The sequence below is a fragment of the Flavobacterium sasangense DSM 21067 genome, assembly GCF_000686885.1.
Lineage (GTDB): Bacteria > Bacteroidota > Bacteroidia > Flavobacteriales > Flavobacteriaceae > Flavobacterium > Flavobacterium sasangense.
Genome location: NZ_JMLU01000016.1, coordinates 1 through 82,384 on the forward strand (window position 1 = coordinate 1; position 82,384 = coordinate 82,384).

Annotated in this window: 71 protein-coding genes, 1 tRNA gene and 1 pseudogene; 48 read left to right on the plus strand and 25 right to left on the minus strand. The window is 32.0% G+C overall.

Annotation, left to right across the window (positions count from 1 at the left end):
• A pseudogene (locus BP92_RS16060) lies at window positions 1–175 on the minus strand (IS982 family transposase); the annotation flags it as partial.
• 45 nt (window positions 176–220) lie between these two features.
• Here BP92_RS16060 and BP92_RS0109260 point away from each other — a divergent pair.
• The 4 genes from BP92_RS0109260 to BP92_RS0109275 are packed head-to-tail and all read left to right on the plus strand — an operon-like array spanning window position 221 to window position 10,776.
• Entirely contained in the window at window positions 221–1,492 is a 1,272-nt protein-coding gene (locus BP92_RS0109260) for a hypothetical protein (protein WP_026725807.1), read from the plus strand.
• 10 nt (window positions 1,493–1,502) lie between these two features.
• Window positions 1,503–7,988, plus strand: a complete 6,486-nt coding sequence (locus BP92_RS0109265) for a hypothetical protein (RefSeq protein WP_026725808.1) — start codon at window positions 1,503–1,505, stop codon at window positions 7,986–7,988.
• Window positions 7,989–8,007: 19 nt separating this feature from the next.
• Window positions 8,008–8,931 (plus strand): hypothetical protein, encoded by a 924-nt coding sequence (locus tag BP92_RS0109270; RefSeq protein ID WP_026725809.1) that lies wholly within the window; start codon window positions 8,008–8,010, stop codon window positions 8,929–8,931.
• A 42-nt stretch (window positions 8,932–8,973) separates the two neighbouring features.
• Window positions 8,974–10,776: an ATP-dependent nuclease gene (locus BP92_RS0109275; RefSeq protein ID WP_026725810.1), complete on the plus strand. Its 1,803-nt coding sequence runs from the start codon at window positions 8,974–8,976 to the stop codon at window positions 10,774–10,776.
• A 91-nt stretch (window positions 10,777–10,867) separates the two neighbouring features.
• Here the strand turns inward: BP92_RS0109275 and BP92_RS0109280 are convergent, their stop codons facing one another.
• The 6 genes from BP92_RS0109280 to porX form a co-directional block, all read right to left on the minus strand.
• Complete coding sequence (locus BP92_RS0109280) at window positions 10,868–12,106, minus strand: site-specific integrase (protein ID WP_026725811.1); 1,239 nt, start codon at window positions 12,104–12,106, stop codon at window positions 10,868–10,870.
• Window positions 12,107–12,378: 272 nt separating this feature from the next.
• A tRNA-Val gene (locus tag BP92_RS0109285) sits at window positions 12,379–12,453 on the minus strand.
• 83 nt (window positions 12,454–12,536) lie between these two features.
• Window positions 12,537–12,923 (minus strand): DUF4258 domain-containing protein, encoded by a 387-nt coding sequence (locus tag BP92_RS0109290; protein WP_026725812.1) that lies wholly within the window; start codon window positions 12,921–12,923, stop codon window positions 12,537–12,539.
• Between the two features lie 59 nt (window positions 12,924–12,982).
• Complete coding sequence (locus BP92_RS0109295; RefSeq protein WP_026725813.1) at window positions 12,983–14,179, minus strand: alanine dehydrogenase; 1,197 nt, start codon at window positions 14,177–14,179, stop codon at window positions 12,983–12,985.
• Window positions 14,180–14,280: 101 nt separating this feature from the next.
• Window positions 14,281–14,694 (minus strand): tRNA (adenosine(37)-N6)-threonylcarbamoyltransferase complex ATPase subunit type 1 TsaE, encoded by a 414-nt coding sequence (gene tsaE, locus BP92_RS0109300; RefSeq protein ID WP_026725814.1) that lies wholly within the window; start codon window positions 14,692–14,694, stop codon window positions 14,281–14,283.
• Between the two features lie 48 nt (window positions 14,695–14,742).
• On the minus strand, window positions 14,743–16,296 hold the full coding sequence (gene porX, locus BP92_RS0109305; RefSeq protein WP_026725815.1) for a T9SS response regulator signal transducer PorX: 1,554 nt from the start codon (window positions 16,294–16,296) through the stop codon (window positions 14,743–14,745).
• Window positions 16,297–16,427: 131 nt separating this feature from the next.
• Here porX and BP92_RS0109310 point away from each other — a divergent pair, with 131 nt between their 5' ends.
• The 8 genes from BP92_RS0109310 to sucD all read left to right on the plus strand — a co-directional run bounded on the left by BP92_RS0109310 (window position 16,428) and on the right by sucD (window position 23,970).
• Window positions 16,428–17,663, plus strand: a complete 1,236-nt coding sequence (locus BP92_RS0109310) for an HD domain-containing protein (protein WP_026725816.1) — start codon at window positions 16,428–16,430, stop codon at window positions 17,661–17,663.
• A gap of 121 nt (window positions 17,664–17,784) precedes the next feature.
• Window positions 17,785–18,804, plus strand: coding sequence for a UDP-3-O-(3-hydroxymyristoyl)glucosamine N-acyltransferase (lpxD, locus tag BP92_RS0109315; protein WP_026725817.1), 1,020 nt, complete (start codon window positions 17,785–17,787; stop codon window positions 18,802–18,804).
• Between the two features lie 15 nt (window positions 18,805–18,819).
• Window positions 18,820–20,208 carry a bifunctional UDP-3-O-[3-hydroxymyristoyl] N-acetylglucosamine deacetylase/3-hydroxyacyl-ACP dehydratase gene (locus BP92_RS0109320; RefSeq protein WP_026725818.1) on the plus strand — a complete coding sequence of 463 codons (1,389 nt, stop codon included), beginning with the start codon at window positions 18,820–18,822 and terminating at the stop codon, window positions 20,206–20,208.
• A gap of 9 nt (window positions 20,209–20,217) precedes the next feature.
• Window positions 20,218–21,003, plus strand: a complete 786-nt coding sequence (lpxA, locus tag BP92_RS0109325; RefSeq protein WP_026725819.1) for an acyl-ACP--UDP-N-acetylglucosamine O-acyltransferase — start codon at window positions 20,218–20,220, stop codon at window positions 21,001–21,003.
• Between the two features lie 48 nt (window positions 21,004–21,051).
• Window positions 21,052–21,618 carry an elongation factor P gene (gene efp / locus BP92_RS0109330; protein WP_026725820.1) on the plus strand — a complete coding sequence of 189 codons (567 nt, stop codon included), beginning with the start codon at window positions 21,052–21,054 and terminating at the stop codon, window positions 21,616–21,618.
• A gap of 101 nt (window positions 21,619–21,719) precedes the next feature.
• On the plus strand, window positions 21,720–22,661 hold the full coding sequence (locus tag BP92_RS0109335; protein ID WP_026725821.1) for a UDP-3-O-(3-hydroxymyristoyl)glucosamine N-acyltransferase: 942 nt from the start codon (window positions 21,720–21,722) through the stop codon (window positions 22,659–22,661).
• Complete coding sequence (locus BP92_RS0109340; RefSeq protein WP_026725822.1) at window positions 22,651–23,013, plus strand: nuclear transport factor 2 family protein; 363 nt, start codon at window positions 22,651–22,653, stop codon at window positions 23,011–23,013. The genes BP92_RS0109335 and BP92_RS0109340 overlap by 11 nt, the downstream gene beginning before the upstream one ends.
• Before the next feature lie 84 nt (window positions 23,014–23,097).
• A complete protein-coding gene (sucD, locus tag BP92_RS0109345; RefSeq protein WP_026725823.1) occupies window positions 23,098–23,970 on the plus strand; it encodes a succinate--CoA ligase subunit alpha in 873 nt (290 codons plus the stop codon).
• Between the two features lie 62 nt (window positions 23,971–24,032).
• Here sucD and BP92_RS0109350 read toward each other — a convergent pair whose 3' ends face one another.
• Window positions 24,033–25,217: a cytochrome-c peroxidase gene (locus BP92_RS0109350; protein WP_026725824.1), complete on the minus strand. Its 1,185-nt coding sequence runs from the start codon at window positions 25,215–25,217 to the stop codon at window positions 24,033–24,035.
• A 137-nt stretch (window positions 25,218–25,354) separates the two neighbouring features.
• Here BP92_RS0109350 and fabG point away from each other — a divergent pair, with 137 nt between their 5' ends.
• From fabG to hisIE, 23 genes are all read left to right on the plus strand, one after another.
• Window positions 25,355–26,101: a 3-oxoacyl-[acyl-carrier-protein] reductase gene (gene fabG, locus BP92_RS0109355; RefSeq protein WP_026725825.1), complete on the plus strand. Its 747-nt coding sequence runs from the start codon at window positions 25,355–25,357 to the stop codon at window positions 26,099–26,101.
• A gap of 14 nt (window positions 26,102–26,115) precedes the next feature.
• Entirely contained in the window at window positions 26,116–28,143 is a 2,028-nt protein-coding gene (locus tag BP92_RS0109360) for a hypothetical protein (RefSeq protein ID WP_026725826.1), read from the plus strand.
• 85 nt (window positions 28,144–28,228) lie between these two features.
• Window positions 28,229–30,187, plus strand: coding sequence for an LTA synthase family protein (locus BP92_RS0109365; RefSeq protein ID WP_026725827.1), 1,959 nt, complete (start codon window positions 28,229–28,231; stop codon window positions 30,185–30,187).
• Window positions 30,188–30,309: 122 nt separating this feature from the next.
• Window positions 30,310–30,747, plus strand: coding sequence for a thioredoxin family protein (locus BP92_RS0109370; protein WP_026725828.1), 438 nt, complete (start codon window positions 30,310–30,312; stop codon window positions 30,745–30,747).
• Entirely contained in the window at window positions 30,744–31,727 is a 984-nt protein-coding gene (locus BP92_RS0109375) for an FAD:protein FMN transferase (RefSeq protein WP_026725829.1), read from the plus strand. The genes BP92_RS0109370 and BP92_RS0109375 overlap by 4 nt, the downstream gene beginning before the upstream one ends.
• Window positions 31,728–31,729: 2 nt before the next feature.
• A complete protein-coding gene (locus BP92_RS0109380; protein ID WP_026725830.1) occupies window positions 31,730–31,939 on the plus strand; it encodes a DUF4266 domain-containing protein in 210 nt (69 codons plus the stop codon).
• A 12-nt stretch (window positions 31,940–31,951) separates the two neighbouring features.
• Window positions 31,952–33,388, plus strand: a complete 1,437-nt coding sequence (locus BP92_RS0109385) for a DUF3570 domain-containing protein (RefSeq protein WP_026725831.1) — start codon at window positions 31,952–31,954, stop codon at window positions 33,386–33,388.
• Between the two features lie 11 nt (window positions 33,389–33,399).
• The gene (locus tag BP92_RS0109390; RefSeq protein ID WP_026725832.1) at window positions 33,400–34,065 is read left to right on the plus strand and encodes a response regulator transcription factor; all 666 of its coding nucleotides are present in this window, start codon (window positions 33,400–33,402) and stop codon (window positions 34,063–34,065) included.
• A gap of 1 nt (window position 34,066) precedes the next feature.
• A complete protein-coding gene (locus tag BP92_RS0109395) occupies window positions 34,067–34,951 on the plus strand; it encodes a cation diffusion facilitator family transporter (protein WP_026725833.1) in 885 nt (294 codons plus the stop codon).
• Between the two features lie 3 nt (window positions 34,952–34,954).
• Window positions 34,955–36,343 carry a sensor histidine kinase gene (locus BP92_RS0109400; RefSeq protein ID WP_026725834.1) on the plus strand — a complete coding sequence of 463 codons (1,389 nt, stop codon included), beginning with the start codon at window positions 34,955–34,957 and terminating at the stop codon, window positions 36,341–36,343.
• Between the two features lie 89 nt (window positions 36,344–36,432).
• On the plus strand, window positions 36,433–36,810 hold the full coding sequence (locus BP92_RS0109405) for a hypothetical protein (protein WP_026725835.1): 378 nt from the start codon (window positions 36,433–36,435) through the stop codon (window positions 36,808–36,810).
• A gap of 91 nt (window positions 36,811–36,901) precedes the next feature.
• Window positions 36,902–41,236 (plus strand): CusA/CzcA family heavy metal efflux RND transporter, encoded by a 4,335-nt coding sequence (locus BP92_RS0109410; protein ID WP_026725836.1) that lies wholly within the window; start codon window positions 36,902–36,904, stop codon window positions 41,234–41,236.
• A gap of 9 nt (window positions 41,237–41,245) precedes the next feature.
• Entirely contained in the window at window positions 41,246–42,358 is a 1,113-nt protein-coding gene (locus BP92_RS0109415) for an efflux RND transporter periplasmic adaptor subunit (protein WP_026725837.1), read from the plus strand.
• Window positions 42,359–42,371: 13 nt separating this feature from the next.
• Window positions 42,372–42,878 (plus strand): hypothetical protein, encoded by a 507-nt coding sequence (locus BP92_RS0109420; protein WP_026725838.1) that lies wholly within the window; start codon window positions 42,372–42,374, stop codon window positions 42,876–42,878.
• 19 nt (window positions 42,879–42,897) lie between these two features.
• Window positions 42,898–43,605, plus strand: a complete 708-nt coding sequence (locus BP92_RS0109425) for a VIT1/CCC1 transporter family protein (RefSeq protein ID WP_150111907.1) — start codon at window positions 42,898–42,900, stop codon at window positions 43,603–43,605.
• Window positions 43,606–43,866: 261 nt separating this feature from the next.
• Window positions 43,867–44,724: an ATP phosphoribosyltransferase gene (gene hisG / locus BP92_RS0109430; protein ID WP_026725840.1), complete on the plus strand. Its 858-nt coding sequence runs from the start codon at window positions 43,867–43,869 to the stop codon at window positions 44,722–44,724.
• A gap of 35 nt (window positions 44,725–44,759) precedes the next feature.
• The gene (gene hisD / locus BP92_RS0109435; protein ID WP_026725841.1) at window positions 44,760–46,034 is read left to right on the plus strand and encodes a histidinol dehydrogenase; all 1,275 of its coding nucleotides are present in this window, start codon (window positions 44,760–44,762) and stop codon (window positions 46,032–46,034) included.
• A 5-nt stretch (window positions 46,035–46,039) separates the two neighbouring features.
• The gene (gene hisC / locus BP92_RS16065) at window positions 46,040–47,101 is read left to right on the plus strand and encodes a histidinol-phosphate transaminase (protein WP_051604435.1); all 1,062 of its coding nucleotides are present in this window, start codon (window positions 46,040–46,042) and stop codon (window positions 47,099–47,101) included.
• Window positions 47,073–48,212, plus strand: coding sequence for a bifunctional histidinol-phosphatase/imidazoleglycerol-phosphate dehydratase HisB (hisB, locus tag BP92_RS0109445; protein WP_026725842.1), 1,140 nt, complete (start codon window positions 47,073–47,075; stop codon window positions 48,210–48,212). The genes hisC and hisB overlap by 29 nt, the downstream gene beginning before the upstream one ends.
• Window positions 48,213–48,290: 78 nt before the next feature.
• Window positions 48,291–48,872, plus strand: a complete 582-nt coding sequence (gene hisH, locus BP92_RS0109450) for an imidazole glycerol phosphate synthase subunit HisH (protein WP_026725843.1) — start codon at window positions 48,291–48,293, stop codon at window positions 48,870–48,872.
• Window positions 48,873–48,908: 36 nt separating this feature from the next.
• Window positions 48,909–49,652: a 1-(5-phosphoribosyl)-5-[(5-phosphoribosylamino)methylideneamino]imidazole-4-carboxamide isomerase gene (hisA, locus tag BP92_RS0109455; protein ID WP_026725844.1), complete on the plus strand. Its 744-nt coding sequence runs from the start codon at window positions 48,909–48,911 to the stop codon at window positions 49,650–49,652.
• A 54-nt stretch (window positions 49,653–49,706) separates the two neighbouring features.
• On the plus strand, window positions 49,707–50,462 hold the full coding sequence (gene hisF / locus BP92_RS0109460) for an imidazole glycerol phosphate synthase subunit HisF (RefSeq protein ID WP_026725845.1): 756 nt from the start codon (window positions 49,707–49,709) through the stop codon (window positions 50,460–50,462).
• A gap of 76 nt (window positions 50,463–50,538) precedes the next feature.
• A complete protein-coding gene (gene hisIE, locus BP92_RS0109465; protein WP_026725846.1) occupies window positions 50,539–51,138 on the plus strand; it encodes a bifunctional phosphoribosyl-AMP cyclohydrolase/phosphoribosyl-ATP diphosphatase HisIE in 600 nt (199 codons plus the stop codon).
• A 4-nt stretch (window positions 51,139–51,142) separates the two neighbouring features.
• On the opposite strand, the gene BP92_RS0109470 is transcribed toward hisIE, so the two are convergent.
• From BP92_RS0109470 to BP92_RS0109480, 3 genes are all read right to left on the minus strand, one after another.
• Entirely contained in the window at window positions 51,143–51,718 is a 576-nt protein-coding gene (locus tag BP92_RS0109470; RefSeq protein WP_026725847.1) for a hypothetical protein, read from the minus strand.
• A gap of 120 nt (window positions 51,719–51,838) precedes the next feature.
• Entirely contained in the window at window positions 51,839–53,335 is a 1,497-nt protein-coding gene (locus tag BP92_RS0109475; protein ID WP_026725848.1) for a hypothetical protein, read from the minus strand.
• 38 nt (window positions 53,336–53,373) lie between these two features.
• A complete protein-coding gene (locus BP92_RS0109480; protein WP_026725849.1) occupies window positions 53,374–54,111 on the minus strand; it encodes a hypothetical protein in 738 nt (245 codons plus the stop codon).
• Window positions 54,112–54,198: 87 nt separating this feature from the next.
• Here BP92_RS0109480 and BP92_RS0109485 point away from each other — a divergent pair, with 87 nt between their 5' ends.
• Both BP92_RS0109485 and BP92_RS0109490 read left to right on the plus strand, forming a co-directional pair.
• On the plus strand, window positions 54,199–54,588 hold the full coding sequence (locus BP92_RS0109485) for an acyl-CoA thioesterase (protein WP_026725850.1): 390 nt from the start codon (window positions 54,199–54,201) through the stop codon (window positions 54,586–54,588).
• 96 nt (window positions 54,589–54,684) lie between these two features.
• The gene (locus BP92_RS0109490) at window positions 54,685–55,350 is read left to right on the plus strand and encodes a DUF2461 domain-containing protein (RefSeq protein ID WP_026725851.1); all 666 of its coding nucleotides are present in this window, start codon (window positions 54,685–54,687) and stop codon (window positions 55,348–55,350) included.
• Here BP92_RS0109490 and BP92_RS0109495 read toward each other — a convergent pair.
• From BP92_RS0109495 to BP92_RS0109510, 4 genes are all read right to left on the minus strand, one after another.
• Window positions 55,347–55,733, minus strand: coding sequence for a hypothetical protein (locus tag BP92_RS0109495; RefSeq protein WP_026725852.1), 387 nt, complete (start codon window positions 55,731–55,733; stop codon window positions 55,347–55,349). The genes BP92_RS0109490 and BP92_RS0109495 overlap by 4 nt on opposite strands.
• A 99-nt stretch (window positions 55,734–55,832) precedes the next feature.
• The gene (locus BP92_RS0109500; protein ID WP_026725853.1) at window positions 55,833–57,080 is read right to left on the minus strand and encodes a mechanosensitive ion channel family protein; all 1,248 of its coding nucleotides are present in this window, start codon (window positions 57,078–57,080) and stop codon (window positions 55,833–55,835) included.
• Entirely contained in the window at window positions 57,080–57,358 is a 279-nt protein-coding gene (locus BP92_RS0109505; protein ID WP_026725854.1) for a DUF3817 domain-containing protein, read from the minus strand. Before BP92_RS0109505 ends, BP92_RS0109500 begins: the two co-directional genes overlap by 1 nt.
• Window positions 57,359–57,505: 147 nt before the next feature.
• Window positions 57,506–57,874, minus strand: coding sequence for a hypothetical protein (locus BP92_RS0109510; protein ID WP_026725855.1), 369 nt, complete (start codon window positions 57,872–57,874; stop codon window positions 57,506–57,508).
• Window positions 57,875–58,066: 192 nt separating this feature from the next.
• Here BP92_RS0109510 and BP92_RS0109515 point away from each other — a divergent pair, with 192 nt between their 5' ends.
• Together BP92_RS0109515 and BP92_RS0109520 are read left to right on the plus strand one after the other, a co-directional pair.
• Window positions 58,067–59,986: a DUF294 nucleotidyltransferase-like domain-containing protein gene (locus BP92_RS0109515; protein WP_026725856.1), complete on the plus strand. Its 1,920-nt coding sequence runs from the start codon at window positions 58,067–58,069 to the stop codon at window positions 59,984–59,986.
• 3 nt (window positions 59,987–59,989) lie between these two features.
• Window positions 59,990–60,598, plus strand: coding sequence for a 3'-5' exonuclease (locus tag BP92_RS0109520; protein ID WP_026725857.1), 609 nt, complete (start codon window positions 59,990–59,992; stop codon window positions 60,596–60,598).
• A gap of 49 nt (window positions 60,599–60,647) precedes the next feature.
• On the opposite strand, the gene acs is transcribed toward BP92_RS0109520, so the two are convergent.
• From acs to BP92_RS0109565, 9 genes are all read right to left on the minus strand, one after another.
• Window positions 60,648–62,555 carry an acetate--CoA ligase gene (acs, locus tag BP92_RS0109525; protein WP_026725858.1) on the minus strand — a complete coding sequence of 636 codons (1,908 nt, stop codon included), beginning with the start codon at window positions 62,553–62,555 and terminating at the stop codon, window positions 60,648–60,650.
• A gap of 226 nt (window positions 62,556–62,781) precedes the next feature.
• Window positions 62,782–64,677: an acetate--CoA ligase gene (locus BP92_RS0109530; RefSeq protein ID WP_026725859.1), complete on the minus strand. Its 1,896-nt coding sequence runs from the start codon at window positions 64,675–64,677 to the stop codon at window positions 62,782–62,784.
• A 257-nt stretch (window positions 64,678–64,934) separates the two neighbouring features.
• Window positions 64,935–65,297, minus strand: a complete 363-nt coding sequence (locus BP92_RS0109535) for a response regulator transcription factor (protein ID WP_026725860.1) — start codon at window positions 65,295–65,297, stop codon at window positions 64,935–64,937.
• A gap of 6 nt (window positions 65,298–65,303) precedes the next feature.
• Entirely contained in the window at window positions 65,304–67,997 is a 2,694-nt protein-coding gene (locus BP92_RS0109540; protein WP_026725861.1) for an ATP-binding protein, read from the minus strand.
• The gene (locus BP92_RS0109545; RefSeq protein ID WP_026725862.1) at window positions 67,990–68,184 is read right to left on the minus strand and encodes a hypothetical protein; all 195 of its coding nucleotides are present in this window, start codon (window positions 68,182–68,184) and stop codon (window positions 67,990–67,992) included. Before BP92_RS0109545 ends, BP92_RS0109540 begins: the two co-directional genes overlap by 8 nt.
• Before the next feature lie 75 nt (window positions 68,185–68,259).
• Window positions 68,260–68,475, minus strand: a complete 216-nt coding sequence (locus BP92_RS0109550; protein ID WP_026725863.1) for a DUF6814 family protein — start codon at window positions 68,473–68,475, stop codon at window positions 68,260–68,262.
• Window positions 68,476–68,487: 12 nt separating this feature from the next.
• Window positions 68,488–70,029 carry an MFS transporter gene (locus BP92_RS0109555; protein ID WP_026725864.1) on the minus strand — a complete coding sequence of 514 codons (1,542 nt, stop codon included), beginning with the start codon at window positions 70,027–70,029 and terminating at the stop codon, window positions 68,488–68,490.
• Between the two features lie 20 nt (window positions 70,030–70,049).
• Entirely contained in the window at window positions 70,050–71,426 is a 1,377-nt protein-coding gene (locus BP92_RS0109560) for a hypothetical protein (protein ID WP_026725865.1), read from the minus strand.
• Between the two features lie 98 nt (window positions 71,427–71,524).
• A complete protein-coding gene (locus BP92_RS0109565) occupies window positions 71,525–71,944 on the minus strand; it encodes an IS1/IS1595 family N-terminal zinc-binding domain-containing protein (protein ID WP_026725866.1) in 420 nt (139 codons plus the stop codon).
• Between the two features lie 232 nt (window positions 71,945–72,176).
• Here BP92_RS0109565 and BP92_RS0109570 point away from each other — a divergent pair, with 232 nt between their 5' ends.
• The 9 genes from BP92_RS0109570 (at window position 72,177) to BP92_RS0109610 (ending at window position 81,755) form a co-directional block, all read left to right on the plus strand.
• A complete protein-coding gene (locus BP92_RS0109570) occupies window positions 72,177–72,782 on the plus strand; it encodes a flavin reductase family protein (RefSeq protein WP_026725867.1) in 606 nt (201 codons plus the stop codon).
• Window positions 72,783–72,822: 40 nt separating this feature from the next.
• Complete coding sequence (locus tag BP92_RS0109575; RefSeq protein ID WP_026725868.1) at window positions 72,823–75,162, plus strand: oxidoreductase; 2,340 nt, start codon at window positions 72,823–72,825, stop codon at window positions 75,160–75,162.
• 27 nt (window positions 75,163–75,189) lie between these two features.
• Window positions 75,190–75,543, plus strand: a complete 354-nt coding sequence (locus BP92_RS0109580) for a four helix bundle protein (protein ID WP_026725869.1) — start codon at window positions 75,190–75,192, stop codon at window positions 75,541–75,543.
• Between the two features lie 17 nt (window positions 75,544–75,560).
• On the plus strand, window positions 75,561–77,141 hold the full coding sequence (locus BP92_RS0109585; protein WP_026725870.1) for an AMP-binding protein: 1,581 nt from the start codon (window positions 75,561–75,563) through the stop codon (window positions 77,139–77,141).
• Window positions 77,142–77,227: 86 nt separating this feature from the next.
• The gene (locus BP92_RS0109590) at window positions 77,228–77,647 is read left to right on the plus strand and encodes an acyl-CoA thioesterase (protein ID WP_026725871.1); all 420 of its coding nucleotides are present in this window, start codon (window positions 77,228–77,230) and stop codon (window positions 77,645–77,647) included.
• 77 nt (window positions 77,648–77,724) lie between these two features.
• Window positions 77,725–78,705 (plus strand): carbon-nitrogen hydrolase family protein, encoded by a 981-nt coding sequence (locus tag BP92_RS0109595; RefSeq protein ID WP_026725872.1) that lies wholly within the window; start codon window positions 77,725–77,727, stop codon window positions 78,703–78,705.
• A gap of 49 nt (window positions 78,706–78,754) precedes the next feature.
• Complete coding sequence (locus BP92_RS0109600) at window positions 78,755–79,867, plus strand: cupin domain-containing protein (protein WP_026725873.1); 1,113 nt, start codon at window positions 78,755–78,757, stop codon at window positions 79,865–79,867.
• A gap of 98 nt (window positions 79,868–79,965) precedes the next feature.
• Window positions 79,966–80,874, plus strand: a complete 909-nt coding sequence (locus BP92_RS0109605) for a fumarylacetoacetate hydrolase family protein (RefSeq protein ID WP_026725874.1) — start codon at window positions 79,966–79,968, stop codon at window positions 80,872–80,874.
• 134 nt (window positions 80,875–81,008) lie between these two features.
• Window positions 81,009–81,755, plus strand: a complete 747-nt coding sequence (locus BP92_RS0109610; protein ID WP_035693229.1) for a maleate cis-trans isomerase family protein — start codon at window positions 81,009–81,011, stop codon at window positions 81,753–81,755.
• Between the two features lie 152 nt (window positions 81,756–81,907).
• On the opposite strand, the gene BP92_RS17425 is transcribed toward BP92_RS0109610, so the two are convergent.
• A partial coding sequence (locus BP92_RS17425) for a collagen-like triple helix repeat-containing protein (RefSeq protein WP_026725876.1) occupies window positions 81,908–82,384 on the minus strand: 477 nt, incomplete at its 5' end.

Consider the following 82,384-nt stretch of genomic DNA (forward strand, 5'->3'; position numbering starts at 1 on the left):
TGAAAAGTGAATTTTCGCTGTCTATTGACATAAATTCTGCTGTCAAACTCAAGGCAACTACTTCTATGTCAGACATTTTTGGCTTTCTGCCAATTCCTGATTTAAAATCCAACTCAAAATTCAAAGAACTTATAACTTCTAATACTCTAAAATAATTTTTAACTATATTTGTCATAAATGTTGGTTGTTTTGCGACTTCAAGATACTGATTTTCAGTATCTTGACCAACATTTTTTCAATTTATTTTACTTCAAATAATTTCACCCAACGGGTTATTGATTATAATCGATCTTATCCAAATGCTGATGGTAATTTATTGAGTGCTAAACCTTTGTTTTATGATGACCAGGTGTCAATGATAAACGGAAAAATTGCTAGTACCACACAAATTCAGTTGTTCTTTAGTAAAGCGTATGCTACTCATTTTTTCCATAAATGGGAGCCTTATAAAAATGCACCTTCTAGCGATAATAGTTTAGCAGGAAGACTTAAAATTGTGATTAAAGATCCAGTAGAGGATATTACAATTGTTAATCCTCCATATCTCGATTATAATCCTAGTGATAATGAATATACGCACATTCCGCAGACTGAAGAAGTATGGAATCCTGAGGAAAATCCTCAAGTTCCATTTGCTATTGACCATTATTTTAACTTAATGGAAGCACCAAACTGTATGGGGGAAGTTATTATTACTAAACCAGCATCTGAATATGTTACTATATTTCCGAAGCATTTAAAACCAAATAAGCTGTACACAGCTATTGTAAATAATTTGTTTGATGTAAATCATAATGGTAATTTCGATACAGTAGCCGCTATTGATGAAACCCGAGAAGTTCACAAGTTTGTTTTTAAAACTTCACGTTACAAAGACTTTAAAGAGCAGGTTGAAAGTTATTTCTTAGAAAGAGAATTTGAAGGCAATTTGGTACAGAGAGATGCTATTTTCAATTTAGAAAAACCATTTACTCAAGCTGAAATTGATGCCAGTTATACTACTATTTGGAATTGGAATAATATAATAAATCAACAGGCTTTGACTGGATTTACACCAGAAATAATTGAAACTTTAACAAATGATTATCAACACCCATTTGATAGAGTATTTGAAGGTATTTTAGGTTTGAAACCTTTAAATGAGGCTGTTTCAACTGAGGTCAATGTTATAAAGGATACTAATACCGGTTCTATTATAGCTTTAATTGTGAGAAATCCTGAACCATTTAATAATCCTAAGTTTAGACAAGAAGTTATAAAAGATACTATTGAAGTAATGACAGAAGGAAATATTAATAGTTCTTATATGGTTCTATTTTCTAAAGATCACTCACAAGTTATTATTATGAATTCTGCAAAAAATATAATTGAAAACATTAGCCTGAAATTTAAATATAAGGTCTACAGAGATATTTTACCAGGTGATGATGTTGTGCTCAATTACCCAGTTATGACTGAAGTTATAATACCCGTTGATTTATTAAATAATTAATTAGAAAAGTATGTCATTTTTAAAAAAATATACAAAATCTGAAAACAACACCTATATTAATTCTAAAAAGATAGGTCAAGCAATTTATAGTATTGGATTCAATGATAACAAATGTGGAATCATTACTAAAACAGATATAGAAGGTGAAATAATCTGGGAGAAAAGGTACAGTAACATCAAAGGTTGTTTTCAGTTTATAAATATAATAGCTTGTTCAAATAGTGATTTTCTAGTTCTTGCAGTTGATAGCCTTTCGGCTAATTCCGCTTTGATTAGAATAAATAGCAACGGAGATTTTATTTGGGAAAAAAGATTTCAACAAGGAACTTTAAATGAGGATTGGTATCAAAACCAGAAGCTCATAAATGTTGGTAATGAGATCTATTTTTTAATGTTAAATACAATTCAGGATCAAACTGGGGTCAATGAAACGACAATTTATAAAATAGGTGCTACGGGATCAATTATTAGCCAAAAAAATATAAATTCTTCTGAAGGTGAATTTTATTTTGGAGAAATAACATCTTATGCAAATAAGTTGTCACTATATGGTGGTTTTAAATCTAATACTACACAACTTATAGATAAAGGAGTTTTATTGGAACTGGATTTTAATTTATCTCCATTAAATATATATGAGTCTGATATTATATTGAAGAATGTTAAGTTTATTAATCAAGAATATATTATTTCAGGTCTTTTAGAGAATCAATTTCCAGTTTTTATAAAACACTCTACTCTATATCCTAATAATAATTTATCAAAGGTAATATTATCAAGTCAAAATTCCCCTCAATTTAAATCAAACCGAAATTTTATTTATTTAGAAAGTTGTAGTAGAACCAAAAGTATTATAACTAAAATTGATAATAATTTAGATGTAATATGGACTAAAAGATTTGAATACCCTTTAACACAGCCAGCTTGGGGCATAATAAAACAGGTTACTAATGATGATACTCTGTTGTTAAATTTTGGAATGGATCAAAATGAGATTAATATAATGTGCATTGGAAAATTAGATCTTGATATTAATAGTTGTAAGACATTTGATGAAACACCATTAAGCATTGATCCAAAAGGATTTTTTATTAAAGATTCTAAAATTAATTATTCAATTATAAATAGTAATTATTCTTTAAGCACGAGTAATTTAAACGTAGAAAATCTTAATTCTGTGATTGAAGACATTTGTTCAAGCTTTGACCCACAGTGTATCAAAGACGAAAAAATATGTGCTGAATATAATAAATTACTTGAAGTTTTTACTAATTGTATTGAAGCAGTTAAAATTAAAAATCCTGATTTTGCCAAAAATTTAATTGTATTCAAAGAATGCTTTAAGAAATTTTCAGAGTTTTTTAATCAAATAAATATTAATTACCCCCATTTTAATCTAGTTAAAAATTTGCAATTTCAAATTAATGCAATTCATGATTTTATTGATTACAAAGACGGCAAAGAGATAGATAAATATTATTTAGAAGCATTAAGTGCTGTTGAGTTTATTTTAGAATATTTATCACAATTAGGTAACTGTAATTGTGAGAATGTTTTTGATTTATCAGATTATTCTTCTATTCAATCCGGGTATTTATATCTGCAATCTGCTGGTTCATTGGGAGATGATAGCACAAAAGGGATTCATTTGCGTTGGGCATTACGAGATGTATTATCTAACCATTTACCAAAAGCTAATTATGCTACTACAACGCATAATTTTAATAAAAGTGATGATTTTGTAAAAATTTATAGATCTAAATATGTTTCCTATCAAACTATTTTAGATTTCAACAATATTCCTTTACAAGTTAATGAAATTGGTAGTCAAAGAAATTGGATTTATGAGGTTAATGGAAAAATTTTCCATGTTCATTTTAAAGATATTAGTAAATATAATCTCGTTAGAGCAACTATTAATCCTGCTACAGAACCTTTAATTTTTGTTAAAAATTATGGTGATAGTATTATTGAAGTTGAAACTAAAACTGAAATAAGCTTTAAAATTTCTCCAAAATTTCAAATTTTAAATAGTACAAATTCTGTTAAAACAGAATTGCTTTCCGTGTCGGAGAATAAAATTACTTCTCCAAAATCAGCCTCATTAAGAAAAAAATATGCTGCTGATGAACTAAATGAAAAACCATTACTCTCGGAAAACATCAGAAGTATTCGATTTAGTAGTACTGGTTCACATATTGAGTTATTATCATTTGAATTCTATTCAGATATTATTATTAACACGAAAAAGCAAAATAAATGGAATTTTCTTGGGAAGTACGCTTTAACCAAAGAAACTAATGTAGCGTACCAACGATTAGAGCCTGAAGCAAATTGTCTGGTAAATTGGCTAAGATATAATGATCAGGCATATGTTAATGTTTCAAATTATCACACACGTTGGAATTCGAATAGTATTCCAGAACTTGAGCGAATTCATACTTCTGTTGAAAAGTATATTGAGTTGAGTGATGCATTTAATAATCCTACAGCTGTAGAAATATTCCCTTTTGAAAATTATGCAGATGTTGAGGCATGTAGTCAAACCTATCCTGATAGTGACGAACCTGAATATGATCCTTACATTCCAGAACAATCTACAGAAAATTCAGGAATTGAAATTCCTTTTCTTGAAGTTTTAAAGTTAGGCTCTTTGGATTACCATGTTGCAAGAATGTTAGGATTAGGCACATTAGATTTAAACCCATTGGTGTTTGATGGTGAATATGTTTATCTTTCTGAATATACTACTTTTGGTGATTTGAATGATGGTTTGGGAGCTAGACAAGTACAGCATTTGTATTGTTCTTTACCTACATCTTTGAATGATCAACGTTTACCTGTTCCAATTGATTTAAAAGAACCTATTCCAGGTATATTTTTTAATAATGGTTATGATGATTCTGAAGTGGAAGAAGGAGAAGAAGAATTTACGGATTCTGAATCAATTAATTTAGTCACACAAGATGGGTATTCTCCTGATGGAAAGACTAAATATTACTCTCTTTTCCCTGAATATGCTATTGATGAATTAGCTGATGCACCATTTTACTATATAAGTAATGAATTTGTAGCTTGTGAAACTACAGATCCTGTTTTTGCGGGATTACAGTATAGAAAAGCAGGAGAAATAAATTGGATCAAACCTGAACTATCTTATAATCCACAATATTTTAATATCGATACTAGTGGCATTGCTATAGAATTAACCAATGAAACAGTTGAGTTAGTAATACCTGAACAGGGCAAGCCTATATTTACTCATGCTGTAAGAGAAAGTGGTTTTTTAGATTATTCTTCTTATGGAATTAACTGGTTTAGTAGAGCTACACCAAGTAATCTTGTTCACACAGTAGAAACTATTATTTCTCCAAAAAATGAATTATTGCCACCAACAAATGTAACAGCAACCCTAATTCAAAAAGAGCTTCCGTTATTGTTAAGTACATCAGATGAGCAATTTTTATTCGGTGAAAATCCCAATCAGGATAAATCTTTAGTTCGTTTAACTTTTGAATACAATCATGCTCAGGAATTGATAGATTATCACCAGAAAATAAATGGAGAAACTATTCCTAATTATTATGAAACTGATAACGGTAAAGAATTATTTGCTGAAAAAATTCAAATTTTCTTTAGAAATCAAGTGCCTAATAGTGTTTCTGGTAAGGTAAGTTTTGTAGGGAGTAATAGTAATCCTTTGCTAATAGAAGTTGATACAGCACCATATCCAATATATAGTTCAGGTATTGATGATAGTATTATTCCTCAAACTGTACCACCTACATATAATGAAACTTTAATTCCTATTATACCTAATGGAACAGAAAGTAATTATATAGGTAGTGTAATGCTAGTTGATAATGTTGAATATGTTATTCATGAAGTAGATAATACAGAAACTTACCCAAAGTTTATAGTTTTTAAAGCTGATGCAAGTGGAGCAATTTTGAATTTAAGTACTGTATCAAATCCAGAAACTGAAATTTTAGTTCCTGAAGTTGGTAGCTTGTTTATGATTGTAGAAAATATGCAAAATCCTTCTATTTGGGGACAACCAAATAATACAGGGTTTAGTGTGAATATTGACCACACTTTAGTACATAGAGAAGATGAGCTTATAATTAAAAATATTGATTGTACTACTGAAACTCATGTACAAAAGTTTAGAGGAATTTATCAAAATGCAACAATAGAAAAAGTTTTAGAAAAAGTTGATGAAGACGGAGATGGTGAATATGATACTGACGCAAATGATGATTTTATACTCAAACATTTAGGGCTATATAAAATTACTTTTCCAGGATTTAAACTGCCGCAACATTCACAATATTATTTAGAAAGTAATCCGGGGACTAATTCAGTTGAGTGGTATAATGGGGTAGTTAGGTTACATACATTAAGTGATGTAAATGAGCCAAGAAAGGAATTTAAAGTAATTAGAACAGAAAATATTGGTTCAACAGCTAATGACTTAGTTCTTTATATTGAGGATTTAACTTTTCCAAGCGATTTAAGTGATTTAGATACATATAAATGGAAGTTAATGGATAATGAAGTTAATTCAATTAGCCAAATGACAAATTATTATCCTGGTTATAAAGTCTATTTGTATAAAGATGATAATTTAGGATTGAATGAAGACAATGTTTTACCTCAAGGAGATGATGAGGTACGTTATACTGTTTTTGGCTTAAGAAGTTGGGATTTTCCTAATGAGTTTCAGTATGATAATACAGATAATTTCTTTTCTAAAATGTCAGTTCCAGCATTGATGTTTGCTAATGCTGTAATGGAACCTATTCAACCGCAGAAGCCAACTGGGGGTATGTATGCTACACGTCCAGATTATTTCGGAAAATCATCTTATACTTTTAATACAAAATATGGGACACCAGAACAAATTCACAAGCCATATTCAGTTCAGTTTAATAGAGCTAGTGATATACAATTCTTATCAGCTATTTATAATAAAGATGTTTTAGGTTATGATGAAGAGACGGGGTTGCCCGTATTAAATACGGTTCAGAATGTAATGCAAAATATTTTTCTAAATGGAGAAGAAGATTTTTATGTTGATAGATGGAATGATTTATTGAGTTTTAATTACCCTTCAGGCAACTTTGCTACTTTTGAAGATAGAACATTACCATTACCTGATAATCCTGCTTTTATAGAAAGTATTAATGTTTTTATTGATGCACATAATTTGTATTACAATAATTTACCAACTCAGGTAGGACATATTTCTGTTCCTATTTTAAATCTTAATGAGACTGTTATCCCTGAAGTACTTTTACCTAATGGGGATGTTAGAAATACTGAACTGAAGATTAAAGATTTTTTAAAAGATGTATTATTAAATTGTTTTGTCCCATTAACTGAGATTCCTGTTTTATATAATTTTGTAAAACCAATTCCTTATAAACCAATTCCAAAGAAACAAGTTATTAGAGACCGTAACGGGAATTTGATAAAACCAACACTCGATCCTGAGTCAAATTTTGATATGGCACCTATGATGTGTCGTATTGATCCAGTAGGACAGCAATTTGAATCTCAATTTACAGATTATGGATTAGATGGCGCTTCTAATGCAAAATATTTTTATGCTGTAAGAGAAATTAATAATCAAATGAAGACCAGTGATTATAGTGAAATACTTGGACCAATTAGTTTGGTAAACACAGCACCACCTATTGCACCTGAGATTATTAAAGTAATTCCAGTTTTAGAAAACAGAATTTTAGGAATTACTCCATCGGTACAATTACAAATTAATGCTTATCCTAAAGCTCAAAATATAGCTAAAGTTTCAATTTATAGGGCAGATAATCCATCTGATGCTTTATCAATAAGAACGATGAAATTAGTAAGGGTTCTCGATTTAGAAGTTGAAAATTTATTAGATGAAAGTAAATGGATTTTTGAGGACGATTTTTCCGATTTGTCCGAAATACCATTTGGAGATCCTTTATTTTACAGGTTAACAGTTTCTAGAAGAATTCGTTATAATGATAAGGAATTAGTAAATGTAGTTGATTATGCGCCTTCAGAAGCTTCAAAATTGATTATTACTAATGTTGTTGAGAACTATAGCCCAATTTCTCCAGTTTTAGATTATTATTCAGAGCCTTTAAATTCTAATAATGAATTATCAACGATTGTACTTCATTGGGAAAAAACTTGTTATAAAGGTAAGTATCATTTATACAAAATGAATTCACAAGGTAATTGGGTAAAAATACATGAACTGCAAACAAATAATCAGAATAATTATTTACCATTGGCGCATACAAACTTACAGTCAGGTACTTTATCAATTATGAATGATGAAAATAATTCTATATACCATCATTTTAAAATAATTACTGAAAATACAGCTGGCATGATGAGTAATGAGGAGCGTATTTTAACAATACATAATGAAGTAAACTGGCAAGACATTGGAGGAATAGGAGAAATGATTGTAGGAGGAACATTTTATATAAGATAATCAACAAAAAAAATAAATTATGGCAACAAAAAATAGAGGAATATTAAAATCCTTTTTTGAAACTGGTAAAAGACCTATTCAAGAAGAGTTTGAAAATTTAATTGATAGTCAACTTAATATTGAAGAAGATAAAGCATCTGAAGCAGATGCTCAAAATGATCAGATTGATAATAAATACTTAACACCTAAAACGGTTAAGAAAAGTATTGAAACTTTTGCAACAGTAAAAAAAGTGAACAATATCACTCCAGATTCAAATGGAAATATTGTAGTTACTAATGTTAGTGGAACTGCTTCATCAATAACGGGTACCATATCTAAAAATCAGGTAACCGGATTAGAGAATGATTTAAACAATAAGCAAAATGTTTTAGTAAGCGGAACTAATGTTAAAACTATTAATGGACAATCTATTGTTGGCAGTGGTGATTTATCTGTTTCTGGACCAGTAAAATTGATTGGTGTATTATCTTCAAATTTTACTTTGTCTAATTCAAATACTTCACAAAATGCGTTTCCTCCTTCTAGTGACGCATATACTTTAACTGCAAATAAAACTTATTTTTTTAAAGGAAAGTTTTTAATAACAAATGGTTCAATTAGTCATACTACAGCTATGGGTTGGGTTGCAACTACTGGATTGAATATAACTTCGATGGAATACGTTGTTCAAATTTTTTCATCTGCATTAAATGGCATCTCTACGTCATCTTCTGTACAAGTTAGCGGTGTTGCAAATAAAGTTTTAAATGCAACTAGTAGTGCAGTAACAACCACAATTGAATTTGAAGGAGTATTGCGATGTACTACAGGTGGTGTTTTAACTCCTCAATTAGCATTTTCTGCAGCACCTGGAGGTACAAATCAAATGAAAGTGGGAAGTTTTATTGAGTTTACAGAGATAGGTTCTGATACTGTTCAAACGGTTGGAACTGTTAATTAAGTAATCCTAATTTTAGATATATTGTTACAACGTTAAAACAAAATGAAAATACACTCTTTAAAAATTTCTGGATATAAAAGATTAAAAGATGTAACTATTCAATTTGGTGATGCAACTTTTTTAATTGGTCAAAATAATTGTGGAAAAAGCTCAATAATTAAAGCAATTGAAATCTTATTATCTGCAAAAAAACAACTATCAACATCTGATTATTATTCTATATTAGATGAAGAGACAAGCGAAGTAAAAGTTGATACTACTACTATTATATTGGAAGCTGAATTTAGGAATCTACCAGAAGAAGCTAAAACATGGCGAGGTTTTAAAGGAAGAATTTTTACTTATGACGTGGAAGAAGATTCAGAGAATAGTGGATTATCAGTCACATATAGAAAGACCTATGAATTAGGCAAAGATGTTATAATTGAATTTAAATCTAAAGTTAGAACAGTAAAACCAGAGTTTATAAATTGTAAAAAACCTCAAGACTATGTTGATAGTGGATTACCATTAGAGGTCATTAGTGAGTATTTTGATGATTTAGAAACTAATGTAGGAAAATCAAAAGTAGCATTTGAAAAATTAGAATTGATTGATGAAATTTGGGATATTTCTGATGATGAAATTTGGTTTCAAAATCCTGGAGGAATTCCTGGTAATGTTTTAAAAATGTTACCAAGATTTTTATTAATTCCAGTTGATTTAGGGATTCATGAAATTCAAGGTTCAGGAAATGGAGTTTTAAGTTCTACTTTAGGTGAGTTATTTCAAACAGTCAGAGAAAATTCTGTAAATTTTAAAAACGCACAGGTTCATTTAGATAATTTAGCTAAAGAATTAGACCCGCAAGATGAAAATTCAGAATTTGGTAAAATGATGGAAGAATTAAATGGAGTTCTATCAACCGTTTTTCCAGATTCAAAACTACATGCATCTACAAGTTTAAGTGATCCATCAAATTTAAAACCTAGTTTTCTTGTTGAAATGTCAAGTAATATTAAAACTAGTGTTGAAAATCAAGGAACAGGAATGGTTAGAGCTACTGTATTTGGTATGCTTAGATATAGACAACAATGGCTGTCAAGAAAAGAAGACGAACATTCTCGTTCTTTAATAATATGCTTTGAAGAGCCAGAAACTTATTTACATCCAAGTGCAGCTAATCAAATGCGAGAGGCTATATATGAATTAAGTTCAAGTTCATCTCAAATTATTGCTTCCACACATTCACCTTATATAATTGATTTATCACGTAAACCTAAACAGGTATTGAATAGACTTTATAATTCGGGAAATCATGTAGAATGTAATACCTTCAGTGTAACAGATAAATTTAAAGATTTACAAGAAAATGATAAATCTTATGTTAAGATGATTTTGAAAATTGATAATTATGTATCTCGAATATTTTTCACAAAAAAAGTTGTTATTATTGAAGGAGATACAGAAGATATTTTAATTAAAGAATCAATAAAAAGGTTAGAAAAATCAAAATATTTTAAGATACTTTCTGATTTTGAAATTATTAAAGCGAGAGGTAAAGCTTCAATTATAAGTTTGGTTAAATATTTAACTTCAATGGGGATTGATCCTATTGTTGTTCATGATAGAGATTCTAATGAGCCAAATGCTGAAAAATATAATGAACCAATTGCAAATGCTCTAGGTAGTAATGGGAAAGTTGTTATGATGAATAATAATGTTGAAGATGAGTTAGGATATATTGCGACATATGAAAAACCATTTAAAGCTTATAAAAAGACCTTAGAGTGGGGTGAAAACTGGGAAGATTTACCCGAAAATTGGAGAAATAAATTGATTGAAATATTTGGAGATTATATTTAAAATTAAAGAGCTACTTTTTGTATCAATGTTTAATTTAAATGAATCATCTGATAAAAAAAGTAACTCTTTTTTAAAATTAGGTATAATTTCATTAAGAGACTTTATTTGATAATTTGTGTATTGAAAATTTCTCCTTTAAAACTTTCATATCATCACTTACCTTACTATCTAATACTTTAGCATAATGTTGGGTTGTGTGTAGGTTTTTATGACCAAGCATTTTGCTAACGGTTTCGATTGGAACACCATTAGTTAATGTTACAGAAGTGGCAAAAGTATGTCTGGCCATGTGAAAAGTTATTTCTTTCGGAATATCACATAAATCACCAATTTCTTTTAAATAAGCATTCATTTTTTGGTTTGTTAAGATTGGTAAAATAGTGTCTTCATTTAAACATTTTGGATGACTTTCGTATTTATTAATTATTTCTTGGGCAATAGGTAATACTGGTATTTTTGATTTTGTATCTGTTTTTTGACGGTTTTTGAAAATCCATTTTTCGCCATCAATGCCTATACCAATATGATCCTTTTTCAATCCTTTTACATCAATGTAGGCTAAACCAGTGTAGCATGAAAAAATGAAAATATCTCTAACTAGTTGTAGTCTTTCTGATGAAATTTTCTTGTTGTAGATTTTCAACAATTCCTCTTCAGTCAAAAAGTCTCTTTCAACTTCTTTCATTTTACCTTCATATCGAGTAGTAGGGTCTTTATCTAACCAATCATTATCCAGGCATATCTTAATGATTTTTCTAAAATTTCTAACATATTTGACAGATGTATTGTTGTTGCATTTTTTTACACTTCTTAAATAAAATTCAAACTCGGTTACAAAGGCATAGTCGATTTTATTGATGCTTATATCATTCATGTTATATTTCCAAATGATAAACTCCTGCAAGTGTTTTAATGAGATTTTAAATCGTTCTAAGGTGCCGTAAGCATAACCGTTTCCAATGAGGTCTTCAATTTTATCATTATGGCTCTGATAGATTGGAATGATCATTCGCTCACGTTCTTGTGCTCCGGTTAGCTTTGATTTAAAATTTTCAATTGTCAAATCTTCATTCTTGTGAAGCAATTCCATCTGAATATCAAAAACTTTAGATTTCATTAAATCAAGATAATTATTTATTGTTCTAGCTTCTTCTGAATTACCTTTCATTTTTGATTGTTCTGCGGACCATTTTGATTTATCAATGAATTTCTTGGTGCTGAATTCAAAACGTTCTCCGTTTACAGTTAGCCTGAAATAAATTGGCAATTGACCGTTTTTGTTAGCTTTTGAAGTTTTTGCATAAATATGCACAGTAATTTTTGCTTTCATGGTGGTGACCTTTTAATTAGTATTCAATTTAATTTTTAAACTTTTAGTAAACAAGATGTACACTTTTTGAACCAGTATTGAACTGGTTGTTAGTACGGTGTTTACAGTGCTTTAGAGAATTTAGCGAGACCCAAAATTGTAAAATTTTTTAGGGTCTCGATTTTGTCCCTTTAGCATTAAGATTGAATGAATATTTTGGTATATGTCCCAAAGCAAAAAGCCGATAAATCATAAGATTTATCGGCTTTTGAAACCATTTGTTTTTAAATGTGTGGGCGATGAGGGGTTCGAACCCCCGACCCCCTCGGTGTAAACGAGGTGCTCTGAACCAGCTGAGCTAATCGCCCCAATAAAGTGCTTTACTATTATCGTATTGCGAGTGCAAATATACAAGGAATATTTGTTTTTGCAAGTGTTTCGATAAAAAAAATTACTTTTTTTCTATCTTTTCTAATAAGACTTTGTTGGTATAATTGACCATTGTAATCGTAATCTCTTCATTTTTAGAAGTTCTACCTTCAATAACGTAAATTTTACCTTTTCTGTAAGCTTCATTACTTTTTGAAAAATCTACATCACCATAGCTTAAACTTTGACGGATATCTTCTAAAGTAACCCATTTTGCATCTAACGATTGTTTTGCTAAAGAATCAATTTCTAATGATTTGCTTCTTAAATCTTTTAAAACACGGCAATTAGGCAAGTAACAAAACTCAACTCCTTTGTCATCGGCTTTTGCTTTTAAAAACCACATAACAAAAACTCCTCCTAAAAATATGCCAAATAAATAGTATGCTAAACGAAATTGAAACTTCATAAATTATAATTTTGTGCAAATTTAGTCTAAATTACACACATAGTTGCTAGATTTTAACTTTAAAAAACAATCAAATTGATATCACGATATTCTAAATTAAACCAATCTGCAATCGCTTTATTGGTTAATAAGCCGTGATAGCTGTAAATTCCGTTTTTCAAACCTCTATTGCAGCGGATAGCACTTTCAATTCCGCCATCATCTGCAATGTGTAATAGGAAAGGAGAAATAATATTGCTAATTGACATAGATGCCGTTTTAGAATAACGTGAAGGAATGTTAGGAACACAATAATGAATTACACCATTTTTAATAAAGGTAGGTTTTTCATGCGTAGTTACCTCGGAAGTTTCAAAACAACCACCTGTATCGATACTTACATCCACAATAACTGCACCTTTTTTCATGTGTTCTACCATGGTTTCTGTTACCACAACTGGAGCTCTGTTTTTCCCTTTCATGGCGCCAATAGCAACATCACATCGTCTTAACGCTTTTAAAAGTGATTTTTCTTGAATGGTTGAAGTGAAAATTCTTTGATTTAAGGTATTTTGTAAACGTCGTAATTTTGTAATCGAATTATCGAAGACTTTTACATGAGCTCCCAATCCTAAAGCGGTTCTAGCAGCATATTCTCCAACAGTTCCAGCTCCAATGATGACAACTTTTGTTGGTGGAACTCCTGTAATGTTTCCAAAAAGTAAACCTTTTCCGATGTTCTCACCAATCATTAATTCGGAAGCAACTAAAATAGAAGCTGTTCCTGCAATTTCAGATAATGATTTTACTGCAGGATATGAACCATCTTCGTCTTTTATGAATTCAAATGCTAAAGCTGTTATTCTTTTGGCTGCTAAAGCTTCAAAATATTCTTTTTTCTGAGTTTTTAATTGAATCGCTGAAATCACAATGGTTTGTGGATTCATCATTTCAATTTCAGTAAGAGTAGGTGGCTCTACTTTCAAAATCATTGGACAACCCAATACTTTTTTGGTGTCTTGTGTGATTTCGGCACCAGCATCGCTGTATTCTTTGTCGGTATAACTTGAAGTTTCTCCAGCTCCTGATTCTAACATTACGCGATGTCCGTGCGAAACTAATGAAGAAACCGCATCAGGCGTTAAGCAAATTCTTCTTTCTTGATAGGATGTTTCTTTTGGAATTCCTATGAATAATTCGCTTTTATGACGCGCTACTTCAAGTTTTTCTTCTTGTGGAAGCAATTGCGAAGCTGAAAAAGGAGTGTATATCGACATTACTTTTGATTTTGAGGTTCTAAATTAGGAATTATTTTAGACTTGGGAAATAGATTCACAAAAAAAGAGAATAGAAGTTGATTTTCTATTCTCTTTCGTATTTAATTTTTGAGCGTTAGTTCACGTTTACCATTTGGTAAAATTTTTATCGAAATACTCGCATGGTCAATCGGGATTAAGTTTGGCGTTTTTTCTGGCCATTCGATAAAGCACCAATTATCAGAATAGAAATATTCGTCTAATCCCATATCATAACCTTCTTCTTCCGAATTTAAACGATATAAATCAAAGTGATACACCGTTTCGCCTTCAAAAGTTCTGTATTCGTTTACTAAAGAAAATGTTGGGCTGCTTGAATTATCTTTTACGCCCAACTCTTTGACCAATTCTTTAATCAAAGTCGTTTTTCCAGCGCCCATTTGCGCATGAAACGTGATGATTTTCTTTAACGAAGGTGTAGCAAGAATCTGTTTTGCAATGGCATTTATTTCTTCTAAACTGTAAATTACGGTCATACTAAATTTTGCTTTTACTGAACACTTTTGACTGAATACTGAACACTTTTACCTCGGCTCTAAAACTAAGAATGGAATTACCATTTCTTCTAACGAAATTCCTCCGTGTTGATAGGTGTTTCGGTAATAACTCACATAATGATTGTAGTTATTTACGTAAGCCAAAAATAAATCGTTTTTCGCAAAAATAAAAGAGCTACTCATGTTTAGTGCTGGTAATCCAATTTTCTTTGGATCTTTCACCGCATAAACGTCTTTGTCTTCATAAGTTAAACTTCTTCCTGTTTTATAGCGAAGATTTAAACTCGTGTTTTTATCACCAATAACTTTCGACGGATTTTTACAATTGATAGTTCCGTGGTCGGTAGTTATAATCAATTTAAAACCAAGTTGTTGTGCTTGTTGAATCATGTCCAAAAGCGGAGAATTCTTGAACCAACTTGCCGTTAAAGAACGATACGCTTTATCGTTTGAAGCTAATTCTTTCACTACATCCATTTCGGTTTTAGCGTGCGATAACATATCTACGAAATTATAAACTATCGTAGTTAAATCGTTATTTTTTAGTGATTTGAAGTTGTCAGCTAATTTTTTTCCCGAAGAAAAATTCGTAATCTTATAATATTCTTGTTTGATGTTTAATCCTAAACGTTTTAATTGTTCCGTTAAAAATTCACCTTCAAATAGATTTTTTCCACCTTCATCAGGATCGTTTTTCCAATATTGTGGAAATTTCTTTTCCATGTCCAAAGGCGTTAATCCAGAAAATATCGCATTACGAGCATATTGTGTTGCCGTTGGTAGAATAGAGAAGTAGCTCACTTCTTTTTCTAATTTGTAGTGATTGTTTACTACACTTTCAAACGCTTTCCATTGGTCGTAACGTAAGTTATCAATAACAACGAATAAAATGGGTTTGTCTTTTTTACGGATTTCAGGTGCTACTAATTCACCAAAAATTTCATGAGAAAGTATTGGTTTATCTGCTTTTGGTTGGAACCAATCTTCGTAGTTACGTTCGATGAATTTTCCAAATTGCACATTCGCTTCTATTTTTTGACTTTCTAAGATTTCTACCATGCTTTGGTCTTCTATGTTTTCTAACTCAAGTTCCCAAAACAACAGTTTTTTGTACAATTCGACCCAGTCTTCATAGGTACGAACCATTGCCATATCCATCGCAATTTTTCGGAATTCTTTCTGATAATCTAAAGTTGTTTTTTCAGAAATCAATCGCGAATGGTCTAAATTCTTCTTTAAACTCAATAAAATCTGATTTGGATTAACCGGTTTTATCAAATAATCGGCAATTTTAGAACCGATGGCTTCTTCCATAATGTATTCTTCCTCACTTTTGGTAATCATAATCACCGGAACCGAAGATTTCTTTTCTTTTAATTCAGATAAAGTTTCTAAACCGCTTAAACCTGGCATATTTTCATCTAAAAAAACAATATCGAAATTATTTTCTTCGAACAAATCGATAGCGTCTTGTCCGTTATTGCAAGTGGTTACATGATAGTTTTTCTTTTCTAAAAACAAGATATGGGGTTTTAATAAATCAATTTCATCATCTACCCAAAGTATTTTTATCTGACTCATATTTCTTAATTTGTGTGCAAGTTACTACTTATTAAACGAGGTTTGTATTAAATATTGTATAAAATTTTCAACACTTTTTAACGATTTCATTTTGTGAAAAACGCTACATTTGTTATTAAAATTATCAAATTGTGAGCCAAACCAACAAACTCAAAATATTTAACGATCCTATTTATGGTTTTATTACCATTCCTAATTCTTTAATTTACGATTTAATTCAGCATCCTTACTTTCAGCGTTTACGAAGAATTTCCCAAATGGGAATGTCGTATTTGGTCTATCCAGGAGCGCATCATACACGTTTTCATCATGCTTTAGGTTGTATGCACATCATGCAAAAAGCGGTTCAAACCTTGCAATTTAAAGGAGTTTCTATTTCGGAAGAAGAAGAAAATGCGCTATATATTGCGATTTTGTTGCACGATATTGGTCACGGTCCCTACAGTCACGCTATGGAACACAGTATAGTAGAAGAAGTGCATCATGAAGAATTATCGTTGTTGTTCATGGAGCAACTGAATAAAGAATTTGATGGAAAATTAGCTCTTGCGATTCAAGTTTTTAAAGGCGAATATCATAGAAAATTTATGTTGCAATTGATTTCAAGTCAGTTGGATATGGACCGAATGGATTATCTAAAACGCGATAGTTTTTATAGCGGTGTAGCAGAAGGAAACATCAACAGTGAACGTTTAATCCAAATGATGAATGTGCAAGATGATTATTTGGTTATCGAAGAAAAAGGAATTTACTCAGTAGAAAAGTTTTTGGTTGCTCGAAGATTGATGTATTGGCAAGCGTATTTGCACAAAACCAGTGTTGTTGCCGAATTAATCTTGACCAAAATTCTAAAGCGTGCTAAAGAATTGACTCAAAAAGGAATTCTTTTACCTTGTAGCGAACCATTACAATTCTTTTTGCAAAACAAAATTTCTTTGTCCGATTTTGATAAAAGTGTTTTAGATAAGTTTTCTTATTTGGATGATTATGATGTTTTAGGTGCGATAAAAGCTTGGCAATTTCATGATGATTTTGTCTTACAATCGCTATGTAGAATGATACTAAATCGTGATTTACTAAAGATTCAAATGAGTGACGATAAACCAAACAAAGAGAATTTATTAGCTATAAAAAATAAATACATTTCTATTGCTAAAATTTCGGATAAAGAAGCGGATTATTTTGTCTTCAAAGGTAAGTTGAAAAATCAGGCGTATAGCAAATCAAGTGAACCTATTCGCATCTTAAAAAAGGATAAAACTATTGAAGATGTTGTAGAAGCTTCAGATCAATTGCACTTAAAAGCTTTGTCAAAACCAGTAACAAAATACTTCATTTGTTTTCCAAAAGTGGTATTAGAATCTTAACTTTTTAATTTAATTTTATATTTTTGCCAAGTTGAAGTGGAATCAATACTTGGTATTGAATGAAAATGCGTATTTTTATATCCCCAAAATCTATCTAATTAGATAGTAATAAAATTTTTAAATGAAGTTTACAGCAGCGCAAATAGCAGGCATTTTAGAAGGTGAAGTAGTGGGTAATCCAGAGGCTGAAGTTTTTAAATTGTCTAAAATAGAGGAAGGAACCGAAGGCTCATTGACGTTTTTGGCGAATCCTAAATACACCAATTATATTTATTCTACTCAAGCAACTGTTACGATTGTTAACAACACTTTTGAGCCAGAACAAGAAATAAAAACGACTTTAATTAAAGTTGACGATGCTTATAAATCATTTTCAAAGTTGTTAGAATATTACAATCAAGTCAAATTGATGAAATCAGGAATTGAGCAACCATCAGTTATTTCTGATGGTGTAACTTATGGTTCTGATTTGTATTTAGGAAGTTTTTGTTACGTTGGAAAAAATGTAACTATTGGTAAAAATGTAAAAATTTATCCGAATAGTTTTATAGGTGATAACGTAACCATTGGTGATGATTGTGTTTTCTTTGCTGGTGTTCGAATTTATTCGGAAACGGTTATTGGAAATCGTTGCACGATTCACTCAGGAACAATCATTGGTTCAGACGGATTTGGTTTTGCGCCTCAAGAAGACGGAACGTATTCAAAAGTCCCGCAAATCGGAAATGTAATTATTGAAGATGATGTTGAAATAGGTGCGTGTACAACAGTTGACAGAGCTACTTTAGGTTCAACTATCATTAGAAAAGGAGTGAAATTGGATAATCATATCCAAGTTGCTCATAATGTTGAAATTGGTGAAAATACCGTAATCGCGGCACAAACAGGAATTGCTGGAACAACGAAAATAGGTAAAAACTGTTTAATCGGTGGTCAAGTTGGTTTTGCTGGACATTTAGTAATTGGTGATGGCGTAAAAATTCAAGCGCAATCAGGAATTGGTAAAAATTTAGAAGCTGGAGAAGTAGTTCAAGGAAGTCCAGCATTCAATTACGGAGATTTCGCAAAATCATTTGTACATTTTAGAAATTTACCAAAGATTGTTACCGATATAGAAGAATTAAAAAATAAAATTAAATAATTTAAAATTTTTATCATGGCGAAGCAAACAACAATTGCTGCAGAAATATCATTAAAAGGTGTAGGTTTACACACAGGTCAAGAAGTTGCAATGACTTTTAAACCAGCTCCTGTAAACAACGGATTTACATTTGTACGTGTAGATTTAGAAGGGCAACCAATTATTGAAGCTGATGCAAATTATGTTGTAAATACGCAACGAGGCACTAATTTAGAAAAATTAGGAGTAATGATTCAAACACCAGAGCACGTTTTAGCGGCTCTTGTGGGTTGCGATTTAGATAACGTTATTATAGAATTAAACGCTTCTGAACTTCCTATTATGGATGGTTCTTCAAAATATTTTGTTGAAGCTATAGAAAAAGTTGGAATTGTTGAACAAGAAGCTGAGCGAAAAGTATACGTTGTAAAAGATGTCATTTCTTATTTAGATGAAACTACAGGAAGTGAAATTACTGTAATTCCCTCTGATGACTATTGTGTTACTGCAATGGTAGATTTTGGTACTAAAGTTTTAGGAACTCAAAATGCCACAATGAAAAGTATAAAAGAGTTTAAAACTGAAATCGCTGATTGTAGAACGTTTAGTTTCTTACATGAATTGGAATCACTTTTAAATAACGGTTTAATTAAAGGTGGTGATTTAAATAATGCTATTGTTTATGTTGATAAAGAAATTTCAGCAGAAACAATGGAAAATTTAAAGAAAGCTTTCAATAAAGAAACGATTTCAGTTAAATCTAACGGAATTTTAGATAATCTTACGTTGCATTTTCCTAACGAAGCCGCTCGTCATAAATTATTAGATGTTGTAGGTGATTTATCTTTAATTGGAACAAGAATCCAAGGAAAAGTTATCGCAAACAAGCCTGGACATTATGTAAATACACAGTTTGCTAAGAAAATTGCTAAAATCATTAAATTAGAAGAGCGTAATAGTGTTCCTAGTTATGATATCAATAAAGAGCCTGTAATGGATATTCATGGTATTATGGATTTATTACCACACAGACCTCCATTTTTATTAGTTGATAAAATTTTAGAATTATCAGAAACGCATGTTGTAGGATTAAAAAATGTTACAATGAATGAAGATTTCTTCGTTGGACATTTTCCAGGAGCTCCAGTAATGCCGGGTGTTTTACAGATTGAAGCTATGGCACAAACAGGAGGTATTTTAATTTTAAGTACCGTTCCAGATCCAGAAAATTACTTAACATATTTCATGAAAATTGATAATGTTAAGTTCAAAAATAAAGTCTTACCAGGTGATACCTTATTCTTTAAATGTGATTTAATTTCTCCTATTAGAAGAGGAATTTGTCACATGCAAGCGTATGCGTATGCGAATGGTAAATTAGTTTCAGAAGCCGAATTAATGGCACAAATTGTTAAAGTAAAATAAAAAAATCATATGAATCAACCATTAGCTTATGTGCACCCAGGTGCTAAAATAGCAAGAAACGTAGTAATTGACCCTTTTACTACTATTCATAACAATGTTGAAATAGGTGAGGGAACTTGGATTGGTTCAAACGTTACCATTATGGAAGGCGCTCGTATCGGTAAGAATTGTAATATTTTTCCTGGTGCTGTAATTTCAGCGGTTCCTCAAGATTTAAAATTTGGTGGAGAAGAATCGTTAGCGGTAATTGGTGATAATACAACCATTAGAGAATGTGTTACAATCAATAGGGGGACAATTGCTTCTGGTCAAACAAAAATTGGTAAAAACTGTTTGATTATGGCTACGGCTCACATTGCACACGATTGCCATATTGGTGATAACGCTATTATCGTAAATGGTGTTGCTTTAGCCGGACACGTAACGGTGGGAGATTTTGCAATCATTGGTGGTTTAGCAGCGGTTCATCAGTTTATTTCAATTGGTGATCATGCTATGATTTCTGGTGGTTCATTAGTAAGAAAAGACGTTCCTCCGTTTACAAAAGCGGCAAAAGAACCTTTATCTTATGTAGGAATTAACTCAGTAGGATTAAGAAGAAGAGGATTTTCAACAGATAAAATCAGAGAAATTCAAGATATCTACAGAATTTTATACCAAAAAAATTACAATACTTCACAAGCAGTAAGTATCATTGAAGCTGAAATGGAAGCTACAACTGAACGAGATGAAATTTTAGATTTCATTAGAAACTCTTCTCGTGGAATCATGAAAGGTTACACTAGCTCATTGTAATTTTAAATTTAAAAAAGAATAAATCAATAAACATCAAATAAAAACAAAATGGCAAGTACATCAGATATTAGAAACGGATTATGTATCAAATACAATAACGATATTTATAAAATTATCGAATTTCTTCACGTAAAACCAGGTAAAGGACCAGCTTTCGTAAGAACAAAATTAAAATCGTTAACAAACGGAAAAGTATTAGATAACACATTTTCTGCTGGACACAAAATTGATGAAGTACGTGTTGAAACACATACATTCCAATATTTATATGCTGAAGGAGATCAATTTCACTTCATGAACAATGAATCATTTGAGCAAATTACGTTAGATAAAAAAGTATTAGATGCTCCAGATTTATTAAAAGAAGGAACAAACGTAATGATTCAAATTAACGCTGAAACTGAAGCACCTTTATCAGTAGATATGCCAGCTTCTATCGTTTTAGAAGTGACTTATGCTGAGCCAGGAGTTAAAGGAAATACAGCTACAAATGCTACAAAACCAGCAACTGTTGAAACAGGAGCTACTGTAAACGTTCCGTTGTTTATCAATGAAGGTGATAAAATCAAAATTGATACAGCTACTGGAAACTACATGGAAAGAGTAAAAGAATAATTGAAAGTAAAAAGTGAAGAGTAATTAGTAAATAGCCAAGCAACTAATTACTCTTTTGTGTTTTACTTAATCATTAATTACTATCCACTAATCCCTATTAAATGAAATTTCCAAAAGTTTATCCTCTAAAAGATATTGCCCAAATTATCAATAGTAATTTTGTGGGTGATGCCGATTTTCCAGTTCACGGTATGAATGAAATTCATGTGGTAGAACCTGGTGATATCGTATTTGTAGATCATCCTAAATATTATGACAAAGCTCTTCAATCGGCAGCTACTATTGTTTTAATTAACAAAGAAGTAGAATATCCAGAAGGGAAAGCATTGTTAATTTCTGATGATCCTTTTAGAGATTTCAATAAACTTACAAAACATTTCAGACCATTTCAAGCTTCAAATGCTGCAATTTCAGATTCAGCTATAATCGGAGAAGGAACAGTTATTCAACCGAATTGCTTTATTGGACATAATGTTCAAATTGGTAAAAATTGTTTGATTCATGCTAATGTTACAATTTACGATAACACTGTAATTGGTGATAACGTAATGATTCATGCAGGAACCATTTTAGGAGCTGATGCTTTCTATTACAAAAAACGTCCAGAAGGTTTCGACCAATTGTTATCAGGTGGGCGAGTAGTGATTGAAGATAATGTTGGAATCGGTGCTTTATGTACGATTGACAAAGGAGTTACAGGCGACACCACTATCGGAGCTGGAACTAAAATTGACAATCAAGTGCATGTGGGTCACGATACGGTTATTGGAAAAAAATGTTTAATTGCTTCACAAACTGGAATTGCAGGTTGTGTGGTTATTGAAGACGAAGTAACGCTTTGGGGACAAGTTGGTACAACAAGTGGAATTACTATTGGTTCAAAAGCTGTGGTAATGGGACAAACTGGTGTTACCAAATCCATTGAAGGTGGGAAAACTTATTTTGGTACTCCAATTGAAGAATCACGTGAAAAATTAAAACAATTAGCCAACGTAAAACGAATTCCAGAAATCATTGAAAAATTAAAACAAAATGACAAATAGAGCGAAAATCGAATTTTTTTATAAAGAAGATGGTTTGCGAAATGAAGTTTTTTTAAACGAACTTTTGCATGATGATTTCATTTTGGATTGGGACAGTTCACATGGAAACGTAAAGATGAGTAAATCAGATATTATTGATTTAGCTAAAGAGTTAAAACAAAATTATGTGGATTCTTTTATGGAAATTTCGCACTTTATCGAAGATGATAATCAAATTGTGGTGAAATATAATCATAAAGTAACTACTATTGAAAACCCAAAAGAGTTCGTTCTTATTGCAAAAATAGTAGCTATTTGGGAATTCGAAGACAATAAAATCAAAAAAGGATATCAAATTAGCAAACCTAATTAAAAAAATACAATAAAAATTACGTGATTATTTGGTAAAAAACTTACTTTTGCATCACAAATTTAAACACAATTTAATTCATATATCATGAGCGTTTTAGTAAATAAAAATTCAAAAATAATTGTACAAGGATTTACAGGTAGCGAAGGAACTTTCCACGCTTCTCAAATGATTGAGTACGGAACAAATGTTGTAGGTGGTGTAACTCCAGGAAAAGGAGGTTCAACACATTTAGACAGACCGGTTTTTAACACAGTAAAAGATGCTGTTGAAAAAGCGGGTGCTGATACTTCAATTATCTTCGTTCCACCAGCATTTGCTGCTGATGCAATTATGGAAGCTGCTGAAGCGGGAATCAAAGTAATCATTTGTATTACTGAAGGTATTCCAGTTGCAGATATGATTAAAGCGTATGATTATATCAAAGGAAAAGATTGCCGTTTAGTTGGACCTAACTGTCCTGGTGTAATTACTCCAGAAGAAGCTAAAGTTGGTATTATGCCGGGTTTCGTTTTCAAAAAAGGAACAGTTGGTATCGTATCTAAATCAGGTACTTTAACATATGAAGCTGCTGACCAAGTGGTAAAACAAGGTTTAGGAATTACTACAGCTATTGGAATTGGTGGTGACCCAATCATTGGAACAACTACTAAAGAAGCAGTTGAATTATTAATGAACGATCCAGAAACTGAAATCATCATCATGATTGGTGAAATCGGAGGTCAATTAGAAGCAGATGCTGCTCGTTGGATTAAAGCTGACGGAAACCGTAAACCAGTTGTTGGATTCATCGCAGGTGAAACTGCTCCAAAAGGAAGAACAATGGGTCACGCAGGTGCAATCGTAGGTGGTGCTGATGATACAGCAGAAGCTAAAAAACGAATCATGAGAGAAAACGGAATTCACGTGGTAGATTCTCCAGCTGAAATTGGTAAAAAAGTAAAAGAAGTTTTAGGTTAATCTTATAACTTTTAGATATAAAAAAATCCCGCTAGTGCGGGATTTTTTGTTTTGTATTCTTTTTAATTAAATGGATTGGACCACTTAGTATTCGTATAAACATCAGTTCCTGAAAGTGTTCTTAAAAATGCGATTACGGCATTTACTTCGGTAGCTGTTAAATTCAATTGTTGTCCAATTCCACCAGGAGTTAATCGTGGATCTAAATTATTATTTCCTGGAGCAATATTAATAGTTCCATAATGCCCAATTGCGGCTTGCAAAGTGGTTATAACACCAGTATGCATCATTGGACCATTAGTAGTTCCATCAGTTCTAACTAAATCACGTAGGGAAGGAGCTCTTGTATTTCCAGTATCAATTCCTGTTCCTGCAATCGTTCCAATAATTCCATTATTTAAAGTATTGGGATCAATATCAAACTCTGGAGCTCTATGACAACCCGCACAACCTAATCCGCCCGAAGTTCGTACACCACTTGTATTGAAAACGGGTGGCGTTAAAAATAAATTTTTACCTTGATTTTCTTGTGCTGTAAAATTAGAGAAAGGTTGCCCATCATTAGTCGCTAAAGCTCTTCCTGCATCATATTTAGAATCAAATGATTGAATACTTTTGATAAATTGCGCTAAAGCATTTTGAATTTTAGCTTCTGTAATTTCCTCTGTACCATAAACAAATTTAAAAAGCTCTTTATAATAACCGATAGCACTTAATTTGGTAATTAAATCATCAAAAGATAAATCACCATTTTCACCACTAAAACCCATTTCACCGTGGTCTTTAATTGGCATTGTAGTTTGTGTTTCTAGATTGATAGCTCTTTCGTTCCAAAAGAATTTAGTTTCAGTTGCAAATCTCGAATTTATCAAACGCATGGAATGTCTGCCTGTTGTTCCATTAACTCCTGTACTTGCTACGTTGCTATCGCTAAAAGCAAATTCTTGTTTATGACAGCTAGAACAAGAAATCGTATTATTAGATGATAAATTTTTATCATAAAATAAAATTCTTCCAAGAGTAGCACCTTTATCAGTAATAACATTTCCTTGTGAATTATTTTTTATAATATAGGAAGGAACTTGTTGATTCGCATAATTTGCTAAATTATTTAAATCGACTGAAGAACCAAATTCAGCCTCTACAAATGGATAAGAAGGAATTTCTTCATAATTACTATCAGAATTATCGCTACACGAAGTCAATCCACAAATTGCAAAAAGACCTAAAATAATTTGGTTTTTCATAATCGTTAGTTTTAGGATTATTTTTGTAAGACAACATTTGATAAAAAAGGTTTAATTAAAAGTATGACTTTTTTTATAGTTTAAAATATTCCTATATTTGAACTTTATTACAAAACAAACTAACACGAATATTTATCATGAAATTATTAGAAGGAAAAGTTGCCATTATTACAGGTGCAAGCCGTGGAATTGGTAGCGGTATAGCAAAAGTTTTTGCAGAACAAGGAGCAAATGTTGCCTTTACATACAGTTCATCTGTAGAATCGGCAATGGCTTTAGAAAATGAATTAAATGCTTTAGGAATAAAAGCAAAAGGATATAAATCAAATGCAGCTGATTTTAACGAAGCACAAAAATTAGTTGATGATGTAATTGCTGAATTCGGCACAATTGACGTTTTAATCAACAATGCAGGAATCACAAAAGACAACTTATTAATGAGAATGTCTGAAGAAGATTTTGATAAAGTAATCGAAATCAATTTGAAATCGGTTTTCAACATGACTAAAGCGGTACAAAAAATTATGTTGAAAAACCGTAAAGGTTCTATCGTAAACATGAGTAGTGTAGTAGGAGTAAAAGGAAACGCTGGTCAAGCCAACTACGCAGCTTCTAAAGCAGGTATGAACGGATTTACAAAATCTATTGCATTAGAATTAGGTTCAAGAAATATTCGTTGCAACGCTATCGCTCCAGGTTTTATTGAAACTGAAATGACAGCTAAATTAAACGAAGATGTAGTAAAAGGATGGAGAGAAGCTATTCCATTAAAACGCGGAGGAACTCCAGAAGATGTAGCTAATGTTTGTGTTTTCTTAGCATCAGATATGAGTGCTTATGTTACAGGACAAGTTATTAATGTTGATGGTGGAATGCTAACTTAGTGGTTAAACTATAAATGACAACAAGCACAATTTTACTTCTCCTATTATCAGTAATTATTGCTGCTGGATTGTCGTTTTATCAATATTTGTATAAAGTCAAAAACCAGTCAAAATTGTATTGGTTTTTGGCTTTTTTACGTTTTATAAGTTTGTTTTCGATCTTTTTATTGTTGATTAATCCGATTATTAGTCGAAAAATTACTGAAATTAAGAAAATACCTTTACCCATAGTTGTAGATAATTCCAAATCCATTTCCGAATTAAAAGCAACGAAAGAAGCTTCGGAATTATATCTTAATATTGCAAAAAATAAAGCTATTAACGAAAAATATGACGTACAATTATTTTCGTTTGATAACGAATTTAAATCACTAGAACAACTTGATTTTCAAGGAAATCAATCCCATATTGATGGTGTAGCTAAGAATTTAAAGCAATTGTACCGAAATACAAATTATCCTGTAGTTTTATTTACCGACGGAAATCAAACCATGGGAAATGATTATGTATTCAGTTTTCAAGAGAATACAAGTGTTTTTCCAGTCGTTTTAGGCGATACTACTACGGTTTTAGATTTGAAAATTAACCAAATCAACGTTAATAAATACGCTTTTTTAAAGAATAAATTTCCAGTAGAAGTATTTTTACAATACAATGGCAATGAAACCATTACATCTATTTTTTCAATCCAATCAGGAAATCAAACAGTTCACAAGCAAACACTTACTTTTTCAAAAGACAAAAAAGCCCAATCGGTTATCGTTTTATTAAATGCTGATAAAGTTGGAATTGCCAAATATAAAGCGGTAATTTCATCTAATATAAAAGAAAAAAATACCTCTAATAATGCTAAGAATTTTGCCGTTGAAGTAATCGATCAACGAAGTGAAATTGCTTTAATTTCTGCCATTAATCATCCTGATTTAGGTGCTTTAAAAAGAAGTATTGAAGTTAATCAACAACGTAAAGTAACTATTGTTAAGCCAAATGAAATCAAATCATTACAAAATTATAAAGTTTTAATTTTGTATCAACCTAATACAACTTTCAAGTCTATATTTGAGCAAAATAAAGCAGCCCAAATTAATACCTTTATCATTACAGGAACGGCAACCGATTTTGGTTTTTTAAATCAAATGCAAGATGATTTATTATTTAAAATGTCGGCATCAAAAGAAGATTATTTAGCTACTTATGAATCCGATTTTAATTTGTTTGCTCAAACGAATATTGGATTTGAAAATTTTCCTCCATTAGAACATAATTTTGGAGTTGTTGCTGCTAAAAATAATGTAAATACGTTGCTATCTGCAAGAGTAAGAAATGTTCCGGTTCAGAATCCGATTTTGACATTTACAGAAAACGGAAGTAAAAGAAAAGCGTATTTGATTGGAGAAAATATTTGGAAATGGCGTTTGGAAAATCACTTAAATAAAAAATCATTTGAAGATTTTGACTTGTTTACTGATAAAATTATTCAGTTTTTAGTTTCTAATGCTTCTAAAAAGAATTTAAATGTTACTTATGAAAGTTTCTACAATTCAGGAGAAAGTATTGAAATTACTGCTGAATATTTCAATAAGAACTATGAGTTTGATGATAAAGCACAACTTACTATTCAGGTTGTAAATTCAAAAACAAAAGTAGCAAAAAAATACGATTTATTAAAAGCAACCAATTCCTATAAAGTAAATTTAGACGGATTGGAAGCTGGAAATTATTCGTTTAAAGTAACTGAAAAACAATCAAATACTACTTTTTCTGGTAGTTTTGAAGTTTTAGATTTTGAAATTGAAAAGCAATTCGTGAATCCGGATAAAAATCGATTAGAGCAATTGGCAACAAATACGAATGGAAAAGTGTATTATCCAAACCAAATAGAAAATCTAATCAAATCGTTACTCGAAAACGAAAATTATATTCCAACCCAAAAAGAAACCATAAAAAAATCACCACTTATCGATTGGATTTGGTTACTAATTTTTGCAATATTAGCACTCGCATCAGAATGGTTTATTCGCAAATACAACGGGTTGCTTTAACTTAAGTAAATCTTAATTTTAACTTAAGTCATTCTTAAGCATTCTATTATCCAAAAGACTCAATTTCGTAAAATATTTAATTTTTATGGAATCAGTAAATTATACTTCAAAACGATATGCGTTACTATTAGGCTTTTCGGCTTGGTTCATATTGTTTTCTTTTTTGTTAAGAATTGTTTTTTTATTTTGGCAACTTGATGAAATTGATCTCTCAATCATTAATTTACTTAAAATTTTATTTACAGGATTAGCGTTTGATTTAGGAACTTTATCTTTTTTGGCTGTAATTAGTACATTATATATGCTATTGCTTCCAAAAAAACTAATCGGAAGTAAAATTGATAAAATCTTTATTTATTCCGGATTTGGATTAACCTTGCTGATTTTTGTTTTTACTTTTTTTGCCGAAATTACTTTTTGGGAAGAATTCAAATGCCGTTTTAATTTTGTAGCGGTAGATTACTTGATTTACACTTTTGAAGTGGTACAGAATATTCATGAATCTTATCCATTGTATTTATTAATTCCATCTATGTTAATAATTACTAGCGTTGTATTTTATTATTTTATTAGAAATAATTTTTTCAAGAATACATTTGCTACTAAAATTTCATTTAAAAATAGGATTTTACCTTTTGTGCTTTCTTTAACTGTAATGTTGTTTTACGTGTTTTTTGTTTCAAATTCAAATGCTGAATGGTCTAAGAATCGATACAATAACGAAATATCAAAGACGGGTATTTACTCTTTTTTTGCTGAGTTACGAAATAACAAGTTAGATTTTAAAACTTTTTATAATTCTATTTCAGACGAAGAAGCATTTCAATTAATACGAAATAATTTAAAAGATGATAATGTAAAATTTCTTTCAAATGATTTTTCTATAAAACGTAAAATAACGGATAGTTTAGAAGTAAATACAAAACCAAATGTAGTATTTATTCTTATAGAAAGTATGAGTGCAAGTTTTATGACAGAATTTGGAAATGAAAAAAAAATCACTCCGTTTTTAGATAGTATTGCCAATAAGAGTTTATTCTTTAAAAACCTACAAGCTACAGGAAACAGAACAGTTAGAGGAATGGAGGCTGTTACATTGTCTATTCCGCCAACACCTGGACAGAGTATTGTGAAACGACCAAATAATTCAAACTTATATACAATTTCAAACGTATTTAAAAGTAAAAATTACCAATGTAATTTCTTTTACGGAGGTGATGGCTATTTTGATAACATGAATGCTTTTTATGGTGGTAATGGATTTGATATTTACGATAGAGGTAGGGGTAGTGTTTTAAGTGATAAAATAAAAACAACACGACACAACATTGATGATAGCGAAGTTACATTTGAAAATGCTTGGGGAATTTGTGATGAAGATATTTATAATAAAATGATTAAGGTTGCAGATGAATATCATCAAAAAAAGAAGCCTTTTTTAAATTTTGTCATGACGACTTCTAATCACAGACCATATACTTATCCAGAGAATAAAATAGATATTCCTTCTGGGAAAAGTAGAAGTGGTGCCGTTAAATATTCTGATTATGCACTGCAACAAATGTTTAAAAAAGCAAAGAATAAACCTTGGTTTAAAAATACTATTTTTGTGTTTGTTGCCGATCATTGTGCTAGTAGCGCGGGAAAAGATGAAATAGATGTTGCCAATTATCATATTCCTGCAATTATTTATGGTGAAAATTTAATTCAACCTCAAAAAGTGACTAAATTATGTAGCCAAATTGATATTTTTCCAACTTTATTTGGACAATTACATTGGAGTTATACTTCTAATTTCTTTGGCACAGACGTGTTGTCAAAAAAATATCAAGAAAGAGCTTTAATGGGGACTTATTTAAAATTAGCTTTACAAAAAGATAAAATTATAACTATATTGTCTAACAAAAAAACAAATACACATTATAATTGGAATAAAACATCTAATAAATTAAAGGTAATTCCTATTAATAAATTTGAACTAAACGAAACCATTTCTTGGTATCAAGCAGCTGATTACTTATATTTGAACAATAAACTTAATTAAACTTAATTTTTACTTAATGTAATACGTAAAATACAATTATTTAGGTTAAATGAAGTTAATTTGTAACATAATTGGTAGGGTTTTTGAATATCAAAATGTTATATATAAAAATATTTAAAAAGATGAAAAAACTATTTCTAGGTATTATCTTTTTTGTTACATCATTAGGATTTTCACAAGATTGGAATTACAATTTTGAAGAAGCTAAAAAATTAGCAGCAGAACAAAATAAAAATATCATAATTGTCTTTTCTGGTTCTGATTGGTGTGCACCTTGTATTAAATTAGACAGAAACATTTGGCAATCGGATGCATTTAAAAAAGAAGCGGCACAAGATTGGATTATTGTAAGAGCTGATTTTCCAAGAAAAAAAGCAAACGAATTACCTAAAGATCAAACGGATCACAATAGAAAATTAGCTGAAAAATTTAATTTAGAAGGAAGTTTTCCATTGGTTGTAATTTTGGATAAAAACGGTAAAGTATTAGGTAAAATGGGGTTTAAAAACGTTTCACCTGAAGAATATATCAAAATGATTCACGCATTTGAGAAAAAATGAAAAAACAATTAATTCTTTTGCTTTTAGCAACTCAATCACTTTCTTTTGGACAACAAATTTTTAAAAAAAAGCAAAGTTTGTTAGGAAGTCCATTTGAAATTACTGTTGTAGCAAAAGATTCTGTTCAGGGAAATTTATTTTCAGATTTGGCTATTGCCGAAGTAAAACGAATAGAAAATTTAATATCGGATTGGATTCCAACTTCTCAAATTTCAAAAGTAAATCAAAACGCGGGGATTTCTCCTGTAAAAGTAGATAAAGAGGTGTTTGATTTAGTTGAGAGAGCTAACAAAATTTCAAAATTAACATCAGGAGCTTTTGATATTAGTTATGCTTCAATGGATAGAATTTGGAAGTTTGATGGTAGTATGAAAGAAATGCCTACAGAAGAAGCTATAAGAAAGTCAGTTGAAAAAGTAGGATATCAAAATATCATTCTTAATTCAAAAGACACCACCATTTTCTTAAAAAATAAAGGGATGAAATTGGGGCTTGGCGGAATTGGTCAAGGTTATATTGCTGATAAAATTAAAGTTCTTTTACAAGAAAAAGGGTGTAATTCTGGATTAGTAAATGTTTCTGGTGATATTAATACTTGGGGAAAACAACCAAATGGTAATACTTGGACGGTTGGTATTGTAAACCCAATGAATAAAAATAAAGTTTTTGCAACCTTCCCGTTAGATGATAGTGCAGTAGAAACTTCTGGTAGCTATGAAAAATATGTTACGTTTAACGGAAAACGATATTCACACATTATCGATCCAAGAACAGGATATCCTGCATCAGGTATTATAAGTGTTTCCGTTTTTGCAAAACAAACAGAATTAGCAGATGCCTTAGCTACAGGAATTTTTGTAATGGGAGTAGAAGTAGGATTGGATTTAGTAAATCAATTAAAAGGAGTAGGATGTATTATTGTTGACGATAAAGGCGGTATACATGTTTCAAAAAATATAGACATTAAAAAATATCAATAAAGATGAAAAAAGTTGTAGTAATTATGTTAGTTCTTGTTGGAATTACTTCTTGTAATTCAGTTAAAGAATACGATAAGCAATATATTAATGACCCAGATATGAAGTTGTCGGCAAGAACCTCTGAACGATATGAAACAACATTTCAAGTTTACCGCGAAGCAGCTTCTGGTGCTAATGGAGGTAAAACAGGTGGTGGTTGTGGTTGTAATTAAGAAAAAATTAAAATGAAAAATAAAATAATCTTTCTATTCACTTTGATTAGTGCTGTCGCTTTTTCTCAAGAAAGTGATTCAACTCAAGTTGTTTATAAAAAACGCGTTTTGGAAGGAATTGAAGTAGACTTTCTTGTTAGTTATTACAAGCAAGACGGCGTACATTCTTCTGTATCAGGTGGTATAGGTTCTGAAAAACTTACCGACTTAGCCTCAAACATTATTGTAGCAATTCCGCTAAATGATGATGATGTATTGACAGTTGACATGGGGCTTTCGGCATATACATCAGCCTCTTCAAGTAATATTAATCCTTTTAATGCTACTGGTGCATCTGGTGGAGGTGACGACGATGACGATGACAGAGCTCCAGTTACAGGTCCGTATGGAACACCTTGGCAAGCATCTTCAGGAGCTTCTGCTCAAGACGTATTGGGAAGTGCTGTAGTAAATTACAGTCATAGTTCTGATAATAGAAATTTTATTTGGAATACAAATGTTTCATTTTCAAACGAATATGATTATACTTCAATTGGTTTCGGTGGAGGTATGAGTAAATTATTCAATAATAAAAATTCAGAAGTTAGTGCAAAGGCTAATGTCTATTTAGATCAATGGCGTCCTATTTATGCTACTGAATTACATGAATATGCAAAATATGGTTTAGGTTTTCAAAATAATGGCTTCTTCAATGGAGTAACTATTTTAGATCAAAACGGAAATGCATCAACCAGTTATTTACCTAGTGATTTTAAAGTTTGGAATTCAACAAATAGAAATTCCTATTCTCTTTCATTGAGTTTTTCACAGGTGGCTACAAAGAAAATGCAGTTTTCAGTATTTTTTGATATTTTGCAACAACAAGGAATGTTGTCTTCGCCATATAACAGAGTATATTTTGCTGACAAAGCCAATTATTATATAGGACAAGCACAATACATTCCAGTTTATGAAACTACACAAAATAGAGGAGTTTATCAATTAGCTGATGATATTGAACGTTTGCCAGGAACTCGTTTTAAATTACCTTTTGGAGGTAGATTAAATTACTATATTAACGAAAGATTATCTTTAAGAACTTACTATCGTTACTATTGGGATGATTGGGGAATTACTTCACATACAGCGAGTGTTGAATTACCTATTAAATTAACTGACAAATTTACCGTTTTTCCAATGTATCGTTATTATACGCAAGATGCATCTAAATATTTTGCACCATTTGAAACGCATTTATCAACAGAAAAATATTATACCTCTGATTACGATTTATCCACTTTCAATGCTAGTCAATACGGATTTGGTGTAGGGTATACTGATATCTTAACTAGTGCTAAAATTTGGAAATTTGGACTAAAAAGTATGGATTTAAGATTCAATCATTACGATAGAAATGACGGCTTAAATGCTAATATTATTACGTTTGGTATTAAATTCGTAGAACAATAATCTCCAATAGTATGCACATTCTGATTGTTGAAGATGAAAAAGGAATTGTAGACTTCTTAAAACAAGGTTTAGAAGAAGAAGGATATACAATTTCTTCTGCCTCAGATGGAGAAAATGGGCTTAAAAAAGCATTAGAATTACAAGTTGATTTAGTTTTACTTGATTGGATGTTACCAAAAATGCAAGGAATTGAAGTCTGTAAAAGAATACGATTAGAGAAAAGTAATTTACCTGTAATCTTTTTAACCGCAAAAGATACTGTTCAAGAAACTATTGAAGGTTTAAAATCGGGTGCAAATGATTATATAAAGAAACCTTTTTCATTTGATGAATTGTTAGAACGAATCAAAATTCACTTCCGTTCAAAAGATGAAATAAAAGTTTTAACTTTAGGAAATATTAAAGTTGATAAATCAAAATTTCAAGTTTTTGTAGATAATAAAGAAGTATCTTTGACGCAAAGAGAATTTGAACTACTCGAATATTTAATTAAAAATAAAGGTCAAGTTTGTACTCGAACAAACATTATTGAAGATGTTTGGGGTATTCATTTTGAATATGATACAGGAGTTATAGATGTTTTTATGAACGCTATCCGAAAAAAATTAAACCTTACAAAAGATCAAGAATTAATTAAAACAATTAGAGGAGTAGGATACATAGCAAACGAAATTTAGCATGCCTAATACAGAAAAAGCAATCAAAGCCACTTATTTTAGTATTGTTGGAAATACAGCACTAGCATTAATAAAAGGAATAACTGGCTATTTTGGTAATTCTTACGCTATGATTGCTGATGCAATTGAATCTACAACTGATATTTTCGCTTCTTTTTTAGTACTTTTCGGAATTAAATATTCTAATAAACCAGCCGATGAAAACCATCCTTATGGTCACGGAAGAGCTGAGCCTTTAATTACATTTTTAGTAGTTGGCTTTTTAATAATCTCAGCTACAATTATTGCTTACGAAAGTATTAACAATATTGGAACACCTCATGAATTACCCAAACCTTTCACACTTTTTGTTTTAGGAGCAATTATTTTATGGAAAGAAATATCTTTTCAAATTGTAATGAAAAAAAGTATCGAAACTAAAAGTAGTTCATTAAAAGCCGATGCTTGGCATCATAGAAGTGATGCAATTACTTCAGTTGCAGCTTTTGTAGGTATTTCAATTGCTTTAATTTTAGGGAAAGGCTACGAATCTGCTGACGATTGGGCGGCTTTACTAGCATCAGTTTTCATTCTTTACAATTGTTATAAAATCTTTCGCCCTGCTTTAGGAGAAATCATGGATGAACATTTATATCACGATTTAGAAGATGAAATTAAAAAAATTTCACAAACGGTTAAAGGTGTAATTTGTATAGAAAAATGCTTTATTAGAAAAGCAGGTATGAAATATCACGTAGATTTACATGTAATGGTTGATGGAACAATTTCTGTGAAAGAAGGTCATGATATTGCTCATGATTTAAAAGATACTTTACGAGAAAAACTAATTGAATTAGGTCATGTTTTAATTCACATTGAGCCTAATTTTGAATCCATAGAACGCTAATTTATGTTTTCATTTTCCTTTAAAAATAGAATTGCTTTTAACTACATCGTAAGTGGTTCTATTCTTATTGCAATTGTTTTTTTATTCATTTACAATATTGTAAAATTCAGCGTTAATAAACATGTTAATGAAGAAATTCAAGAAGAATTATTAAAACATTTAGATGATGTGTCAACCGATTCAAATGATACTTACTTAATTCAAGTGGACCAATGGAGAGCTCGTGAGCACAATTCCATTAGTGTTAATCCTGTTTTTGTTCAATTTTATGACAACAACAAAGAAGTCATTGACAAATCTCCAAATCTTAAAAATTCCAATCTAAAATTATTTAATGATAGTAATAACATATTTATTGATACAAAATTAAATGATATTCCATTACGACAAATTCAAACTGCAATTATCAATAAAGGAGAAGTGGTTGGTTATTTAGTAGTTGCAATGTCGCTAGAAGATTTTGAGATTGTTTTAATTTTAAAGAACATTCTTTTAATTACTTTTCCGTTAATTCTAATTTTATTATTTTTAATTGCTCGTTTTTTTGCAGGTAGAAGCATTAAACCTGTTCGAACAATCATCGATACTTCAAGTCAAATTACTAAGGATAATTTACAAACTCGAATTCCTTTACCACAAAATAAAGATGAACTATATGTTTTGTCAAAAAATATCAATGATCTTTTAAATAGAATTGAAAACGCAATTGATAGAGAAAAACAGTTCACTTCTGATGCTTCTCATGAGTTGAGAACTCCATTAGCTGTAATTAAAGGAACCATGGAGGTTTTAATCAGAAAACCAAGAAATCAACAAGAATATGAAGAAAAAATTCAGTTTTGTATTTCGGAAGTAAATCGATTAAATCATATGGTAGATCAATTGTTGCTTTTAGCTCGTTTTGAAAATCAGAAGCAAAATGTAAAACAAGAAACGATTTATTTAAATGCTTTAATTTTAGATAATCTAACTCGTTTTTCAGAGAAAACCGAAAACAAAAAAATTAAAATTGTTGCCGATTTTACAGAAGATTTTTATGTTCAATCGGATAATTATTTGGTTTCAATCATATTTAGTAATCTGATTTCTAATGCAATTAAATATTCCAATGATAACGGGAAAATTGAATTAAAATTAGAGAAAACTTTAACAGACATAATCTTCACCATTGCTGATAATGGGGTTGGAATTTCAGAACAAGATTTAAATAAAATCTTCAATTCTTTTTATCGTTCCGACGTTACCAATCATCCCGATATCAAAGGTACGGGTTTAGGTTTATCAATAGTAAAAAGACTTTGCGATTTATTAAAAATAAAAATTTCAGTTGAGAGTAAAATTAACGAAAAAACAAAATTCACATTAATTTTTTCTTTAGCTAAACTTAAGTAGTTATTAAGTTATTTCTTATTTATATTCTTTATTTTTGTAGTGTTATTTTAATTTCACATTATTTGAAATAACAACCTAAATCGTATAAAATGAATAAGTTTATTACTTTTTTTCTAATTTCTGTATTTATGTGTGCTAACACATCAATCGGGCAATTATTAAAAGTTCCAAACTTAATTAATCATTATACAGAGCATAAAAATGAATTAACTACGGCTTCAATTTCATTTATTGACTACATTAAATTACATTATTCTAAAAATGTTGACAATAACCAACACGAACATCAAGATTTACCATTTAAAACAATAGATAATTCGTCGATTGTCTTATTTACATTTTCGGTTATTACTTATGAAATACAATTATTAAAGCCCTTAATTTCTTGTAAAAAGAAGTTTTTCTACAATAAATCTTTTAAATCCAATTTGATTGCTTCAATTTGGTTACCACCTAAAATAGTCTAATATTTTGTTTTATTAATTGATTCATTTTTAATGATTCAGTTGAGTTTATCTATAAAGATAAATGTTATTTTATTTATTTAAATTTACTAAAATGTTAGAAAAAATTATTGCTTTTAGTTTACGAAACAAACTTATAGTGCTATTATTCACTTTAGGTGTATTTGGATTTGGTTTGTTTTCTGTTTTCCAAATTTCTATTGGAGCTGTTCCAGATGTAACGAACAACCAAGTACAAGTTATTACAACTTCTCGAAATTTATCAACTCAAGATATAGAACAATATATTACTTATCCAGTTGAAATAGAAATGGCGAATTTACCAAGTGTAAAAGAAATTCGTTCTATTTCTAAATTTGGTTTATCTGTGGTAACTATTGTTTTTGAAGATGAGATTGGAACCTATTTGCCACGACAATTAATCGCGGAAAAAATAAAAACCGCTTCAGAGAAAATTCCTGAAGGTTTTGGAACTCCTGAAATGGGGCCTATCACAACGGGTTTAGGAGAAATTTATCAATATACGTTAGAAGTTAAACCCGAATTTAAAAATCAATATACAGTCACCGATTTAAGAACTATTCAAGATTGGGTAGTCAAACGTCAATTATCCGGAATTAAAGGAGTTGTCGAAATTAATACTTGGGGAGGTTACTTAAAACAGTACGAAATCGCTATCAATTCGGCAAGCTTAAAAGCAATGAATATTTCAACTTCTGATGTATTTACTGCATTAGAAAAAAACAATAGTATTGCTGGAGGTTCGTATATCGAAAAAACTAACGAAAGTTATTTTATTCGTGGTGAAGGAAAAGTAAACTCAATTGAAGATATTGAAAATATTGTTGTTAAAAACGAATCTGGAACTCCAATTTATATTAAAAATGTAGCTAAAGTTCAATTCGGTCACGCTAATCGTTTTGGTGCTATTACTGGAAATGGAGAAGGAGAAAAAGTTTTAGGACAAGTAATGATGCTTAAAGACGGTAACTCTAAAAAAGTAATTGAAGATGTGAAGCACAGAGTAGCCGAAATTGAAAAAACTTTACCAGATGGCGTTTACATCAACGGATTTTTAGAACGAAGTGAACTAGTAGGAAAAACAACCTTCACCGTGGCTGAAAACTTAATTTTAGGATGTTTAATCGTAATTTTTGTTGTTGTTCTTTTATTAGGAAACTGGCGTTCTGGATTGGTAGTTGCTTCAGTAATTCCACTTTGTTTATTATTTGCCATTTCGTTTATGAATATTTTCAATATTGATGCTAACTTAATGAGTTTAGGTGCAATTGACTTTGGAATTATAATTGACGGAGCTGTAATTATCGTTGAATTTATCGCTTTTCAAATTGTTAGCAAGTCAAGTCATTTAGTAGGTTTAGATAAAAAAGAACGCCAATATGAGATTGACCAAATTACTTATAAGAGCGCTTCAAAAATGATGAATTCGGCTGTTTTTGGACAGTTAATTATCTTAATCGTATTCATTCCAATTTTATCACTTTCAGGAGTAGAAGGAAAAATGTTCAAGCCTATGGCAATGACGTTTAGTTTTGCATTATTAGGAGCTATGTTGTTCTGCTTCACTTATGTTCCTGTAGCGGCATCATTATTTTTAAAACCTAAAGAAGAAAATCCAAATTCGTTTTCACATCGATTAATCAATAAATTAAATTCTTGGTACTTACCGATAATCAAATGGGCTTTACACAATACCAAAAAAGTTTTATATGGTGCGGTTGCTTTACTTTTCATCGCAATTGCTTTGTTTTCAACTATGGGAGGTGAATTTATCCCACAATTAGATGAAGGTGATTTTGTGATTCAACCCGTGTTAAAAACAGGAACCTCATTATCAAAAACTATTGAAACAACGACTAAAATTGAGAGAATCATCTTAAAAAATTTCCCAGAAGTCAAACAAGTGGTGAGTAGAATTGGTGCCGCAGAAGTACCAACTGATCCAATGAGCATGGAGGAAAGTGATATTATCGTTAAGTTAAAACCAAAATCAGAATGGGTTTCTGCCGATTCAAAAGATGAATTAGCGGATAAAATTAAAGAAGCATTAGAAAAACAAATTCCTAACATGGAAATTGAGTTTACTCAACCTATCGAAATGCGTTTCAACGAATTAATTTCGGGTTCTCGTTCTGATGTGGCAATTAAAATATTTGGAGAAGATTTAGATATTTTAGCTAAAAAAGCTCATGAAGTAGAGAAAGCCATTCGAAATGTAGAAGGCGCTTCAGATATCATCATTGAAAAAACAGAAGGTTTACCTCAAATGTTTGTGCAATATGACCGAAGTAAAATCGCTCGATATGGTTTAAACATTGCCGATTTAAATGAAATGATTGCCTTAGGTTTTGCAGGTAAAGTTGTAGGAAATGTATTTGAAGGCGAAAAACGTTTTGATATGGTCATTCGTTTAGATCAAACCAACAGAACGGACATTGAAGATTTACGAAATTTATATGTTGCTACTCCAAATGGCGAGCAAATTCCATTACGAGAACTAGCTAATATTGAATATACTGAAGGTCCAGCAAAAATTTCTAGAGACAATACCAACAGAAGAATTGTGGTAGGAATCAACGTAAGAAACCGCGATTTACAAAGTGTGGTAGACGATGTAAAGAAAATAATTGAAGCTAAAGTCGATTTGCCACCAGGATATCGTGTTACTTACGGAGGTCAGTTTGAAAATTTAGAAAGCGCTAAAGCCCGATTAATGATTGCGGTTCCAATTGCTTTGTTTTTAATTTTTATCTTATTGCATTTTGCTTTTGGTTCAATCAAAGAAGCAATGATGGTTTACACAGCCATTCCGCTTTCTGCTGTAGGAGGGATTTTATTTTTATGGATTCGCGATTTGCCATTTAGTATTTCGGCAGGTGTTGGTTTTATTGCACTTTTCGGAATTGCAGTACTAAACGGAATCGTTCTAATCGAACACTTCAAAGAATTAAAGCATAGCGGTATGAAAAACATGAACGAACTGATTTTAAAAGGTACAACAGATAGACTTCGTCCTGTATTATTAACAGCAGCAGCTGCAGCTTTAGGATTTTTACCAATGGCCATTTCATCTGGTGCAGGAGCAGAAGTACAACGCCCGCTAGCAACAGTTGTTATTGGTGGTTTAATAACAGCAACTCTTTTAACATTAATCGTTTTACCGGTTTTATTCAAGATTTATGATGAAAAAGAAGAGAAAAAATTAAAGTTCAAAAAAATGAAAAATAATAATATCATCATCTTTTTGTTATTCAGCTCATTATTAGGTTATAGTCAACAAGGAAATCCAGAATTAGATAGTTTGGTTTCTAAAGCAATTACCAATAATAAAAACATAAAATCAGGACAATTACAGGTCGACAAAGCAAAACAAGCTATAAAACTAGCATATGATTTTGAAAAAATGAATGTGTATTATAGCTATGATCAGAACAATTTAGCGTTGAATAATCAGCCTTTAAAGGTATTTGGAGCCCAACAATCGTTTGCTTTTCCAACGGTTTATGGAGCACAACGTAAAGTGTATGCGGCTGAATATGAAAAAGAAAAAGCAGGTTTTGAAATACAGAAGAATAAACTTTCTCTTGAAGTTTCAAAAGTATATCATGAAATCGTTTATTTGAAACATCAAGAAAAATTGTATCAATATTTAGATAGTTTGTACCAAAATTTCTCTAAAGCAAGTAATCGAAGATTTGAATTAGGCGAAACCAATTATTTAGAAAAAATTACCGCCGAAGCAAAATTTAGACAGATTAGAACCAAGTTATCACAAATAGATAAAGCAAAAGCAGCTCAGTTCGAATTGTTGCAATCATTGGTACAAAGCGATGAAAAAATAGGAATAAAATTATCAGAAATTAAACCATTAATTAATTTTAAAAACACTTCAAGTAAAGAGCTTTATACTTCTTATTTAGAAAGTGTTACGAAAAAATATAAATCAAATGAAAGTTTGCAAAAACAAAACTGGTTACCTAATTTGAATTTAGAATATTTTCAAGGAAAAAACTCAGGATTATCACAATCTTTGTATGGTTTTCAAGTTGGATTATCAGTTCCCATTTTGTTTAACGGAAACATTGCAAAATCAAAAGTGGCTAAATTAGAATCACAAGCTTGGGAACAACAAAAGCAAAACGAACAAACTAAAATTGAGGCTCATATTAATCAAAAAAATAATGAATTAATTCAATTTCAACAAGCAATCAATTATTACAATGAATACGGAAAAAAAGTATCTGATGAAATTATTAAAGTTGCAAACAGTAGCTACAAACAAGGTGAAATCGACTTTTTTCAATACATTTTAAGCTTAGAAAACGCAACAACTATTCAAGTAGAATATTTAGATGCAGTTATTCAATACAACAAAACTCAATTAGATTTACAATATATCAATTTATAAGAACTACCAATGAAAAAGATTTTATATATACTTACGTTAATGACTTTAACTGTTTCATGCAAAAATGAAGTAGTGGAAGAACCGGTAAAAGATGATGGATTAATTACAGTTACTGAGGAACAATTTAAATCCTCAGGAATGATTATTGGCACACCTTCAGAACAAGATTTTGATGTGACAGTAAAAGCATCAGGAAAAATAGATGTTCCACCACAATATCGCGCTAAAATAACACCCTTTATTGGTGGTTATGTTAAAGCAACTAAGCTATTAGTGGGTGATAAAGTTTCAAAAGGGCAAGCTTTAATAACATTAGAAAACACCGAATATTTAGACATTCAAAAAGATTATGTTGAAGTAGCCGAACAAATTAATTATTTAAAATCCGAATTTGAGCGTCAAAAAACGTTGTATAATGAAAAGATTACTTCTCAAAAAAACTATCTAAAAGCCGAAAGCGATTATCGTCAAGCTAAAGGTATGTATCAAGGTTTGCGCGAAAAATTACTCTTGTTAAATATCAATCCAGCAAATGTTGAAAAGGGAAGATTTACATCCGTAATCACGTTATCATCGCCAATCTCAGGAGATATTACAGTTATGAATGCGAATGTTGGAATGTTTATGTCACCATCAGATATAATTTTAGAAGTAGTGGATACCAATTATTTACATTTGAATTTAAGTATTTTTGAAAAAGATATTTTACATGTTAAACAAGGACAAAATATAAGTTTTACTATTCCAGAAGCAAGTAAAGATGTTTTTACTTCAAAAGTACAATTGGTTGGAAAATCGATTGAAAATAAAGACAGAACCATTTCCGTTTTTGGAGTTTTAAATCCGTCAGATAAATCAAAATTACTATCTGGAATGTTTGTAGAAGCAGGAATAGTTATCAGTTCTAAAAAAGGTTTAGGAATTCCAGTTGATGCATTAATAACTGAAAACAATAAAAATTTCGTACTTTTATTACAAGAAAATAAAGGAAATTATATTTTTAAGAAAACACTAGTAAACATTGGTGAAAAATCAGAAAAGTATGTTGAGATTTTACCAAACGAAACCATTAATGAAAACTCAAAAATAGTAACAAAAGGAGTTTTCGATTTAACTAATTAAAAAACAAAAAATCATGAACGACGCACATTTACACATGGTAGTAAACCATTTTCCAATTATTGGGACAATTTTTGGATTAGGAATCTTAATTGGTGGTATCTTTTTTAAAAACAGCGTAATAAAAAATGTAGCATACGTACTATTTGTAGTAGCCGCAATTTTTAGTGCCGTAAGTATGGCTACTGGAGAAGGAGCGGAGGAAATTGCAGAAAAATTACCTTCAGTAACTCATCATATTATTCACGAGCATGAAGAAATGGCTGAAAAATTAGCTATCGTTTTATATGCACTTGGATTAGTTTCACTTATCGGATTGTATTTAAACTTTAAAAATCATGCAAAAGCCAATTTGATTTCTTATTTGGCTGTTTTAATTGCAGTTGTAGGAGTGTTTTTAGGAAAACAAACGGGAACAACAGGTGGTGAAATTCGTCATACTGAAATTAGAGAAAATGCATCTCAAGCAATTGATGCACCACAAAACGATAATGAACATGAAAAAGAAGGAGATGACAATTAAATCTTAAATAAGTTGGTCAATGGAAAATCAAAATGAGAATTACTTAGATAACCATTTTATTCATAAAAGCAACTGGCTTAGAGCGGCTGTTTTGGGTGCTAATGACGGCATATTATCAACTTCAAGTTTAGCTATTGGTGTTGCTGCCGCCAGTGAATTTAGAGAACCAATTGTTTTAGCAACTTTAGCAGGTTTAGTAGCTGGAGCATTGTCGATGGCTGCAGGTGAATATGTTTCTGTAAGTTCTCAAACCGATGTTGAACATGCCGATATTGAAAGAGAAAAAATTGAACTTGATGAAATGCCTGAGCTTGAATTACAACGTTTAGCAACAATTTATGAAGAAAGAGGTTTAAAAAAAGAGACTGCTTTATTGGTTGCCAAAGAATTAACAGCTCATGACGCATTAGGCGCTCACATTCGTGATGAACTAGGAATAAATGAAATTAGTCAGGCAAATCCATTACAAGCAGCAATGGCTTCAGGTGTTGCGTTTACAGTTGGAGGTATTTTACCATTGTTAGTAACATTGTTTTTCCCGGTACACAACATGGAATATTATCTTTATGGTTTGGCAATTCTATTTTTAGGATTCTTAGGTGCTTTAGCCGCTAAAACTGGAGGTTCAAACATTGTAAAAGCAGTAATCCGTGTTACATTTTGGGGAACGATAGCAATGGTATTAACCGCTATTGTGGGACATCTTTTTGGAGTTCAAATAGCTTAAACAAAATATAAAATTTCAAAAACATTTTGTTTATTCGAAAAATTAGTCGTTAAATTTGCAGTGTTAAATAATAACAGAAATTATGTTTTTAAATCAATTACATCATCATCATCATACCTCCGCTCAAGCGAAGTAATGATGCTATGTAATTAAATCATATAAATCAGAAACCCGTTTGAGTACATCAAGCGGGTTTTTTGTTGGTAAGCATTTTTTAAAAATCTTCTTGGTGTACTCATTTTAAAATTAAATAAAATTAAAATGAACACGTTAAAAATTGCTATTCAAAAATCAGGTCGGTTACACGATGAAAGTATTCAAATCTTAAAAGATTCTGGAATTTCAGTGTATAACGGAAATGACCAACTCAAAGTTACCGCTTCCAATTTTCCTTTAGAAGTGTATTATTTACGAAATTCTGATATCCCACAATATTTGATTGATGGTGTGGTAGATATTGCGATTGTAGGTGATAATTTATTAGTTGAAAAAGGGCAAAACATTCAAATTGTTGAGAAATTAGGATTTTCAAAATGTAAAGTTTCGGTAGCGGTTCCAAAGAATTTCAACTACAATTCCATTCAAGATTTAAATGGATTACGCGTTGCTACTTCCTATCCAAAAACCGTTGTAGATTATTTTTCTTCGAAAGGAATTTCCGTAGACATTCACCAAATCTCAGGTTCGGTTGAAATTGCACCAAACATTGGACTTTCAGATGCCATTGTAGATATTGTTTCTAGTGGTAGTACCTTATTTAAAAACGGTTTAAAAGAAGTCGAAGTGATTTTAAAAAGTGAAGCTGTTCTGGCGGTTTCTCCCAAAATTTCGAATGAAGCAAAGCAATTAGTTTCGAAACTTCAATTCCGAATTCAAGCCGTTTTACGTTCGAGAAAATCGAAATACATTTTGATGAATGTTCCCAATGATAAAATCTCAGAAATCAGCAAAATTCTTCCCGTTTTAAAAAGCCCAACAGTAATGCCATTAGCCGAAGACGGTTGGAGTAGTGTGCATTCAGTAATAGATGAAGATAAATTTTGGGAAGTCATCGACCAATTAAAAGAAGCCGGAGCTGAAGGCATTTTGGTTTGCCCAATTGAAAAAATGGTCCTTTAAAAGAAAACAGAAAATAGAATTTAGAAAATAAAATCATGAAAAAAATATACAACCCACAACCCGAATCTTGGTCAGAAATTTGCAAACGACCAACACAAACTTTCTCAGACGTAGAAGAAACGGTGAAGCAAATTTTTAAAGAAGTGCAACAAAAAGGCGATAAAGTCATTGCAAAATATGCTTCCTTCTTTGATGGCGTTACTTTAGAAAATATCCAAGTTACACAAGAAGAAATTGAAATTGCTAAAAATGAAGTTTCAACGGAACTAAAAGAAGCCATTCAATTAGCAAAATCAAACATCGAACAATTTCACGCTGCTCAAAAAACGGACAAAATTGTAGTAGAAACAACTATCGGTGTAATTTGTTGGCAAGAAAAACGTCCGATTCAAAAAGTAGGACTGTACATTCCAGGTGGAACGGCTCCTTTGTTTTCAACGGTTTTAATGTTGGCTGTTCCAGCAAAATTAGCAGGTTGTCAAGAAATTGTATTGTGTTCACCACCTGATAAAAACGGAAAAATTAATGCTGCTATTTTATATGCTGCCGATTTGTGTGGCGTTACTAAAATCTACAAAGTTGGCGGAATTCAAGCCATTGCTGGAATGACATTCGGAACTGAAACAATTCCGCAAGTGTATAAAATCTTCGGACCAGGAAATCAATTTGTTACGATTGCAAAACAATTTGCATCACAAAACGGAGTTGCAATCGACATGCCTGCAGGACCAAGTGAATTATTAGTTTACGCTGATGAAACGGCTATTCCAAGTTTCGTAGCTTCCGATTTATTAAGTCAAGCCGAACACGGCAAAGATAGCCAAGTGATTTTGGTTACTACCAATAAAAACATTTTAAACGATGTGGAAGAAGAAATTTATAAACAATTGAAAGATCTTCCAAGACAAGAAATCGCTCAAGTGGCTATTAATAATTCCAAATTAATCTTTGTTGAAACCGAAAAAACCGCTTTATCGTTAATTAATGAATATGGTCCAGAACATTTTATTGTATGTTCTAAAAATGAAGATTATTTCGTTGACGGAATTCAAAATGCGGGTTCGATTTTCATTGGAAATTATACTCCAGAAAGCGCTGGCGATTATGCTTCTGGAACCAATCACACATTGCCTACAAACGGTTATTCTAAAAGCTATAGTGGTGTAAATTTAGATAGTTTCTTGAAAGCAATGACCTTTCAAAAAATATCAAATGAAGGAATTCAAAACATCGGAAAAGCGATAGAAACAATGGCGGAAGCTGAAGGTTTACAAGCACACAAAAATGCAGTTACACTAAGATTAAAATAAGAACTATGAATTTAGAAAACTTAATCCGAGAAAACGTTAAAAAACTGAGTCCCTATTCTTCAGCACGTGATGAATTTGAACAGTTTACAAAGCAAATGATTTATCTAGATGCTAATGAAAATCCATTTTCAAATGGTATGAATCGTTATCCAGATCCGCAACAGAAAGAATTGAAAGCAATAATTGCAGATAGAAATAATGTTCCTAAAGACAACATTATCTTAGGAAACGGAAGTGATGAAGTCTTAGATTTGATTTTCAGAGCGTTTTGTGAACCGAATCGCGATAATATCATCACATTGCCGCCAACCTATGGAATGTATAGCGTTTTAGCAAACATCAACGCTATTGAAAATCGTGAAGTATTGTTAAATGAGGAATTTCAACCGAATATAGAAGCAATTCTAAATACTGTAGATAACAATACGAAAATCATCTTTTTGTGTTCGCCTAACAACCCAACAGGAAATTCTTTTATAGATTCGTCAGTAATCAAAATTCTGAATCAATTCAAAGGTTTAGTGGTAATTGATGAAGCGTATATTGATTTTTCAAAAGACGAAAGTTGGTTAAGTGTTTTGAAAGATTTCCCTAATTTGATAATCACTCAAACGTTGTCAAAAGCCTATGCAATGGCCGGTTTACGTATTGGAATTTTGTATGCTTCTAGAGAGATTATTTCAGTTTTGAATAAAATCAAGCCACCTTACAATATCAATGGTTTATCGCAAGAAACTGTGGTGAAAAAACTATTGCAAAACACTTTGTCAACTCAAGTTAGAAAGATACTAGTCGAACGAAATAAGTTGATTGAAGCACTTTCAAAATGTGAATTTGTTGAAAAAATTTATCCATCAGATGCTAATTTTATTTTGATTAAAGTAGATGATGCCAATTTCAGATACCAACAATTTATAGATAATGGAGTAGTGGTTCGCAACAGAAGTAATCAACCTTTATGCGAAAATTGTTTGCGAATTAGCATTGGAACCAAAGAAGAAACCGAACAAATTATTGAATTATTAAAAACCTTCAACAATGCCGAAAAGAGTATTATTTATAGATAGAGATGGAACTTTGGTTTTAGAACCAGAAAATTACCAATTAGACAGTTTAACCAAATTAGAATTCTATCCAAAAGTGTTTCAATTCTTGAGTAAAATTGTCAAAGAATTGGATTTTGAATTGGCTATGGTCACCAATCAAGATGGTTTAGGAACCGTGAGTTTTCCGGAAGAAACGTTTTGGCCAACCCAAAATTTCATCCTGAAAGCATTTGAAAATGAAGGCATAACATTTGACGAAATTTTTATCGATAGAAGTTTTCCAGAAGACAATGCTTCAACCAGAAAACCAAGAACGGGAATGTTAACAAAGTATTTAAACAATCCGGAATACGATGTGGAGAATTCTTATGTAATTGGAGATAGAATTACCGATGTGGAATTGGCTAAAAACTTAGGTTCGAAAGCGATTTTCATCAAAAATGAAGAAAATTTGGGCGGAAATGAAATTGCAACTTCATTGGAAGAACTCCAAAATGTAATCGCTTTACAAACAACAGATTGGCAAAAGATCTACGAGTTTTTGAAATTGGAGGAAAGAACAGCTTTTATCAAAAGAACTACTAATGAAACGGATATCGCTATCACTTTAAACTTAGACGGAACAGGAAAAAGCAACATTAACACAGGAATTTCCTTTTTCGATCACATGTTGGACCAAATTACGCGTCACGGACAAATGGACTTAGATATTCAAGTGAAAAGCGATTTAGAAGTTGACGAACACCACACAATTGAAGATACAGCAATTGCATTAGGCGAAGTTTTCGCAAAAGCTTTAGGCAACAAATTAGGCATCGAACGCTACGGATTTTGTTTACCAATGGACGATTGTTTAGCACAAGTAGCGATTGATTTTGGAGGAAGAAATTGGTTGGTTTGGGAAGCAGAATTCAAACGTGAAATGATTGGTCAAATGCCAACCGAAATGTTTTTACACTTCTTCAAATCGTTCACAGATGGAGCAAAAGCGAATTTAAACATCAAAGCAGAAGGCACAAACGAACATCACAAAATTGAAGCGATTTTTAAAGCCTTTGCTAAAGCAATAAAAGTAGCAGTAAAACGTGATACAGAAAAAATGATTTTACCTTCAACAAAAGGAATGTTATAAAAAAAGCCACAGATTACACAGATTAACACGGATTACAAAATCCTGAAAATCCTTTAATCCGTGGCAAAAAATAAAAATATGAAAATAGCAATAATAGATTACGGAGCTGGAAATATTCAAAGTGTTTTATTCGCTTTGGAACGACTGGGCTTTGAAGGAATTGTCACTAATGATAGGAATACCATAAAGAAAGCTGATAAAGTCATTTTTCCAGGTGTAGGCGAGGCGAGTAGCGCGATGAAAATGTTGATGAATAGTGGTTTAGATGTGTTGATTCCAACCCTGAAACAACCGGTTTTAGGAATTTGTTTGGGTATGCAATTGATGTGTAAACATTCAGAAGAAGGCAATACCAATGGATTAGGAATTTTTGATGTCAATGTCGTGAAATTTTCTCAAGAAGTAAAAGTGCCTCAAATGGGTTGGAATACGGTTTTTGACTTGAAATCGCAATTATTCACAGGAATCAAAGAAAACGAATTTATGTATTTGGTACACAGTTATTATGCTCCTTTATCTGAAAACACAATTGCCACCACGAATTACGAACTCGAATATAGCACGGCATTGCAACGCGATAACTTCTTCGGAGTCCAATTCCACCCAGAGAAAAGTGGTGTTTTCGGAGAACAAATTTTGAAAAACTTTTTAAACTTATAATTTGAGCTTGAAATTGCTCTTGAAATTGAATTTGATATGAGAATAATCCCAGCCATAGACATCATCGAAGGAAAATGCGTACGTCTTTCCAAAGGTGATTATGATACAAAGAAAATATACAACGAAAATCCGCTTGAAGTGGCGAAATCGTTCGAAGAACACGGAATTCAGTATTTGCATTTGGTAGATTTAGATGGAGCCAAATCCAGTAGAATTGTGAACTACAAAGTTTTGGAACAAATTGCTTCAAAAACGAGTCTAAAAATCGATTTTGGAGGTGGTTTAAAATCCGATTCTGATTTAAAAATTGCTTTCGAAAGTGGTGCTAATCAAATTACAGGAGGAAGTATTGCCATCAAACAACCCAAAGTTTTCAAGAAATGGATTCAGCAATACGGAGCAGATAAAATCATTTTAGGAGCTGATGCTATGAATGAAAAAGTCGCTATTTCGGGTTGGTTAGAAGAATCCAAAGAAGAAGTAATTCCGTTTATTCAAAATTATCAGAAAGAAGGAATTCAATATGTGATTTGCACCGATATTTCAAAAGACGGTATGTTAGAAGGACCAAGTTTTGAATTATACAAAAGAATTTTAGATTCCGATTTGTCAAATCGAGCGGAGTCGAGATTAAAACTTATCGCTTCTGGAGGAATTTCCACTTTCAATGAATTACCCAAATTAGCCGAATTAGGTTGCGAAGGCACGATCATCGGAAAAGCCATCTATGAAGGCAGAATTACCTTAAAACAATTAGAAAACTATATTGTTAATAAGTAAAAAGTGAAAAGTTGTAATGCTTATCACTTTTTACTAATTACTTATCACTAAATTATGTTGACAAAAAGAATCATTCCTTGCTTAGACATCAAAAATGGACGAACTGTAAAAGGTGTCAACTTTGTGGATTTAAAAGATGCAGGTGATCCAGTGGAATTGGCAAAGAAATATGCTGAAACCGGTGCAGACGAACTTGTTTTCCTTGATATTTCAGCAACAGAAGAACGTCGTACTACTTTAATCGATTTGGTTCGAAAAGTGGCAGCTGCAATCAATATTCCTTTCACCGTTGGTGGTGGTATTTCTTACGTTGCGGATGTGGATGTTTTACTTCGTAATGGTGCGGATAAAATTTCGATTAATTCTTCCGCGGTTAAAAATCCGGATTTGATAAACGAAATTGCTGCTAAATATGGAAGTCAGTGTGTTGTTGTAGCTATCGATGCGAAACAAATCGATGGTGATTGGATAGTTCATTTAGTTGGCGGAAAAGTTCCTACGGAATTGAATTTATTCGATTGGGCAAAAGAAATCGAGCAACGTGGTGCTGGCGAAATTTTATTCACTTCCATGAATAACGACGGCACCAAAAACGGATTCGCTAATAAAGCGTTAGCCAAGTTATCCAAAATCGTAAATATTCCCATCATCGCTTCGGGTGGTGCAGGAACTATGGAGCATTTTGCCGAAACATTTATCAATGGAAAAGCCGATGCCGCTTTAGCTGCAAGTGTTTTTCACTATCAAGAAATCGAAATCCCGGAATTAAAAAAATATCTAAAAGGAAAAGAAATTAGCATCAGATTATAGAAATAAGAATTAATTAAAAATATAACTTAGTGAAACTTCGTACTTAACTTAGTGGAACTTTGTGTAACAAAATAACATGAAAGTAAACTTCAACAAAACACCAGACAACCTAATCCCAGCTATCATTCAAGACAACGAAACCAAAAATGTCTTAATGTTGGGCTACATGAATCAAGAAGCTTTGGACAAAACTTTGGCAACTAAAAAAGTAACCTTCTTCAGTCGTACAAAAAACCGATTGTGGACAAAAGGCGAGGAGAGTGGCAACTTCTTAGAACTAATTTCTATTAAAGAAGATTGCGATAACGATGCCCTTTTAGTGAGAGTAAAACCAACTGGTCCAACTTGCCATACAGGTTTAGATACTTGTTGGCAAGAAGTTAACAATCAAGAATTTGGGTTTTTATCAAAATTAGAAAATACCATTGTAAAACGCAAAGAAAATGCAGACGCTGAAAAGAGTTATGTGGCTTCCTTATTTGCAAAAGGAATTAATAAAATAGCACAAAAAGTAGGTGAAGAAGCGGTTGAAGTAGTTATTGAAGCTAAAGACAACAACGACGACTTATTCTTATCAGAAAGTGCCGATTTATTGTTTCACTATTTGATTTTATTGCAAGCGAAAGGTTTTGAGTTGAACGATGTTGTGGAGGTTTTGAAAGGAAGGGAGAAGTAATTTATTAGTTTCTTCTCTTCCCATTCTCTTGTTCGAATTGTTTGGCTTTGTATTCTTGAATTTCCTTTTGAATATTTTCATCTTGAGGATTTTCTTGTTGTTTTAAATAAAGTTCTCGCAATTCAGGTTCACTAGCATAATAATGGTTAATTAAAACACTATTGGGTAAAAGTAAACAAATCATTGCTAAAACAAATATGATAATAGTTCTTGTAAATAAGTTTTTGTGATAATTTTTTAAATCTTCATCAGATTTTTTTAATAGTGAAAATCCAGCTAATAGTAAAACTGCGGATGACATACAACCTACGAGCAACATTACTTGTGATCCTGGCCAAAACATCAGTTTAAATTCAATACCAATTATAGCTATAGACAATAACCATCCAAATAATATTGAAATACCAATTTTTTGATTTTTAAAATTTTTGTCACTAAAAAAATAAAATCCAAAAGGAAAATAACACAAAGCTAAAAATGTTAACGATAAAACCATTAAAACTCCAGCTCCAGGCCAATGCATAAGCTTGAAAATTAGCGAAATAATAAATACTATTGATAATGCTTTTTCTGTTTTCATGTTACATCTAAATTTTTAACTTCTCAAATATATCCAAATTTCCACAAAAATTCTTACTTAAAATAAAAATTCAAGATGAAATTTCACATGAAAAAAAATAAAACCAAAAGAATAAAACATTTAATCTAATGCTTCAATTTGCTTTAAATGTTGTTCTACTTGGTATTTATTAAAATTATCCCAAGTAGGTGGAGTAGTTGTTTTTTGTCCCCACATGGCATCTATACAAGTGTTGTTTTCCTTGTATTTTTCATGTAATATGGCTAGAATTTTAAAGAAAAATTCATCGAGTTGTTCGATTGCATTCAGCTCCGTTTGTAAATTATTGCTTTCATCTGTGGTATCAAAAAGTTGTAATACTTCTAAAACAGCTTGTTTTTCTTCGTCATTAATTTTGGTTTCAAAACCATGTTTCAAGGATTTAAAAACTAAATTATTCCAAACCACACTATCATGTCCCCAAGGAACATTTGGAAGATGCAATGAGTGCTCGCAAATCAAAACAATTGCTAATAATACATCGTTTAAATAACTAGATGGGAATTCGTCAAAACTTCTAAATTCAAACCCACTTTGATACATCTTTTCCAGATTAAAATCAAGACCAATATCTTCTAATAAGGCATAATCTAGCGTAGATTCTATTTGATCGCGCCACCAAATATTTTCTTCTTTAGTAAATTTTAAAAGTTTTCTAAACTCATCAACTTTGTAAGTAAGAATTTTTCCTTTCGCCATCACTTTATTAAATGTACCAACTCCAGTGTATCGCGACATCGCATTTCTCATTGAACCACCTGCGAATTTTTCATTCAAATGATACTTTTTGCTAATTACTGCCATTATATCAGGACTGCCTAATGTAGCAATAAAAAAAGGTTCAAACCATTGTAGTAAATAGATAGCGTTAATGTGAATGGATTCAAAACTTGGATAATCTATAATTCTACTATTTTGAGTAAGCGTAGGCAGTGTAAGATGAAAATGATAGGTTCCGTTATTGAACAGCACAAGATTTTCTTGGTTCGACATAAACCTATTGATTCCCATGTTGTATTTAGGAAAACTTAATTTTTCAGCAAGAACACCTGATTCATTAATTTTATCGATGAATAATTGTTTTGTTGCTTTAAGTTCTTCACACGAATCCGTTATGGTTCTATTTTCAAAATATTTTGTTACAAATTCAATCGAATCGCCATCAAAATTCACAGATCCCATAGGATTGTTTTTTTGAGTCAACATGCTTTGAATGTTATACGGCTGGCTTTCTAAAAAAACTTCAACTATTGATTTTCCTTGATATTCAGGATTATCAACTAAAGGTTTTGTATTCGGTAATGTTTTATGTTGAAAGTTAAGATCTAATTTATCAAGAGAATGACTGTTCATCATTCTACTTACTTTGTAATTTTTATTTTTATCAAAAGCTGTTTCCAAAACAGTGGATAAAGTTCCTTCTTTATAACAAGTTCTATAATCAATACTATAGCGTTCGCAACCCATTTTTTCTTGAATAAATGATCCTGAAACTATGCTCGATTCTTCAAATTGCATATAAGTTTCATTTTCTAATCCTATTCCCCAGTAATACGTTTTTTTCTGATTTGATTTCATTTATTTAAAATGGCTTGGTAACGTAATTAATATTAATTTTATTCATGATAATAGAAAACATGAGACGAATAACGTTCATGATTCCACCAATCTTTTCTTGCTTTTGAAAAGTAGTTATAATTTAATTTTCCAGCTTGAGATTGTAGGGGATAAACGACTTTGCCATTTTCTCGATAAGCTTTTCTTTTACCGGTTTCTGGAACAATTGGTACAATATGTCCAGAAAGACCAACGATTTTTCGCTTGGCACAAATGATTCCAACGCCTCCTTCTGTATTCACTTTTTCTTGAATTTCATCAAGATTTGTCATTTTTTTCCATCCAAAACTTGGACCCCATTTTCCAAACCAATCATGAATGGCACTAGAGTAGATAGGGAGCACCGTTTCATTAAAAACAGGAACTACATCTTCTCCGTTTTTCAACTTTGCAATGGATTCATCTGTCCACCAAACGGTTGGCAAATAAACCTGAGAAAAATAACAAAAATCAAAGGAATACACATTACAATAAGTGTCTTCAACAGTTCGTTGATACCTTTCACTCTTAGAGACATCTAATTTATCAATAAGTTTTCGAATACTTTCGCGTTTGGTAGTTGCATCCGTTAAGTCCCTAAAAGGAATACTTGAATCACTCATTGGATGAAATTTTGCTAAAGCAGTATCTAATCGCGAGTCGGGATGTTCTAATAAAATAGCCCCTTTTATAAGTTCATCAGATTTAGCATCTTTGACAAACGTTATTGTTTTGGTTTCTTTACTTTTTTTATCCATTTTACCAATATTTCAGTCAACAGCTAAATGTGAACAAATATACCTAACTTTTACTAAAAATTCCTATCTTTAAAATAAAAATTGAAGATGCGATTTCATACCAGAAAATGGGTAAAACCCGAAGATTTAAATGCCAACGGAACACTATTCGGAGGTAAATTATTGGCTTGGATAGACGAAGAAGCCGCTTTGTATTCCATCGTACAATTGGAAAATCCTAAAGTAGTCACCAAGTTTATGAGTGAAATTAATTTCATGAGTGCTGCCAAACAAGGTGATATTGTGGAAATTGGTTTAGATGTGGTACATTTTGGAAAATCATCGTTAGTATTAAAATGTGAAGTTCGCAATATGATGACACGTGAAAAAATTATTACGATTGATAATATCACGATGGTAAACTTAGGCGAAGACGGAAAACCAAAACCACACGGTAAAACCCAAATCGAATTTATTGAAGACCGATTGAAAAAATAATTATCTTGTGTTGTCAAGCTGAACTCGTTTCAGCTTCTAAATCAATCATTAAAAGATTCTGAAACAAGTTCAGAATGACAAAATTGCTATTTAACTATGATAAATAAATCAACTTTAGAATTTCTAATTCAACTTAAAGAAAACAACGACCGCGATTGGTTTGCGGCAAATAAAAAAGCTTTTGAAACCGAACAAAAGTTATCCAAATCGTTTTTCACATCGGTTGGAGATCAGTTGGGAAAAATAGATAGTATTGAACGCATTCAAATTTTTAGAATTTATCGCGATGTGCGTTTTTCTAAGGATAAATCACCTTATAAAAATCATTTTAGCGTTGGGTTCACCCGAACAAAACCGATGCTTCGTGGCGGATACTATTTGCACATTGAACCTGGAGGAAGTTTTGTAGGTGGCGGTTTTTGGGAACCTAATGCAGTTGATTTGCATCGCATTCGTAAAGAATTTGAAATGGATGATGAAGAAATCAGAACCATTATTACCGATGCAACTTTCAAGAAATTCTTTGGTGAATTGAAAGGCGAGGAGTTAAAAACAGCTCCAAAAGGTTTCGATAAAACGCATCCTGCTATTGATTTGATTCGCAAAAAGCAATATTTACTCACTCGAAGTTTTTCGGACAAAGAAGTTTTGGCTCCTAATTTTCAAGAAGAAGTTTTAGCAACTTTTCAAGCAATGCGACCATTCTTCGACTACATGAGCGAAGTATTGAGTACGGATTTGAATGGGGAATCGATTTATTAAATAATCTGAATTTGACTTTTTAAACGTTCGATTAATAAATTCATCATACGTTTGTTTAAATTGGATGAATTTTGGGTGTATTCTTTGTATTCGGAAACGGTAAACATTCCAAATACAATTCCTTTTAATGAATTTCGGAATTTGATATCACGTTGAATGGCGTTTTCAATGTAATTTTCTTTTTTCTCTGGGGAAAGTGTGAAATAAACGCCTTTTTGTTTTATGGCGTAATTTCTAAAAACTTCAATAAACAATTCATTTTGAAATTTCAAAATAGGGCGTAATGTCTGATTTTGAAACTTTTCTTCGGAACTTGATTGTTCGTTAATTACACCAATACTTGCTCCTCTAATTTCTAAAAGCGATTCGTCTTTCGTTTTCATGATAAAGTGAATTTGTTTGAATTAAAGTTAAAAAAAATAACCTCCAATTTCTTGAAGGTTATTTTAAGTTATTAAGAATCAGTTGTTAATTACTTTGTATTATTCAGTAGTTATTTTTGGACTTGATGAACTCACTTCTGACACTTCCAAATCAAAATATGGCAATGATGCAATAACATGATCAAAAATATCGGCCATAATATGTTCGTAATTTAACCAGGTTTTATCTTTGGAAAAACAATAAATTTCCAATGGAATTCCTTTTTCAGTAGGTTGTAAATGACGTACCATCAACTGCATATCTTTATTAATTCCGGGATGCGATAAGATATATTGATTGATGTATTTTCTAAACAAACCTAGATTGGTTAAATTTCTTCCGTTTACGATTATACTTTTATCAATATTATTGTTTGCATTGTATTTGTCAATATCTGCTTGACGGTGTTCGATATAAGAAGTTAAATGCTGAATTTTTTTAAAATTTTCTAATTCTTGCGAATGGATAAATCGCACCGAATTAGCTTTTATCAATATATGACGTTTAATTCTTCTTCCATCGGAATCCAACATTCCGCGCCAGTTTTTGAAACTATCCGATATTAGGCTGTAGGTTGGAATCGTAGTTGTTGTATTATCAAAATTTCGAACTTTTACTGTGGCTAGATTAATTTCTACAACATCGCCATCGGCACCAAATTTTTCCATCGTAATCCAATCGCCAATACGCACCATATCATTTACAGAAACAGAAATACTCGCTACAAATCCTAGAATAGTATCTCTAAATATTAAAATGATAATAGCCGAAATAGAACCAAAAGTAGTTAATAACGTAGTTTTACTAACATCAAAAAGAATCAATACAAAAGAAATAATTCCAAACAACCACAAAAACAACATGATTACTTGAATATAACTGTCAATCGGCTTATCACTAAAGCGAGGTTTTTGTTTTAAATAATCTCTAAGCGAATTAAAAATACTTCGAGTAATCCAAAGAGAAAGAATAATGATATAAATTTTAACTCCTTTTTCAAAAACATATTCCCAATAGGTGAAATTATTTAAAATTACAGGAACTGTCTTATAAATAAATAGAAGAGGGAAGAGGTGGGCTAAATATTTAGCAGTTTTATTAGCTACTAAAAAATCATCAAAGGAAGATTTTGTTCGAGCAGCAATAATGGCTAAAAATATTATGAAAGCTTTTTTAAAAATATAATCTAAAACATAAGAAACAACCACTAAAATGATGATGTTAACTCCTAAATTTAAATAAGAAGCTACATCATTATTAAAGTCGAGACTTTTAAAAATATCATATGCCCAATTGAATATTTTCATTACGAATTTTGTAAATATTTTTTCTCAATATAAAACGTTCCAAATGGAACAATTGATGCTAGACAAACTATCATAAAGGTTTTTAAATTCCATTTTTGCTCATTTTTAATTAAAATAGCAAATGCAACATATAATATGAATAAGACTCCATGCGCCATTCCAATATTTTTTACATAAATAGGATCGCCAGCAATATATTTCATTGGCATTGCAAAAAACAATAAAGCTAATAAGGAAAGTCCTTCTAATAAGGCGATTGATCTAAAAGATTTTATCATGATAAAGCAAAATAAATTACAAATCCGTAAATGGATTTAATTGGAACAAAATTAAATAATATAGGATGCGTAAGCGTTAAAAAAAACAAAAAAATCGGTAAAAATATTTTCTTACCGATTTATATTATGTAAAATAGAAATTTTGAATTAAAAAGCTAAAAATGCTTTGTTGTATTCTTTTAAATCTAATAGATTATTTTTCTTATCTAAATCAGTCAATAAAGAAAGGAAGTAATTAAAGCTTTCTACATTATTTTCTTCCGAAATGTTGGCTTCAACGTGAGCATCTTTACTGTCTACAGGTTCATCATCTGGAATACCAATAAAAAATCCATTATTGTTTTCTAAATGTTCGTAAGCTAAACGCAATGCTTTAGTTACAACAGGATTATTTAACTCTAAAGTAATTTCTCTAAGTTTTTTTAAATCAGTTACAATTTCAGAAACTTCAAAATTATCTTTAAATAATTCTTTCTGAATCTTTTCGATTAATTTAAGGGCTTGTCTGTTTTCCATGATTCTTGTAATAAGGGACTGCAAACTTAAACTTTCTTATAATTTTACACAAACGTTTTGAGTAGTATTTTAATAGTTTTAATAATGTTTTATAAATGAATTATAATATACATTATGTAAAATAGAAAATTTAAGCAATTCCTTTAATAAGCAATACAAACTTTGTATCTTCGTTTCGTAAATAAAAGCTTTATGAAAAACCCTATTGCAGAACGCATCACCGATTTTCTAAAACATTATCCTCCTTTTTCAAGCATATCGTATGAAAGCTTACTTGAAATTGCTAAAACATGTCAAGTACTTTATCTAGAAAAAAATCAAACTTTGTTTAAAATTAATGATGCTACGCATGCTTTTTTTTATGTGGTAGCTTCTGGTGCTGTTGGTTTATCTGTGACTTCAGATGCTGATGATGTTTTGATTGATAAATGTGATGAAGGCGATATTTTAGGATTACGACCATTTTTTGCTAAAAATAACTACCTCATGACGGCAAAAGCTCGTGAAGAAAGTATTGTTTACGCCATTCCTATAGAAACATTCAAACCTTATGTAGCGGCTAATCCAGATGTGTTGAGTTTTTTATTAGAAAGTTTTGCTTCTAATACTCGAAATCCATATGATAAAAATCACAAAGGGAAATTAATTTCAGAAAACGTTATTTATAATGACCAAAGTTCTGAAATTCAATATTATCAGCCTATAAAATACACTTCTAACCCCATAACAGCTTCGCCTAATGATATTGTTAAATTCGTGGCTCAAACGATGTCGAGCAGTAAAATTGGCAGTATAATTATTCATGAAAATCGTAAGCCTATCGGAATTGTTACTGATAAAGACTTACGTTCTAAAATAGCAACCGGACTCTATTCTATTGATGTTACAATTGATAAAATTATGACTTCGCCTGTAATTACGGTCGCTGATAACTTATCTATTGCTGAAGCTCAAATTATTATGTTAAAAAACAATGTAACTCATTTGTGTGTTACAAAAGATGGTTCTATTGATTCTGAAATTACTGGAATTATTACGGAACACGATATTGTGGTGGCTCAAGCAAATAATCCAGGGGTTCTTTTAAAACAATCTAAGCGAGCTCAAAAATCAGCTGATTTAAAAGAAGTTCGAGATAAATTAGTCGAATTAATTCAGCATTCTTTAGATAAAAATGTTCCTATTAATCATATTGGTTCTATTGTTGGCGAAATTAATCTGGCGATAACCAAACGTGCTATTGAATTGGCAATTGAAAAAATTGGCACTCCTCCTCCAGCCCAATTTGCTTGGATGAACATAGGAAGTCAAGGAAGAAAAGAGCAACTTTTATTAACCGATCAAGACAATGCAATTATTTTTGAAGATGTGCCAGAAGAAAAATATGATGCTGTAAAAGAATATTTTCTTCAATTGGCTGAGAAAGCAACAAAAACATTAAATAAAGTTGGATATAATTTTTGTCCAGATGAAATGATGGCTAGCAATCCGCTTTGGTGTAAGTCTATTTCAGATTGGCAAAACCAATTTAAAGGTTGGATAATTAATCCTGCAGATAAAAATACATTAGAATCTACCATCTTTTTCGATTATGATTTTGTTTATGGCAATGAATCTTTAGTGGATACAATTACTAAAACAATTCACGAAGAGACCAATGATAATCAATTGTTTTTTGCTTATTTAGGTGCTGATGCATTAAAAAATCCGCCACCATTAGGGTTTTTCCGCCAGTTTTTAGTAGAAAGTGATGGCGAACACAAAGATACGTTTGATTTAAAAGGAAGAGCTTTAATGCCTTTAATTGATGCCGCTCGAATTTTATCTTTAAGTAAAGGAATTAAGAATGTATCCAATACGATTTCAAGATATTCAAAATTAGCCGAATTAGAACCACAAAACGCACCTGTTTATGAGGCATGTGCCGATGCTTTTGCCGAATTATTAAAGTTCAGAACCGAAGAAGGTTTAAAAAATGAATCCGATGGTAGGTATTTGAATTTAAGTGAGTTATCGAAATTAGATAAAGTAAAGCTTAAAAATGATTTTCAGCCGATAAATGATATTCAAGAAGTGATTAAGAATAAATTTCAATTAACTTATTTCACCTAAAACATGGCTTTAAATTGGTTCAAAAAAATAGTTAAAGATTATCCTAAATTTTGGGAAACCTATCTGAGTTACTTCGATGAAAATCAAAGTAAAGAGCAGCGTTTTGTAGTTTTTGATTGTGAAACAACAGGTTTGGATTATAAAACAGATAGAATTTTATCTATCGGAGCAGTAGCCATAAAGAACAACCAAATTATCGTTGGTGATTTTATGGAAATATTTTTACAACAAGATATTTTTAATCCGGAGACTGTTACTCTACATGGTATTTTAAAAGAAGGAAAGGAAGAAAAAGTAGTTGAAGCAGAAGCTATAATTCGCTTTTTAGATTTTATAAAAGACGCCACTTTAGTTGGACATCACATAGATTTTGATATCGAAATGATTAATCAAGCATTAGATCGTTTAAATGTAGGAAAATTAGAAAATCAAGCGATGGATACCGACGTTATGTATCAAAAATTAAAATCATTACCACAAGAACAACAAAGTTCGTTAGATGAATTATGCGATATTTATAAAATTAAAAAATCTGATAGACACACGGCAAGTGGTGATGCTTTTATTACTGCATTACTTTTCTTAAAATTGAAAAAGAAATTAGAAATATAAAAAAACTGCTCCATTTCTGAAGCAGTTTTTAACCAATAAAACTAAAAAACTAGAGCTTGCCGTTTTTAATTTCTTCCACTATTTCAGGATTCAATAAAGTGGAAATATCTCCAAAATTAGAGAAATCTCCTTCAGCAATCTTTCTTAATATTCTACGCATGATTTTACCCGAACGTGTTTTTGGTAAACCACTTACAAACTGAATTTTATCTAATTTCGCAATCGGACCAATTTGATCAGAAATCAATTGATTAATCTCTTTTGCTAAATTAACTCTATCACGTCCTTCACCAGTTTCCTTCAAAATAATGAAGCCATACAATGCATTTCCTTTGATATCATGAGGGAAACCTACAATAGCACTTTCTGCAACCGCTGGGTGTTCGTTGATTGCATCTTCAATTGGAGCCGTTCCTAAGTTATGACCAGAAACAATAATAACATCATCTACTCTACCCGTAATTCTGTAATATCCTACTTCATCGCGTAAAGCACCGTCTCCTGTGAAATATTTTCCTGGAAAAGCAGTGAAATACGTTTCTTTATAACGTTGGTGATCGCCCCAAATAGTTCTAGCCATTGAAGGCCAAGGAAATTTAACACACAATGCACCGGTTACTTGATTTCCTTCAATTTCATTACGCAATTCATCCATTAAAACGGGTTGAATTCCAGGTAATGGTAACGAAGCGTAAGTTGGTTTTGTAGGTGTTACAAATGGAATTGGTGAAATCATAATTCCTCCAGTTTCGGTTTGCCACCACGTATCTACTAAAGGACAACGTTTCCCTCCTACGTGGTCGTTGTACCAGTGCCAAGCTTCCTCATTAATAGGCTCACCTACGGAACCGATAACTTTTAAAGAACTTAATGGAAAACGTTGCACATAATCTAAACTTTCTTTTGCTAAAGCACGAATTGCTGTTGGTGCGGTATAGAATTGTGTAACATTATGTTTTTCAATTACTTCCCAAAATCTACTAAAATCTGGATATGATGGAACTCCTTCAAAAATTACAGTTGTTGCACCATTTAAAAGTGGTCCATATAAAATATAGGAATGACCTGTAATCCAACCTATATCAGCCGTACACCAATAAACATCATTTTCTTCGTAATTGAATACATTTTTAAAAGTGTAAGCGGTGTAAACCATATAACCTGCAGTCGAATGCACCATTCCTTTAGGTTTTCCAGTAGAACCTGAAGTATATAGAATAAACAAAGGATCTTCCGCATCCATAATTTCAGCTACATTATTTCCAACAGCAGCATCCATTAAAGGTTGTAACCATAAATCTCTTCCTTCTTTCATGTTGACTTCCGTATTGGTTCTTTTAACAACCAAAACAGTTTCAACAGATGGACATTTATCTAAAGCTTCATCTACTATTCCTTTTAAATCAATGGCTTTATTTCCGCGGTAACTTCCGTCAGAAGTAATGACCATTTTACATTCGCTATCATTAATACGAGCTGCAACGGCAGAAGATGAAAAACCAGCAAATACAACTGAATGTATAGCACCAATTCTAGCACAAGCTAAAACCGCTACGGCTAATTCTGGAATCATTGGTAAATAAATACAGACTCTATCCCCTTTTTTGATGCCTTGCTCACGAAGTACGTTTGCTAATTTTGAAACTCTAACATATAATTCATTGTACGAAATATGTTGCGCTGCTTCGTTAGGATCATTTGGTTCAAAAATAATAGCAGTTTTATCACCACGTTTTGCTAAATGTCTGTCGATACAGTTTTTAGTGATATTTACTTTCGCATTTAAAAACCATTTGAATTCTGCTTCTTGCATATCAAATTCGAAAACTTTGTCCCATTTTTGATACCAAGTAAAATTCTCATCGGCAATACGATCCCAAAATTTTCTTGGTTCGCGCACCGATTTCTTATACATTTTAAAGTAATTCTCTAAATCTTTAATTTTATAATAACTCATTTTTTAGCTTTATTTTTAATTGATAATGTAAAGATAACCAATCTGTTTTAAGAATTTTATAATTTCTTGCTAAATTACTATATACAATATATTCTTAAAAAATTAAACACATAGGCACATAGATTTAAGATAAACACATATTTAGCCGTTGCACTTTATTTAGTTAACATAAGAAATCTGTGTATATCAGCGTTTTGTTGTACAAATCTGTATTATCCGCGTGCACTTATTTAAAACAACCAATTTTAGCATGTTCTAAAACGTCTCTGATTTCATCGATAATTGCTTCATCATCAATAGTAGATGGGATTTGAAATTGTTCTCCATCTGCTATGCTACGCATCATTTTTCTAAGAATTTTTCCAGAACGTGTTTTTGGTAGACGATTCACTACAACTACATCACGCAATGAAGCTACGGCTCCAATTTGTTCACGAACCAAATGCACTACTTCATGTTGCAATTGGAAATGCTCAATATCTTCACCTGATTTTGCTACTACTAATGCTAACGGAATTTGACCTTTCAACTCGTCATTAATACCGATTACTGCACACTCAGCAACAGAATGATGAGATGCCACAATTTCTTCCATTTCAGCAGTAGATAGTCGGTGACCTGCTACGTTGATGACATCATCTACTCGACCTGTAATGTATATATAATCGTCCGAATCTTTAAATCCGCCATCCCCAGAGAAATAATAACCTGGAAATTTATTCAAATATCCTGCTTTGAAACGTTCGTTATCTTTCCATAAGTCTAATAAAGTTCCTGGAGGCAATGGTAATTTGATAACTACATAACCTTCTTCGTTTGGACCTAACTCTTGTCCGTTTTCTCCAAAAATTCGGATATCATAACCTGTCACAGCTTTTCCGGCTGACCCAGGTTTTATTGGTAAATACTCCACTCCCATCATGTTAGCTATCATCGGCCAGCCTGATTCTGTTTGCCACCAATGGTCGATAGCTGGAACTGGAATATGTTCACGATACCACTCTAAAGTCGCTACATCACAACGTTCTCCTGCTAAGAATTGAATTCGCAAGCTGCTCAAATCATATTGTTTGATAAATTCGCCGTTTGGATCTTCTTTTTTAATAGCACGAATCGCTGTTGGAGCGGTAAACATAACATTTACTTTGTGCTCCGCAATAACACGCCAAAACGTACTGGCATCAGGAGTTCGGATTGGTTTTCCTTCGAATAAAACAGTTGTGTTTCTGTTAATTAATGGTCCGTAAACTATATAACTATGTCCTACAACCCAACCCACATCAGAAGCAGCCCAAAAAACATCACCTTCTTTTGCATCGTAAATATGTTGCATTGAAAATTTAAGTGCGGTAGCATAACCACCTGTATCTCTGACGATTCCTTTTGGTTTTCCAGTTGTTCCAGAAGTGTATAGAATGTATAAAGGATGTGTCGAATTTACAGGAACACATGGCGTCTCTTCCGAACCATAAACCAATGCATCATAATCGACATCGTATTTTTTAAATGGAACTCTTGCTCCTAATTTTCTATTGAAAACCACGACTTTTTCAGGTTTGTGATTCGCTAATTCTATTGCTTCATCTACTAAAGGTTTGTAGGCGATTAATCTATCTATTTCTATTCCTGATGAAGCAGTAATAATAGCTTTTGGTTCACAATCATCAATACGAATGGCTAATTCATGAGGTGCAAAACCTCCAAAAACTACGGAATGCGTTACTCCTATTCGTGCGCAAGCTAACATAGCGAATGCCGCTTGAGGAATCATTGGCATGTAAATTACAGCGGTATCGCCTTTTTTTAAACCTAATGACAATAATCCGCCAGCCAATCTGGCTACTTCGGTTTTAACTTCGTTAAATGTATACTTTTTAACAGTTTGAGTTACAGGTGAATCGTAGATGATAGCAACTTGTTCGCCATAGCCATCTTGAATGTGTTTATCAACTGCAAGGTAGCAAGCATTTAAATTTCCATCAGCAAACCATAAAGGATAACCATTTTTATCGGTTGATAAAATGTTAGAAGGTAAATTATACCATTCTAATTGATTTGCTTGTTCCTTCCAGAATTCTTCAGAAGAACTAATACTTTTATTATAAATATCGCAATAATTCATTTGTATTATTCAATTTATGTAATTTATTTTCTTTAGTAAATGTAAAAAATAAAATAATGCCAAATAAATTAATATTGCTAAATAGGTATAGATAGAAATAGAAATTAGAACATAGAAATAAGAGGAAACAGAATTTCTAATTGAAAGCTGGTTTGCGTTAGGGATTGTAGCAATTGTTTGAGCTCTTATTTAAAATACCTTAGGATTTTAATTAAAGCGAGTGCGAAAAGCCCGACCCTTGTGGTAACGCCCAAATTTTATGATAATAACTCCTCCACTTTTTCCACCACTTTCTTAATCGAAAACGGCTTTGTCATGTAAGCATCGGCACCTAATTCTAATCCTTTTTCAATATCGCTTTCTTTGTTTTTTGCAGATAAGAACATGACTTTTGTGTGTTGTAAATTAGCATCTTTTCTGATTTGTTCTAAAGTGGCAAAACCATCTACCATTGGCATCATGATATCTAAAATAATCACATCAGGGAAATTGGTTTTTAAAATATCTAAAGCTTCTTGTCCGTCGCGCGCTATAAAAACTTCGTAATTGCTTTTCTTGAAGGTGTATTCAAGTGTCATTACGATGTTGGGTTCGTCGTCTACTATTAAAATCTTCTTCATTTTCTCTTAATTTTCAATATTTTTAACGGGTAAAGTGAATACAATACAAGCGCCTTTTACACTTGGTTGTACCCAAATTTTACCTTTGTGATGTTCTATAATTTGTTTGCAAATTGCCAATCCTAATCCGCTACCAACAGGTTTTTTGAAATTCTGATTGGACGCTTGATAAAATTTGTCAAATATAACGTCAAAATCGTTAGGATTGATACCTTTTCCATTGTCTTGAACTGATGTTTCTATAAAATTATCCTTCTTTTTGACTTGAATGGTGATTAAACCATCGGTTTCGGGACAGAATTTAATGGCATTTGATAGTAAATTAGTCACTACTTGAATGATTCTATCTTCGTCATAATAAGCCATAACCGTGTCTTTACTTTCGACATAAACACTGATATTTCTATTCTTAATTAACTGTTTTAGTGGTTCAATCGAATGTTCAATCGTTGCAATTAAGTTGTTTTGTGTGGGATGAATGGTTTGTTTTCCGGTTTCGAATTTCTCTAAATCTAAAATTTTATCAATCAAACGATTTAATCGGTCAGATTCAGAAATGATATTTTGTAAAAACTGTTTTCGAAGTTCTTCTGGAATTTCATCATCGTCATGTAAAATTTCACTCGCAGCACGAATAGCGGTGATTGGCGTACGAAGTTCGTGTGTTACGGTGTCTAAAAATTCATCTTTTTGAATATCTTTTCGAACTAGTGTTTCATTGGCTTTTTGTAATTCGGAAGTGATTTTTTGCAATTGGTTTGAAGTTTCCGTCAATTTTTTATTAATGTTGATGTTTTCTTTTGATTCTTCAAGAATTTTCAAAACTTCAGGTAAAGTAACTTTTTCTTCTTTCACTACACTAGAAATCAGAATTCGTGCGGAAGCTGTTCCAATATGACCCGTTAATAAATTCTCTGCGAATTTTACTAATCTCGCATCAGCCAATTCTTGATCTTTATCGACGTTGTACTTCACATTGAAAATATTCATAGCACGTTTGGTACGTTCTTCACCTAAAAATCGAATTAAAACTTTTTCGATATCGCGTGTGTAAGCGGTTCCTTTCCAAACGAATGCATTCTCGTGATTGGTGCTGTATTTATCAATATCCACATACATTTCGGCATAATTTCGTTCGCGATAATTTCCTTTAAAACTAACTGAAACCGCGAAATAAGTCAGCGCATTGAATAACATACTCCAAAACAAAGCATGCGGAACAGGTTGCAAATAATCTAATCCGAAAAGTTGGAACGGTTTTAATAAACCAATTTTCATAAAACCTTCTGAAATAAAAGAACTTTCGCCATTGGTTAACCCAATTGAATAAGGAATTAAAAGTGTGTATAAGCAAATAATAAATCCGATTAAAATGCCGTAAATAGCGCCTAATCTTGAACCTCTTCTCCAGAAAATGGCTCCGAAAAATGCTGGCGCTAATTGGGCAATAATAACAAACGAAATCAATCCGATAGAAACCAAACTATAATCTAATGCGAAGAATCGGTAAATGAAATATGCCGCGATAATTAATGAAAAGATTCCGATTTTACGAATGTTGACAATCTTTTTGTTGTTGATGATTTGTTCTTCGTTTTTTAATTTACCTAAGAAAGTATAAGGAATTAACAAGTTGTTACTCAACATAGTAGACAAACTGATGCTTGAAACAACAATCATGGATATTGCTGCTGAAAATCCGCCTAGGAAAACTAAAACTGTTAGTGTTTGATTATCAAAAAACTGCGGAATTAAAAGAGAATACGTGTCGGCATTGACATTTTTTCCATCAAATAATACATTTCCGCCCCAAGCAATTGGATAGACAAAAAGATTAAACAATAATAAGTATAAAGGAAATAACCAAATCGCCGTTTTAATATGACGTTCTCTGTTATTTTCTACCACAGACATTTGAAATTGTCTTGGCAATAAGAAAATAGCAAAAAGTGAAACCATACTCAAAAAGAACCAATTTAATCCTTGTTCTAATCCGCCAATGGTGTTTTTTTCTTTGAAGTTTTCTAAAATTGAAGCTTTCGCATAGATATCATCATAACCATCAAAAACAAAGAATGTTACGTAAACTCCAACGATTAGGAAGAAAACTAATTTCAACACACTTTCCAAAGCAACAGCTGTTACAATTCCTTTTCGTTTTTCTGAAGCATCTACATAACGTGTTCCGTAATAAGAAGCAAATAAGGCTAAAGCGATAGCAACATAAGTTGTAGTATCATCAAAAATATAAGAACTTGTATTGGTTTGGGTTACGATGTGAAAGGTTTCCGAAATTGCTTTTAATTGTAACGCGATGTAAGGCAAAATTCCAGAAATACAAACTACTGTTACAATTGCACCTAAGAAACGACTATTACCATAACGAAGTGAAATAAAATCGGCAATACTTGAAATTTTATTTACTCTAGAAATACGAATAATCTTCTTTAAAATAATAATCCAAGCGGGAATAATAATGATGGGTCCAATATAAATGGGTAAATAGCCTAAACCTGAATTTGCTGCTACTCCGATACTTCCATAATACGTCCAAGCGGTACAATAAACCGCTAATGATAAAGAATAGATATACGAATTATTGGTCCATTTGATGTTTTCTTTTTTCTCTGCCCAATGCGCAATAAAAAAAAGAATACCCAAGTAGCCTAATAAAATAAGTAAAAGAATCGCACTATTCATAATAACGTTGTACTACAATCCAAGACATTAAAACTGAAAACAACCAAATCGAAAAAATATAAATGTAGATTACTGGAAATCCTAATATATTATCAGCACTGTCAAATAGTAAAACGATTGGTAAGTTCAATACCAATAACAGTAACAACGATAAAACAACCAATTTTTGTTGATGTCTTTTTTTCATCTTTTATTCATATTTATAAAACCTAAAAGCCCTTATGTAAAATAAGAGCTTCTAAGTTAATTATATTTTTTTTAATTAATCTTCATATTCGTCCGTGATTGCATACCATCCAAAAATAGTTAATCCGGTAACAACCATTGGTAAAAGTATAAAGAAAACAATAATTCCAAAAACTAAATCATCTTGTTTTCCTGAAGTTAACTTTCCTCCAAAAATTCCAATCGAAAAATAGGCTATTGCAATTGCAAGTGCTATCCAAACGATTCCTAAATATTTTTTTACTGTGTTCATGATTATTATTTTTTAGTCGTGAAGTGTATTAATTTTTCTATCAATGTAAATCATTCCAATAACGAAACATATAGCTGCTATTCCAATTGGATACCAAAGTCCTTCTAAATAAAACTCAACATCACCGGCATCTTTAGCTGTGGTAACGAAATAGGTTGAAATAGCTGGAAGTAATCCACCAAATATACCATTTCCTACGTGATATGGCAACGACATTGACGTATATCTAATCTTAACCGGGAACATTTCTACAAGGAATGCCGCAATTGGACCATAAACCATTGTTACAAAAATCACCTGAATGAAAACCATTAACACTAAAAACCATTTATCGCTATTGTTAATCATTTTGGTCACTTTTGTTTCCACTCTGTCTTTCCCTTTATCATCTACCATTACTTTTCCACTTTCAAAATGGATAGTCTTGATTTCCTCTACGGTTGTTCCATCAGTATAAGCTTTAGTTGTAGTGTAGATGGAATCCATTTTAGTATCATCAATTTCTTTTAAAGAAGGAACTACTTTAGTTTGCTCGACAATTTCTGTTTTTAAAGCTAAATCTGTTGAAGCATACATGGCTCTGTAAATTGGTCGATACGCTAAAATAGCAATCAACATACCACTCATCATAATTACTTTTCTTCCTACTTTATCACTTAACCATCCAAATACAACAAAGAATGGAGTTCCTAATAAAAGCGCAATTCCTAATAATGTATCTACTTGAGAAGAATCAATACTTTGAACCGTTTTTAAGAAGTTCATGGCATAAAATTGTCCTGTATACCAAACAACACCTTGTCCCATTGTAGCACCAAATAAAGCTAAAAGAACAAATTTTAAATTGAATTTATTTCCAAAACTCTCTTTTAATGGATTTGTAGATGTTTTTCCTTCCGATTTTGCTTTCGCGAAAGCTGGAGATTCGTGCATATTTTTACGAATCAAGAACGAAACATAAACCATAACAATAGAAACCCAAAACGGTACTCTCCAACCCCACTCATCAAACGCTTCTTTAGACATTAATCCTTTAGTAAGTAAGATTACCATTAAGGAAATAAATAAACCTACAGTTGCTGTAGTTTGAATCCATGAAGTCCAATATCCTTTTTCGTTTTTTGGAGCGTGTTCGGCTACATAAGTTGCGGCTCCACCATATTCACCACCAAGAGCTAAACCTTGAAGTAAACGAAGAATCAATACTAAAACAGGTGCTGCATAGCCAATTGTTTCAAAACTTGGAATACAACCAATTACAAAAGTAGCTCCTCCCATTAACATTAAAGTTACCATGAAAGTATACTTTCTTCCAATTAAATCTCCTAATCTACCAAAGAAAAGGGCTCCAAACGGACGCACTACGAAACCTGCAGCAAATGTTGCTAATGTTGATAAGAAAGCCGCTGTTGGATTGTCAGAAGGGAAAAATTTAGTAGATAAAACTACTGCTAAACTTCCAAAAATGTAGAAGTCATACCATTCAATCATTGTTCCCATAGAGGAAGCCGAAATAACTTTCCAGATTCCTTTTGATGATTTGTTATCGCTCATAATTTAATTGTATTAGTTTGTTATAAATAGATTTGTAATTGTATGATGAATTCACCTTTGTATTTATCAATTTTGTCAACTGCTGTGTAAACTGGACGTGTTGAATATTGTGCAGTAATTTTGGCATGGTGACCATCTAAGAAAAAGTTAGCACCTAAATCAAATTGGCTACTTGCTTTTTCTAAAGCATCAAAGTTTTTATAAGTATACGCTCCAAATGGCTGAATTCTCACTTTTGGTTTTTCGTTTTTATTTGGTAATAAAACACCCGCTTGTGTATACCAAATATTTCCTGTTCCTACCATTGGTTGTAAATTTCCTGCTCCCGCTAATGCTGGTGAACCTGTAAAAGTAGGATCCATTACTCCTTCGTTCATAATTCCAAGGTTTCTTAAATAATTAGGTCCGAAATCATAATTATAGAAAACACTGTAAGCGGTAATTGCCATTTTTTTCTCTTTAGCACCAATTGGCATATCTAAGAAAACATCTCCAGCAAATAAACTAATAGCATGTTCTTTAATTACACCATTTACAGAAGTTTGGGTTCCTTTTGGTGCATTATAAAAACCAGCTCCAATATTGAACATCTTTTTAGTTCCTAAATAAGTTCCCACTTTATAAGGCAAAAAGTTAGCTTCTTTATCAAAGAATTGATATTCCACATAACCTGCTTTAGACCACTGTGTAGTATTGTTATTATCAACAGCTTTTGCAATACTCGCATCGGTAACATTTGTTGGTGTTTGATTTGTTGCAAAAGGTTTATTGATACTAAAACGATATTCGAATTTGTTGTATTTTCCTTTAGCAAAAATTCCAATTTGTCTAGCAAACTGATCTGAATTCTCAATCAAAGGCCAGTTGAAAATTGGTGCATCAACAGTTAAATAATTTAAAGTAGATGACATTGTCATACGAGATAATCCCATATAATAATGCAATCCAGCTCCTACTGACAAACTAAAGGGTTTTGATTCTTTAGGTAAAACTACAGCATATTCATTCCATGCATCATGAAAGAATAAACCTGGTTTTTTTCCAGCTCCATAGCCACCAGTTCCAGCCGAACCTGAAGCACCTCCATTAATAAAAGTTTGATTGTTTATCCCTATATGAGTCAAAATCATATAACGAGGAGAAATTTGTGCATAAGCTAATAATCGCAAACGACGTAAGCCTGCGTCTTCATGACTAGAAACAGATTCGTCTCCAATCATCGAACCCGGATTCAAATCGGTTGAACGAAGCCAAACTTGATTCCATGCAATAAAACGCATGTATTTGGTTCCTTCTGGATTTAAATTGAATTTTAAACCTCCACCGTAATCAGGCGAACCCTGAGCAGATACTAGCAGAGATAGCAATAATCCTGAAATAGTTAGTAATTTTTTCATAATTTAAGTTTTGGTTAGTTGTGCATTTCTGCATGACCAAATTCTAAAAATATGTTAATGAAAAAAATTACAATATATATTTTTGTTAAAGAGTATAGTTAATCTTTAAAACGCTCCCATTTTATGAGCATAAACTTATCTCCAAGCTCTGTAATAATCATACCGGCACCAGACAATTGGTCTTTATTTTGAAGGAATTCAACGAGCTCATTATGCTTAAAAATCTTATAAGTAGGATGATAATTAGGATGTGGTGGTTTCTTGATTTTAAACTCTTTCACCCAATTACTAATAGATACGTGCGAAACACCAATAATACGCTCGATTTCTCTAAAACTTAAGCCTTCTAAATACAATTGCAAAGCCTTAGTTACATAGTAATCATCTATCTTTTTTCCTAATTTATTGACAGTAAAGTAATAATTGCACGATTTACATAAATAGCGCTGTCTATCTTTGATGATGCCACTTTTTACAATATTGTCACTTTGACATTTTGGACAGGATAAAATCTCCATATATATAATTTTTGCATAAATATACTAATTTTGCAAAATATACAAAAAATAATATCGTAAAAATTTTAAATCATTTTTTTACTTCTTTCAATTTTTAGGTTTTAAAATTATGAATAGTATAATTTTAGCTCAAAATCACTACATTTTTAATTTTGATAAAATGAAAAAAAATCCATTTTTGTTGTGAAAAAGTATAGTTATTTTATTTAATTTGTAGAAACAACACAAAACCATGCAATTCGATATTAATAATACAGAATCTTCCGCTTTATACAAGCTCTTAACAGGTACTGTTATTCCAAGACCAATAGGTTGGATTTCAACAATTGATACAGAAGGAATCAACAACCTTGCTCCTTTTTCTTTCTTTAATGTGGTGAGCGAAGATCCACCACACGTGATGTTTTCCACCGTTCGAACTGGAAACAAAAACAAAGACACCTTAAATAATATATTAGAAAACAAACAATTCGTAGTTAACTTAGTTACCGAAGAAGTTGTAGAACAGATGAATACCACTTCTCAAAGTGTAGCTTCTGATGTTGATGAATTTGAATTAGCAAGTGTTACTCCTATTGATTCAATTTATATCAAACCAAAACGAGTAAAAGAAAGCTTGGTGCATTTTGAGTGCGAAATGGTACATCATTATTTTATCGAAAATCATCAAAATGGTGGCGCTTGTATTATCATTGGTAAAATAATAACGATGCATATTGATGATTCTATTTTATTGGAAAATCACAGAATCAATTTAGACACATACAAACCTGTTGCCCGTTTAGCAGGTTCCAATTACAGTAAATTAGGAGAAATTTTCTCAATCAAAAGACAATAACTAATTATCAATTATCCATTGTTAATTATCAATTAAAAACATGAAAATAACAGTTATAGGTGGTGGTCCAGGCGGACTTTACTTTTCGATATTAACCAAAAAAGCAATGCCTCATTGCCAAATCGATATTTACGAACGCAATAAACCCGACGATAGTTTTGGATTTGGCGTTGTGTTTTCAGACGAAACCTTAGGAGAGTTCCTAAAGCGCGACATGCAGTCTTATGAATTAATTCGTAGCAAATTTGCGTATTGGGATGATATTATCGTCGCCCGTGATGGCGAAGAAGTAAGCATTGCAGGAAATGGCTTTTGTGGTTGTTCTCGTAAAACATTATTACAATTATTACAACAACGTTGTATTGAAGAAGGAGTAAATCTGCATTTCGAACAAAATGTTGATGATTTATCGCAATTTTCAGATTCAGATATAATTTTAGCTTCTGATGGAATTGCTAGTGCTATTAGAACGCAATACCAAAAAGAATTCGGAACCAAAATCGAATTAAAGAAAAACCGTTTTGTTTGGTTGGGTTCCACAAAACCATTAGATGCTTTTACTTATTTCTTTAGAAGTACGCCTCACGGAACTATTGTTGCTCACACCTATCAATATGAAGAAGGCATGAGTACATGGATTTTTGAGTGTAGTGATGAAACTTGGCAAAATCACGGTTTTGAAGTGACCAATGAAGCCGATACAATGGCTAAAATCGCAGAAATTTTCAAAGAAGAATTAGACGGACATCCACTGATATCTAATAAATCGCATTGGCGCCAATTTCCGCATGTTACGAATGAAAATTGGTATCACAACAATATTGTTTTACTTGGAGATGCCAAAGCTACAGCCCACTACTCTATTGGTTCAGGAACTAAATTAGCAATGGATTGTGCTATCGGATTATCAGATGCTGTAATTGCAAATCCAAAAAACGTGCAAGCCGCTTTCGAACAATACGATAAAACCCGAAGAAATACGGTAGAAATGATTCAGTATGCCGCCGTAGTTTCTTTAGATTGGTTCGAAAATATGGATCGTCACATGCAAAATCCGTTCCAACAATTTGCATTTGGATGCATGACACGTTCGAAAAAAGTAACGTATGAAAATTTACGTTTGAGAGATAGTTCGTTTACAGATAAAGTATTGAAAGAATTTTATCAAGAACAATTGACTTCGAGTGCCTCAGCCAACAGTTCAAATAAAAATGCGTTGCCTGAGGTTCTCGAAGGCAAAAGCGCTGCCTTCACTCCTTTCAAAATTAGACAACTAGAACTCCCAAACCGCATCGTTATGGCTCCAATGGGACAATATTCCGCAAGTGACGGCTTAGTTTCTGATTGGCATTTAGTACATTACGGAAGTCGCGCTACTGGTGGTGTAGGTTTAATCATTACAGAAATGACCGCCATTTCTGAAACCGGAAGAATCACAGAAGGTTGTGCAGGAATTTACAATTTCGAACAATTGAACCAATGGAAAAAAATTACCGATTTCATTCACGATAATACTTCTACTAAAATAGGAATTCAATTAGGCCATTCGGGACGAAAAGGTGCTACTAAAAAACCTTGGGAAGGCAACGGACCAATGGAAACGCCTTGGAATTTAATTTCAGCATCTCCTATTCCATTTAATGACAATTTTGCGACTCCAAAGGAAATGACTTTGAAAGATATGGCGGAAATCAAATCACAATTCATTCAAGCAGCAAAAAATGCAGACGAAGCAGGATTTGATATGATTGAATTACAAGCGCATCATGGATTTTTGTTAGCTTCTTTCTTGTCGCCATTGACTAACATTCGCACGGATGAATTTGGTGGAAGCATAGAAAACCGTTTAAAATATCCATTAGAAGTTTTTAAAGCGATTCGTGAAGTATTTCCAACGGATAAACCAATTTCAGTGCGAATTTCAGCAACCGATTGGGCAGAAAACGGAATTTCGGAACAAGAAGTAATTACCATTGCAACCGCTTTCAAAAATGCTGGAGCTGACATTATTAATGTTTCAACAGGAAATACAGTAGCAGGTCAAAAACCTCTGACAGGTAGAATGTGGCAAACTCCTTTTTCAGATTCGGTTCGAAATACAGTTCATATTCCAACTATAACCGCTGGATACATTCAAGATATTGACCAAATCAACACGATTCTTTTAAACGGAAGAGCCGATTTAGTCGCTTTAGGAAGACCTTTATTGTTAGATGCTAATTTCGTGAGAAATGCTCAAGCATACGAGCAATTTCAAGCAAACGATATTCCAAATCAATACAAAATGGGTGTTTCGCATTTGTATCCACTAAAAGCTTCGGAAAGAAAACAAATGGAAGGAATGAAAAAAGCATTAAAACCTAAAAGTAATAAGAAGTAAATAATTACGAATTAGAAATTACGAATTATGAAAAATGATAACGTTGTTCAAATAAAAAGTTACGCGTTTGCGGTTCGAATAATTAAGGTTTTTAAATATTTATCTGAACAGAAAAAAGAGTTTGTTTTAAGCAAACAACTTCTAAGATGTGGAACTTCTATTGGTGCTAATATTGAAGAAGCTATTGGTGGACAATCAGGAAAAGATTTTTTCGCCAAATTAACCATATCCTATAAAGAAGCAAGAGAAACACATTATTGGATTAGATTATTAAAAGATACTGATTATTTATCAATTGAAGAAGCAGACAGCTTACTTAAAGATGTTGATGAGTTACTTAGAATAATTGGTTCTATTCAAAAAACGTTACGTAATTCGTAATTTAAAATTCGTAATTAATGAAGGATAATTTCGCTCACAATAGCTTACCATCTCTGGAATTACAACCAGAATACACCTTTTCGGATTTACCACAATTCCAGCATCCTGAAATGTTGAATTGTGTAGATAAATTGCTAGATAATCATATTCGAGAAGGTCGTGGAAATAATAGTTGCATTCGCACGTTTGAAGAAACTTGGACATACCAAGATTTGTTTGAAAAAGCCAATCAAATTGCACATGTTTTAGTGGATGATTTAGGATTGAAATCAGGCAATCGTGTTTTGATTCGTTCAGCAAATAATCCGATGATGGTCGCGTGTTGGTTCGCAATTTTAAAAGCGGGCGGAATTGTTGTAGCAACCATGCCATTGCTTCGTTCCAAAGAATTAACAACCATTATTGATTGTGCTGAAATTTCACATGTATTCTGCGATAAGGAATTGGAAGAAGAAATCCATTTAGTAAAATCCGATTTCTTAAAACAAACCTGTTTTTATGGAAACTCGCAATTGGAAGAATTAATGGCTTCTAAGCCTAAAACTTTCGATAATTATCATTCAAAATCCGATTCTGTTGCTTTAATTGGTTTCACTTCTGGAACAACGGGTTTACCTAAAATGACAGCGCATTATCACAAAGATATTTTGAATATTTGTGAAGCGTTTCCAAATTATTCTTTACAACCAACGCAAAACGATATTTTCACTGGAAGCCCACCATTAGGATTTACTTTTGGTTTAGGCGGATTGGTTTTGTTTCCAATGTATTTCGGAGCTTCCACATTTCTAATTGAAAAACCGAGTCCAGATTTATTATTAAAAGCGATTCAAGATTTTAAAATAACGATTTGCTTCACTGCTCCTACCGCTTGGCGAATCATCACCACAAAAGTTCAGGATTACGATATTTCGAGTTTGAGAAAATGTGTATCTGCAGGCGAAACCTTACCTTTAAAAGTCTGGCAAGATTGGTATGATGCTACAGGTTTAAAAATCATTGATGGAATCGGTGCTACCGAAATGCTGCATATTTTTATTTCGTCTAATGAAGAAAACATGAAACCAGGAGCTACCGGAAAAGCCATCACCGGTTATGAAGCTAAAATCATAGACAAAAAAGACAACGAATTACCAAGAAACGAAGCCGGAAGATTAGCCGTTCGAGGAATTACAGGTTGTAAATATCTAAATCGAGAAGACAAGCAACGCGAATACGTAGAAAACGGTTGGAACATCACAGGCGATATTTTCCGTCAAGACGAAGAAGGCTATTTCCATTTTGTAGCACGTGGTGATGATATGATTATTTCTTCGGGCTATAATATCGCGGCAATTGAAGTAGAATCCGTACTTTTAACCCACGAAGATATATTAGAATGTGCTGTAGTAGGTTTACCTGATGAAGAACGAGGAATGTTAGTTTGTGCTCATATTGTATTGCACGATAATACTAAAGCAACAGATGTAATGAAGAATCGTATTCAACACTGGTTCAAAGAAGTAGCTGCTCCTTATAAATACCCAAGAGTCATTAATTTTGTGGAATGTTTACCAAAAACGGAGACAGGGAAAATACAACGGTTTAAGTTGAAGTGATTAGAAAATAGTAATTAGAAAAAAAACATACACAATCTTGTCATTCCGACGTAAGGAGGAATCTCATAATTTATATAGTAAACAAAATGAATCAATTCATAAAACAAGAAAAAGTACGCTTCCAACATGTTGATTATGCTGGAATTGTCTTCTATCCCCGATTTTTAGAAATGCTAAACTGTTTAGTAGAAGATTGGTTTGAAGAAGCCTTAGATCGTCCTTTTTCAAAAATGCACGAAACCAATGGTATTCCAACGGTTGATTTAAAAATTCAATTCAAAAATGCCGCAAGATTAGGCGAAATCTTAACCAAAAAACTTTGGGTAAAAGAACTAAAAAACTCGTCAATACTTTGCGGATTTCAGTTTGTAAATGAATTAGAAAACACAGTTTTAGAAGGCGAAGTTACTTTAGTAAACGTAGCGTTCAATCCAGAAAGAAACGGCATCAAAGCCGAACCTTTCACAGAAGAAATGAAGAATAAAATAAAGCAATACGAATTATAAAACTAGGAACACAGATTCAATAAATTATATAAATTTTAATAATTTCTACAATCTGTGTTCCAAAAAACAATTCACAAATGGAATTCAAAAAATTCAAAGCCGCCACCGTTCAAACGTCACCTGTATTTCTAAATGTAGAAAAAACAGTGGATAAAGCTATTTCTTTCATTAAAGAAGCCAGCAATAACGGAGCCAAATTAATCGCTTTTCCAGAGGTTTTTATCGCTGGATATCCGTATTGGAATTGGATTATGACGCCTGTTCAAGGCAGTAAATGGTATGAAGAATTATATAAAAAATCGGTTGACGTAGCAGGTCCAGAAATCAAGAAACTTTGCTTAGCTGCCAAAGACAACGACATTCATATTGTGATGGGAATCAACGAGCGAGGTAAAAGCTATGGTGAAATTTATAATACGAATTTAATTATCGACAATAAAGGCGTTATCGTTGGAAAACACAGAAAATTAGTCCCAACATGGGCCGAAAAACTTACCTGGTCTTCAGGTGATGGCTCTTCTTTAAAAGTCTATAATACAGAAATCGGTCCAATCGGAACCTTAGCTTGTGGCGAAAACACGAATACATTAGCTCGCTTTACGCTACTTTCTCAAGGCGAATTAATTCATATTGCGAATTATATTTCACTTCCAGTAGCGCCACCAGATTACGATATGGCGGAAGCAATTAAAATTCGTGCCGCTGCACATTCGTTTGAAGGAAAATTATTTACAATTGTTTCTTGTTCGACTGTTTCGCAAGAAATAAAAGACGCTTTACGAGCTGATGTCCCGAATATAGATGAATTATTGGATAGAAAAAGTTCTGCTTTCTCTGGATTTATTGGTCCCAATGGAGCTGTTATTGGGCAACCATTAATCGATGAAGAAGGAATGGTATATGCCGAAATTGATTTAGCAAAATGTATTCAACCAAAGCAAATGCACGATATTTTAGGACATTACAATCGATTTGATATTTTCGATTTACGAGTAAACACAGCTCCAACTCGAAAAATCACATTTATTGATAATCACGAAGAGTTTAATAAAAGATAAATAATTGGTGACTGAGGCTCTCGAAGTCACCAATTTAAAATATAAGATTATGGAAGAAAACAACTATTCAGACGATGTTTACGGAAGAGCTCGAGTTCAAGACTCTGATGAACTTAAGGCATACTATAAAGAATTAGAAACCCTAGGTGCTGGCGCTTTATGGACAGTCGCTAATGAGATTGAACCATGGGAACCACGCTCTACCTCTGTTCCTATGTTATGGAAATATGACGATTTGCGCGATTTAGTGCTAAAATCATCCGAACTAGTAACACCAGAACAAGCTGGAAGACGCGTTGTATATTTGGTCAATGATAAAAGAAAAGACGTTTCAGCCGCTGTAGGTTGGTTATATACCGGTATTCAAGTTACACGTCCAGGTGAATTTACTTCAGCACATCGTCATCGTGCTTCTGCCCTACGTTTTATTATGGAAGGTGAAAAAGGATATACGGTTGTGGATGGTAATAAAATCATGTTAGAAGTAAATGATTTTGTCATTACTCCAAATTCCACTTGGCACGAACATGGTGTAGAAGAAGGTGGAAAAACTTGTATTTGGCAAGATGGTTTGGATATTCCATTAGTCAATGCTTTAGAAGCGAATGATTATGCGGTTTATGATGGCAAGCAAGAATTGGTAAAACCATTAAACTTCTCGCCTATTACTTATGGTTGTGCAGGATTGATTCCAGCAGATAAAACTTGGGATAAACCTTATTCTCCATTATTCAAATATTCTTGGAAAAACGTTTATCCAGCTTTATTAGAAGCTCAGAAAGTAAATGAAGTTAATCCTTTTGATGGGATTTTTATGCAATATTCAAATCCGTTAACTGGAGGACACGTAATGCAAACTATGGGAGCAGCGATGCAATTATTACCAGCAGGGTTCAAAGGAAAAGCACACAAACACACGGGTTCTTTCGTTTACCAATGTGCCAAAGGAAAAGGCTACACCATCATCAACGGAAAACGCTTCGATTGGAAAGAGCGCGATATTTTCTGTGTTCCTAGTTGGGCTTGGCACGAACTTCATAACCTATCCGAAACCGAAGATGCTTGCCTTTTCAATTTCAACGATTTACCAGTAATTGAAGGTTTAGGATTATATCAAGGAAGAGAATTAACAGAAAGCAACGGACATCAAGAAATTCAATAACAATATCAATCCCGAAATTTCGGGACAAAAATCAATAACAATTAAAACTTTGCGAACTTTGCGTAAAACTTAGCGCTCTTTGCGTTTAAATAAAGAATATGAAACTACTTACATACAAAACACAAGACACCGAGCCACGATTAGGCTTCATTCATAACAACCAAGTCATCGATATGCAAGATTTTGGAGATGTTTCCAATTTTCCATTACCTAATGACATGTTAGAATTAATTGATATGGGATTTGAAATTATTCCAGAAATAACAGAAATGATTGCCGAAACTCCTGAGAATTTCTTTGAAGAAATCGCTTATGAAATGAATGAAGTAACCATTTTAGCTCCAATCGAAAAACCAAGAAAAAACATCATTGGAATTGGGTTAAACTATACAGAACACGTAGCTGAAAGTGCTCGTACGTTAGATACAACTGGAAAACTCCCAACCAAACCGATTATCTTTTCAAAACCACCAACAACCGTTACAGCAACGAATACAGAAATCATTAAAAACACTAAGTTAACTTCGCAATTGGATTGGGAATGTGAATTAGCGGTAATCATCTCTAAGAAAGGGAAATACGTACCTAAATCTGAAGCATTAGATTATGTTTTTGGTTACACGGTAATTAACGATATTTCAGCACGTGATTGTCGTCGTGAAGGCCAATGGATTGTTTCTAAAGGACAAGATACTTTCGCTCCAATGGGCCCAGTTATCGTTACAAAAGACGAAATCGAAAATCCACACAACTTAAATTTATCATTGAAAGTAAATGGTGTTGAAAAACAAAATTCAAATACCAAATTCATGCTTTTCAACATCAACGATTTGATTGAAGATTTAAGTACCGTTTTTACTTTAGAGCCTGGTGACATTATCGCAACGGGAACTCCAGCAGGTGTTGGCGCAGGTCGCGATCCTCAAGAATGGATGTACGATGGAGATGTAGTTGAGGCAACAGTAGAAGGAATTGGTACAATAGTAAATACAATTAAAGAAATATAATTATAAGGAACACAGATTTAAGAAATTTAAGTAATTATTAAATTTTTTTCAATCTGTGTACCAAAAATAAAATCTGCGTTTATTCGCGTTTGCGTAAGCAATCCGTTTTATCCGCGTTCCAAAATAAAATAAAAATGAAATACAGAATAGGCCAAATAGTTCCATCATCCAACGTAACGATGGAAACCGAAATACCTGCAATTTTCCGCTCTCGTGAAACCATTTTACCAGAACGTTTTACGTTTCATAGCAGTAGAATGCGCATGAAAAAAGTAACGAAAGAAGAACTTGAAGCCATGGATGCCATGAGTTTAAAATGTGCTCAAGAACTTTCTGATGCTCATGTTGACGTTATGGGTTATGCATGTTTAGTAGCGATTATGAGTATGGGACGCGGTTATCATTGCGTATCGGAAGTGAATTTACACCAAGAAACGGTGGCAAATGACTTCCCTACTCCAATTGTAACTTCTGCTGGAGCTTTGATTAATGGTTTGAAAGTTTTAGGAGCAAAACAAATTTCGATTATTACGCCTTATATGCGTCCATTAACTGATATGGTAGTAGATTATATCGAAAATCAAGGTATCAAAGTAAAACAAAGTATCGCTTTAGAAATTCCTGACAATTTAGAAGTTGCTGCTCAGAATCCAATGAATCTATTAGAAATCTACAAACAATTGGATTTAACGGATGTCGACGTTTTAGTAGCTTCGGCTTGTGTGCAAATGCCATCATTAGAAGCGATTGATTTAATTCAAGCAGAATGTGGTATTCCTGTGACTTCAGCAGCGGTTTGTACGACTTATGAAATGATGAAAAAATTGGGAATCGAAACTAAATCAGCTATTGGCGGTGAGTTGTTGAGTGGAAAGTACTAATTTTTTAAAATAGCATAAATTAAAAAAGCTACAACTCATATGAATTGTAGCTTTTTTGTGTTTAATTATTTTGAATCTTTAAATTCTAATCAAAATAGCCAATCTTATGTTATAAAAACTTTATACGTTAAATAAAACAAAAGATTTAAAGATTACCAATACATTCCTAAAATATTCCAACTTGTTCCATCACTAACCAATTGAATCCAACCTATGTTAGAAGAAGTCATTGTTGATATATTCATAGTTCCTGTTGTATTGCTATAAAAACCATATATAGTATCGACACCATTACTCAATACATTTATAGATTGGTATAAACTAGTTGATGTACTTGTAATATAAATCATCTTACCAGATCCAGCTATACTAGCACTCGGAAGTGTAATTGTAATTAACGAATTACTGGTGTTTTTTAAATATACATTGTTTAAAATATCACTAGAAGTGATCGTATAGTTTGTTGTTTTAGAAAGAAATGTAAATGCTGTAGGAACTCCTGATAAACCCATTGGACCTTGTGGACCCATTGGACCTGTTGCTCCATCTAGTCCATTTATTCCTGCTGGACCTTGTGGACCCATCGGGCCTGTAGCTCCATCTAATCCATTTATTCCTGCTGGACCTTG

Coding starts and splice junctions, on each gene's coding strand:
- BP92_RS0109265 (WP_026725808.1), top strand. CDS start 1,503: ATGTCATTTTTAAAAAAATATACAAAATCTGAAAACAACACCTATATT.
- BP92_RS0109270 (WP_026725809.1), top strand. CDS start 8,008: ATGGCAACAAAAAATAGAGGAATATTAAAATCCTTTTTTGAAACTGGT.
- BP92_RS0109275 (WP_026725810.1), top strand. CDS start 8,974: ATGAAAATACACTCTTTAAAAATTTCTGGATATAAAAGATTAAAAGAT.
- BP92_RS0109280 (WP_026725811.1), bottom strand. CDS start 12,106: ATGAAAGCAAAAATTACTGTGCATATTTATGCAAAAACTTCAAAAGCT.
- BP92_RS0109290 (WP_026725812.1), bottom strand. CDS start 12,923: ATGAAGTTTCAATTTCGTTTAGCATACTATTTATTTGGCATATTTTTA.
- BP92_RS0109295 (WP_026725813.1), bottom strand. CDS start 14,179: ATGTCGATATACACTCCTTTTTCAGCTTCGCAATTGCTTCCACAAGAA.
- tsaE (WP_026725814.1), bottom strand. CDS start 14,694: ATGACCGTAATTTACAGTTTAGAAGAAATAAATGCCATTGCAAAACAG.
- porX (WP_026725815.1), bottom strand. CDS start 16,296: ATGAGTCAGATAAAAATACTTTGGGTAGATGATGAAATTGATTTATTA.
- lpxD (WP_026725817.1), top strand. CDS start 17,785: ATGAAGTTTACAGCAGCGCAAATAGCAGGCATTTTAGAAGGTGAAGTA.
- BP92_RS0109320 (WP_026725818.1), top strand. CDS start 18,820: ATGGCGAAGCAAACAACAATTGCTGCAGAAATATCATTAAAAGGTGTA.
- lpxA (WP_026725819.1), top strand. CDS start 20,218: ATGAATCAACCATTAGCTTATGTGCACCCAGGTGCTAAAATAGCAAGA.
- efp (WP_026725820.1), top strand. CDS start 21,052: ATGGCAAGTACATCAGATATTAGAAACGGATTATGTATCAAATACAAT.
- BP92_RS0109335 (WP_026725821.1), top strand. CDS start 21,720: ATGAAATTTCCAAAAGTTTATCCTCTAAAAGATATTGCCCAAATTATC.
- BP92_RS0109340 (WP_026725822.1), top strand. CDS start 22,651: ATGACAAATAGAGCGAAAATCGAATTTTTTTATAAAGAAGATGGTTTG.
- sucD (WP_026725823.1), top strand. CDS start 23,098: ATGAGCGTTTTAGTAAATAAAAATTCAAAAATAATTGTACAAGGATTT.
- BP92_RS0109350 (WP_026725824.1), bottom strand. CDS start 25,217: ATGAAAAACCAAATTATTTTAGGTCTTTTTGCAATTTGTGGATTGACT.
- fabG (WP_026725825.1), top strand. CDS start 25,355: ATGAAATTATTAGAAGGAAAAGTTGCCATTATTACAGGTGCAAGCCGT.
- BP92_RS0109360 (WP_026725826.1), top strand. CDS start 26,116: ATGACAACAAGCACAATTTTACTTCTCCTATTATCAGTAATTATTGCT.
- BP92_RS0109365 (WP_026725827.1), top strand. CDS start 28,229: ATGGAATCAGTAAATTATACTTCAAAACGATATGCGTTACTATTAGGC.
- BP92_RS0109370 (WP_026725828.1), top strand. CDS start 30,310: ATGAAAAAACTATTTCTAGGTATTATCTTTTTTGTTACATCATTAGGA.
- BP92_RS0109375 (WP_026725829.1), top strand. CDS start 30,744: ATGAAAAAACAATTAATTCTTTTGCTTTTAGCAACTCAATCACTTTCT.
- BP92_RS0109380 (WP_026725830.1), top strand. CDS start 31,730: ATGAAAAAAGTTGTAGTAATTATGTTAGTTCTTGTTGGAATTACTTCT.
- BP92_RS0109385 (WP_026725831.1), top strand. CDS start 31,952: ATGAAAAATAAAATAATCTTTCTATTCACTTTGATTAGTGCTGTCGCT.
- BP92_RS0109390 (WP_026725832.1), top strand. CDS start 33,400: ATGCACATTCTGATTGTTGAAGATGAAAAAGGAATTGTAGACTTCTTA.
- BP92_RS0109395 (WP_026725833.1), top strand. CDS start 34,067: ATGCCTAATACAGAAAAAGCAATCAAAGCCACTTATTTTAGTATTGTT.
- BP92_RS0109400 (WP_026725834.1), top strand. CDS start 34,955: ATGTTTTCATTTTCCTTTAAAAATAGAATTGCTTTTAACTACATCGTA.
- BP92_RS0109405 (WP_026725835.1), top strand. CDS start 36,433: ATGAATAAGTTTATTACTTTTTTTCTAATTTCTGTATTTATGTGTGCT.
- BP92_RS0109410 (WP_026725836.1), top strand. CDS start 36,902: ATGTTAGAAAAAATTATTGCTTTTAGTTTACGAAACAAACTTATAGTG.
- BP92_RS0109415 (WP_026725837.1), top strand. CDS start 41,246: ATGAAAAAGATTTTATATATACTTACGTTAATGACTTTAACTGTTTCA.
- BP92_RS0109420 (WP_026725838.1), top strand. CDS start 42,372: ATGAACGACGCACATTTACACATGGTAGTAAACCATTTTCCAATTATT.
- BP92_RS0109425 (WP_150111907.1), top strand. CDS start 42,898: ATGGAAAATCAAAATGAGAATTACTTAGATAACCATTTTATTCATAAA.
- hisG (WP_026725840.1), top strand. CDS start 43,867: ATGAACACGTTAAAAATTGCTATTCAAAAATCAGGTCGGTTACACGAT.
- hisD (WP_026725841.1), top strand. CDS start 44,760: ATGAAAAAAATATACAACCCACAACCCGAATCTTGGTCAGAAATTTGC.
- hisC (WP_051604435.1), top strand. CDS start 46,040: ATGAATTTAGAAAACTTAATCCGAGAAAACGTTAAAAAACTGAGTCCC.
- hisB (WP_026725842.1), top strand. CDS start 47,073: ATGCCGAAAAGAGTATTATTTATAGATAGAGATGGAACTTTGGTTTTA.
- hisH (WP_026725843.1), top strand. CDS start 48,291: ATGAAAATAGCAATAATAGATTACGGAGCTGGAAATATTCAAAGTGTT.
- hisA (WP_026725844.1), top strand. CDS start 48,909: ATGAGAATAATCCCAGCCATAGACATCATCGAAGGAAAATGCGTACGT.
- hisF (WP_026725845.1), top strand. CDS start 49,707: ATGTTGACAAAAAGAATCATTCCTTGCTTAGACATCAAAAATGGACGA.
- hisIE (WP_026725846.1), top strand. CDS start 50,539: ATGAAAGTAAACTTCAACAAAACACCAGACAACCTAATCCCAGCTATC.
- BP92_RS0109470 (WP_026725847.1), bottom strand. CDS start 51,718: ATGAAAACAGAAAAAGCATTATCAATAGTATTTATTATTTCGCTAATT.
- BP92_RS0109475 (WP_026725848.1), bottom strand. CDS start 53,335: ATGAAATCAAATCAGAAAAAAACGTATTACTGGGGAATAGGATTAGAA.
- BP92_RS0109480 (WP_026725849.1), bottom strand. CDS start 54,111: ATGGATAAAAAAAGTAAAGAAACCAAAACAATAACGTTTGTCAAAGAT.
- BP92_RS0109485 (WP_026725850.1), top strand. CDS start 54,199: ATGCGATTTCATACCAGAAAATGGGTAAAACCCGAAGATTTAAATGCC.
- BP92_RS0109490 (WP_026725851.1), top strand. CDS start 54,685: ATGATAAATAAATCAACTTTAGAATTTCTAATTCAACTTAAAGAAAAC.
- BP92_RS0109495 (WP_026725852.1), bottom strand. CDS start 55,733: ATGAAAACGAAAGACGAATCGCTTTTAGAAATTAGAGGAGCAAGTATT.
- BP92_RS0109500 (WP_026725853.1), bottom strand. CDS start 57,080: ATGAAAATATTCAATTGGGCATATGATATTTTTAAAAGTCTCGACTTT.
- BP92_RS0109505 (WP_026725854.1), bottom strand. CDS start 57,358: ATGATAAAATCTTTTAGATCAATCGCCTTATTAGAAGGACTTTCCTTA.
- BP92_RS0109510 (WP_026725855.1), bottom strand. CDS start 57,874: ATGGAAAACAGACAAGCCCTTAAATTAATCGAAAAGATTCAGAAAGAA.
- BP92_RS0109515 (WP_026725856.1), top strand. CDS start 58,067: ATGAAAAACCCTATTGCAGAACGCATCACCGATTTTCTAAAACATTAT.
- BP92_RS0109520 (WP_026725857.1), top strand. CDS start 59,990: ATGGCTTTAAATTGGTTCAAAAAAATAGTTAAAGATTATCCTAAATTT.
- acs (WP_026725858.1), bottom strand. CDS start 62,555: ATGAGTTATTATAAAATTAAAGATTTAGAGAATTACTTTAAAATGTAT.
- BP92_RS0109530 (WP_026725859.1), bottom strand. CDS start 64,677: ATGAATTATTGCGATATTTATAATAAAAGTATTAGTTCTTCTGAAGAA.
- BP92_RS0109535 (WP_026725860.1), bottom strand. CDS start 65,297: ATGAAGAAGATTTTAATAGTAGACGACGAACCCAACATCGTAATGACA.
- BP92_RS0109540 (WP_026725861.1), bottom strand. CDS start 67,997: ATGAATAGTGCGATTCTTTTACTTATTTTATTAGGCTACTTGGGTATT.
- BP92_RS0109545 (WP_026725862.1), bottom strand. CDS start 68,184: ATGAAAAAAAGACATCAACAAAAATTGGTTGTTTTATCGTTGTTACTG.
- BP92_RS0109550 (WP_026725863.1), bottom strand. CDS start 68,475: ATGAACACAGTAAAAAAATATTTAGGAATCGTTTGGATAGCACTTGCA.
- BP92_RS0109555 (WP_026725864.1), bottom strand. CDS start 70,029: ATGAGCGATAACAAATCATCAAAAGGAATCTGGAAAGTTATTTCGGCT.
- BP92_RS0109560 (WP_026725865.1), bottom strand. CDS start 71,426: ATGAAAAAATTACTAACTATTTCAGGATTATTGCTATCTCTGCTAGTA.
- BP92_RS0109565 (WP_026725866.1), bottom strand. CDS start 71,944: ATGGAGATTTTATCCTGTCCAAAATGTCAAAGTGACAATATTGTAAAA.
- BP92_RS0109570 (WP_026725867.1), top strand. CDS start 72,177: ATGCAATTCGATATTAATAATACAGAATCTTCCGCTTTATACAAGCTC.
- BP92_RS0109575 (WP_026725868.1), top strand. CDS start 72,823: ATGAAAATAACAGTTATAGGTGGTGGTCCAGGCGGACTTTACTTTTCG.
- BP92_RS0109580 (WP_026725869.1), top strand. CDS start 75,190: ATGAAAAATGATAACGTTGTTCAAATAAAAAGTTACGCGTTTGCGGTT.
- BP92_RS0109585 (WP_026725870.1), top strand. CDS start 75,561: ATGAAGGATAATTTCGCTCACAATAGCTTACCATCTCTGGAATTACAA.
- BP92_RS0109590 (WP_026725871.1), top strand. CDS start 77,228: ATGAATCAATTCATAAAACAAGAAAAAGTACGCTTCCAACATGTTGAT.
- BP92_RS0109595 (WP_026725872.1), top strand. CDS start 77,725: ATGGAATTCAAAAAATTCAAAGCCGCCACCGTTCAAACGTCACCTGTA.
- BP92_RS0109600 (WP_026725873.1), top strand. CDS start 78,755: ATGGAAGAAAACAACTATTCAGACGATGTTTACGGAAGAGCTCGAGTT.
- BP92_RS0109605 (WP_026725874.1), top strand. CDS start 79,966: ATGAAACTACTTACATACAAAACACAAGACACCGAGCCACGATTAGGC.
- BP92_RS0109610 (WP_035693229.1), top strand. CDS start 81,009: ATGAAATACAGAATAGGCCAAATAGTTCCATCATCCAACGTAACGATG.